The following is a 115,343-nucleotide window of genomic DNA, read 5'->3' as shown; positions in this document are numbered from 1 at the left end:
CTCTCTTGAAACTCTGCAGCTTCTTCCATTATTGTCATATCAGCAGCCCAAGCTGTATCAAATACATAATCTACTCCCATCTTTTTAAGAGCACCTACCAATTTTTTTTCTACATTTGTTCCTGGTTCAAATCCAAAAGCCTCTCCTATAGCCACTCTTACAGCTGGCGCTATTTGCACTACAACCTTTTTATTAGGTGTTGCTAAATCTCTCAATAGATTTAGAGTATGATCTCCTTCAAAAATTGCTCCTACTGGACACGCTGCAACACATTGACCACAATGAGTACATCTATCATTATCTATTGTATGTTTTTCTTTCAATTTCCCATCTATACATTTAACTGGACATACTCTTGCACAAGCAGTACATCCTATACACTTATCTGTAATTCTAAATTTTAATAAATGTATACATTCTCCAGCTGGACATCTGTGCTCTTCTATATGCTCTTCAATCTCTCCATAAAACTGGTCTATACTTTCTAATATTAAATTATGTCTTTGGTTTAATTTTGTTTTAATTGTTTCTGATAAATATCTCAATAAGTAAACATCTCTCATTGTTGCTTTACCTTTAGATATTCTATCTAAAATTCTCCAAATTCTTTCTATTTCATCTTCAACTTGAAAATATTGCTCATATTCACTATTTTTTACCTTAGCAATCAAAAACTCTACATAAAATTTTGCAAAAGTAATTATACAATCTTCTTCAGATAAAATAATTATATTTTTTTCTACTCCTTCTGGAAAAAGTGAAAAATCTATAGTTTTATCCAAACTTTTAGCTGTTAAAAACCCTCCAAAAGGAAGTCCAAATTGAGCTGCTTTAAAACTTTTCTTATTTTTTATTCCTCCAACTAACTCAATCACATCTCTTAAAGTAGAATTTTCTGGAATTTCAATAGTTCCTGGATTATTTACTCTTCCTGCTACTGTTACTAATTTATCATTACCTTCCTCTGTTACTTTTTCCTCTAAATCTTCTACTACTGAAAATACTGAACCATATGAACTTTGAAGAATGAACATTTTATCTGACATTTGTCCTCCTATTTATTTTTTTAATATTACTTAATTATGTAAAATACAACTTTACTTTTTTAGTTCTATACTTAACAACATTCTAACTAATATTACAGAAATTTTCAAGTGCTTTTTTTACTTTTTAAATATATTGAACAATAATTTTTCATAAAAATTGAAAAATGACTCAAGACTAGTTGAGTCACTCCTTAAAAAAATATTTGAAATAACACAGTTATAAATGATACTATAAAAATCTTAATCATTAAAACTTTTTGGTAAATTGGCATCTTTAAAGTTAAGACATAGTGTTTTAATGTAACATAGCCTCTATATTTTTTTCGTCCATTTAAAAACATAAAAACCTCAAAAGTTATCACTAACAGTATGTTAAAAACCAAAGTTCGACCCATTTTTCCCCCTATACTATCCTCTATAATATATAGTTAATCCCTTTAAAAAATTTCTAATATATTTATCTCCGCATTCTCTATAGTTCTTATGATCTTCTTTTCTAAAAACTGCACTTAGCTCTGAGGAAGATAATTCTAATCCAGCTAGCTTAAATATTTTATGCATTTCATCACTTTTTAAAGCTAAAGCTATTCTCAACTTTTTTAAAATAATATTATTTATATTATTTTTTGTTATTTTAGTAGGTGTATATTCTGTCTCTTGTCTTCCTCTTTTTAAAATTATTAATCCATTCAAAAAAGCCTCTAAAGTTCTATTATTACACTTTAAAAACTCCTTCTCTTCCTCTCTTTTTAAAAGTTTCAATAATTCTTCATGAGTAATAGGGTTCTCCCCATATTTAAATATATCTAACATCACTCTATCTTTTATATCTAGAGCGTACCTTACTCTTCTGAGTATATCATTATTTAACATTTATCCTCCTAGCAATATAACATATATTCCTTATGATTGTACTTCATTTACTGACAATTGTCAAATAAATACTCATAATATTATCCTCAAAATATATTTTTCAAACGATACTTTTCTACATATTTTTAGCTAAAAATATTCTTTAATAGTTTCAAGCACCCCATTATTATTATTATCTTTTCTAGTAATAAAACTAGCTATCTCTTTTAATTTAGGATGGGCATTTAACATAGCATAACTATATTTTCCTTCTGACATCATAGAACAGTCATTCAGATAATCTCCAAAAACCATCGTTTCATCATAAGAAACATTTAAATTTTTCTGAGCCATTTTTACAGCTAGTCCTTTACTTGTATCTAGTTTACCTAAGTCCATCCAAACTTTACCAGATATTACAACTTGAAATTTATCCTCATAATCTTTGAAATATTTATAACTATTTTTTTCAGAAATTAAGAAATCACAAACAGCTATCTTAAAGAATTCATCCTCAACATTGTTTAGATCCTCAACAATTTCTAGTTTATTATAGTATTTAGCTATTTCCTCTTTAAAATTATATTCATCATTAGAATATATATTTTTCTCAACATATGCAGATTTTTTTCCACAAAGTATGGGTACAATTCCTTTTATATTTTTACAGATATTAAGAAGGAAAAAAATATCCTCTCTTTTCATAGTATTACTATATATTTCTTTTTCTTGGTACATAACATAGGCACCATTTTCACTAATAAAGAGAATACTATCTTTTATATTTTTAAATCTTTCAATTAGATTATAATAAGGTCTCCCACTAGCAACAGCAAAAATTATTCCATTTTTAGAAAGTTTTTTTTGAATTTCCCAAAATTCTGTATTAATCTGATCTTTATTATTTAAAAGAGTTCCATCCATATCACTAACAATTAATTTTATCATAATTACCTCTTATTTCTATTTTTTGATATTATACCATTATTTTTTCTTTTTTTATAAAATAGCATATTCCTCATAAAAAAATATGATACTATTAATGTAAAACATTCAGTCAAAAACATAGTGATCCAAATTCCAGTAGTCCCAAAAAAAATAGGGAGTAATAAAATAAATAAAATTAAAAATAAAATTCCTCTTAACATAGTAATAATAATAGAAATTTTTACCATATCCATAGCTGTAAAATATCCAGCACTAAAAATATTAAATCCACATATTAAATAAGCAAAACTATAAATCATGAGAGCTTTTTTAGTAAGATTAATATCTTCAATATCATTTAAAAATATAGAAACAATATTTATAGAAAAAATATTGATTAAAGTGTAAAAAAATACCCCTAATACTCCAAGAATAAAGAAACTATTTTTAATTATTTCAAAGATTTTTTTATACTCTTTAGCTCCAAGATTAAAGCTCAGTATAGGTTGTACTCCTTGATTAAATCCTATCATAGTCATAGTGATAAAAGAGGAGATATATCCAATTATTCCAAATGCTGATACCCCCTTTTCTCCTAGATTTTTTAAAATAACTAAATTAAAAACAAAGATTGAAATTCCAGTAGAAACTTCAGCTAAAAATTCAGCAAATCCTACCTTCATAATTTTTAATAGATTTAAAAGAGAATACTTTATTTTAACAAATTTGATTCTTTTAGTTCTAAAAAATATATAGTAAAAAAGAAGTGATGTAGTAGTAACTTGAGAGAGTCCTGTAGCAAGGGCAGCTCCTTTTATACCCCAGTGAAAAATTACAACAAAGATATAATCTAGTAGAATATTTACTATTCCGCCTGTTATTACACAAAGGGTAGGATAGACAGGATTACCATCTACTTTGATATATATCTCTAAAGCATAACCAGTCATATAGCATACACAAAATAAAATAATAACACTAAGATAATCTCTAACATAGGGATAAAGATTTCCACCACCACCTAAAAAATTTATAACTGGTTCCATAAATATCGTTATCAATATTGAAATAAGAATACCACAACTTAAAAGTGAGTAAACTGCAGTTGTAAATATCTTATTTCCTACTGCTCAGTCACCTTCACCATAGTGTATAGCTATCATAGTAGAGCTACCTACAGCTATCATTATACCAATAGCAAAGGTAAGATTGATAAGTGGCATAGTAATATTAACACCAGCTAAACCTAAGGCTCCAACATATTTCCCTATAAATATTCCATCTACCATTGTATAGATTGTAAATATCCACATAGATACAACAGAGGGAATAGTATACCTAAGTATTGTCTTAAAAACTGATTTTTCTTGTATCATAAAACCTCCTTAAAGATTTACCTATATATTTTACCTATGAAATATTTTATGGTCAAGAAAATTTATAATATAATTAGTTAAAACTATAGAAAATATTGGAAAAAAGATGAAAAAAGTTATATAATATGAAACAAAATGGAAAAAGACAAGGGAGTTAGTATGAAAAAAGATAAAAAATTTTACTTAAAACTTTTCTTTTCAACATTTTATTTGAGTGCTTTTACATTTGGAGGAGGATATGTAATAGTACCTCTAATGAGAAAAAAATTTGTAACTGAGTATGGTTGGATAGATGAAAATGAGATGATAGATTTGATAGCAATAGCTCAATCAGCACCAGGAGCAATAGCAATAAATACATCTTTAATAATAGGATATAAATTGGCAGGTATACTAGGAGCGATAGTGGCATTGGTAGGAACAGTGTTTCCTCCTCTAATAATAATATCAGTTATTTCACTTTTTTATATAGCTTTTAGAGATAATAGAATAGTAAATGGAGCTATGCAAGGGATGCAAGCAGGCGTAGCAGCAGTAATAGCTGATGTTGTCTTTAAAATGGTTGGAGATATAAGAAAAAAGGATAAACTTTCAACTTATTTAATGATAATTGTTTTTATAGCAACATTTTTTGTAAATATTATATTTATAATATTTACATGTGGAGTTTTTGGAGTTATATACAATAGATATATAAGAAAGAGAGTGAAGTAGAGATGGTATTATTACAATTATATTGGAGTTTTTTTAAGATAGGATTATTTAGTATAGGAGGAGGATATGCCTCTCTACCATTAATACAAAAAGAGGTAGTAGATTTACATGGGTGGATAACAATGACAGAGTTTACTGACATTATAACAATATCTCAGATGACACCAGGACCAATAGCTATAAATACTTCTACCTTTGTAGGAACACAAATAGGGGGATTATTAGGAGCTATAATTGCAACTTTAGGTTGTGTTAGTTCATCGTTTATAATAGTTTTATTTTTAGCACACATATATATGAAGTATAGAAACTTAGATACAGTGTCAAATATACTTTATGGATTGAGACCAGCAGTAGTATCACTTATTGGAGCAGCAGGATTATCAATAATATGTTTAACTTTTTTTGGACAAAGAAATTTTAGTTTAGATTTGTCTATTAACTATATTTCTGTTATATTTTTTTTAGTAGGAATGTTTTTTTTAAGAAAATATAAAAGTAGTCCAATATATGTAATATTAGGATGTGGAGCAGCAGGGGCTATAATTTATAATATTTAGGAGTAGAAGATGATAGTAGGATTAACAGGTGGAATAGCTAGTGGAAAATCTACTGTAAGTAATCTATTTAGAAAATGTGGAATAGAGATAGTAGATGCTGATAAGGTAGCTAAAGATATAAGTGAAAAAAAAGAGAGTATAAAGAAAATTAGCAGTATTTTTGGAAAAGATATCTTAGATAGTGATGGAAAAATAATAAGAGAAAAATTGAGAGAAAAAGCTTTTAAAAATAGAGAATTACTTCAAGAGTTAAATAAAATTATACATCCACAAGTGATGGAATATTTTAAAAGAAAAAAAGAGGAAAATTCAAAAGATGAGATTTTAATATTTGATATTCCATTACTATATGAGGCAAAGATGGAGTATCTTTGTGACAAAATAATAGTAGTAGGAGTAGATGTTCAAAAACAAATAAGAAGAGTAGTAGCTAGAGATGGAAGTAATAAAGAGTTAGCTAAGAAAATAATTTCTAATCAGATGCCTTTAGATGAAAAAATAAAAAAGGCAGATATAGTAATAATGAATGATGGAACATTAGATGAATTAGAAGAAAAAGTAATGAAGATATATAGAGAATTAAAAGAGAGGTAAGAAGATGAAAATAGTAGCCCCAGCGGGAAATATGGAAAGATTTTATGCTGCTGTGAAAGCAGGAGCACAAGAGATATACATGGGACTAAAAGGTTTTGGAGCTAGAAGAAATGCAGAAAATTTTACATTAGAAGAGTATAAAGAAGCATTAGATTATGCACATAAGAGAGGAGTAAAAATATTTTTAACTCTTAATACCATTATGATGGAAAAAGAGATGGAATTTTTATATCCTAATTTAAAAGTTTTATATGAACATGGATTAGATGCAGTAATAGTTCAAGATTTAGGATATTTTAAATATATGAAAGAGAATTTTCCAGATATGGAGTATCATGGAAGTACTCAGATGACTGTAGGAAATCACTATGAAGCTGAATACCTTAGAAAATTAGGATTTACAAGAGTTGTACTTCCAAGAGAGATGACATTTGAAGAGATAAAAAAAATAAGAGAGAATACCTCTATTGAATTAGAGATATTTGTTTCAGGAGCTCTTTGTATATGTTATTCTGGAAATTGCTATATGAGTAGCTTTATAGGAAGTAGAAGTGGAAATAGAGGTATGTGTGCTCAACCTTGTAGAAAAAAATATGAAAATTCCACTGGAGAAAAGGGATATTTACTTAGTCCTAAGGACCAACTTTTAGGTTTTGATGAGATAAAAAAACTTAAAGAGATAGGAATAGAGAGTATAAAGATAGAGGGACGTATGAAAGACCCTAACTATGTTTTTGAAACTGTATCTTATTATCGTGATTTAATTGATGGAATAAAAGCTCAAGAAAAATCCTCAGAATTATTCAATAGAGGATATAGTAAGGGATACTTTTATGGAAATGACAACTATATTATGAATAAAGATTATTCATATAATCTTGGAAAAAATTTAGGACTACTTAGTGGAAAAGAGTTAAAATTAAAAAGTAGAGTTGTATTAGGAGATGGAATAATCTACCTTTCAAAGGATTTTGAAAAGTTAGGTGGAGGATATATCAACAAAATAGAGCTAAAGAGTGGAGATATGAGTAGAAAATCTGCTGAAGCTAATGAAGTAATAGTTTTAAAAGATGTTCCAAGAGGAAGTAAATATATTTTTAAAAGTTATTCTAAAGAGGTAAATAATGATGCTCAAAGTAGAATGAAAAAAGAAGAGCAAAGACTTACTATCTCAGGAAAATTTGTAGGACATATAGGAGAGAAACCTACTCTTGAATTAGTTGCTAAAAATAATCTAGGTGTAGATATAGTAGTAAAAGTTGTAGGAGAAAAGGAGATAGAGAGGGCTAGTAAAAAAGCTTTGACTTCTGAGGAATTAAGAGAAAAAATATCTGAAATGGGAGATACTACATTTATATTGGGAGATTTTGCAACAGATATAGATGAGGGAATATTTATGCCTCTATCTATTTTAAAATCTTTAAGAAGAGAGTGTGTAGAAAAATTAGAAAAACTTTTAGTTGAAAGTTATAGAAGAAAAGCGGGAAATAGGTATTCACTTCCAATAGAGGAGGAAAAAACTAGAGAGATAGAGTTAGTGGCTATTGTTTCTAATCTTACACAAGAAAATGTCATAAAAAAATTTGGAATAGAAAAAATTTATAAAAGAGGAATAGATATAGCTAAAGAGGGAAGTTTAAATGAGCATGATTTAAACAGTAAATTAGCTTCAAATATCTATCAAATTTTAGAGAATAATAATGAGAAGGTTATGGCAAACTGGAACTTGAATATAACTAATAGATATAGTATAGAAGTACTTGCACAAACAGGTAAAGTTGAAAGTGTTATAATATCTCCAGAATTGAGTTTTGAAAAGATAAAAGAGATAGGAAAAACTTCTATAAAAAAAGCTATTTTAGGATATTCAAGACTTAAGGGAATGTATATAGAACTTTCTCTTTTTGATAAAGAAAAAGAAACTTTAAAAAATGAAGAGGGAGATATTTTTTCAGCTATAAAAAATGATGTAGGAAATACAGAGATATACTTAGAAAAACCTCTAAATATCTTAAATGATATTAAAAAACTTAATGAATTGATGATAGATGAAGTAGTATTAGAATTTACAACTGAAACAAAGGAAGAAGTAGAAAAAGTACTAGAGGATATGAAAAATAGAACAGGATTTTATAAAGCATATAACTATGAGAGAGGAGTATATTAATTATGAATAGAAGAATAGTAAGAAATCTAGGAACTTGGTTTGGACTTGGGGATATGCCAAAAGCACCAGGAACATTTGGAACATTAGGAGGAATACCAGTATTTATAGTGCTATCTTTTATAAGAGGATTTTTTCCAAATAATATGGTGTATAACTCATTTTATTTTATGTTTTTAATGACTTTCTTTGGAGTAGCTGTATATGTTTCAGATGTTTGTGAAAGAGAGATTTTTAAAAAAGAGGACCCTCAAAATGTAGTAATAGATGAAGTACTTGGATATCTTACTACACTTTTTTTAATCAATCCTGTTGGAGTATTTCAAAATTTAATAGCTATGGGAATAGCTTTTATAATATTTAGATTTTTAGATATCAGTAAGATTGGACCTATTGATAAAGCCCAACATTTTGACAATGGTCTAGGAGTTGTATTAGATGATTTTTTAGCTGGGGTAATAGGGAATTTTATAATGGTTTGTATTTGGACAATTTTCTTTTAGGAGGAAATAATGAAAGTAGGAGTTATACTTGTAGGAACAGAGCTTTTAAATGGTGGAATGTTAGATACCAATAGTCTTTATATAGCTGAAGAACTTAATAAACATGGTTTAGAGATGAAATTTAAAATAACAGTTAGAGATTTTAGAGATGAGATATATTCAGCTATAGATTATTGTAAAAAAAATGTAGATTTAATAATTATATCTGGTGGACTTGGTCCAACTCTTGATGATATTACAAAGGAGGTTATAGCTGAATATGTCAAAAAACCTCTTATAGTAGATGATGATGAGTTAGAGGAATTAAAAGAAAAATTTGAAAGAGCTGGACTAAAATTTAAGACTCTTAATGTTAAAGAGGTGGAAAAACCAAAGGGAGCTATTACATTTAAAAATGATGTTGGAATGGCTCCCGCTGTATATATAGATGATATAGTGGCTTTTCCTGGTGTTCCAAAGGAACTATATAATATGTTACCCAAATTTTTAGATTGGTATGTGAAAGAGAAAAAAATATTAGATGATGAGATATATATTAAAGATTTAATAACCTATGGAATAGCAGAATCATTACTAGATGAAGCAGTAAGAGAGTTTTTTACAGAAGATGAGATATACTATGAATTTCTTGTAAAAGATTATGGAATACTTATAAGACTTCAAAGTAAAATGAGCAATAAAAATAAAGTGGAAAAAATTGTGAAAAAGATATATAATAAAATAGGTAAGTTTATTTTTGGAGAAGATAGTGATAGACTTGAAAAGAAAGTTGTAGAGCTTCTAAAAAAATTAAATATGAATATATCAACAGCAGAATCTTGTACAGGTGGAATGTTAGCAAGCAAACTTATAGATGTTCCAGGTGTTTCAGATATATTTTATGAGGGAGTAGTATCTTATAGTAATGAGACTAAAATAAATAGGCTTGGAGTAAAAAAAGAAACATTAGATAAATATGGAGCTGTAAGTGAAGAAGTAGCTAAAGAGATGATAATGGGACTTACTACTGATGTGGCATTATCTACTACTGGAATAGCTGGCCCAGATGGAGGTAGTCTAGAAAAACCAGTAGGGCTTGTATATATGGGAATAAGAATCAGAGATAAAGTATATATAGAGAAAAGAGTATTTAAAGGAGATCGAAGTAAAATTAGAGAAAAAACAGTCTCTCATACTCTTTTTACTTTGATAAAAATATTAAACGAGGATGTGTGATAAATGAGCAGTATAGGAGAAAGAATAAAAAAGAGTAGAAATGATAAAGGGTTATCTTTGAGAGAATTAGCTATGAAAGTAGAATTATCAGCAAGTTTTTTATCTCAAATAGAGCAAGGAAAAGCATCTCCTTCTATTGAAAATTTAAAAAAAATTGCTACTTCACTAGACGTAAAAGTAAGTTATCTTATAGAAGATGAAGAAGAAAGACATAATACTGAACTTGTTAGAAAAGATAATAGAAAATACATAGAAAGTCTCGACTCTAATACGAAAATGGCTCTTTTAACAGCCTCAAATGTCGATAAAGCAATGGAACCTATTCTATATGAAATAGGGCCATATGGAGAAAGTGGAAGAAGTTACTATAGTCATCATGGGGAAGAGTTTATTTATATAGTAGAAGGAAAATTAGATGTATATATAGATGATGTGATTCATAGTTTAAATGAGGGAGACAGCCTATATTTTAAATCTAGTCAAAAACATAGATTTAAAAATAATACAGATAAGCCAACAAGAGCTATATGGGTTGTAAATCCTCCTACATTCTAATAACCATTGGAGGTAAAAATTTTATATGAAATTGGAAATAAAAGTATTAAACTCAATGAGATTGACAAAACTTTTAATAGCAGCAAGTAGATGGCTTTCAAAATATGCTGACGTCTTGAATGATTTAAATGTTTATCCTGTTCCAGATGGAGATACAGGAACTAATATGTCAATGACACTGCAAGCTGTTGAAAATGAACTAGTAAAATTAAATCACGAGCCTAATATGAAAGAATTAGTAGAAATAGTATCTGAAGCTATTCTTTTAGGTGCTAGAGGAAATTCAGGAACAATTCTTTCTCAGATTATACAAGGTTTTTTGAGCTCAATTGAAGACAAAGAAGAAGTGACAGTAAATGATGTTATAAAAGCTTTTAGTACAGCAAAAGAAAGAGCTTATCAAGCTGTATCTGAACCAGTTGAAGGAACCATGCTAACTGTTATTAGAAGAGTGGCTGAAGAAGCTGCAATGTATCAAGGAGATAAAAATGATTTTATTCTTTTCCTAGTATATTTAAAAAATGTAGCTAAAGAAGCTGTAGAAGAAACTCCTAATCTTTTACCAAAATTAAAGGAAGCAGGAGTAGTAGATGCAGGAGGAAAAGGTATTTTCTATGTACTTGAGGGATTTGAAAAATCTGTAACAGACCCTGAAATGTTAAAAGACCTAGAAAGAATAGTACAATCTCAAGCAAAAAGAAAAGAAAGAATGGAATATACTTTACAGGAACCTCAAGATATAAAATTTAGATATTGTACAGAGTTTATTATAGAAGAAGGGACATTTGATTTAGAAGGATATAAAAAAGAGATAAGTACTTTTGGAGATTCTATGGTTTGTGCTCAAACCACTCACAAGACAAAAACACACATTCATACAAATAATCCTGGACAAGTTTTAGAAATAGCTATAAAGTATGGACAACTTAATAACATAAAAATAGAAAATATGCTTTTCCAACATAAAAATCTTCTGATAAGTGAAAAAGAAATAAAAGATAATAGTAAGTATATAATAAGAAATGAAAATTCCAAGGAGATTGCTTATTTTGCTATTGTAGACAACAAAAAATTAGGAGAGTATTATATTGAAGCTGGAGCTACTGCTGTATTAATAGGAGGTCAAACTCAAAATCCTAGTGTTTTAGATATAGAAGAAGGAATAAAAAAAATACAAGCTAATAGAATAATTATTTTACCTAATAATAAAAATATAATATCTACAGCTAAAATAGCTGCAGAAAGAGCCAAAAAAGAGATTCTTGTAATAGAAACCAAAACTATGCTAGAAGGATACTATATCGTCAAAAATAAAGAAGATAAACTTGAATTTACTCTTGAAAAAATGAAAAATAATTATTCTATAGAGATAACCCAAGCTATTAGAGATACAAAAATAGAAGATATTTCTATTAATACTGGAGATTTTATAGCCATTATAAATGGTAAAATTAAAGAAAAAAACCAAAATCTAAATAAATTACTTGAAATATTATTTAATAAATATATTTCTGATGATAGTCTTAATTTAACTATTTCATATGGAAAAGAATCAAAAAAAGAGATAAATGCAATATTTGAAAAATTACAAAATATAGATAAAACCGAGTTATTTGTAGAACAAGAAAACTATCATTACTATATGTACATAGAACAAAGAGACCTATCTCTTCCAGAAATAGCCATTGTAACAGACTCTACTTCTGACTTAACACCAGAGCTCATGTTAGGATTAAATATTGATATTATTCCACTCAAAATAAAAATTGGAGATGATTATTTTAAAGATGGTATTGATTTAAGTAAAAGAGATTTTTGGAAAAGAGTTACTACAGAGTCAATTATTCCGAAAACTTCTCAACCATCTCCTGCAGAATTCAGAGAAATATATGAAAAACTATTCAAAAAAGGATATAAAAAAATTATTTCTATTCATATTTCAAGTAAATTAAGTGGAACACAACAAGCTGCTAGAGTTGCTAAAGGAATGCTCTCTAGAGGAGAAGATATAATAATTGTTGACTCTAAGGGTGTGGCTATGTCTTTAGGATATCAAGTATTAGAAGCAGCCAGAATGGCTAAAGATGGAGAAAATGTAGAAAATATTTTAACCAGATTAGAGCAATTGCAAGATAAAATAAAACTTTATTTCGTTGTAAATGATATAAATTACCTAGAAAAAGGTGGAAGAATAGGGAGAGCTTCCTCCATAATAGGCGGTTTTTTAAAAGTAAGACCTATATTGAAACTAGAAAATGGAGAAATTTCTGTACAAGGAAAAGCTTTTGGAGAAGCAGGAGCTTTTGGATATATAGAAAGATTAATAAAAACTGAAAGTAAAAAAACAAGTATGTTACTTTATACGACTTGGGGAGGAACTCGTAAAGAACTCTCTAGTGCTGATGAAATAAAGAATCAACAAGTTGGAAATAATAAAGTAGAATATAAAGGAAGACTTGAAATAGGAGCTACTATTGGCTCACATTCAGGTCCTGTATATGGCTTTACTATAATACCTAAAATAATCTAAAGAATATTTATAATATTACAAAATAAAAGTTTGCTTATTTTATGAAATAGGAGTATACTAGTAGATATTTAAAAATAAAAGAGAGGCTGTTGTGATTTTTAATTACACACTCTCTTTTGTATTTTCAAGTTAATTGCTTAATATTACAAATTTTATTAAGGAGAGTGAAAATTATGAAATTTTCAAGTTACCTAGATCCTAATTTTATCCTTACTGATTTGAAGGGAAAAAATCCAGAAGAGATAATAGTGGAAATGGTAGAAAGAATTGCTGAAAAAGATAAAAAAGTAAAAGCTTCTCAAGCTCTTATCCAAGAAGCAATTATCAAGAGAGAGAGAGAGATTTCAACTGGAATAGGAAGCGGAATAGCTATTCCTCATGCTAGAATAGAAAATTTTAATGATTTTATTGTAGCAATAGGATTATTAGATAATCCAATAGAGAGTGAAATAGCAGCAACTAATAAAAGCGATAAAGTAGATTTAGTATTCTTAATAATCTCTGATGTATTAAAAAATAAAAATATTCTAAAGGTTATGAGTGCCGTATCAAAACTTGTATTAAAACAACCTAAACTTTTAGAAAAAATCAGAAAAGAAAGAAATTCTAAAAAAGTTATAGAATATTTTCATGAAGCAAATATAGAATTCGAGCATAAAATCGTAGCTGAAGATGTACTTAGTCCAGATATAGAACCTGCTACACCAGATAATACTTTAGAAGAAATTGCAAAAAGACTTATATTAGAAGAAACAAGTGGACTTCCAGTAGTTGATAAAAATGGAAGATTCTTAGGTGAAATAACAGAAAGAGAACTTATAGATTATGGTATGCCTGAATATCTCTCACTCATGGGTGATTTAAATTTTTTGACAGTTGGAGAACCCTTTGAAGAATATTTAGTAAATGAATCAAAAGTTACTATTAAAAATTTATATAGAGTTTCTAATGAAATTATTATTGATAGAAAAACTCCTATAATGGAAATCTGCTTCATTATGGTAAATAAAGGAATAACTAGACTATATGTAGTTGATGATGGAAAATACTATGGAATGATAAAAAGATCAGATATCATCAAGAAAGTTTTACATATATAGTAAATCTAAATTAAAATAGTGGGGGGATATATTTAAGGAGGACAATAAAAAATGATATATATAGTAATAGGATTAGTAGTTTTTGTTTCAGTTTTCTACTTGATGATAACAGAAAAAATACCTCAAGCTTGGGCAACTATGATAGGTGGACTTATCATGGCATTGATAGGAATAATCAATGAAGAAGATGCTTTAGAAGCTGTATCCGAAAGACTTGAAATTTTATTTCTTTTAATTGGTATGATGATAATTGTACATCTTGTATCTGAAACAGGAGTATTCCAGTGGTTTGCTATTAAGGTAGCTCAATTAGTAAGAGGGGAACCTTTTAGATTAGTAGTTTTACTAGCAGTAGTGACAGCTTTGTGTTCAGCTTTTCTAGATAATGTTACTACAATTTTACTTATGGCTCCTGTGTCTATCTTATTAGCTAAACAACTAAAACTAGATCCATTTCCTTTTGTTATTACTGAAGTAATGTCTGCAAATATTGGTGGGCTTGCCACACTAATTGGAGATCCTACACAGTTGATTATAGGAGCAGAAGGAGGCCTAAGTTTTAACTCTTTCCTATTGAATACAGCTCCAATGTCAATTATAGCTATGATTATTTTAATAATTAATGTATATCTAATCTATGGTAGACATATGAATGTCTCTAATGAGCTAAAAGCAAGAATTATGGAATTAGACTCTTCAAGAAGTTTGAAAGATCAGAAACTTCTACGACAAGCAGCGGTAATATTTGCTCTTGTACTTGTTGGATTTATATTAAATAACTTTATAAATAAAGGATTAGCTATAATTTCTTTATCAGGAGCAATATTTTTAGTAATTATTGCTAAGAGAAATCCAAAAGAGATTTTAGAACATGTAGAATGGGAAACTTTATTTTTCTTCATTGGATTATTTATGATGATTAGAGGAATAGAAAATCTAAATATTATAGATATAATAGGAGATAAAATTATTCACTTAACAGAGGGAAAATTTGATATGGCTGTAATAGCAGTAACTTGGTTATCAGCTGCTTTTACTTCTATCATAGGAAATGTTGCAAATGCTGCTACTGTTTCAAAAATTTTAGGAGTAATGATTCCATCATTTGACGGATTAGGAAATACTCAAGCTTTTTGGTGGGCATTATCATTTGGTTCTTGTTTAGGTGGAAATATAACAATACTTAGTTCAGCAACAAATGTTGTGGCTGTAGGAGCTGCAAGTAAAGCTGGATGTAAAATAGATTTTATAAAGTTCTTCAAATTTGGAGGATTAATAGCTTTTGAAACATTATTAGTAGGAACAATATATCTTTATATAAGATATATGTAAAAATAAAAAAAATTCAAGAATGAATTTTGTTCAAAGAATAAGGAGCAAGTATGGCTTAGCTCACTAAAAACATAAAACTCGTTTCACTCAAACAATTATGTTCTTTAGCGTTCGCTTTTGCTGACTTGCTCTATTTATTCTTTTCAATCTTGTTCACTCTTGAATTTTATTATACTAAGGAGAGATATGAGAATATTTAGATTTGATGAGATAGATTCTACAAATAAATATTTAAAAGAAAGAGAAGATTTAAAAAATTATGATTGTGTAATTGCTAAAACTCAAACAGCAGGAGTAGGGCGTCGTGGAAATGTATGGGTATCCAATGAGGGAATGGCAATTTTTTCATTTACTCTTCAAGAAGATAAAAATCTCTCTTTAGAAGAGTATATGAGATTGCCATTAATAGCTGGAATATCAGTATTGGGTGGATTAAAGAAAATAGAGAACTTAGATTATAAATTTAAATGGACTAATGATATTTATCTACAAGATAAAAAAATATGTGGTATCTTAGTGGAAAAAATAAGAGATTTCTTTATAATAGGTATAGGGGTTAATGTTAATAATGATGATTTTGGTTATGCTCAAGATAAAGCTACATCATTAAAAAATATAACAGGAAAATTTTATTCTACTGAAGATATAATTTTTTGTATAATAAATGAGTTTAAAAAATATTTCTCTGAAAATTGGGAGTATGTGTTAAATGAGATAAACTCATACAACTATTTAAAAGGAAAAGAAATAGAAATAATAAAATATGGAGAATCATTAGGAAGTGGAATAGCTAAAGATATAGCCTATGATGGAAGATTAAAAGTAGAGATAGCTGGAAAAGAGAGACTGTTTAATATTGGAGAGATTCATATAAAAAAATAGGAGATGATTAATGAACAGAAAAAAAGTTGTATTAGGGATGAGTGGAGGAGTAGACTCTTCAATTTCTGTATATCTACTTCTAAAACAAGGATATGAAGTAATAGGAGTTACTTTGAATCATAAGAAAGAGGAAAGCTTAAAAGAAGAGATAGATTCAGCTAAAAGAGTAGCTAATTTTTTTAATATAAAGCATAGGGTTATAGATATTGAGGATATTTTTCAAAAAGAGGTAGTTAATAATTTTTTAAATGGATATTCTAAAGGAATAACTCCTTCTCCTTGTGTAATTTGTGATGAGAGAGTTAAGATGAAAATACTTTTTGACATAGCAGATGAGGAGAAAGTTTACTATGTAGCAACTGGACATTATTGTTCTACAGAATATAATGAAGAGTTTGATAAGATACTTTTAAAGAAAGCAGAAGATAGTAAAAAAGACCAAAGTTATATGTTATATAGATTGGATAGTGACAAGATTTCAAGACTTCTTTTTCCTCTTTTTAAATACACTAAGAGTGAAATAAGAGAGATTGGAAAAAATATTGGACTAGAGATACATAATAAAAAAGATAGTCAGGGAATATGTTTTGCTAAGATAGGATATATAGATTTTTTAAAGAGAAATTTAGGAGATAGTATCAAAAGAGGAAAATTTATAGATAAAGATGGAAATATAATGGGAGAACATAAGGGATATCAACTTTATACTATTGGACAGAGAAGAGGACTCAATTTAAAACTTCCAAGAGCATATTTTATAACTGCTATAAATCCAGAGAAAAATGAGATAACTTTAGGAGAATATAATGAATTAGCTAGAAAAAGAGTGGAACTAGTTGATTTTAAATCCCCTATTGAATTAGAAAAAATAATGGAGAAAAAAGTTATAGGAAGACCAAGATTTTCTAGTTTTGGTGCTGAAGGAAAAGTCATAGCAGAAAATGAAAAAATATATTTTGAATATTTTGAGGAAAATGTTCAAAATGCCCCAGGACAACATCTTGTAATCTATTATAAAGATTTTGTTTTAGGTGGAGGAATGATAGTAGATAAAAAGATATTTTCATAATAAATAAAATAAAAATCAATGTACTATAAAAAAATAAAATATTACTAAAAAGAAATAATAATAACTGGAGGAAAAAATGGCAGATGTATATGAAAAATCATTAGAATTACATGAGAAAAGTAAAGGAAAATTATCAGTAGTTTCTAAAGTAAATGTAGAAAATAGAGATGATTTAAGTTTAGCTTATTCTCCAGGGGTAGCAGAACCTTGTAGAAAAATAGCAGGTAATAAAGAAGATGTATATAAATATACTTCAAAGGGAAATTTAGTAGCAGTAGTAACTGATGGAACAGCAGTATTAGGATTAGGGGATATAGGACCAGAAGCAGCTTTACCTGTAATGGAAGGAAAATGTGTATTATTTAAAGAGTTTGGAGATGTAGATGCAATTCCTATATGCTTAGATACTAAAGACACTGAAGAGATAATTAGAACAGTAAAATTAATTGCTCCAGGTCTTGGTGGAATAAATTTAGAGGATATTTCAGCTCCTAGATGTATAGAGATAGAAACAAGATTAAAAGAGGAATTAGATATTCCAGTATTCCACGATGATCAACATGGTACTGCAATAGTTGTAGCAGCTGGTCTTATTAATGCTTTAAAAGTTGTAAATAAAAAAGTTGAAGATATAAAAGTAGTTGTAAACGGAGCAGGAGCAGCTGGAAGTTCTATTATAAAACTTATAAAAAAATTAGGAGCTAAAGAGGTAATAGCTGTTGATAGAGTAGGAATCTTAAGAAGAAGTGATAAAGATAAATATGATTTCTCTAAAAAAGAGTTAGCTGAGATTACAAATTCTCAAGATATATCTGGAGGACTTGCTGAAGCAATAGTAGGGGCAGATGTATTTGTAGGAGTGTCAGCACCAAACTTATTATCTAAAGATATGGTAAGAAGTATGAATAGAGATGCAATAGTATTTGCTATGGCAAATCCGACTCCTGAAATTATGCCAGAAGATGCACTAGAAGCAGGGGCAGCAATAGTAGGAACAGGAAGGTCAGATTATCCTAACCAAATAAATAATGTATTAGTTTTCCCAGGATTATTTAAGGGAGCATTGAGAGCTAAATCTAAAAAGATAACTGAAGAGATGAAAATAGCAGCAGCAGAAGGGTTAGCTTCTTTAATAAAACCAGAAGAATTAAGAAAAGATTATATAATACCAGATGCTTTTGATAAGAGAGTAGCAGAAGCAGTAGCAAGTGCAGTTGAAAAGTTAGCAAAAGAGCAAGGAATTTGTAGAAATTAGATAAAAAAATCCAGAGAGAAAAATCTTTCTGGATTTTTTTAAATAATATAAAAATTTAATTATAATCCATATTTTTTAATTATTTTATTTTTATAAATTTCAGCTTGAGTTCCATAGATAATTTGAACTCCCTCTCCACTTCTAATTACACCTTGAGATTTTAATTCTTTCCATCTAGAATCAGGGGCAACTTTAGAGCTATCTTTTACAGTGACTCTAAGTCTTGTGATACAAGCATCTATTCCCTTAATATTTTCTACTCCACCTAAAGCTTCTACTATATCATCAGTTAAATCATCACTACTATTACCTTGGTAATCTTTTCTAGTGTAAAGTTTAGCTTCAGCTTCATTTCTTCCAGGAGTACTATAATTAAACTTCTCTATCATAAATTTGAATATAAAATAGTAGATGATAGAATAAAATGGTCCAAGTATTAGAATCCATTGATATGAAGTTTTAGCCATACCTTGTAATAGTCCAAAGAAAGTAAAATCTATTATTCCTCTTGAGAAAGTAATTCCTACAGCAACATTTAAGAAGTGTAAAACTCCATATGCCACACCTTCAAGAAAGGCATGTATTACATAAAGAGGTGGAGCAACAAATAAGAAAGTAAATTCTAGTGGTTCTGTAATACCTGTTAAAAAAGCTGTAAGAGCAGCTGAGGCTAAAATTCCTTTTACTTTTGCCTTATTACTTGCATCAGCACATCTATACATAGCAAATGCTGCTGCTGGTAATCCAAACATCATAGGTAAAAATCCACCTGTCATTGTTCTTGTAGCATCTGCTGAATAATGAACAACTGTAGGATCAGCAAGCTGAGCAAAGAAAATTCTTTGACCACCAGCAACTAGTTGTCCAGCTACTTCCATAGTTCCACCTAACTCTGTATACCAGAATAGAGGATATACAGCATGATGAAGTCCAAATACATTTAAAAGTCTAGCAGTAAATCCATAAAGGAAAGTTCCAATAGGTCCCATAGCTGTAAAAGCTGCTCCAGCTTTAACAACTCCAGCAAATATTGCAGGCCAAATGAAAGGAACAATTACTCCTAATGGAATAAAGAATACCATTGTCAATACTGGAACTAATCTATTTCCACTAAAAAAAGCAAGATAATCAGGTAATGTCTTGTTAGAAAATTTATTAGTAATCATAGCTGAAACACAACCACAAATAATACCACCAAGAACACCAGTTTGCAATGTAAAAATACCAAGTTCTTTAGTATATAGTGCTGCTTTACCTACTGCTATATCATAAGAAAAACCTGAATCCATAAAAGCTTGAACAGTTGTAGTATCAGCAGTATACCCCATAAATCCTAAAACAGTTCCAATCACTGTATGAAAAAGTAAAAATCCTAATAGTCCAGATAAAGCTGCTGTTTCTTTATTTTGATTAGCAAGTCCAATAGCAACTCCAACAGCAAATATAACTGAAAGATTTGCAAAAACAAAAGAACCTGAGTTAGAAAATAAAACAAGTATTTTATTTAATACAGTTCCTGGTTCTAAAAATGTAAGATGATATGTATCAATAACAGCTTTTGAAGTGAAAGCTCCTCCAACTCCCAAAAGTATACCTGCCATTGGTAATACAGCTATTGGAAGCATAAAAGCTCTACCTACTCTTTGTAAGATAGAAAATCCTTTTTTCATGAAATTATTCCTCCCTATAAATTATGTTTACATAATAAGTATACTGAACTATATTTTATAAGTCAATATCTTGAAAATGAATTGTATACCACAAATTGAACTTAAAAAAATAGTTGCCTTAGAAACAATACTAAAATAATACATATAACCTAATCTACTAGAAAAATCTTGAAATATATAAGTATTTAAGTTATAATGTTTCCTAAGAAACTATCAAAAATGGAAAGAAGGTGTAAAAAATTTCAAATAAAGTTATTAAAAAATTTTTTACTTTAATTGAAGATAGTAAGGAATTTTATAAAGATTTTTTAAAAAGTGATAAAGGAGAAGGTTATATACCTGAAATCTATCTGGAGATGCAAGAATTTATCTACGTTAATGAAAAGTATACTACTATGTTAAAAAACAGTTTAAATAAGGAATTGAATTTAACAGATTATAATTTTATCTACTATATTGGTTCTAGTGAAAAAATTAATCTCACTCAATTATCTAAAAAAATAAAAAATAGTAAGGGATATACAAGTAAAGTAATAAAAAAGCTACTTACTCTTAATTATATAAAAACTTATCAAAAAGATGAAAATAAAAAAGAAATCTATATTGAACTTACCAAAAATGGAGAGCTTGCATACAATGATATCTACGATAAAATCAAAAAAGTCGAAGATAGCTTTTATAAATTTTTATATGAAAATTTTACAGAAGAAGAATTAAAATTCTTATATAATTTTTTTATCAAAATGAATAGATTCCAAAATGAAAAAATCTCTAAACTATAACTTTTATTGGGAAGAAATTTTATATATTTATCTTTCTTCCCATTTTAAATATAACAAATACGTCTATAACTTGATACTTTCCTCTGTCTCAAAATTAAATATATGAATTTTATCCATATCAAAATAAAAATCTTCAACTTTTTTATATTTTGTATTTTCATTTTTTTTTACTTCTACTCTTGAAATAATATCTATTCCTTCAATAGAAAAATGTATAAACTCTTCATTTCCCATATATTCAACCACTTTTATAGTACCTTTCACAAAATTAATTTTTTCTACATTATAATGACTAAATCTAGTTCCTATATTTTCTGGTCTAATTCCTAATATTACCTTTTTATTAATATATTTTTTTAGTTTTATAGCTTTATTTTCAGGAAATAAAAGAAGAAGAGTTTTTCCAAATATAAAAACTATTTTTCCTTCATGTTCCACAATAGTTCCATCTAAAAAATTCATAGCCGGAGATCCAATAAAACCTGCAACAAATTTATTCACTGGATTATGATATAAATTTAGTGGAGTATCTACTTGAATTACTCTCCCAGTATTTAGTACACAAATTCTATCTCCCATTGTCATTGCTTCTGTTTGATCATGCGTAACATATACCATTGTAGAAGTTTTTCCTTGTATTTTTAGATCTTTGTGTAGTTGAATTATTTTTACTCTCATTGATGCTCTTAATTTTGCATCTAAATTAGATAATGGTTCATCAAATAAAAATACATTAGGCTTTCTAACAATTGCTCTTCCAATTGCTACTCTTTGTTTTTGCCCTCCAGATATCTCACTTGGTTTTCTATCTAATAATTGTGTTATTTCTAATTTTTCTGCTGCTTCCTTGACTCTTCTATCTATTTCATCTTTAGAAATTTTTGACATTTTAAGTCCAAAAGCCATATTTTCATACACAGTCATATGAGGATATAAGGCATAATTTTGAAAAACCATGGCTATTCCTCGATCTTTAGGCTCTAAATTATTAACTAACTTATCTTCTATTAAAATTTCTCCAGAAGTCACTTCTTCAAGACCAGCTATCATTCTAAGAATAGTTGATTTTCCACATCCAGATGGTCCAACAAACACCATAAACTCACCATCTTTAATCTCTAAATCTATTCCATGTACAGCTCTAAATTTATTTGGATATTTTTTTTCTAATTTTTTCAATACTACTTTTGCCATATAAGCATCTCTCCTCAATTTTAAGATTAATATTAGTATAAAAATATTTTCAGAGTTAGACCAATTCTTAGTAGTAAATATAAAAATATTTAAAATCACAGATATCTTATAATAAAAAAAAATAAAAGTCAATAAAATTTAGCCTATATAAAATAAAAAAGTTTTACTTTTAATCGTCTATATGGCGACTTAGTAAAACTTTTTTATCTCTCAAGCTTTTTATTTTTGTGAATATATTATAGAATACTTTCTAAAACTTCTTCAATAGACTTACTTCCAAAATAAACTTTTTCATCATTGACTACCATTGCAGGTACACTCATGATTTGATGCTTATCTTTAAAATCTTTAAAAGAGAAGACGTCAATTATTTCAACTTGAATATTATCATTTTCTATTGCTACTCTCTGAGCTGCTTGAACAGTGTCAGGACATTTAGTACAACTCAATGAAATTCCTATTTTTATATCTATATTTTTCTTAATACTTTGAATTTTACTTAAAGTATCTTCCGAAATTTTTTGGCCAGGTCCAGCTACATTATACATAGCAAGAATAAATGAATTCAACTCATGTCCTCCTGGCATTGTAGCATATTTTATTCCAGAATAATTTCCATCTTTATCTAAAATAGCAATAGTTGGAACTTTATTAAGTTTTATCTTATTTTCTAATTCTAAATTTTCACCTAAATTATAAGATGAAAGTCTTAATTTATCAGAAACAGAAGATATTTCTTTTGCTATACTATACATTTCCGAAGATTGTTCATTTGTATCTTTTATAACTACTAGTTCAATTGGGCTATCAAATCTTTTTACAACCTCAGCTAACTGTTCTTTTAAATGTGAATCCAAAAATTCTTGAGTTTTTTCTTCAACTTTAGAAGTTTTTTCAATTTGAGTCTCTTCTTTATGTATTCCTAATTTTTCTCTTAATTCTACTATATATTTTTCTATATTAAAAGCAGCTTCAGCTCCATCAGAAACAGCAGTCACTACTTGTCTCAGTTTCTTAGGTCTAATATCTCCAGCAGCAAAAACTCCAGGTATATTAGTCATCATATCTTCATCAGTTGGAATAAATCCAAACTTATCAATTTCTATATGATTTTCAAATAATTTACTTTGTGGGGCATAACCGACAAAAATAAATATCCCAAAACTTTCTCCGTCAGCAGCTTTAAAATCTGTAATCTCTTTTGTTACATTATTTATAAATTTAGCTTGTCTTAACTGTACATCCCCAGTTGCTTCTAAAATTTCAGTATTAAATTTAACTTCTATTTTAGGATGTGATAGCACTTTTTCAGCTATCGACTTTGCACAAGTAAATTCTGGCTCCCTAGCTATTACAGTTACTTTTCTAGCAAATCTTGTTAAGAATATTGCCTCTTCTGCTGCTGCAAATCCAGCTCCTATTACAAATACATCCATACCTGTAAAGAATTCTCCATCACAAGTAGCACAATATGCCACTCCTCTTCCTTCATATTCCTTTTCGCCAGGAAATCCTAACTTTCTAGGTGAGGCTCCTGTTGCTATTACAACTGCTAAAGCATGATATTCTCCAGATTTAGTTCTTATAACTTTAATATCATTAGAGAAATCCATATCTATAACTTCATCTAAAAGAAACTCAACTCCAAAATTTAAAGCTTGTTGTTTAAGTGTCTCTCCATATTTAGTTCCAGTGGTCTCTATTATTCCAGGATAATTAACTATTTCATTAGTTACTGTAATTTGTCCACCTGGAACACTTTTTTCTATAATAAGTGTATCTAATTTAGCTCTTCCAGCATATAGACCTGCTGTTAAACCAGCAGGTCCTCCACCTATTACTATCATATCATATAATCTATTCATAGGCTTTCACATCCAACTTTAATTATAGCTTACCTACTAAATCTATAGAAGGTTTTAAAGTTTCCTTTCCAGGCTTCCATTTAGCTGGACAAACTTCTCCATGCTCAGCTACAAATTTAGCTGCTTGTAATTTTCTTAGAAGTTCACTTGCTTCTCTTCCAATTCCCATATCATGTACTTCATAAGCTACTACTACTCCTTCTGGATTAATTACAAAACTTCCTCTTAAAGCTAATCCTTCTTCTTCTACTAAAACTTCAAATTCTCTAGAAATTTTTCCAGTAGGATCAGCTACCATTGGGAATTGAATTTTTTTAATTCTATCTGATGTATCGTGCCAAGCTTTATGTACGAAGTGAGTATCTGTTGACACAGAGTAAACTTCACACCCTTCAGCTTTAAATTTCTCATAATGATCAGCTAAATCCTCTAATTCAGTAGGACATACAAATGTAAAATCTGCTGGATAAAATACTACTACTGACCATTTTCCTTTTAAGTTATCACTAGTAACATTTATAAAATCTCCATTTTGATAAGCAGTTGCTTTAAATTCGTTTATTTTTTTTCCAATTAATGACATATAAATTTACCTCCATAATTTCAATTTATTAAATATTTTGCTTTAATATGATTTGATTATAAAACATATTAAGAAAAAAGTCAAGACAAATTTAAAATAATTACAATAAAAAAAAGAAAGCTATTGTAAATTAATTACAATAGCTTTCAATATCTATTTTTTTAAGCCTCTTTTATAGCTTTTTTTATTTCTTTTAAACTTTTATTTATCTCTCTTCTTTCTTTTCCTAATTCAGCATTCTTAATAATATAATCATCTACTCTGTCTTCATAATCAGATTGCATATTTTCTAATATATCTAAAAAATCTTCATACTTCATATGAGGCTTTACATATTCTCTTAAATTAGAAAGCAATTCTACTCTCTTTCTATTATCTCTAATTTTTTTATCATTATCTTCAATTTCTCTTTTTATCTTATTTTTTCTTCTCTCTTTTCTCACTAACTCTAACACATTATCTACCATATTTCAGTCCTCCTAAAATAATTATTTTGCTAATAAAAGAGCTAATTCATAATCAGGTCTGAAGTCATAATTTCTCTCTCCATCCCATGCATAAGAAATAGGATGAGTTATGATTTTATTATTTTCTATTCCAACCATTACTCCTCCTTCTCCAGCTTCTAATAACTCAATAGCTTTAGCTCCCATTCTAGTAGCTAAAACTCTATCAAATCCGGAAGGAGTTCCACCTCTTTGAACATGTCCTAGTACAACACTTCTTACTTCTGTAGTTATTTTCTCTTTAAGGGCTGCTTCAATATCTTGAACTTTTCCTACACCTTCAGCTACTAAAACTATATCATGTAATTTTCCTTGTTTTCTTCTCTCTTTAATTTGAAAAGCTAGTAATTCAATGGGATTATCCATCTCAGGTATTAATAGTCCATCTCCACCACCAGCAAGGCAAGCTTGTAATGCTAGGTCTCCTGCATGTCTCCCCATTACTTCTACCAATATTGTTCTCTCATGAGAAGTAGCAGTATCTCTTATTTTAGAAATAGCATCTAATATTGTATTTAGACAAGTATCAAAACCCAGTGTATAGTCTGTTCCCTTAATATCATTATCTATTGTTCCTGGAATTCCAATAACTTTTATTCCATGCTCTTTAGATAGTAAATCAGCTCCACGATAAGATCCATCTCCACCTATTACTACTACTCCTTCTATTCCTCTTTTTTTTAAATTTTGAGCTGCTATTGCTCTAAACTTAGGATCTTTAAACTCTAAACATCTAGCAGTTAGTAGACGAGTTCCCCCTCTATCTATTATTCCAGAAACATATCCACTATCCATAGGAAATATCTCATCATTCAACATACCTAAGTATCCTCTTTGAATTCCATAAACTTTCATTCCTTTTGTCATCGCTGTTTTAGCTGCTGCTCTTATAGCAGCATTCATTCCTGGAGCATCTCCTCCGCTTGTTAAAATTGCTATTTTTTTTTCCATTCCCAATAACTCTCCTTTATTACTCATTTACGATAAAAGAACCTATTTTTCTAAATTTATTATACCTATTTTCCAAGAGTTCTTCTACCGATATTTTATTTAATTCTAAAAATGATGATAAAATGATATTTTTTAGGTTAAGAGCTATACATTTATGATCTCTATGAGCTCCCCCTACTGGTTCTTCCACTATCCCATCTATAATTCCTAATTCAAGTAAACTTTGTGCGGAAATTTTTAAATTTTCAGCTGCTTGTGGAGCTTTAGAAGCATCTTTATATAAAATTGCAGCACATCCTTCTGGAGAAATTACAGAATATACTGAATTTTCTAGCATAAATATCTTATCTGCTACACTTAAAGCTAATGCTCCTCCACTTCCACCTTCACCTATAACTACTGAAATAATTGGAACTTTCAATCCTGCCATCTCCATCAAATTTCTAGCTATTGCTTCTCCTTGCCCACGCTCCTCTGCTTCCATTCCAGGATAAGCCCCCGGAGTATCTATTAAACAAACAATGGGTATATTGAATCTTTCAGCCATTTTGTAAAGTCTGAGAGCTTTTCTATACCCCTCTGGATTTGGCATACCAAAATTTCTATATAGTTTCTCCTCTACACTTCTTCCCTTTTGTTGCCCAATTAACATTACCTTTTGACCATCTATTTTACAAAGCCCACCTACTATTGCTGGATCGTCACCAAATACTCTATCACCATGTAATTCTATAAAATCTGTTGTCATATGCTCTATATAATCTAATGTATATGGTCTTTCAGGATGTCTTGATACAAACACTTTATCCCAAGAACTAAGATTTTTGTACTTTTCTTTTAGTTTTTCTTCATAAGCTTTTTGTAATTTTTCAATTTGTTCTTTTAAATCCATTCCCTGTTCTTCAGAAAACTTTTTTAAATCAGCTATCTTACTTTCTAGCTCTAAAATTTCTTTTTCAAATTCCATTTTATCCTCCCCAAAATTATCCAACTAAATTCCTTAAAATTTTATGTAATGTAGCTTTCATTTCCTTTCTCTCGGTTATGACATCCACCATTCCACATTTTAATAAAAATTCACTTGTTTGGAACTCATCAGGAAGTTTTTGCTTAATAGTCTGCTCTATAACCCTTCTTCCAGCAAAACCTATTGTTGCTTTTGGCTCACTCACAATTATATCTCCTAACATAGCAAAAGAGGCTGTAACTCCTCCTGTTGTTGGATTAACTGGAACTGCTATATAAGGAATTCCTGCTGCTCTTAATTTTTCTGCTGCAGCTGAGGTCTTAGCCATCTGCATAAGAGAAATTAGTCCTTCATGCATTCTAGCTCCTCCAGACATTGACACAACTATCACAGGTAATTTTTCTTTAAGTCCTCTTTCCATTGTTCTAGTAATTTTTTCTCCTACAACAGAACCCATACTTCCACCCATGAATCTAAAGTCCATAACTGCTATACTTACTTTTATTCCATTTATATTTCCTACTCCAGAGATCACTCCCTCATTCATTTCACACTCTATTTGAGCTTTTTTATTTTTCTCTTCATACTGTGGAAAATCAAGTGGATTTTGAGAAAAAAGATTGGCATCTTCTTCTACAAAACTTCCATTATCTATAAGTAAATCTATTCTCTCTCTCGCCGTCATTTCAAAATAATGATTACACTTTGGACACTCTTTTAGATTATTTTCAATATCCTCTTTATACAAAATTTCTTGACATTCAGGACATTTAATCCAAAGTCCTGTTGGATTGTTATCTATATGTTTATTCTCTTCTTGTTTTTTATTTTCTTTATTTTCTATTGTCAATGTTACATATTTTTTTCTGCCGTTTAAAGAAAAATTTTTTTTACTTAAAGAAAAAAATCCCATTTCTGCCTCCTTATTCTCTTTTCTCTAATAATTAATTTTATCGAATTTTTCGAATTATTTCAATAAATATTTGATTTTAATCCATTAATATTATAGAATAATATTAGATAAAACTCTAGAAACTATTAAAAAATGGGGACTTTAAGGTACACTAATTTTTTTATTTTTTTAAATTTTTTGTGGAGGAATTTATATGAAAAAATTTATATTTATTTTTATTCTAACAATATTTTTTATTTCTGGCTGCACTTCAATAAATACTCTCATCAACGAAGCACTACCTACTAAAAGCTCTACTATCCCTGTAGCTCTCCAAGAACAAATAGCTACAAAAATCAATCCTGAGAATGAATTATTTGCAGTAGGACATGCTAATATTGATAAGAGTGGTTCTTTACTTGCACAAGCTAAAGCTAATAAAAATGCTAAAGAGGCTTTAAAAGTACAGATTAAAAAAGAAGTTAAAGTTAACTTTAATGTTTTTATGATGAATATTGATAATTACTCCAAGGGAATTATTTCCCCTGTTCTAAGTGATTTAACTGACTATGCTGTGGATCTAGGATCAAAACACGCTGTTCAAAAAGGAGCTTGGGAAAATGATTCTGCTGTTTATTCCTTATTTGCTGTTGATAGAGATAAAATAGTAGAGTTATCTAAAGAAGTTTTCACTGGGTATCTTGGTGATATCTCTGGGAAGTTAAATAATATTAAAAGCAAAATTGGAAACATAGAATTAAATAACTCTTCAAATTTTACTCCAAATGATCCTACTAATGAAGAAGTAATAGAGTAACCTATATAGAAATATAAGAAAGTTAAATCGAGTAAGTTAGCAAAAGTAAACAATCAAAAACATATTTGATTTTAATAGAGCAATCTTTATGTTTTTAATACCTTAAGCTACACTTACTCCTTATTTTTTTATAGCAATATTCTATAATATTTAGATTTATTAATATTTTAATTTACTTTTTTATTTAAATATGGCATAAGTAAACATATTTCCTAAGCTTTCCTCTCTTGACTTTTTTTTATATTTCTTGTATCTTTATTATTAAGACGAATCAGATAAGGTGAAATTATGAGCAAAAAAAAAATTTTTTTTATATTGTTTCCTCTTATTGTAGGAATAGGAATATATTTTTTATATAGAAGCCGAACTCTTTTCTATTTTAAGATTTTTGAAATACATCCTATTATTTATCATTATGTTGTAAAACTTAGAGATCTAGCTTGGTCATACCGTAAACATTTACCTCTTTGGAGCGTTTATTCACTTCCAGATGGACTTTGGCTATTTTCATTTGGAGCTGCCTTACTCATAGATAGGCTCTTCTATTTTTTTCATCTCATACTTTTTACCATTATTTATATCTTAATGATATTTCTAGAATTCGTACAAAAATACTTTGGTGGTCATGGGACTTTATTAGGAACTTTTGATATCTTGGATATTTTATTTTTTACCCTTGGATATCTCTCTATTTTATTAATATCTAATTTTTTTTATATCCAAAATAGAAAAAATATAAATATTAAAAATAATAATTATGTAATCAAAAAAAAAGAAATTTTAGAAGATCTTAAAATTATTATTCTTTTTGCTATTTTAGGAATTCTTCCTAGCTTACTTTAAAATAAACTTTTATCTTTTACTCAATTAGAGAAATATACCTTCAAATTTTATTTATTTCTCTACATCAAATAAAATATTTTTAAACTTTATGGAAATTTATTGTAATTTTAAATAATAGTAAATTTTTATAAAAATTTATGTTATAATTTTAAAATAGAAAATTAGAAGGTGATAAAAAATGTTAAATAAAGGTGTTATTAAAAAGATCGATGGAAATAAGATCATTGTAAAGCTCTATAAAGATACCTCTTGTTCTCACTGTAGTGGTTGCAGTGGAGATAGCAAATATGGAAAGGATTTTGAGTTCACAACTGATATGAAAGCTAATATAGGTGATACTGTAACTTTTGAAATATCTACTGGAAAAGTTATAAAAGCTGCTTCTATCGCTTATGTTTTTCCTGCTATAACTATGATAGCTGGATACTTTTTAGGTGAAAAACTTTTAGGATTATCTGAAAATCAAAGTATAATTGCTAGTTTCTTAGCTCTTGTTGTATCTTTTATAGTTTTATACCTATACGATAAGTTTATAGTTAAAAAGCAAACTAATTCTGAAATAGAAATAATTTCTATTGAAAAAGAAGATACTTCTACTATACTAAATAGCTGTGAAAATAAAAATATTTGGTAATTACTGAAATTTGAAAATATTAATTATTCTAAAATAAAGAGCAAGTATAGCTAAACCCAATTATATGTTTGCTAACTTGCTCTATTTATTTTCTTATTTTCTATTATTCTTGAGAATTTTTTAATTTGTAATATTTTTCTCTCTCTACTTTAGAAAATATACAACCGCAATAGTCCTGCCTATAAAGATTATATTCCTTTGATATATTTATAGATTGTAAATATCTATTTTTCTTTTTAAAGTCTCCATTTAAAAATTTAACTGTATATTTTCTTGCAAAACTCTCTCCTAATTCATTTATCCATTGAGAATTTTTCATAGGACTAATACTTAAAGCTGAGGTAAAATAGTCAAAGCCTAATTCTTTAGCCTTAATAGCTGTCTCTTCTAAACGAAGTCCATAGCATTTGTGACACCTTTCTCCTCCTTCTTTTATTTTTTCTAATCCTTTTACTTTATCAAAAAATTCACCTTTTGGATTATATTCTCCTTCTATTACTTCTATATCATATCCTCTTCTCTGATGATATTCTTTTTGCTCATTTAACCTTTTTTTATATTCATCTTCAAAAGTTATATTTGGATTATAAAAAAATACTGTTACTTTAAAAAATTGTAAAAGATATTCTATCACGGCACAACTACAAGGAGCACAACATGAATGTAATAAAAGTTTTGGCTTTTTTCCATCATTTACTATTTTTTGTATCTCTTTTTCCATTAATAAATCATAGTTTTGTTTCATTTCCTTTATAATAAATACAAGTATTTATCTTTTAACTCCTTTCTTAATTAAGGTTTCAAAATTAGATACTTATATTATATCATAATTAGTGCTCCTCATAAAACTTTTTATTTAGAACATTATTCCATACTTTGCTTTAGCATCCAAATACCTTTTGCAAATTCTTTAATAAGATCATCCATGAGTGCTGAAACTATATACTCATTTTTCTCATCTGCCTCCAATTTAATCTCTTTTATAACTTTTAAGAAATATTCAAAGTCTGAAGATATCTCCTTTAAAATATATTCACCAGATACATATTTATTCTCTTCTTCCTTTATTTTTGAGTTAGCTGAAAATTCTTTTAAAGAACCTAAAGGTTTTCCTCCAATAATTAATATGCTTTCAGCCACCTCATCAATACTTTTATTTATACCATTATATAATTCTTCTAACTTAGAATGTAACTGAAAAAAACTTTTCCCTTTAACATACCAGTGAAAATTCTGTAATTTATGATATTCAACAACCAAATCTGACAACAATACGTTTAATTTTTTTTCCATAATTTATACCTCCTTAAATTTTTAAATTATATTTTAACTAAAAGTTTATTAATTAACTATACAATATATTTATATCATATTTTTTTATTTTAGTCAACAATTATTTGTAATTCAAAATTTAATAAAGTATTATTTTTTTATTATAAAATTTTTAGAAATTTAAGAAATAATTCTAATATCATTACCTTTATAACTCTATCACTTTTTCAGCCATTTCTCTAAAAGTATCATCATGGGTTACTATTATGCTTTGGTCTAAATTTTTTAATATTTCAGCAATTGAATCAGCTAAATATTTTCTTCTTTCTCTATCTAAATTATTAGTAGGTTCATCAAAAATAGAAAATTTACTATTTGTAAATATTTCACTCATTGCTCCTCGTATGGCAATTGCTATAGCTACCTGTTCTCCACCTGATAACTGTTCAAATTTTAGTTCTCCCTTATCTCCTAACAGATAAACTGAATACTTATCTTTATCTTCATTTGACCAATTTATTTTCTCTCCTCTACCTGTTATTTTTCTAAAATTTTCAGTAGCAATCAGCTCTATTTCTTTAAGTATATTCTTAGCTACTTCTTTTCCCATATTTTTTATTTTTTCTCTAAAATTTTTAGTCAAATAAACTTTCAATTTCAGCTTTTCTATTTTTTCTTTTTCTTCTTTCAAGCGTTTCTCTTTTTCTTTAATTTCTGAAAGCTTCTCTTTCTGATATGATATTTCTATTTCTATCCCACCTAGCTTTGTTTTTAAAGCTTTAAATTCTTCATCTAATTTTTTTTCTTCATTATTTAAATTTTCTTTATCATAAGTAAATAATTTTTCTTTTTTTAAAACTAGACTGCTTTCTATTTTTTTTATATTTTCATTTTCTAATTTCAAATTTTCTTCTATTTTCTGAAAACTCTCTACATACCTATCTTTTTCTAAAGCTTTCTTATAATTTTCTATATAAAGCTCTTTTGCTTTTTCCAAATTTATAACTTTTTCTTCATTTTCTTCTAATTCTATAATTATATTTTTAAATTTTTTTTCTATATCCTTATTTTTTTCAAGCTCCTCCACTATCTGTTTTATTTTCTCTTTTATTTCTAAAATTTTCTCATCTATTTTCTGTATATCTAATATTAGCTCCTTAATTATCTTTGCTATTTCTTCTTTTTCTTTTTGAGAATTTCTAATTTCTACCTCATATTTCTCTATCTCTAAACCATTCAACTTAGTTTTATATATTATTTGTAAATTTTTTAGCTCCTCACTACCTAAAAAATTCTCATTTTTTTTATAATCAGAATACTCCCTCTCTCTTAACTGATATCTCATATCCCAATTTTCCAATCTTAATTTTTCATTTTCTAATTCATTCTTTTTCTCTGCAATAACTGTACTTAATTCTTCATATTTATAGATTTCACTTCTTAATTTCTCTTTATTTTTTAAAAGGTTTTCTAATTTAACTATTTCTTGAGAATTCTTCTCAATTTTTTTTATTATTATCTCTATCTTTTCGTTAAAAAACTCACTTACATCTCTTCCTTTTAAGTTTTGACACTCTTCTTCAAGATATGGACACATAGTAGATTTTAACATTTTTAAAGCCTCTTCACTCTCTTTTTTTTGAGTATACAAAATTTTATTTTCTCCATCTAAATCTTTTAAATTTTTTTCATACTGCTCTATTTCTTGTAATTTTAAATATATGTTTTTCCCATCTAAATTATTTTTTTCCTCTATTATTTTTTTTAATTCTTCATTTTTTTCAAAAATTTTCTCTTTTTGTCTATCTAAAGTCTGCACTGCTTTTATAAGTTTTTCTTCCATATCTAAAGAATAAGTTAAAACTCTCTGAACCTCTTCTAATTTTTTCTTATATTGTTCAGCCTCTACTTCCTTTAAACTTTTTTCATGTAGAAGTTTTTTCTCCATTTGTTCTTTTTCATTAAAAAATTTCTTTAATCCTTCCTCTTTAGTAGATAGTACCTCTTTTTCAGCAAATAGCTGCGACAATTCATATTCTAAATTAATTTTTCTCCTTTCTCTTTCTAGGTATATCTCTTTTTCTTTTTCTATTTCCTTTTTTCTATCTTTTATCTTTGTTATTTGTTGAGAGATAATTTGATAACTTTCATATTTAGCTCTATTTTCTTCTACTATTTCATTAGCTTTAATACTCTCATCTATAAGCAATTTTGTTTCATTTTTTTTATCTTGTTGGTTTTCTAAATTTTGAAGTGAATTTCTCTTCATAATCTCAAGTTCACTAATACTCGATTCTAAGGATCTAATTTCTTCTAATTCCATTTTTATCTCCAAAGCTTTTTTTTCAAGTACTCTCTCATAGTCATTTTGTATTTTAAAATTTTCCTCTAAAAAATCTATTTTTTCTTCTATTTCCTTAGAATCAAATAAACCTTCTGAAATATTAATAACACTATTTTCCGCCAAAGCTAATTCTTTTTCATACTCAGTAGATACCTCTCTAGAATATCCCTCATAAATCTTAGTATATATATCAGTATTGAATACTCTATTAAATATTTTCTCTCTATCAGCTGCCCTCTCTTTGAAAGCTAAAATAAATTCATTTTGTTTTGCAACTATGACATTGTCATATACATCTTTTATATCACCCTTTATTCCGCAAAGCTCTTTTATCCTCTCAACTCTTCCCTCTAATACCTTATCTCCTCTAAAAAGTTGAGTCCCCCCTGGAATTCTCCTAACTACTTTATACTCATTGTTATCAATTCCTAAAAAATCTATCTCTATCTTAGCTGATTTTTTCCCATATTTTATAGCTTCTTTTTGATTATTAGTCCTGAGTCCTGAATCAAAAAGTGCATAACCAATAGCTTCTAATATAGAAGATTTTCCCTTACCATTTTCTCCTAGAAGAAGATTTATTCCTTTAGAAAATTCTATCTCTAATTTTTCATGAACACGATAATTCTCTAAATAAACTCTATTTATTCTCAATTCCTATCTCCTCCTCTAACATTTTATCAAAAAGAGAGAGAAAATCTTCTTTCCTGTCACTTTCCTCTTGATATTCTTTAAATTTTTGTAGATACTCTAAAATTTTATCTGTATCTTTAAAATCCTCCCACTCAGAAATTATTCTTTTTTCTGCTTCTTTTATAGTATAGTATCCTTTTTCACTTATTATGTCTCCCACCATGCTATCCAAATATCTTAGCTTTATATATCCCTTCAATGCCCCAGAGTTTTCTAAGATACTTTCTAACTCTGCAATATTTACAAAACCGTTTTCTTTTATCTGTATATTAACTATTACCAATTCCTCTCCAGTAAGCTTTAACTCATCACAAAACTTTTTAAACTCCTCTTTAACATCCTTTTGATACTCAAAATTCACTTCTATTCTCTTTCTAGGAGTTATTTCTATAAAATTATACTCTCCACTCTCTGTATCAAATATTATTCCACCTTTTCTATTACTTTTTTCATTTAAGATATTCCAATATTCCAAAGAACCAGGTATAAAAAAATAAGGTTTCTCTTTAGGATATACTTGATAAGAATGAAGATGCCCTCCAGCTATATATATTACCTTATCCTTTAAATTTTTTATGGATTCAGTTGCAGCAAGCCCAGGTAAATACTCACTTCCTCCTAATGCAGTGTGGACTACAACTATATTTTTTTCATTTTCATTTAATTCAAAATTAAGTTTTTCTAGTACTTCATCTATCAAAAACCCAGGATAACCTAGACCATAGATATTTACATCCCCTATTCTAAATTTTTCAAAATTATACTCTTTATTATTTATTTTATATTTTCCTCTATGCACAAAACCTTTTTTTTCAAGATACCCTAACCAGGAATTTATCTCATCATTTCCATTTATATTATCATGATTCCCCTCTATCAAAAAAACTTTAATCTCTTTATTTTTCAATTTTTGAAAAATTTTTTCTGTCCTTTCTAAAGTATCTGGTGATAACTCTTTTTTATCAAATAGATCTCCTGCTACAATGAGAAGTTCCACATTTTCTGATATACCTATATCAACCATTTCATCAAATGCTTTAAAAAAATCTAGGTATCTTTTTTCTGAAAATTCCCTAGTTCCAAAAGGTCTTTTACCTAAATGAATATCTGAACAATGAAGTATCTTCACTAATTCTCCTCCTTTGGCATACAGTACCATTTAAATTCACACTCTCCACACTTTTCCCCATACTCTCTTGGATTAAAATCTCCGCTGATAAGTCTTTCAGCTACATAATCAAACCTTTTTATAGTTCTATCTATACTTTTTTCATCTAATTCTATCTCTACTAGAGAGTTTTCCTCCTCAATATAATAAAGATATGCTTTTATCTCATCAAAGGTGTATCTATCCTTTAGAAGATATGTATATATCTCTAACTGTCTTTTATAACTTTCTACTCTATTTTCATCATAAGCCCCTGTTTTAAAATCTATAAGCTCTACTCCATTAGAAGTTTTTCTTAATAAATCTAGAGTTCCCTCTATTATATAATCTTTTTCTACACTGTAGTTTTTTACTTCAGTAGATATTATACTCTCTAAATTATTTCTTTCTAGGTATCTCTCTACCTCTAATTTTACTTTCTCTCTTATCTCCTCACTGAAATCAGTTCTCAAATTTTTCTCTAAAGAGCTACCTATATTTTCTATTAACTCTTTTAAACTCTCCCTTTGAAAAATTCCAGATAAAAACTCCTTATGTATTCTCTCTATTACCTTATGCACAAAAATTCCATAGTAAGTTTTAGGATTACTTAGAGCTTTAAATTTAAAACCCTTAATAAATCTGTATTTTAAAGGACAAAATTCATATAGAAGTATATGCCCTGTATATGATAATAACTCCTTATTTTCTGTAACTTTTAATGGCTCTACCTCTAAATTTTTTAGCTGAAATCTCTCATCATCTACATATGGAATAGATTCATACACTGGTCTAAAAGGTCTAGATGGTAATTCATTTCTTCCTGAACGATTTTCTATACTTGTAAGTACTAAAAGATTTTGAGCACGAGAAAAAGCTGTGTAGTAGATTCTCCAAAAATCAAAAATATTTTTCCTATCCCTTGGCTCATAATCATCTCCAAGCCTTAATAACTCTTCAAGGATATCCTCCTCTGTCTTTCCTCTCTCCACAGGAGAAGAATCCAATGAACCTACTACTACAATTGGAAACTCCAATCCTTTAGCTTGATGAAAAGTAAGAAATGGGATAGCTCCTAGTGGAAATTCCTCTTTATTTTCATATTCATCTACTCTTTTTTGATATAGATTTTTCATATACACCATAAAGAAATATCTTACAACTTTTTCTATCTCCTCTTTAGCTATATCCTCTACCTTAGATAATCTCTCAAATTTTTCCAATATCTCAGTAAAAACTCCTAGATTGTATGTTTCTCTTCCCTCGTTTACCCCTTCACTCTCTAGTTTTATAAACTTTTTAAATGTCTCAAACTGTAATAGAGAGTAGAAAACCTTTCTTAAACTTGGAATAGTTACTACCTCTTCACTGGCATTGGCTTTTCTTCTTTCAACTAGCCACTTATATAGTTCTTCATCATCTTGTATCACTTTTTTTAATTGAGTTAAACAATCTTTATAGTAATAAAATACTGACTGCCCTCTATTTTGTACCTCATCTAATACTAGATATTTACATTGAGGAAAGTATACAAGAAGAGCTCCTATTGTAAGCTTTATCTCAATTCTATCAAAAAAATCTTTAGAACGTGGAGAGTATATTGGGATTCCACACTCCTCCAAATAGTTTTTTAACTCTTTTACATTGGGATTTTGCACACTTCTAAAAAGAAAAGCCACTTGGCTATAATCAAATATTTTTTTAGTTGTATAGAGTTTTTTTATAAATTTATATATATTATCCTTCCAATGCTTCTCAGAATCTCCACCTATTCTTATAACTCCACTAGTTTTTGAAAACTCTTTACCTTCTGGAGCTACTATCTCCTTTTCATACCTAAACTCCCTCCAGTTGATAAGCTTTATCCATCTGTTACAAAATCTTATAATATCATCATGGGAACGATAGTTTATATCTAAGTTTATCTTTTTACATCTTCCCTTTTCAAATCTCTCTGGAAATCTTAAGATATTTCTAACTGTTGCCCCTCTAAATCTGTATATACCTTGGTCATCATCTCCTACTACACAGATATTCTCTTTTTTTCCTCCCAACATAAAAATTATCTTTTCTTGAATAGTATTAGTATCCTGATACTCATCTATCATTATATACTCTATCCTATTTTGTAATTTCTCTAATACCTCTTCTCTATGAAGTATTCTATATAACTCTCTTTGAATAGTAGTAAAATCCATCAGGTTTTTCTCTACTAGCATCTCATGATATACCCTATGAGCCTCTTTTAAAAATAGGATTTTTCTATTTTCAGTTCTTATATTATCTAATCTTTTTCCCTCTTCATTTATCTTATTAAGCCACCATAGAATTTTTTTACTTCTCTCCCAACTATTTATCCCTGGAATATCTTTAAAAAAATCTCTATATCCTTCTATCTCACTAAATCTTTTTATTCTACTATATATAAAAAATTGTTGGTCAATATCATCTAATACTCTATATCCATCTCTAAAAAAAGAGTATTCAATATTCTCATCTATCATTCTTAAAAATATAGAGTGAAGAGTTCCAATGTACATCTCATTTATATTTATTTTCTCATTGCTCTCTTTTATTCTATCAGATATTCTTAGCAATAATTCCCTAGCTGATTTCTCTGTAAAAGTTGAAAGAAAAATATTTTCTGGTTTTACTTTTTTATCTACCAATAAATATGTAGCTCTTTCTACCAATGTTCTAGTCTTTCCAGAACCTGGTCCAGAAATCAAAAGTAATGGTCCATCTATTGTTTTTATTGCTTCATATTGCTTTTCATTTAGTTCCATTCTTTCCCTCCTAACTACTCTCAATTATTCAACTCAATTATATCATACCTCTTTATTTTTCCTGATCTAAATTTTTAAAATATTTTCAATATTAAAAAAATCCCTCTTGAATTTTTACTAAAAAGGGGGTATTATCAGATTGAATAAGAAAATTTATTTGGGGTGAATAAATGAAAGTTTTACATAGGCTTTTGTTACATTGGATCTATATGCTCTGTTTTTTTGGCGGATTTATCAATACAATAAGTATTGCTAAATACTCCTATACTGTTTCACATTTTACTGGTCATATTTCTAAAGTAGCTATTAATGTTGGTAGTGGTAATTTTTTAGAAGTTATCAAAATTTTTTCTATTGTTCTAGCCTTTGTAGCTGGTTCTACTATATCTGGATTTTTAGTCGATGGCAGAGAATTTAATCTAAAAAGAAGATATGGTTACTCTATGCTTTTCCTTGGAATTGGACTTCTTTTTTTATATGCTACTGTAAAAGATACCTGGTTATTTTTCTATTATCTTCCTTTCATGATCGGTGTGCAAAATGGACTCTTTATCTCCTATAAAGGCGTTGTTGTAAGAACTAGTCATATCAGTGGAAATATTACAGATGCTGGAGTATATTTAGGTCATTACCTAAAAGGAAAAAAACAAGACAGATGGAAAATATATTTCTGTCTTTTCAGTGTTCTTATCTTTTTAACTGGAAGTTTTTTTGGAATAGAATTTTATTATTTTTTTAAGGATAGAGTATTTTTAATTGCTGGAGTTGGGTATATAGGAATTGCTTGTGTTTATTTCTCACTCAGACATAGATACAGACACGTACTCCATCTCACTGATGAACATTATCATTTTCAATAAATTTGTTCTACCTAAGTTCTTTACAAAATTTATTTATTTTTGTTTTATTAAACTTTTTATTTTATATATAAAAGAGCTACTATATTTCTATAGTAGCTCTTTTTACCCATAGATTCACTTAAAAGACCCTCATCTTTTAATTTACCCACATGACTTCTATATTATTTTAAACCCCAGTCATCTTTTTCAAATCATTACATATAAATTGTGCCTTTGAACCAAATATAGCTTGTACACCATGAGCTCCAACTTTTAATACCCCAGAAGCTCCTAATTTTTTAAGGTCAGAATCTTTTACTAAACTAGCATCCTTTACCTCTACTCTTAATCTTGTTATACAAGAATCTAGAGAAATTAAATTTTCTTTTCCACCTAAAGCTTCTAATACTCCTACTGCCAATGCATCTCCATCTGCAATTTGAGCATCATCTTCAGAACTTCCCTCATCTCTTCCAGGAGTTTTTAAATTAAACTTTCTAATTGCAAATCTAAATCCAAAATAGTAGATAATTGAGAAACAAATTCCTACTACTATTACCATATACCATCTTGTTTGGAATCCACTTGTACCAGGTAGAACACCAAATACAATATAATCTATTAATCCTCCAGAAAAAGTCATCCCTATTCTAACTTGTAATAAGTTCATTAACATGAATGAAAGTCCTGCAAATAGACAATGTATTCCATACAATACTGGCGCAACAAATAGGAAAGAAAACTCTAATGGTTCAGTAATTCCAGTTAAAAAACTTGTTAAGGCAGCTGAGAATAAAATACCTCCAACTAACTTTTTATTTTCTGGTCTAGCTTCTTGATACATAGCTAAAGCTGCTGCTGGCAAACCAAACATCATAAATACAAATTTTCCTGTTAAAAATTTCCCTGCTCCTTCATATGTTGCTGAACTAAATGATTGAACTCCATCTCTTAACATTGCAAACCAAATAGTTTGGTCCCCTTGAACAACTTGTCCAAGACTATTTGTATATTCCCCAAATTGATACCAGAAAGGTGCATAAAATATATGGTGTAAACCAAAAGGAATCAATGCTCTTTCTATAACTCCAAATATAAATGTTGAAATATTAGTATTGACCTCATTAGCTAAAAATGATAATTTTGCTAACCCTATTTGTACCGGTTGCCAAATAGTTGGCATAGCCAATCCTACTATAAACGCTAAAACAGCTGTCATTATTGGAACTAATCTTTTCCCTGCAAAGAATCCTAAAAAAGCTGGTAATTCAGTTTTATAGAATTTTTTATAACAAATAGCTGCTATTATCCCGGCTATTAACCCTCCAAATACCCCAGTTTGAAGAGTAGGTATTCCTAATACAGTAGCATAAGATAAATCTCCACTAGCTACTCCTACAGCTGCATTTGACATTATTCCCATAGTAGTATTCATTATTAGTATGGCAACTACTGCTGCTAAAGCTGCGATTCCATCTCCACCTACAAGTCCAATAGCTGTTCCTATCGCAAATAATAAAGGTAAATTGCTAAAAATTATCTGCCCAGCTTGTTCCATAAGTGTAAATTGTAACTTGTTTCCAAATGCTAAGAATAACCCTGCTGCTGGAAGAATTGCAACTGGTGTCATCAGAGCTTTTCCAATTTTTTGAACCTCTGCAAATATTTTCATATTTCGCCTCCATAAATATATTTTACCTGTTAGGTTTAATATATCTTAATTCCTTAAAAAAGTCAATATTTTTTTCAATTTTTTTGAGCTTTTTTTATTTTATATTGATTTTTTTTTAAAAATATTGTATCATTTTACTATAATAAATACAGGAATTAAGGGGGGTTCAAGTTGAAAGAAAAAGAAAATTTAGAGTTAATACGTTTCAAAATAATTGAGCCTTTTTTGAAAAAGAAAAAAAAATTAAAAGAGATAGAAGAAGAAAAAAACATCTCTTACGCCACACTTAAAAGATGGGTCAATGCCTATAAAAAAAGTGGAATTCTAGGATTAGAAAAAAAATCTAGAGAAGATAAAAATTCATTTAGAAACCTTGATGAGGAAAATTTAGAACTTATAAAAAATATTTGTAAAGATTCAAAAGAAACTAGTATAGCAAAACTTTACGAAAAGTGCAAAACAAAATTACCTGAGAGTTTTTCAATAAGTTATGCTACATTCTATAGAATAGTCAACAATATAGATGAATTTTTTAATAAAACCACAGTTAGATATATGGAAAAGATCAAAAAAGAAAATCAATGTTACTTAGTTTTTGATGTTCCTTTATATGTTTTAGTTGATGATTTTTTTTCAAATAAAAAAGTGGTCCCTAGACTACTTATCATGCTAGATTCAGCTTCATTAGAGCCAATTAACTTTGCAATTGATTACTATTTTTCAAATTTTTATTCCCTATTAGGGTTTATTCGTGAAGGGATATTAAAAGCATCCCTAAAAAATGAAAAATTTATACTACCTAAGGAAATTTTAGTTGCTTCTAAAAATATAAGTAATAAAAAAGTCTTAAAAGAAATTTATAATGAATTAGGAGTAAAAATTAGTGAACACTATACAGAAAATAGTGAAGTTAATAAATTTATAATGTTTATAAAAGAAGATATTGAAGATTTCTATAAAAAGAAAAACTATGAATTGACTCTTTTAGAATTAACGGAATTTTTAAGTAATTATATATACATTCAAAAGAAAGAGTACGCTTTTTCTATTAATTATAATACTATAAATGACATTAAGTATATACGTCAATTAGATATTTTATTACAAAATACAACAAGAAAAATAACTGATTCAAAAGTAAGAGTAAAGAATTTTCAATATATCTCATCTGCTTTAAAAGGATTAAATGGACAAGATATTTTTATAAAGTTTTCTCCAATCAATCCCAAAATAATATATCTTTTTCTAAACAATTCTTATATAGGACTAGCTAATATAAATATGTAAAAAAATATTGACAAAGTCCATAAAATAGTATATTATAATTGAGTAAACTTCAATGCCTGAGTGGTGAAATTGGTAAACACGACAGACTCAAAATCTGTTGGCTGTAAAGCCTTGGGGGTTCGAGTCCCCCCTTAGGCACCATTGGTAAACATAATCTGATAATTAGGAGATACAAATGTATCTCTTTTTTTATCACATGAGTTCCTGCAAAATAAAAATTAGTCAGACAGTGTCTGACCAATTTAATAAATAAAGTTATGAAAGTTTCAATTCCTCAGACAACGTCTGAGGAGTTGAATTAAAACTCTTATTTTTCCACTTAAATATTTTTAAGGCACATTCTTATAAGTTGGATTCCATCTATTAGAATAATATTTTTTTCTTGAGCTAACTCTTTTATTCTAGAGCTAAACTCCCCTGTACATACTAAAACCTTATAAAAATTATTAAATTTATTATCTTTCCCTTCAATATTTTCTTTAGTGGCAACTATCTTCTCAAGTTGCTTAATTCCTTCATCTTCATCATATTCGCCATCTTTTTTCTTAATCTGTACATAGACTCTACAACTACCTATCTCATCATTTACTTCACTCAATATTGGAAGAGGTTTTATAAAAGTTCTATCAGAATCTCCACCTTTTTTATCATAGGAATTTTTACTTTCAACTAAATACCCTTGTTTTTTAAAAATATCTTCTACAATTTCTTCTACATCATTAGGTCTAACAGAAAAAATTTCTTTATTCAGATTTTCCATATTCTTTATATTTTTTTCAAAGATATTTCTTAAAATCTCTGTTATTAGAGATACTTCTTTTATACTTTTTATCTGTAATAGACTTTCAATAGCTTTAATTATCTCTTTGTTATAAACACTATTTATAGAGGTTTGATACCCTCTTAACTTACTATGAATTATTTTAGTGGCATCATTTCCATTGTAAGTAAAGCATTTGTCTATTTCATATGGATATGTAGTAGCAATTTTTACAGGAATACAATGTCCATAATCTACTGCTGTTTCTTCTAAGTTAAAATAGTATTTTCCTGTAACTCTGTATAAAGAAAACATATTCCACTCTGGGAATTTAGGAATAAGAATTATATCTCCCTCTTTCATCTCTAACATTTTTCTTAGGTTACTATTTTTATTTCTAAGATATCTTCTAGCTTCATCAGTATTTCTCCAACTTTCTGGACAAGCATTAACCCATTCCTCTTGGTTTCTAACTTCTCCATTTTCATCAAGCAAGGATAAGTTTTCTACTCCCCAACCTTGTCTTAAAACACCTTTTTCTAGATTTTTCTTAAAATAATCTCTTTTTGAATAATCAATTCTAAATATATAGTAGTTCACTTTTTTCTCCTTCATATTAAAATCACTCTCCTTTTATTAATTACTCTGATACCTTTAACGTTTGTGAAAGTAATTTTCAGTTTAAATAATTTTCTATGTCAATTTCTCCAATTAATGAATTATCACTCAGGCCCCCTAATATACTTGTCTTTATCATTAATTAAACCTTTCTTACTTGGTTGTAATATTTTACAATCACCATAAATAGAAATATTACTTTGAGCTATATAAACATGTAAATCTCTACAAGTAGACTCTAATTTGATATTTTTTTATTATTTCAAAAGGTGATTATAAAGTGTTTTTTTATTGTTTCCCACTTCTTATGTAATGTTTTAGAAAATTTCCAATGTATAATTTCTAGAGGTGGACGATATTCAGTTTTTCTATATAAATATATTAAGTTTTGAATTTTTTCTAAGTCTTTTTCTTGAATCTTTTTCTTACTTTTTATATTATCGAATTCTATTTTTAATTCCTTTAGAATTTCTTTAAAACTTTTATAATTTTGAAAATCATTCATAATTAATGTTAAAAATGTAGCAAAAGGATATAGATAGTAAATAATTAGTTTTTCTATTGTTACTTGTCTACCATAACACAGTAGAACTATAAAAATTAAAAATACTAGAATTAATATTGACTTACTAAAAGAACCTAATAGACTTTCTGTAAAATAACAATTTTGTTTTTGGCAACTTAAAATAATTTGCTCATCATTTAATTCTTCTTCATATGAATACCAATCTCTTACTCCTCTATACTTATCTGTCCCACTATTACTAATTTCTTTGTTATATCTTTTAGCTTTTTTTTCTTTTTCAATTATTAAATATTCTTCTATTTTTTCTCTAGAACATTCTAATCTTAGATTTTTTAAATTAAATAAAGTCCTGTCAATAATTTCTTTTATTGTTGCCATTATTGTAATTTTTTCTTTTCTTTTATTAATTAAATAATTTGTATAAATAATTAAAATTAAATTTAAAACTATTAAATAATAATAATTTTGAGCAAAAATTCCTATAATAGCTATAAAAACTGTAAATAAATATATTTTAATAGTCATGTTTTCTATTTTTTCACAATAAATTCTTTGTAAAAATAATAAATCTAAAATTTCTTGAGAATTTTGTTTATTTTTTATATTTATCATATTCTACCTCCATTTCATAATTTTGTATTAAATCTTTTAAATATTTTAATAAATTATTATTAAAATACAAATCTAATTCTCTTAATTTCAAATAATGTTTACATTTAAAAAATCTATTATCACACAAGGGACATAGGATTTTTTTTATCTTATTATTTCTTTTAAAAATCTTTCTTTTATATTTTCTAAATAAAATAATATTAAGAAATAAATATGTTTCTCTAAAGGTAGAAAGTTCTAAATAATCTTTAATAGAATTTAATTCTCCTTTTGTTCCATGCTCTCTTTCTCCAAAAATTGGTTCTTTATATTTTTCAAAATATAATGAGGAATAAATAAAAGGATTTAAGCATTGATTTATCCAATTTTTTAAAGAGTAATCATTAAAAAGAGCCTTTCTTAATTCTAATTCTGTTCCTAAACATAAACTACCATCAGCGTTTTTATGAAAAGTCTTTAAAAGAATGTTTTCAACATCATAAACTTTAGGTAATGAAATAGGATAATTTTTATTAACTACTATTTTTAAAAGAAGTTTTTTATATAAAATTATCCCCTTATATTCTAAATTAAATTCTAAGTAACCTTGCATAACAAATTCTTTAGACGTGTTCTCTATTATTTTAAAAAAAGGAAAATTTTTTAAAAATTCATATACATATTCCATCATTTCCTCCATGGTTTCATAGGTTCAACAATTTGAGAAGCTCCTAAAATTGATTTCATCTCATCACTTAAATTTTCTTTACCAAATATATTAGAAAAATTACTCAAGTATTCTTTTTCATTTGTTATTGCAAACTCTTTTCTGATTTCTTCTATCCATTCAAAAAATAATTTTGGTTTTTCAATATCTTCATTCCAACTGTCAGCTAAATTATCTTCTGAATTTACAGGATTGATTATTTCCCATTTACAATTTATTTTTTTAATAACAGTTCTATTTGTATATCTTTGGTCTAAATTATCTCTAGAAAGTAATTGAGCATAAATACATAACTCAGAAGTAATATAAGTTAATAAATCTATTGTATTTAACTGAGTAAAATTAGTAGTTTCAGCAATTTTAGTACATAATGTTGTAATTATTGCTGATATTACTTTTTTATTTTCTTTTCTTCTCATATGGTAAAAATAATCTCTATGGTATTTTAAAATTTGAATAACTCTTTGTAGAGAAGTTCTATCAAAATAATCAGGTAACTCTTCTACACTTTCTTTTGCTATTAAACTATTATTAAACTCATTAATTTTCTGTGCTTGTGGATATCTATCATTAACTGATTTAAACCATTCACTATAACCCTTAGGATTCCCTTTAAACCACTCTACATTTTCCTTATCAATCTTATTTATTAATAAAATAAAATTATTGATATAAGATTTTGCTGGAAGAACATCTATATTAAATCCTGTTCCATTGATTTCACTATATTCCAATGTAAAGCATTTGTCATATTCTTTTATTCTTTTTGAATAATTTTCATTTTGATTAAGTATTTCCCATATTTTTTCTCTAAACTTTTTTGCTTCTAAATCTCCCTTATTGTTAATAACACATATAAAATCTAAATCATATTCTTTTCTTTTTCCTTCTTTTAATGGTTTTATAACAGTCCCTAATGAAAATGACCCCTGTGGATAAATATCACATTCTAAACCATTATCTCCTAAATATTTTGCTAAAGCTTTATACTTATCTTCAGCATTTCTATACATTGTTGGTGTTATATCCATATTTTTTACTATTCTTTCTAATGTTTCATTTTTATTTAATCTATTTGTCATTTTTAATACCTCCTTAAGAAACATATAGAGAGCAAATTTTGCTCTCTATAAAAATATTATTTAAAACTCAACTTTAGGTAACTCTTTTACTAGCTCATTAGTTTTCAATGAAAGAGTTATTATACTTAATAAAAGATTTAAAATATATTTAGGGTCATTATGCTCATCACACCAAAGGTTAGGGTCATTTGTAATACCACTATCTTTATTTGTTATTACAGCATATCTTTCCATTATCCATTCAATAGCACTCTTTCCATTAACTTGGTAATCATAAGCTTCTAAAGGAATATTTTTTATAGTTATACTACTATTATAATTTATAGTATCTTTTACTCCTTTTTTTATGAAGCTCATTTTTTCAACTCTATAATTTCCTAATTCTTCTCCTTCAACTATAATTCCTTCAGGTCTTTCAAGAGTTTCATAGTTTAGATGAAGTTCTGCTAATTCTCTTCCTATATCAGAATACTTTTTAAAATCTTGGTATTCGTCAACTAAAGGTAATTTCGGTATAGTTTTCTTTAAATCTGCTTCAAATTCTTTTCTATAATCTTCATTATGTAAGAATCCATAGACATAATAGAAAATATCCTCTTTAGTTATTCTTGGCACTCCATATTTTTCTCTAGCTAAATTATAGATAAAATCTGTTATTCCATCTTTCTTATTTTCTTTAGAAGTAAATAAAGTACTATTTGAACTTTCTTCACTATAATATAAAGGATAAAAATTCGCATTTTGAAAAGTTTGAATATCTCCAATTTCTTTTAAAATAAGAGAAGAAAAATTATGTTTTCCTCCTATTCCCAACATTCCAATGGCAACTCCTTTAAATTTACTTTGTTGAGAAAATCTTTCTATCCATTTTTTAGAGTAATATAAATGTTGTTTTGAAAAAGGTCTATATAATGAAACTTTTATTTCGTTTATATCAAAAATATCTTTCTCTAATCTATTAGCTCTTTTCTTTAAATCAGCTGACCAACTAATATTATTAGGATTAGTATCTATAATATCTTCTATATCACTATTTTCATCTGTTTTTCTAACTTTTTCTATCTTATCAATCTGAGTATTATAGAATTTTATAGTATCTCTCATCTGTTTTTCTAATTGTCCTTTTGAATAAGAATACACCCATGTATCCCTATTAGTTACTACTCCGTTAGATGAAATATTGAAGAAAGTATTTTTATTATTTTTATTATCTTTATCAATTAAAGGAATAAAAGTATCAAACTTTTCATTTCTTTGATTAATCCAATCCCCCTCTTGATTAGGAGTTAATATTATCCAATCTATATTTTTTACTGATTTAAAATTAGAGATTATTTTTAGTTTTTCTTCTCTTGTTAAATAATCACCTATATCATGATAGTAAATAGAAGCTTTTTCTTTCTTAATATTAGGATTTTTTATTAAGAATGTTATTGCGATTGGAGTTCTTGAGCCACTACCAAATATTTTTCCACCTTCTTTTCTTGAAAGTTCTCCTGAAGTTCTTTGATTTCCTCTTAAATTAAATACATAAATTGAAGTAAATTCTTTTTCAATAACTTTTCTAAATCCTGAAGTAGAACCACCATCAATCCAAGCTCCATTTGTTACAAAACCTATTATACCACCTGTTTTATCTAATCTATCAGTTGCCCATCTAAATGCTTTAATATACGCATCATATAATGCTTTATTTAATCCTGCAGAAGATTCCTTTGAATATGTTTCTAATATTTTATTATCTAATTTAGGATATTTTTTATTTTGGGCATTATCATTAGCAGAACTTTGTCCTATTGTATATGGAGGATTCCCTATTATAACTTGTAGTGGTGCTTTCTTTTGTCTATTTACTCTTTCAGAATTTTCTTTAAAAGCTAAGTCAAACATTTGAATCTCATTATCATCTTCACTTAATTGAAAAGTATCCGTTAAACAAATTCCTTCAAATTCTTTATAATCAACCTCTTCAATAGAATTTTCCTTTTCTAAGTCATGATACACATTCTCTATATTTACAGTTGCTATATAATAAGCCAACAGAACTAACTCATTAGCATAGATTTCATACTTATACTTTCTTTCTAAATCTTTATTTTTGATTATTCTACTTTGTAAAAGTCTTGAAATAAAAGTTCCTGTTCCTGTAAATGGGTCTAAGATATTAACGTTTTCATCGCTTAAACTTCTTCCAAACTCTTTATTTAAAAGCTCTTCTACTGAATTGATAATAAAATCAACTACTTCAACAGGAGTATATACTATTCCTAATTTATCTACTAATTTATCAAAAGCAGTTTTAAAGAATTTATCATATAGCTCAACTATAATTCTTTGTTTTCCTTCAGCATTATCAATCTTTTCTATTTTAAATTTAATATCTTCATAAAACTTATTTAACTCTTCAGTTTCCTTTTCTATTTGTCCTTGTAATAAAAAATCTAAAATATCTTGCATAGAATGAGATATAGGATTATTCTTAACAAACGAATATCCCTCAAATAAAGCTTCAAATATAGGTCTGGTTATTATATGTTGAGATAACATCTCTATTCCTTGCTCTTCATCAATATCAGGACTAATATTTTTCTGTAATCCCTCTATAAATTTATTAAAAGCTTTCTTACATTGCTTATCTCTAGCAATCAAATCTCTTATTCTATCAATTTGAATTTGTGCTATTCTAGCAACATCTTTAGCCCAACGTTCAAAGTATTTTCTATCTCCAACTTTCTCAACCATCTTAGCATATATAGCATTTTGTAATCTGTCTATATCCATATTAAGACTCATTTGTCTTTCATTTACTTCATATTTATTTTCTTTATATTTTCTTTCTTTTCCTGTATTATCTACTGTTCCTATTAGGATATTTTGGGGTTTTCTTTTATTTAAGTCTATTTTATTAATTTCAGCATTAAATCTTTCATCATGAGCTCTTAGAGCATTTAATACACTCCAAACTACTTTATATGTTTCATTATCATTTAGAGCTTCTTCAGGTTTCTTATCTGCTGGAACAACAACAGGTATTATTATATATCCATATTTTTTCCCTTCTGCCCTTCTCATAACTCTACCAACAGATTGAACTACATCTACTTGTGAGTTTTTAGCTGATAAAAATAGTACTGCATCAAGTGTAGGAACGTCTACTCCTTCACTAAGACATCTGGCATTGGTAAGAATTTTACACTCTCTTTCATTTTTACTATCCTGTTTTAGCCAAGATAATAGATTTTCTCTTTCAAGAGCATTCATTCCTCCATCAATATGCTTAGAAGAAACTTCAACCATCTTTTCTTGTACTTCTTCTTTTAATGAAGATATATAAGTATTTGAGAACTCATTTAAATCACTTGTAATCTTCTTAGATGTCTTTATATCTCTACAAAAAGCAACTGCTCTCTTCATTGGGTTAGGGTCAGAAGCTTTTACTATTCCTTCTTTATCAAGAATTTGTTTAGATAATCCATTGATACACCCCATTAGTTTTGAAGCGTCATCTATCTTAAATTCAATATCTCCATTTGAAATTAAAGCTTGTATCTCTCTAGGAACTTGACTATGATTTAATGTTAAAATTAAAACTTTATAATCTGTTAATAATTCTCTTTGAACAGCTTCTCCAAATCCAATTCTGTATATTTCATCTCCATAGATTCCTCTATCGTCCATAGAACATAGATAAGCATTATTTTCTTTAGCTTTAGATTTTGAGTTATCATCATAAAGTCTTGGTGTAGCTGTCATATATAGTCTTTTCTTAGCTTTTATAAACTCATTATCATGAACTTTTATAAAATTACTTTCCTCTTCATTAGCAAGAGCTACCCCTGTTGTTCTATGAGCTTCATCACAAACTATTAAATCAAAAACTCCAAAAGTAGAATCTTTAGCTAGTATTTCCTGTTGAGCCCTAGAAATTACATCTATTGATTGATAAGTTGAAAAAACAACTTTTAAACCTTCTTTATCCTTTAAAGTTTCTAATTGACTTACAATTTTATTTACATCAGTAGTAGCTGGCAAAGCTAAATCAACAACACTCATTCCTGTACTATCATTATTAGTTTTTTTAGTAATTTTTGAGTCTGAACATATACAGATAGGATATAATTTCCCTTCTATATCACTAGACCACTCTCTTAATGTTTGCCCCAATAGTGCTATTGAAGGTACTAAAAATAAAATTAATCCATTTCCATTAGTTTCATTTTCAGCTATCTTTAGTGAAGTAAAAGTCTTTCCTGTTCCACAAGCCATGATTAACTTTCCTCTATTAGCACTTTTAAAATGTGAATGAACATTTTTTAAAGCTGATTCTTGATGTTCTCTAATTTTTTTCTTCTCTTTTCTAGCTTTATCTCCAGTATTTCCTAAATATAATTTATCCCAATCTACCCCTGAATCTTCAAGAGTATTTAATGAAATTCTTGTAACAGGTATCTCTTGGTTTTCTATTAAATCACTAGCTTTTTTAGACCAATGGTTAGTTGTAGAAACAAATAATCTACTTGAAAACTTTACTTTTATCCCATCAACTTCAAAAAGTTTAGCTGAAGTAGAGATAAATGTATCTACATCTGCTTTATCTATATGTTTATCAGAACTATAAAATTTACATTGTACAGCTTGATATTCATTCTTATCTGTCAAAATAACTAAATCTATTCCACTATCACTTCCACCAAACTGATTTCTGTATGGAAATTCATTCCATAACCATATTTCTTTAATATCATCACAATATAGTGGAGCTGATAAAAACCAATTTTTTATTAATTCTTCAAATCTTGTCCCCTTATCTCTTAAAGAAAAGGAATCTCTTTCCATTTTTTTTAAAATATTTCCCAAGCTCATTTTAACTTGTATGATATAAATATAAAACTTATACCACACTCCTCCTTTACAATTGATTATATTTTTAGTTTTGTATTATAATTAAAATATTACTGTATATTTTTAATTTTTTCATATAACTCTGACTATTTGAGAGGAGCATACTACTCTTGATTCTGCTCTATTAGTAACAAATTATTTAAGTTAAATTTATTATTAAATAAGTTATTTATAATTCTTTGTTTATTTTTTTACAATTTATGATAACTCGTTCTCCTATTATTTATTTTCTTCAGCTTCTAACTCATTAAGAAATATCCACCAATTATTATATCTTTTTTAGGAGTTTTTCCCTTGTTGAATAAAATCCCAAGTAGCTTTATAATTTCCATTAGCTTTACATTCGGAAGAGTTAAAAAATTCTATAAATCCACTTTTATTATTATTAAATTTTCTTCTAAATTCAAAAGCTTTTTCTACTTTCAAAGTATTATCTAAATTCATTTCATTGTGAAGAACATGGTCTAAATTACAAGACATATAAAACATTCTATAATTAATTGCTTTATCTATTTTTTTAGTATTCAATAATTTTTGAATAATTTCTATTTTCCTATCATTTCTAATCTTTACTTTTCTCTTACTATTAGCTTTTATACAATCTAAAGTATAATAAAAATCAGAAAGAGTTTTATCAACTACAATACAATCATCAGGAATAAAAGCTCCATCAGTATCAATAATATGAATTATTTCTGATATATCCTCTTTTTCTAATTTTTTATCCTCTCTAAATTCTCTAACAATCTCTTTTAAACTATCTGTACAGTTAGTAAATGTTGTAGTTCCATTTGAAGTTATATCTCCATTTGTTATATAAACCTTTAAGTTTCTACTTCTATAAAATTTTTCTATTAACCCTAGAGCAGTTTTATCACTTGCTCCTTCAACTAAAATTAAAACTACTTTTCTTTTTTTGATTTCCTCTTCATTACTTTTTGGCATCTAATACACCTGCCTCATATAGAGCAAATTCTATATCTCCATTATTTGTTTCTTCGTATAAAATCTCATTTTGTTCCTGCATAGTCATCTCTCTAATATACACATCTCTTAGATTATTACTTGGTTTAATATTTTTTAGTCTAAGATATCTATTTTCTTCATTAACTGTTGTAAATACAAGAGAGTCCTTATCTAACTTTTCCAATACTCTTAAATTATGAGAAGTAAAAATCAATTGTCCTTTAATACCTTCATCTAATATAGATAATAGCTCCCCAAGTAAATACTCAAATATTCCAGAGTCTAGTTCATCAACTACTAAGCATATTCCCTTATTATGATAAGTGGCTATTACAGCACTTAGGATAGATACAATTTTTTTAATTCCCTCTGATTCATTTTTAAAAGGTATTTTCTTACCATTTCTTATAGAAATTAATTGGAAGACTACATTTACCCTATTTTTTTCTACAAGTTCTTTATTTTTTTCGAATAAATCTAAACTCATATTTGGAATTATTGAATGTAAAACAATATTTATCTGTTCTATAACTCTATGAAGCTCATCACACATTTTTTCATCAATTACTATATTTTGCTCAGTAATTAAAAAACTTCCAAAACTTTTATTAGTCCTTACATTTAAAGGAAAGACATTATTCATATTAATAATACCTAGATTTTCATTTGTAATTACAATTAAATCACTTACTCCAAATTTTTTTAAAGCTAAAATTATATTGATTATTTCTTGATAATTTTCCTTATATTTAATTAGAACTTTCATTAATTCTTCTATAAATAAAAATGAAGTTGACTCATTTTCAGCTACTTTTTTTATAACCATCAAATTAATTTTCTCTTCTTCATCTAAAAGTAATTTTTTAAAACTTTCACTATTCTTTAGAACTTCTTTTTTAGAACTTCCAATTAAAACTTTTTTACTTGTTGCTTTTTCCCCAATAATTTCAGAGTATTTTATAATCTCCTTATCTACAACAACCCCATTAACTTCTTCATTTTCAACAAATTTCTTTATTTTTTTTAGAGTAACTTCTAAAAATATTTTATATTTTTTCTCACTTATCTCAACTTCGAATGTAAAATCTAGATTACAAGTTTTAGCTTCTACATTAATTAAATCATAAAAAGAGTCTAATTTTCTTCCTAATAAATAAGCTTTTAATATATTAGTAGAATCTACTAAAGCAGTTTTTCCAGAACCATTTTGTCCATATATTCCTGTAATATTAGTTTTAAAATCAATTATCCCATGTTTAACATTTTTTATATTTTTTATCTCTGCTTTGATTAATTTAATAAAATTCTTCATATTTTATATCCCTCTCTATATATAATATAATAAAATTCTACCACTTCTTTATTCTTTTTACAATAAAATTTATGGAAATCGTTATAAAAAATTACGTTTTTAAATTATAAAAGTATTTTTAAAGACTTCTCTTCTTCATTTAATTATATTCTTGTTAAAACTCTTTAAAATAAAAATGAGGAGTTTACCAAGTATAAGCAACTAAACTCCTCATAAATTTATATAATTTTATCATCTTTTAAAACAATTTTTCACCTTATCTTTTAATTTTTATTTTTCAACATTATAAAATTTTAACTTGAGAAATATGACTACATCTTGAAAGCTCTGACATCACATCTAAAATATCTATCTGTTTTGCCATTATTAAAGTGTACTCTACTTTACCTTCTACCATATCTTTTTCAATATGCTTTATTCTTATATTATTTTCTTTAAAAAAATTATAAGTTTCTACTAACGCTTGTGAAAAATCTATCTCTTTGCTAAAAGAAACAACTAATTTTCCTATATGCTTATTTTCTATCCAATAACGCTCCAATTTCTTTAACGTCACTAAAACTATTATTATAGCCACACCAGATGGAATAGCTAAATAATAAAATCCCCATCCTATACTCAATCCCAAACATCCAGTTGCCCAAATTGAGGCTGCTGTTGTTAATCCTCCTATGATTCCTTTATCTCTCATTATTGTCCCAGCACCTAAAAAACCTATACCACTAACTACTTGAGCTCCTATACGTCCTAAATCAGTTTTTAACACTTGAGAAGCTTCTGGAAAAGCTAACGCATAATTATGTAAATTTATTCTCAACTGATCTTGAATCATAGACACTATTGTTGCCCCAAGACAAACTAATATATGGGTTCTAAAACCTGCTGGCCTATTATGATGCCCTCTTTCATATCCAATCATACCTCCAATAATTATCGACATAAAAATTCTAAGAATGATTTCATATATTGTGAGCTCACTTGTAAAACTACTCATATCATCTCTCCTCTTCATATTTATTTATCTCTTTTGCTAATTCAGGATAATTTGTAATAATTATATCTACTCCTTTTGAACATAAATACCTCATAGCTTCCTTTTCATTTACTGTCCAAGTATTAATCTCAAGATTATATTTTTTCAGTTCATTAATAACCTCAGGTATCAAACTATTATATCTTGGATGATAACATTGAACTCCATGAGAATGAGTATATTTTCCCGCATTTATTATCCAATCTTCTGATAAAAATCCATATTTTAATTGAGGTGCTATTTTTTTCATCCTCATAACTGAATAGTGATTAAAACTGGATATAATAACTCTATCCTCTATTTTATATTCTTTTATCAAATCTAAAACTTTTTTTTCTATTCCTAAGTACTCATTTATTCCTGTTTTCAATTCAATATTTGTCACTAACTTTAAAGCTTTCACTAATTCAAAATACTCTCTAAGAGTTGGAATTTTATTAAACCCATAGTCTCTAAATTTAAAAGAAGCATCAAACTTTTTTAGTTCTTCATATGTATAGTCTACAACTAGTCCCTTTCCATTAGTAGTCCTATCTATAGTTTCATCATGAATAATCACAACCTCTCCATCTTTTGTAAGTTGAACATCTAACTCAATTCCATCCACTCCACACTCTACAGCTTTTTTAAATGCCAGCATTGTATTTTCTGGATAAATTCCACTATATCCTCTATGTGCAAAAATTTTACTCATACTTTCTCTCCTCTAGTCTATAAAAAGAGCTAGAATATATTACAAAGACAAGATTATCTCTACAGATAATTAAGCCTCTCCATATCTCCTAGCTCATTTTTTAAATATACTATACTATTTTCTTTATGGTTTTGTCAAATAGTTTTACTATTTTAATTCCATTTCTGTATTTATATTACATCATTCCAGGCATCATACCAGGATTCATCTCTACTTGTTTTTCTTCCTTTTTAGTAGCTACTAAAACCTCTGTAGTAAGAATTAAAGCTGAAACAGATGCAGCATTTTGAATAGCTGATCTAGTTACTTTTACTGGATCTAATATACCCTCTTCTATCATATTTACATATTTTTCAGTTGCAGCATTAAATCCATATCCTTCTGGCATATCTTTTACTTTTTCAAGTACTACTGCTCCATCCACTCCAGCATTTTCAGCTATCTGTTTAAGTGGAGCTGTAAGAGCCTTTTTAACTATTTCTACTCCTATTCCCTCTTCTCCTTCAAGTTTAAAACTATCCATATCCTTAGCAATCTCTACAAGTATAGTTCCTCCTCCAGAAACTATTCCTTCTTCTACTCCTGCTCTTGTAGCATTTAAGGCATCCTCTATTCTAAGTTTTTTATCTTTCATCTCTGTTTCAGTAGCAGCTCCAACTTTTATTACTGCAACTCCACCAGAAAGTTTAGCAAGTCTCTCTTGTAATTTTTCTTTATCATAATCTGAAGTAGTTTCAACTATTTGATTTTTAATAGAATTTACTCTACCTTTTATAGTTTCAGCTTCTCCCATTCCATCTACTATAATAGTAGCATCTTTAGTAACTTTTACTTTCTTAGCACTTCCAAGTTGTGGCATAGCTGTCTCTTCTAGTCTCATACCTTTTTCTTCAGATATTACTTCTCCACCTGTAAGAATAGCTATATCTTCTAACATAGCTTTTCTTCTATCTCCAAAAGCTGGAGCTTTAACAGCTACAACATTTAAAGTTCCTCTTAATTTATTAATTACCAATGTAGTCAATGCTTCTCCTTCTAACTCATCAGCTATAATTAGCATAGGTCTTGAAGTCTGTACTGTTTGTTCTAGTATAGGTAGTATATCCTTCATATTAGAAATTTTCTTATCAGTTATTAAAATAAATGGATTATCTAATTCAGCTACCATTCTTTCAGAATCTGTTACCATATATGGTGATACATATCCTTTATCAAATTGCATTCCCTCTACTACTTCTAAAGTTGTTTCCAAAGATTTTGCTTCTTCAACAGTTATTACTCCTGTTTCTCCAACTTTTTCCATAGCTTGAGCTATAAGTTTTCCTATCTCCTCTTCTCCAGCAGAGATTGAAGCAACTTGAGCTATTTCTTCATTTGACTCTATTTTTTTAGCTCTAGCTTTAAGATGATTAATTACCTCTTTAGTTGCTTTTTCTATACCTTTTTTAATAAACATAGGATTAGCTCCTGCACTTACCATTTTTAATCCCTCTTTTACTATGGCTTGAGCAAGTATTGTAGCTGTAGTAGTTCCATCTCCAGCAACATCATTAGCCTTTGTAGCTACCTCTTTTATAAGCTGAGCTCCCATATTTTCAAATGGATCCTCTAATTCTATCTCTTTTGCTATAGATACACCATCATTTGTAATAAGTGGTGAACCATAACTTTTTTCTAATACCACATTTCTTCCTCTAGGTCCTAGTGTTATTTTTACAGCATCCGCTAAAGTATTAACTCCTATTTCAAGTTTTTTTCTAGCTTCCTCATTAAATTTTAAAATTTTTGCCATTTCTAACTACCTCCAATAATTATTCAATAACTGCTAAAACATCTTCTACATTTAATACTAAATATTTTTCTTCTCCATCTTTTATTTCAGTTCCAGAGAATTTAGGATATACTACTTTTTCTCCAACTTTTATACCCTCTAATTTCTCTCCCTTTCCAATAGCTATTACTTCAGCTACATTAGGTCTTTCTTTTTCTCCTGCTCCTGGAAGAATAATTCCACTTGCTGTTTTCTCTTCTACTTTAACTGGTTTTACTAAAACTCTCTCTCCAATAGGTCTTATTTTCATCTATATCCCTCCATTTTATTAGCACTCATATATAACGAGTGCTACTTCTATTACATTAATATCTTAAAACATTTCTTTCTAACTGTCAATAGTTTTTTAATAATTTTTTTATTGTATTTTTTACACTTCATTGATAGAATATAAATAGTGCTAGGGGAGGTCATTATTATGAATGGTTTAGTCAACGAAAAAATTGATTTAAAGGAGTTTTATAAAAAATTCTTAATTATTGGTATTCCACTAATGATACAGCAACTTGTATCTTCATCACTAAATTTTATTGATAATCTTATGATAGGAAGACTTGGCACTGATTATATAGCCTCTGTTGGCTTTGCTAATAGTGTCTACCGTATTTTAGATTTAATTATCTTTGGAATTTGTAGTGGAATGGGAGTATTTATAGCTCAATACTATGGAAAAAGAAACTTTGAACTAATTAGAAAAATTTTAGGCCTCATGGTAAGATGTGCTATATTTGTAGCTTTTCTTTTTGCATTTATAGCATTTTTTAAATCTGATTTTATTATTGGTATTTTTTCTAAAGATGCAGAAGTTCTAAAAATAGGAGTATCGTATCTTAAAATGGTAGTTCCTTGCTATATATTCTATTCTATATCATCAAGCATGGGATTTTCTTTACGTGCAATGGGACTTACTAAATTTCCTATGATTTCAGCCTCTATTGGAGTAGTAGCTAATACTTTCTTTAATTACTGTTTAATATATGGAAACTTAGGTTTTCCAAGACTTGAAGAAAAAGGAGCTGCTATTGCAACTGTTATAGCTAGATTTATAGAGATGTGTATCATATTAACAATTATCTATAAAAAAGATTTTAATCTTAAAGGAAGATTAGAATCTTATTTACACATCCCTAAAAATCTTATAAAAGAGATTATTAAAGTATCTTCTCCAGTTATATTTACTGAGATGCTTTGGATATTAGGAATTATATCTTTATCAGTTGCATATGCAAAACTTGGTACTGTACAAGCTGCTTGTGTACAAATAGCTGATATTGTTTCTGCCATTTCTGCTATATTATTTATGGGAATATCTAATGCTGCTTCTATTATTATTGGACATACTATTGGTAGTGGAGATAAAAACAAAGTTGTCGCCTATTCTAAACAAATTATTTTAGTTGCTTTTGGGATGGCTACCTTTAGTTTTATACTTGTACAAATTCTTACAACAAATATCATTGATTTATATAAATTAAATCCTGAAGTCAGTGAGTTAGCTGAAAAAACTCTAAGAGTATATGGAATTTTTGTTTTCTTTAAGATGATAAATTGGGCTATATTAATTGGCTTATTTAGAGCAGGTGGAGATACAAAAGTAGCTTTTTATCTAGATATACTTCCACTTTGGTTATATGGTGTTCCATTAGCTTTTATAGGAGCCTATTTCCAAATTCCTATATTTCTTCTTATAGGTCTTGCTGAATCTTCAGAAGTTATAAAATTTATTCTTTCCCTATTGAGATATAAAACTCTCCACTGGATAAAAGATGTAACTGTCTAAAAGATAAAAAATTATTCTATAATTCTTATTAAGAAGAATATAATATTTTCTATTAAATTATTAATTTAGGGCTATTCTAAATTTGAAATAGCCCTAATTTTTAAAAATTAAATAGCTTTTTACATATTTCTCTCTATCATTTTGCCTCTTAAATTATAATTTTATACTATATAATAATTCACTTATTTTCTCTAAACTTTTAGATCCATTTATTATTTTTTTCTTAAATATAGTATTAAAAATAGTGTAAGCTGCCAAAGTTGAACCAAGAGGAGAAGCATGTTTATCATCTTTAAAATAAAGTATATCCTCAGGATATTTATCAAAATATCTCCACCATACCTCTCCTACAGGAGCTACTTCTATTCCTAATTTCTCCCCCACCTCTTTATATCCTTCTGTTAATTCCAATTGTTTATCTCTCTCATCTTTTAAAGTCCATGTCATATAGAGTATTGGCTTAGCTCCAGAAATATTTATCCACTCTTTTAACTTTTTAGTAGAATTATATAATACCTCTTTATCAAAACCACTTTGTAAATGTTGTAACACTACAATATCATAATTTCCATACAAAATATTAAATCTCGTCTGTGGCTCTTTACAATGATAATCAAGCCCCTTGTATCCTCTAGCTAACATAGTAACCTCAACATCAATACAATTTTCTTGACATACCTGCTTGAAAATATGTGGCATATCATTAAAATAAGTGTGACTATTTCCTATAAACAATACTCTCATACTCTCTCCTTTATTTTCTATTTAAAAACTCACTTATAAAGCTTGAACCTAGTATCAAAACTCCACCAATTATCTGTAAAAATCCCAACTGCTCCTTTAAAATAACTGCTGATATAATAATAGCAAATACAGGATCTATGTAACTAAGTACTGCTATTGTTTGTCCTTTCAATCCTTGAAGAGATGAAAAATAAAGTAAGTATGCTATTCCAGTATGAACAATTCCTAAAATTAAAATATATGGTATAGAAGCTGAAGAAACACTTAAGATTCCAAGACCTTCTACATATAAAACATATGGTAATAATGTAATTGTAGCAGAAATAAGTTGAACTACTGTTATCTCTATACTATCTATCCCTTTTAAAAATTTATTCATTAAGATTACACTGGCATAAAATCCTGCTGCTAATAATCCATAAAATATTCCTATTAAATCACTTCCACCATTTATTCTATCTACTCCTACTATACAAAACATTCCTACCAAAGCCATTAAAACACATAAAAATTTTGATAGTGTTAATTTTTCTTTTAGAACAAATGGGGCTAATATAGTTACAAATACTGGTGCAAAGTAATAGCTCAAAGTAGCATTTGAAATAGATGTGTATTTATATCCTTGGAATAAAAATATCCAGTTAAGTCCCACAGCTAATCCTGAAAAAATTAGTAGATACATATTATTTTTTATTGCCTCAAAAGATATCTTTTTCTTAAAAAAAATTGTAGCTAAAATCAGTGTAACTCCACCTATAAATCCTCTTGTTAAAGCAATTTCACTTGAAGACAACTCTATATTTTTTACAAATAATCCTATTGTTCCAAAAATTAACATTGCTGTAATATTTCTCAATTTAGCATTCATAAAATCCCCCCTGATGTTTTAAAATCTCAAGAATAACGAAGATTGAGAAGAATAAATAGAGCAAGTCAGCGAAAGCAAACGCTAAAAAACATAACTGTTTGAGTGAAACGAGTTTTATGTTTTTAGTAAGCTAAGCCATACTTGCTCTTTATTCTTTGAACGAAAGTTATTCTTGAATTATTTTAAATTCAATCTTCTTTATTCTTGATTTTTATTTAGTCTAAGTTTAAGTCATTCTTTAAATAATTTAATAACTCATCTTTTGTCTCTTCATTTCTAAGTCCAAACTCTATATTAGCTTTTAAAAGTCCAATCTTATTTCCAATATCATATCTCTTACCATCAAATTCGTAAGCTATTACTTTTTCTCCATCTTTTAACATATCTAATATAGCATCAGTAAGTTGAATCTCTCCACCTTTTCCTGGCTTTTCCTTTTCAAGATATTCAAAGATTTTTGGAGTAAGCAGATATCTTCCAAGACAAGCAAGTCTTGATGGTGCTTCTTCCATAGCTGGTTTTTCTATAAAGTCATCCATCTCTACAGTTTTGTCATCAAGATTTTTAGTTGGTTTTACTATACCATACTTAGATACATCTTCAGCTTTTACCTCTTGACAACCTACTATACTACTTCCATATTTTTCATATTTCTCTATAAGTTGTTTAGCTACTGGTGCCTCAGGATTATATACTATATCATCTCCTAAAGCTATTACAAATGGCTCATCTCCTACAAATGGTTTAGCTTTAAGTATAGCATGTCCTAATCCTTTTGGATGATTTTGTCTTACATAGCAAATATTTGCCATTGAAGATATTTTTTCAACTTTTTCTAATAACTCTTTTTTTCCATCTTTTGTTAAAGTATTCTCTAACTCATAAGAGTAATCAAAATGGTCTTCGATAGAGTTTTTATTTCTTCCAGTAACTATTATAATATCTTTTATTCCAGATTCTACTAACTCCTCTACTATATATTGAAGAGATGGTTTATCAACAATAACAAGCATCTCTTTAGGTTGTGCTTTTGTTGCTGGTAGAACTCTTGTACCAAGTCCCGCTGCAGGTATTACTGCCTTTGTTACTTTTCTCATACTATCTCCCCTCAAAAATTATTTTGCTTTTGATCCATTTTCCACTTCTGTTTTTATCTCTACAAGTCTTAGTCCATTTTTATCTTCAGTACTTAAAAGCATTCCTTGAGAGATTTCTCCTCTCATCTTTCTAGGTTTTAAGTTAGTGATAGCTAAAACTTTTTTACCTACTAATTTTTCTGGCTCTGGGTAGTATTTAGCAATTCCAGAAAGAATTTGTCTTACATGGTCTCCAACACTTACTTTAAATTTTAAAAGCTTATCTGCTCCCTTTACTTTTCCAGCTTCTAAAATCTCTACAACTTGAATATTTACCTTATCAAAATCTGTTATATCAATAGGATTTTCTACTTCCAAATCCTCATTTATTTGCATAGGATCTTTTTTAGGAACTTCTAATGCTTCTAAATCTAATCTTGGAAATATTGGCTCAGCATTTCCTAATATATGTCCCTCTCTTAATAGGTTCCATCCCATTATCTCTTCGACTTTTGCTGTATGGATATCTCTAGTTTCTCCCAATTGATTCCAAATTTTTTGAGCTGATGTTGGCATATATGGATAAACCATAACAGCTGCTTTATATAGTCCATCTACTAAGTGATTCATTACTACAGCAAGTCTATCTCTATTAGCTTCATCTTTAGCTAATGTCCATGGAGCTGTTTCATCTATATATTTATTTAATCTTGAGATAAATTTCCAAATAGCTTCAAGAGCTTTAGAGTACTGAACTATATTCATTTGCTCCTCTACTTCTTTTACTACCTCTGTCCATAAAGTTTCTATCTCATCATCATACTTATCCCTAGTAGCTCCATTTACAACTACTCCACCAAAGTATTTTTTATACATTCCTAATGTTCTATTTAATAGATTTCCTAAATCATTAGCAAGATCAGAGTTGATTCTTGTAACTACTGATTTTGTAGAGTAGTCTCCATCATTTCCAAATTGAACCTCTCTCATTAGACAATATCTAAAAGCATCTACTCCATATTTTTCTATCTCAGATATAGGGTCTACAACATTTCCTTTAGATTTTGACATCTTTTCTCCCTCAGATGTCCACCAACCATGAGCTACTACTTTATCTGGAAGTTTTTCTCCTGCTGATAGTAACATACAAGGCCAAATTATAGCATGGAATCTAACTATATCTTTTCCTAATAAATGCATTACCTCAGCATTATTCCAATACTTATCAAACATTTCTGGGTTATTCTCATATCCTACTGCTGTTAAATAGTTAGTAAGAGCATCAAACCATACATAAGTTATATGTCCAGGTGCAAACTCTATAGGTATTCCCCATTCAAAAGTATTTCTTGAAATTGATAAATCTTGTAATCCTTGCTTTATAAATGAAACTACTTCATTTCTTCTAGAACGAGGTAAGATAAAGTCTGGGTGTTTATCTATATACTCTAATAGGGCATCTTGATATTTTGACATTTTAAAAAAGTAAGATTCCTCTTTTACAACTCTTAACTCTTTTCCACAGTCTGGACAATGATTTCCATTTACTATTTGATTCTCAGGTACAAATGTCTCACATGAAACACAGTACTTTCCTGAATACTCTCCCTTGTAAATATCTCCTTTTTCATAAACTTTCTTAAGTATTTTTTTAACTGCTTCTTTATGTCTTGGTTCAGTTGTTCTTATAAAATCTGAATACTCTATTCCTAATTTAGCCCACATCTCTTTAAATCTTGGAGCCATTATATCTGTCCATTGTTGTGGAGTATATCCCTTTTGTTTTGCTGTCTCCTCTACCTTTTGTCCATGTTCATCTGTTCCTGTTAAAAAATAAGCATCATATCCCATTGTTCTTTTATATCTAGCCATTACATCTGCAGCTATTGTAGTGTAAGCACTTCCTACATGTGGGTCCCCATTTACATAGTATATTGGTGTTGTTACATAAAAATTTTTACTCACGATATCTCTCCTCTCTATATCCATTAAATATATTTTTCTGCTTCTTTATCAAGTCTATTTAACTCATTTTTTATTTTTTCACAATATTTATCTATATCTGCATCTGTTGGTACTTCAATAGGTTCCCCCATTATGTAAACCATAGTTGTAAAAGGCTTTGGGAATTGAAATTTGTCCCAAGCTTTTTTAAATTCCCATTTACTCTTATAGGCTGCACCAGTTGGAATTATATACTTTTTTCCCTTTTGTGCAAGATATATCATTCCTGGTTTTACTTCGTAAATAGGTCCCTTTGGACCATCTACTGGTGTTCCTATACAATATCCTTTTTTCATATATTTAATTAAAGAGATTAAACTTGAAGTTGAATTTTTATCTGATGAGCCTCTTATCATTTGATATCCCAACTTCTCTAATGGAACTGAAATCAACTCTCCATCTTTAGAAGGACTTGCTAATACAGCTCTTTTTTCTATATAATCTAGGCATAGTGTTGACGCTACTAGCTTATTATGCCAAAATGCAAATATGTAACTTTGCTCCTTCTCATTTATTTTCTTATCTTTTATTACCTTTATTTTCAAAGTTTTTCTTATTATTTGTAAAAGATAGTAAAGTACTATTCCATATCTTCTATATTTTTTTGTCTCTTGCTTTTCTTTCATCCTACTTCCCCCATTTATAGAGTATCTTCAATAATTATATCATAAAGATTCCCTTTTAAAAAGAGAATTAAATATTTTTTATTCCTCCTCTTTATACTAAAATTATCTCTTTTCTATCTTAAGAATTTTTAAAATTATAAAACTCTTTTCTTTTTTAATTTTTCATAAAAAAAACACCCTCTATCTTAAGTTATCTAAGATTTTGGGTGTAATATCAATCTCCTATTTTAATTATTTATCTAATTCCTCGCCACATCTTTTCAATAGTCTTTCCCATTTCAAATCTACATTTGCTTGAATTCTATCAATAATATATCTGTTTTCTGGCTTAAATAAATGTTTAAATCTTCCTTGTTTTTTCAAAAATTCTTCAATTGGTAATTTTTTCTTTGGTCTATAACTTAACTTCCACTCTCCATTTATCACTTCAAATAGTGGCCAATAACAAGTTTCAACTGCTAACTTACATATCTCCATTAAATCTTCACTTTCATATCTCCATCCTCTCGGACATGGTGCTAGTATATTTAAAAATGCTGCTCCTTCTGTATAAATAGCTTTTTCTGCTTTTTCATGTAAATCTTTAAAGTTTCCTATAAATGTTGTTTGAGCAACATATGGTACATTATGAGCTGCTATTACATCTGTTAAATCTTTTCTTCCTTGTGATTTTCCAGCACTCTCTTTTCCTATTGGTGTTGTTGTTGTATCCGCTCCTATTGGTGTTGCTGATGATCTTTGAATACCTGTATTCATGTATGCCTCATTATCATAACATACATAAACCATATCATGTCCTCTCTCCATAGCTCCTGATAATGATTGGAATCCTATATCATAAGTTCCTCCATCTCCTCCAAAAGCTATAAATTTATATGTCTCATCTATTTTCCCTTTTTTCTTTAACACTCTATAAGCCGTTTGTGCTCCACTTATTGTTGCAGCAGCATTTTCAAATGCTGAGTGAATAAATGAGTCCTTCCATGCTGTATATGGATATAGAAAAGTTGATACTTCTAAACAGCTTGTCGCACTACATATTACAGCATGATCCTCTGGTTTTAATGCTCTTAATACTCCTCTTACTGCCACTGGAGCTCCACATCCAGCACACATTCTATGTCCACCAGTTAATCTTTCTGGTTTTTCCATCTCTTTTTTAAAATTATATGCCATATTTATTGCCTCCTACCCTCTTACACCAAAATGTCTATATGTATCTTTTACTTCTCTATCTTTTTCTTTTAATAGAGTTTCAAATATCTCTTTGATATGAGCTACTGTTACATCTCTTCCACCAAGTCCATATACATAGTTTATCATTTTAGGTCTTGGGTTGCAGTCATATAGTGCTGATCTTACTTCTGCAAATACTGGTCCTCCAGCTGCTGAAAATCCTTCAGATTTATCCATTACTGCCACCATTTTTACATGTCTTAGAGCTTCTGCTATCTCTTCCATTGGGAATGGTCTAAATACTCTTATTTTTAATAATCCTACTTTTTTCCCTTCTTTTCTCATTTCATCTATTGCAGTCTTTGCTGTTCCTGCTGTAGAGTTAATTACTACTATTGCTACTTCAGCATCATCTAATTTATACTCTTCAAATAATCCATATTTTCTTCCTGTCATTTTTTCAAATTCTGCTGCTACTTCTAAGATTACTTTCTTAGCATTTTTCATAGCATTAGCTTGTTGTACTTTGTGTTCCATATAGTAAGATACTATATCATACGGCCCTACTGCTATTGGTCTTTTTGCATTTAGTAAATAGTCTTCTGGTTTATATTCTCCAACAAATGCTCTAGCTTTGTCATCTTCTACTAACTCTATATTTTCAACAGCATGACTTGTGATAAATCCATCTTGACACACCATTACTGGAAGTTGTACATCTGGATGTTCTCCAATTCTATTAGCTTGTAGCATATTATCATAAGCCTCTTGGTTTGTTTCACTATATAATTGAATCCAACCAGCATCTCTTGCTCCCATAGAGTCACTATGGTCAGCATTGATATTAATAGGACCAGTTAAAGCTCTATTTACACAAGCTAATGTAACTGGTAATCTCGCTGATGATACTACATATAGCATCTCCCACATAAGTGCTAATCCACAAGATGAAGTAGCAGTCATTGTTCTTGCTCCTGCAGCTTGAGATCCCATAGCTGCTGACATAGCACTATGCTCCGATTCCACTGGAATAAATTCTGTATCAACACTTCCATCTGCTACAAATTTAGAGAAATATTGTGGTATCTCTGTAGATGGAGTTATTGGAAATGCTGGTACTACATCTGGATTTATTTGCTTCATAGCTATTGCAATAGCTTCATTTCCTGACATTCTTTCTCTTATACTCATTTAATTTCTACCTCCGAATTACTCTTTTACCATTTCTATTGCATCAAATGGACATGCTTTTGCACAAACCCCACAACCTTTACAATGATCCATATCAAACTCTAATCTTTTTCCATCTTTTACTGGAATAGCTGAATCTGGACAGCAAGGAACACACAATAAACATTGCTTACAATTTTCTACTATAAATACTGGCTTATTAGATCTCCAATCTCCTGTTCTAAATTGTGAAGCACTTCCAGCTTCATATACAATACCTCCAGGAGTTATGTCTTGCCACTTTATATCTTCAACTATTGGTAATCCTGCTTTATTTTTCATTATTCTTTCACCTCATTCATAGAACGTACTAACGCATCCATATTTCCTTTTAATACCTCTGGTTTACTTGCAAATTTATGTTTAAAAGAGTCTTCCATAGCTTTTAAAAATGCCTTTTCTTCCATAACTTCACTTACTTTTACAACAGCACCAAGCATAGGAGTATTTGGAAAATTTTTACCTAAAGTTTCTTCGGAAATTGTTCTAGCATCACAAGTGAATACTCTTCCTTTATATCCCTTTAAAAAAGGAATAAATTCGGAAGCAAGCTTAGAACTATTAATAATTATAGCACCATCCTCTTTTAGTCCCTTTGTAACATCTACACTTTCTATCAAAGTTTCATCGACAACAACAACAAAATCTGGCTCGTATATGTTAGAGTGTACTCTCACTGGATTTTTAGAGATACGGTTATAAGCAGTGATAGGTGCTCCCATTCTTTCTGGTCCATATTCAGGAAAACCTTGCACATACATACCTCCACTAAAAGCAGCATCAGCAAGAAGTAAAGATGCAGTTTTAGCTCCTTGTCCTCCCCTTCCATGCCATCTGATTTCAAATATTTCTTTCATAATCTACCTTCCTTCCTTCGTTAAATAACTGCTGAAATAAAACATCTCAGCAGTTATTTAATTATATTTTATTTACTGATATTACATTGTTGACTAATTTTATTTAAAACTAAGCTTTTTTTTCTAACTTAAATCCTGCTATTTTATTAACCATAATAGAAATTGCTCCATCTCCAGTTACATTACATGCAGTTCCAAAACTATCTTGAGTTAAATATAGGGCTATCATCAATGATTGTAATTCTGGTCCAAATCCTAACATAGTTTCTAACAATCCAAGTGCTGCCATAACTGCTCCACCAGGCACTCCAGGCGCTGCTACCATTGTTATTCCTAACATCAAAATAAATCCAAACATTCCTGAGAATGTAATAGGCATTCCATTTAACATCATAACTGCCATAGAACAACTTACTAATGTAATAGTACTTCCTGATAAGTGAATAGCCGCACATAGTGGAATTGTAAAATCTGCTATACCTTCATTTACTCCATTCTCTTTAGTTTGTCTTAAAGTTACTGGAATAGTTGCTGCTGATGATTGAGTTCCTATAGCTGTGAAATATGCTGGTGCCATTTTTCTTAATAATGCTATTGGATTTGCTCCACTCATTGTTCCTGCAACTGTATATTGTAACAATAAGATAAATAAATGTAATACTATAATTATTGCAAATACTTTAGCAAATACTGACATTATTTTTACAATTTCTCCAGCATAAGTCATATTTGCGAATACACCTGCTACATATAATGGTAAAAATGGAATAACTATATTTGTTATAATCTTTTCAACAATAGTTTGAACTTCATTCATTAAATTTTTAATAGCAGTTCCCTCTACCACAGCTATTGCAATTCCAAGAATAAATGCCATCAATAAAGCTGTCATTACATCCATCAATGGCGGCATTGCAACAGTTATGTATCCTGTCAATAATCCAGCTTCTGGACTATTTTCAGCTATTGTATGAGCTGCTGTTGGAAGTATTTTTTTAAGTAATGCTGAGTTTGTGAGATATGCTATACTTCCTGAAACAATTGTTGATCCATAGGCTAATATTGTAGTAATCGCCAAAAGTTTTCCAGCTTTCTTTCCTAAATCTCCAATACCTGGTGCTACGAATCCAATAATTATTAATGGAATTACAAATTGTAAAAAGTTTCCAAAGATTCCATTAAATGTCATCATCAATCTTAATAACGGAACAAACCCTACTTTTCCTAAAATAATACCTACTATTAATCCTAATATGAGTCTTGGTAATAATCCTAATTTTTTCATATCTTCCACTTCCCTTTTATTTAGTATTTTATATTCAGTTAAAATAAAATCCCTACTTTATTTGATATCCTGCTGCCTTTACTTTAGCTATAACTTTATCTCTATGCTCCATATCACTGCATTCAATTACCAATGTCACCTCTTGCATTGTAATTCCTAAATCCCCATTGTACATACTTTGAGTAATATGAAGAATATTAGCTCTAGAAGAAGTTAATAATCCTAATAATTTTTCAACTTCTCCAAATTTATCCTGGATTTTTACTTTAAATTGGTGTCTTCTTCCTTTATTAATTAAAGCTCTATTTAAAACTCTTTCTACTAGGTTGATATCTATATTTCCTCCAGAAACAACTGCACATGTCTTTTTCCCTTTACAATCTACTTTTTTTGATAAAATAGCCGCTACTGGAGTTGCACCTGCTCCTTCTGCTACTACTTTTCCTCTTTCCATTAAAAATAATATAGCATCTGCTATTTCTGCTTCAGAAACTGTAACAACTTCATCTACATATTTTTTTACAAGCTCTAATGTTTTACACCCTACTTTCTTTACAGCTATACCATCTGCTATCGTTGGAGTTGCTGCAACTTCACAACATTCTCCTTTTTCTAAAGCAGCTGTCATTGATGCTGCATTTTCAGCTTCTACTCCTATAACTTTTACATGAGGATTTATTCCTTTTATTGCAGTAGCTATTCCTGCTAAAATCCCACCTCCTCCTATTGGTACTAATACTGTATCTATATCAGCCATATCCTCTAATATTTCTATACCTATTGTCCCTTGCCCTGAAATTACATATTCATCATCGAATGGATGTAAAAACACTGCTCCGGTTGCTTTTTGAATTTCACATGCTTTAGCAAATGCATCATCATATACTGCTCCGTGTAATACTACTTCTGCTCCATACCCTTTCGTTGCTTCAACTTTTGCTATTGGAGCTGTTTCAGGCATTACTATCGTTGATTTAATTCCTTGAGCAGTCGCTCCTAATGCTATCCCTTGAGCATGGTTTCCGGCAGATGAAGCAATAACTCCTCTCTTTTTCTCATCTTCTGTAAGATTTGCTATTCTATTTAAAGCTCCTCTTACCTTAAATGATCCAGTTTTTTGAAGGTTTTCTAACTTAAAATAGACCTTTCCCCCTAATTCTTTCTCCAATGTTGGGCACTCAATTATCGGTGTCCTCTTAATAGAGTTTTTAATTGTTTCTTTAGCCTTTTTAATGCTTTCAATTGTTACTTCCATAATTGTTCCTCCTCAGAGAATTTTTGTTACCTCACACTTCTTATTTCGATATAATTATACATCTATATTATAATTTAGTCAAATTTAAAACACATTTTTTTATTAAATAGTTGTTTTTTTATTTCGTTTTAATTTATATATTTTATTTTAAAGCAGAATAAAATATACATTATATATCATAAAAGAAATTCCTTATTTTTTTAGTAATTTTTCTGTCTTTAATAGTAAATATTTCTGTTTTTATTTCAGAGATTTATTTTTTATTTTTTTATTTTTCTATTTTTTATCTTTCTTTTTTTTAATATGTATCATATAAATAATTTATATTTTTAGATATAGATATAAAAATGGTATTTTTCAAGACTATAGCTAATCTTAAAAAATACCATTTTAAATTTATTGTAACTCTCTTGTATATCTCTTTAACCACTCTTTTTCATCATCATTTAGATATGGAGCTATCTTCTCATACAGCATTTTATGGTAATCGTTTAAAAACTCTATTTCCTCTAAAGAAAGTAACTCTTTTTTTATTCCATCTAAATCCAATGGTACATAAGTAATTGTTTCAAACTTCATAAATTGACCAAAATCTGTTTTTTCATTTTTTAAAACCAACAACTCATTTTCTAATCTGATTCCATGAGAGCCAGCTATATATACTCCTGGTTCATTCGTTACAATCATTCCCTCTTCTAATTTTTGTGAATTATATTGAACTCTGATTCCATGAGGTCCTTCATGAACATTTAATAAAAACCCAATTCCATGCCCTGTTCCACACTTATAATCTATTCCTATATTCCATAAAGCTTGTCTAGCTAAAATATCTAAATTAGTTCCTGTAACTCCATATAAAAATTTAACTTTAGAAAGATTTATCATTCCTTTAAGAACCAAAGTAAAATGCTCTTTCATCTCCTCAGAACACTCACCCAGAATAAAAGTTCTAGTTACATCCGTAGTTCCATCATAGTACTGTCCTCCAGAATCAACTAAAAACATATTTTTGGCTTCCAATCTTTTATCAGAAATTTCACTAGCTTTATAGTGCATCATAGCAGCATTAACTTCATATGCAGCTATAGTATCAAAACTAGGTCCAATATATAGTTCTTGTTCTTTTCTTAAACTTTCCAATTTCTTAGTTGCAGACAGCTCTGTTATATTTTCTTTTCCAATATTATTTTTTAACCAATACATAAACTTAGTAACTGCTACTCCATCTTTGATATGAGAATTTCTTAAATTTTGAAGTTCTGTAGCATTTTTACAAGCTTTCATTAAAGTACTTGGATTTTCTTTATTGACTATTTTTATACCAGGATTTAATTTTCTATATATATCATAATTAACTTTATTTAAATCCATCATTATAATATTAGAATTCGATATTCTTTCCATATCTTCATATATTTCAAAGTAATCTCTTACTTCTATATTATTTTCATAAAGATATCTTTCTACTTTACTATTCAATTTTCTTTCATTTATATATAGTACTGCTCTATCAATAGTTATAACCGCATAAGCTAAATTAACAGGATTATTTTTTACATCACTTCCTCTTAAATTAAATATCCAAGCTATATCATCTAAAGATGTTAAAATATTTATATCACAATTTTCTTTTTCAATAATATTTCTTATTCTTCCTAATTTACTTTCAGTACTTTCACCTGAATATTTCTCTTCCAATATAAATACTTCACTTTGTGATAAAGCAGGTCTATTCTCCCAGAGCTCACCTACTAAATCATAGTCTCCATTTAATTTTATTTTTTTCTCAATTAAATCTTTTTCAAACCCTAATACAATACTAGTAGCTAAAACTTTACTATCAAACCCTAGAGTATCCCCTACTTTTATATTTTTAATTATATATTGACTATATGTTACAACTCCCTCTTCTCCCATTTTAAAAAGTTTTATCCCACTACCTTTTAGCTGGTTTTCTGCTTGAGTAAAATATCTTCCATCTGTCCAAAGTCCAACTTCTTCTTGAGAAACAACAATCACTCCAGCTGAACCTGTGAAACCTGATAGCCATTCTCTACATTTAAAATAATCCTCTACATATTCACTTTGATGATAGTCATTAGAAGGAATGATATAAAAATCTATTTCCCTTTCTTTCATCAAAGCCTTTAATTTCAATAACCTCTCCTCTATATTCACTCTTTCACCTCTTTTATTCCACTGTTACAGATTTTGCTAAATTTCTTGGTTTATCTACATCTAATCCTTTTTCTACAGCTGTGTAATAAGCCAATAATTGTAGCGATATATTAGCTACCGTAGGAGCTAATATATCATCTATATCTTCAACAATAATAATTTCATCTGAAATATCTGCCATATTTTTATATTTTTCTTTTGTAACAGTTATTACATATGCACCTCTAGCCTTAACCTCTTTTATATTTGATATCATTTTTTCAATCATATCCTCTTGAGTTGCTATAGAAATAACCATAGTTCCCTCTTCAATCAAAGCTATAGTTCCATGTTTTAATTCTCCAGCAGAAAAGGCCTCAGTATGGATATATGTGATCTCTTTCATTTTTAGAGCACCCTCTCTCCCACACTTATCGTCTATCCCTCTACCAATATAAAATCCATTTCTTTTATCTTTAATTTTTTTAGCAATCTCTCTTATAATTTCTTTACTAGAAAGCACATTTTCAACTTTATTAGAAAGTTGATGTAAAACATCTAAATAATCTTCATATTTATCTTGAGATACTTTAACTTTTTTCTCTCCAAAATATAGAGCCAACATATAAAATAATGTAACTTGGGCTGTATATGCTTTAGTTGAGGCCACAGATATTTCTGGACCAGCTAAAGTATAAATTACCATATCAGCTTCTCTAGAGATAGTAGATCCCAATACATTAGTTATAGCTAAAGTTGTTGCTCCTTTACTTTTTGCCATTTTCATAGCCATAAGTGTATCTAAAGTTTCTCCAGATTGGCTAATAAAAATAACTAAGGTATTATTATCAATAAAAGGATCACTATATCTAAACTCAGAAGCTATATCTACTTCTGTTTTTATTCCAGAAATTTTTTTGAAGAAATATGCTCCTTGAAGACCTGCATGATAAGCTGTTCCACATGCAACTATATAAATTTCTTTAATTTTCGAAAGATCTAAATTTTTTAAAGATTGACTAAAATCAACTCTATTATTATTATTTGTATAAACATCTAAAGTTTTTTCAATAACACTTGGTTGCTCATCAATTTCTTTTAACATAAAGTGAGGATATCCTCCCTTACTTGCTTGCTCCATATCCCACTCTATTTTAGTTATAGCTTTTTTTATCTCTTTTCCATAAGAATTATAAACACTCACTCTATTTTTCTCAATTATAGCCATTTCATTATTTTCTAAAAATATTACATCTCTAGTATATTTCAAAATAGCTGGAACATCAGAAGCTATAAAGTTCTTTCCTTTCCCTAAACCAATTATGAGAGGACTCTCTTTTCTAGTACATACTAATCTATCAGGATTCCCACTATCTATTATTCCTAATGCATAACTTCCTCTTATTTTTTCTCTTACTTTCATAAGAGTTTCTAACATATTTCCATTATAATACTTATAAAATAGATGAGCTACAACCTCGCTATCAGTTTGTGATGTAAAAATATACCCCTCTTCTATCAATTCCTGCTTTAAATCTAGATAATTTTCTATAATACCATTATGTACTACAGCTATCTTTTTATCAGTACTAAAATGAGGATGTGAGTTCTCATCTGTTGGGTTTCCATGTGTTGCCCATCTAGTATGACCTATTCCTACAAAGGATTTTTCTTCTCTTGCTTTTAAAGCCTCTTTTAGATTTTCAAGTTTTCCACTCTTCTTTTCTATGAAAATTTTTCCATCTTCAATTATAGCTAGACCTGCTGAATCATAACCTCTATATTCAAGCTTGCTAAGTCCATCTAAAATTACCTCCATAGCTTTTTGTTCATCTCCTACATAACCAATTATTCCGCACATATTAATCCTCCTATATATTTAATTTTCAATGTTCATAGGAGATTGTTACTTATTACCCCTTTGTCCTTCAAGTTATCCCGAAGTTTTGTTTCGGTAATGGCTGTAACCACCTCTGGAGTATCCGCCGAATTTTCGATAAACTCCAGTCCTCGTCAGCTTTTATTAAGCTCTGGCGCTCTTTAATTTAATCTCCTGCTGTGTTCTATTATAACTGATAAAAAAAGGCTGGTCAAGAATTATTTTGACCAGCTCTTAAGATTAATTATCTAGATTCTTTTGCCTTTTTTAAAGCTTCTAATAACTGAATTGCTATTTTATTAGCATCTCCAACTATTCCTAAATCAGCTATACTAAATATTGGAGCTTCTTTATCTTTGTTGATAGCTACAATATATTCTGACTCTTCCATACCTGCAACGTGTTGAATTGCTCCAGAAATTCCACATGCAAAGTAAATATCAGGTCTAACTGTTTTACCAGTTTGTCCTACTTGTCTATCGTGAGAAATAAATCCAGCATCTACAGCTGCTCTTGATGCAGATACAGTAGCTCCTAATTCTTTAGCTACTGATTCTAAAGCAGCAAAATTTTCAGCTGAACCAATTCCTCTTCCTCCAGAAACAAGTATTTTAGCCTCAGAAATATCAACTTTATTCTTAGTTTCTTTAACTACTTGTAAAACTTTAACTTTCATTTTTGAAGTATCCAAAGTTACTTGGAAATTTTCTACTACTGCTCTTCTTCCCTCTTCTTTAGGTACTTTTTGCATAACTCCTGGTCTTACTGTTGACATTTGTGGTCTATGATCAGGGCAAACAATTGTTGCCATAAGGTTCCCACCAAATGCAGGTCTTGTCATCTCAAGACCTTTTGTTTCAGGATTAATCTCTAACTTTGTACAATCTGCTGTAAGTCCTGTATTCATTCTAGATGATACTCTTGGTGCTAAATCTCTTCCTAAAGTAGTAGCTCCAAATAACACTATGTCAGGTTTTTTAGCATCTATTATTGCTTTGAATACTTGCGCATAAGCTTCTGTGTCATATAATTCTAATTTTGGTTGATCTACAACTATAACCTTATCAGCTCCATATTCTCCTAAAGTATCAGCTAATTTCGCTACATTATATCCTACTAAAGCTGCTGTTACTGGAACATCCAATGTTTTTGCTAATTCTTTAGCTTTTCCTATTAGTTCAAGTCCAACATTTTGAAGTACCCCATCTCTTTGTTCTGCAAATACTAATATTCCTTTATAATCATTTAAATTCATTCTCTTATCTCCTTTATCCTAAGGTTATCAAGGTTATCATTTAAATTAGATAACAAATTTTTCTTTTAATTTTTCAACAATTAACTCAACAGCTTCTTTAGTATCTAATTCAAATACTTTTCCAGCTTGTTTTGCTCCTTTTGTAAATGACTTTTTAACTTTTGTAGGTGAACCTTTTAATCCTATTATTTCTGGATTAATTTCAATATCATCAAATGTCCAAATTTCTACTTTTTTATCAAACGCTTCAACTATTCCTTTTACTCTCATATATCTTGGAGCATTAGCTTCAGTTAATACTGTTACTAAAGCTGGAAGTTGAACATTTAATAAATAATATCCTTCTTCTACTACTCTTTTTATTGTTAAACTGTTATCTTTTTCATCATATTGCATTTCTTTTACATAAGATACTTGTGGTAACCCAAGATGTTCAGCAATCTGTGGTCCTACTTGTGCAGTGTCACCATCTATTGCTTGTCTTCCTGCTATAATTAAATCTGCATCTAATTTTCTTAGAGCTGCAGCTATTGTATTTGAAGTCGCTAATGTATCAGCTCCTCCAAATCTTCTATCTGTTAATAATATTGCTCTATCTACACCCATAGCATAAGCTTCTCTCAAAATAGCTTCTGCTTGAGGTGGTCCCATTGTAATTACAGTTATATGTGCATTGTATTTATCTTTTAATTTTAATGCTTCTTCTAATCCAGCCTTGTCATCTGGGTTCATGATACTAGGAACTCCATCTCTTATTAATGTTCCTGTTACTGGATCTAATTTTATCTCAGTTGTATCTGGAACTTGCTTTATACAAACTACTATTTTCATCTTGCATCCTCCATTTATATTCCTTATATCTCAATTTTTGATTCAATTATTTTAAAAGATTTCCAGAGATTACCATTCTTTGAACTTCTGAAGTTCCTTCATAAATTTCAGTTATCTTAGCATCTCTCATCATTCTTTCTACTGGATACTCTCTTGTATATCCATATCCACCATGTAATTGAACTGCTTTTGTAGTTACTTCCATAGCAGTTTCAGCAGCAAATAGCTTTGCTCTTGCAGCATCTACTGTATATGGTAAGTGATTACTTTCTCTCCATGCAGCTTTGTAAACAAGAAGTCTTGCAGCTTCTATTTTTACTTCTAAATCTGCTAATTGGAATTGAGTATTTTGGAATTGAGCTATTGATCTTTTGAACTGTTTTCTTTCTTTTACATAATTTACAGTTTCATCTAAAGCTCCTTGAGCAATTCCTAAAGCTTGAGAAGCAATTCCTATTCTTCCTCCATCTAGAGTCATCATAGCAATTTTAAACCCTTTTCCTATTTGTCCTAATAAGTTTTCTTTTGGTATTCTAGCATCTTCAAATACTAATTCACATGTTGAAGATCCTTTTATTCCTAATTTTTTCTCTTTTTTACCAACTGTAAATCCTGGTGTTCCTGCTTCAATTATAAACGCAGATATTCCTTTTAATCCTAATGATTTATCTGTCATTGCAAATATTACATATACATCTGCATATCCTGCATTTGTTATAAATATTTTTGATCCATTAATTATCCATTCATTTGTAGTTTCATCTAAAACGGCAGTAGTTTGTTGTCCTGCAGCATCTGTTCCTGCATTTGGCTCTGTTAATCCAAAAGCTCCTAGCCATTCTCCACTAGCTAATTTAGGAACATATTTTTGTTTTTGCTCTTCAGTACCAAATTTCAAAATTGGCCAAGTTCCAAGCGATGTATGTGCTGAAACGATAACTCCTGTTGTTGCACAGACTCTAGAAAGTTCTTCTACAGCCATTGCATACATTATATTATCTCCTCCTGCTCCTCCATATTCTTTTGGAATAGGGATACCCATCAATCCAATTTCAGCCATTTTTTTAACTGTTTCAATTGGAAATCTCTCTTCTTCATCTACTTCAGCAGCTAGAGGTTTTACCTCTTTTTCAGCAAACTCTCTTATCATTTGTCTGAAAAGTTCATGTGTCTTAGGCATATTAAATTCCATTCTTTTAATCCTCCTACATAAAGTTTACTTTTTCATTATTTTTGCTTGACCTTTTAATACTACTTTTCCATCTTGATTTGTACAAATTGTTGATAATATTACCCTATTTTTTTCTGGTATTAATTCAATTATTTCAGCTGTTGCTGTAATAGTATCACCAAAATATACTGGAGCTGTAAAAGTTAAGTCTTGCCCCATGTAAATACTTCCTTCTCCTGGAAGTTTTGTCCCTAGCACTGCAGACACAAGTCCAGCAGTTAGCATTCCATGTGCTATTCTATGTTTAAACATAGTATTTTTAGCGTGTTCTTCATTCAAGTGAGCTGGATTAACATCCAAAGTAATACCAGCATAAAGTATTACATCTGTTTCTGTTATTGTTTTTGAGACCTCTGCTTTCATTCCTACTTTTAAATCTTCAAATCTCATATTTTTTTACCCACTACTATTATAATTTAGAACAAAATTTTCTGCAGTTGTTTTTTAAGTTTCTAAAGTAATTACTATTTAAAAATCTATATTTTATATCTATATATAATAAAATTTTTAAATAAAACAGTATCTATTGAACTTTTTACAAACAACTAGTATAGCCATTGGACTTTACTATTTAGTTATATCAATATTTTCAATTAATGTCAAGAATATATTACTATTTATTTTTATATTCTCAAATTTTAATCTATGTCTATTAAAAAACTAACCATTTTATTCAAAGTAATAATAGCGGCCTCCTTTTTATATTTATTTTATTTTTATGGGTTTAATTATAATTTTAATCCCATTTTTTCATTCTTGAATATTCTTGAATCCATCAATTTTAAGTCTTCTGCTATTACTGGTACAAAATCCATTTGAGCTAAAATATCTTTTTCTAAATCTACTCCAGGAGCTATCTCTACTAATGTAACCCCTTCTTTTCTTAATTCGAATACAGCTCTTTCTGTTACATAAGTTACTTTTTTCTGATTTTCCTTTGCAAGATTTCCACTAAATGTTATCTGTTCTACATTGTTAATAAACTTTTTAATTTTCCCTTCATTTTTTATAATCAACTTACCTTCATTTACATCTAACTTAAGTCCTCCTGCAGTAAATGTCCCACAAAAAATAACTTCTTTTGCATTTTGAGTTATGTTAATAAATCCTCCACAACCAGCTATTTTTGGTCCAAATTTTGAAACATTAATATTTCCATCTCTATCACATTGCGCCAATCCTAAAAATGCTGCATCAATTCCTCCACCATCATAAAAATCAAATTGATAAGCTTGATCTATTATAACTCTTGGATATACTGACGCTCCAAAATTTGCCCCTCCTGCTGGTGTCCCTCCTATTGCTCCTGGCTCTACAGTTGGAACAAAATATTCCTCCTGTCCTTCCTCGTTTAATACATTTGCAATCATCTCTGGCATTCCTATTCCATAGTTCAAAATTTTCTTATCTCTTGTTAAAAGCATTGCACATCTTCTAGCTATTATTTTTCTTTCATCTAATGCTACTGGTGGCATCACTGGTGGTTCAACTTTTCTTCTTGTAACAAATGTTTCATTAAATTCTTCTGTCAATGTCTGCATTCTAAATTCTGGTTTTTCTGCAACTACAACATAGTCTACCATTACCCCTGGTATTTTAACATCTTTTGGCTGAAGATATCCATCTTCAAGTTTATTTTTTACTTGAACTATCACTATACCTCCATTATTTTTTACAGCAGTAGCTATAGATAAAACCTCTAATGTTAATGGTTCTTCTTCTAATGAAATATTTCCTTCACAATCTGCAGTTGTTCCTTTTAAAAGAGCTACATCACCTTTTTGTCCTTTATAGAATAAAACATCTCTACCATTTAAATGAAGTTTCTCAACTAAATCTTCTTTAGTTATACTATTTAATTTTCCTCCATCTAAATCCGGATCAACAAATGTTCCTAATCCTACATGAGATATTGTCCCCGGCTTATTAGCTGCCATATCTCTAAACATTTGTGATATAACTCCTTGAGGAAAATTGTATCCTTCTAATTCATTTGAATTAGCAAGACTAGCTAATTCTGGTGCTAATCCCCAATGCCCTCCTATAACTCTTTTTACCATTCCTTTATGAGCAAATCTATTCAATCCAGTTCCTGCCTTAGCATTTCCAAATCCAGCAGCAAACATAATCCCTAGATTTTTAGGCTTTCCAGTTTCTAAATATGATTTTTCTAACTCATATAACACCTCATCGGCAGTACATATAGAAACAAATCCTTCTGCTAATATCATTGAGTCATCTTTAATAAGTTTAACAGCTTCTTTTGCACTAATAAATTTACCGCTCATGTAACTCTCACTCCTTTTAATACAATGCTTTTAATCATTAATTCTCTCAATCTTTCTTTCATTTTCATCAATAATGTTTTGGTTTATTTTGTTGTTTTACCATACAACTATATTGATAAACAAACTCTCTATTTAAAGTATACCTAGCTTTTTTAACTTTGTCAAATATGCTATTTTGTAATTTTTCCCTTTTTTTGCTCTTTTTACTTCACTTATTATAATTTTAAAAATTACCATCCTTTGATTTTAAAGACTTCTAGAAAAAATTATTATGAATTTTTTTCATTTTATTGATGAAAAAATTCTATTTCCTCTTAATTTTTTTCCATTTTTGGAGTATAATATTATTAAAAATTTATTATTGTCAAAATATATTCCAAAATAAGGAGAGTTCTTATGAATATAAAAGCCTTAAATTATTTCATAAAAGTTGTCGATGAAGGTGGATTTACTGCCGCTTCTAAAAAATTATTTCTCTGTCAATCTGCTCTTAGTAAATCTATAAAAAATTTTGAAACCGAATTAGGAGTCGTTCTTATTGATCGTTCTTCTAAAAATTTTAAACTTACACCAGAAGGACAAATTTTTTATGAAAATGGTAATTTAGCTCTCAAAATTATAAAGGAACAACTAGATAGATTACTAGATAGTGTCAGCCTTGAGAAAGGGAAAATAAAAATAGGTATTCCTCCAGTAATTAGTACTATCTATTTTACCACAGTAATTCAAAAATTCAGAGAACTATATCCTTCTATTAAATTGATTACAGTAGAAGCTGGTGCCAATACTATAAAGGAAAAAGTCGAAAATGGAGAAATTGATATAGGAGTTATTATTTTACCATTTGACTCCGAGCATTTTAACGTCATTCCTATTTTTTTATCAGATAATGTTGTTATTGTGCATAAAAGTCACCCTTTTGCAAAGTTTTCAGAGATCTCTTTTATAGATTTAAAAGATCAAAATTTCATATCTCTTAATGAAACATATATGCTCTATGATAAAATTTTAGAAAAGTGTAAAGCCTTTAATTTTACTCCCAATATTATCTGTACAAGTTCCCAATGGGATTTTATTGCTGAAATGGTTTCATTGAATCAAGGAGTTAGTATTCTTCCTAGACCAATTTTGAGTAAATTCCATTCAAAAAATATCAAAATTCTCAATATTAAAGAGGGATTCCCCTGGAATGTAGCCTTAATTACCACCAAAAATAAATACATATCTAAAGCCAGTAAAATTTTTATTGAATTTACAAAAGAGTTAGCTCGTCCTAAAAAGTAATATGATTTTTTTTCATATATATATGAAAAAAAGAAATTTTACTTTTGATTGTTGTACGTTATATAATGATATTATCTTTCATTCATTCAATATGTTTTAAAAATGAAAAAGGGGTGTTTTTTATGATTTTTGGTACTATTGGTATTATTGTATCACTTATTTTATTGATGTATTTAGCCTATAGAGGAGTTTCCGTTTTAATTTTAGCTCCTGTTCTTGCTTGTTTTGCTGCTGTTATGGGAGGATTAGATACTGGAAATATTCACATACTAGCTACTTATACTGAAACTTTCATGTCTAACCTAGCTACATATGTTAGAAATTTCTTCCCTATCTTCTTATTAGGAGCAATTTTCGGTAAAGTTATGGATGATACAGGTTCTGCCAAATCAATCTCTTATTTCATCTGTGAGAAATTGGGGAAAGAAAAAGCAATCTTAGCAATTGTATTAGCTTGTGGTATTCTAACTTATGGTGGTGTTTCTTTATTCGTCGTGGCTTTTGCAGTTTATCCTGTTGCAGCTGAATTGTTTAAAGAAGCTGGAATTCCAAAAAGATTTGTCCCTGGAACAATTGCATTAGGAGCATTTACATTTACTATGACTGCTCTTCCTGGTACTCCACAAATACAAAATGCTATTCCTATGGCATACTTTGGTACTGATGTATATGCTGCACCTATTTTAGGTATTGTTGGTTCTCTAGTTATGTGTGGTCTTGGACTTCTTTGGTTACAAAGACGTGCTAATGCTGCCATGGCTAAAGGAGAAGGATATGGTAATCACGATGATAATAAACAAGCTAATGAAATTGTAGACCATAGTAAATTACCTAGCTTTATTGTAGCTATTTCTCCTATAATATTAGTTCTTGTTGTAAGTTTTATCTTTTCTAAGTTTATATTCCCAGCTATGAATTTAGATTATTTATCTAGTTATAATACTACTGCTGGAAAAGTTATTGGAAACTGGAGTTTGATCATATCACTCTTGGTTTCTGTTGCTGTATCTATTTTATTGAACTTAAGAAGAATGAATAATGTTTTAAAAACTCTAAGTGATGGTGTACAAGGTTCTTTTTTAGCTATAATGAATACTGCTTCTGAAGTTGGTTATGGAAATGTTATAGCTGGGCTTGCTGCATTTGCTGTTGTTAAAGGAGCTTTATTAGGACTTTCTTCAAATCCACTTATATCTGAAGCTGTTTCTGTATCTGCACTTGCTGGTATTACTGGTTCTGCTTCTGGAGGTTTAAGTATTGCTCTATCTGCTTTAGGTGAAACTTATCTTAGAGAAGCTACAGCACTTAATATTGACCCTCAAGTCTTACATAGAATAGCTGCTATGGCCTGTGGAGGTTTAGATACTCTTCCTCATAATGGAGCCGTTATCACTTTGCTTGCTGTTACTGGAATGACTCATAAGGAATCTTATGCTGATATTGGTATGTGTACAGTTATTATTCCTGCAATTGCAGTTGCTATATGTATTATACTTGCAACTTTTGGTATTGTATAATAACAATAATATAATTTATAATGATATAAAAGGATTAATTTCTAATATTTTAATTTAGAAATTAATCCTTTTCTTTTATTCTCCTGTTAAATTTGTTATAATATCTTAGGAGGTATTACTTTTATGATAAATGAAAACCAGTTTGAAACTATTATTGATCTTCTACAAAAAAAAATGAAAATTATTCAAAGAACTGATCACTTCGCTTTTTCTATAGATTCTCTTCTAGTAGCTGAGTTTGCAACCATTACCAGAAATAATAAAAATATAATTGACTTAGGTACAGGAAATGGAGTAATTCCACTTTTTTTATCACAAAAGACAAAAGCACATATTACTGGAATTGAAATCCAAAGCATTTCAAGTAACCTTGCTAAAAGAAACATAACCCTAAATAACTTACAAGAACAAATTACTATAATTAATGACGATATGAAAAACTGGAAAAAATACTTCAATAAAGAAAGTTTTGATTTAGTCATCACTAATCCACCATTTTTTCGATTTTGTGGCGAAGAAAAACAATTAAATGACTTAACTCAACTTTCTCTAGCAAGACATGAAATTAGTATAAATTTAGATTCATTACTTGAAACTGCTTCTAATCTTTTAAAGCATAAAGGTTATTTTGTAATGGTACATAGAGTGGACAGGCTGACTGATATTATTGAAACAATGAAGAAATACTCTATTGAACCTAAAAAAATACAATTTTGTTATACAAAAATTGAAAAAGAAGGAAAAATTCTTTTAATAGAAGGAATAAAAAATGGAAGTCCCAATCTTAGAGTTCTACCTCCATTAATTATTCACGATGAAAATGGTAATTACTCAAAAGTTATTCTAGAAATGTTTAAATAGAAAATTTAAAATTTTGGGGGAAATATGATAAATGAAAATGAAATCTTAACAATTGCTAACTTAGCTGGAAAGATAGCCTTACAAAGTGGTGCTGAGACCTACAGAGTAGAAGATATAATCACAAGGATTTGTAAACATTATGGACTTAATGCTCAATGCTTTGTATCTATTACATGTATAATAACATCTGTACGTAATTATAAAGGAGAACTGTTCTGCTCTGTAGAAAGAATAGCAACTAGAAGTACAAATTTAAATAAAATTCATGAAATAAATCAAGTTATTAGAGATTTAAATAAATATAGCTTCAATGAATTTTATAATAAGATTATTTTTTTAAACAAAGAAATTCTATATGGTAAATTTATCTATTTTTTAGCTTATTCCTTTGGTGCTTTTTCTTTTGCTCTACTCTTTAAAGGTGGAATAAAAGATGGAATTAGTGCCTTTATTGGTGGGGGAGTTATATTTTTAATTTCTGATTTAGCAAATAAATTAGAAACAAATACCTTTTTTTTAAATACTTTAGGAGGTTTTTTTTGCACACTTCTTTCATATTTAAGTGTACAAATAGGTTTTACTAATACTGTATCTTACTCCACTATAGGTACCATTATGCTCTTAGTTCCAGGTATTTCTTTTACTAATGCTATTAGGGATTTAGTGGCTGGAGATTTACTTTCAGGAATATCCCGAGCTGTTGAAGCATTATTAATTGGAGTCGCTCTTGCAGCTGGAACTGGTTTTGCTCTATTTTTAATTTTAAAATTAGGTGAATTTAAATGAAACAAGTACTAATTGAAATTACTTCTGCAGCTGGAAGCACTCTAGCTTTTGGAATTATTTTTAATCTTAAAGGTAAAAAATTAATTTTTGCTTCTATTGGAGGAGCTTTAGGATGGACTATATATATCCTTTTTAAATCTTCCAATCACTCCACTGCTTTTTCTTTTTTTTGCTCAGCAATAGGAATAACAATATATTCAGAAATTATAGCTAGACTTTTAAAAACTCCTGTAACATCAACACTTATTGCTAGTTTAATTCCTTTAGTTCCTGGAAGTGGTATATATTTTACAATGTCATATTTTATAGAAGGAAAAAATTCAGAAGCTCTCCAAAGTGGTATAAATACTTTCATGTTAACTTTTGCTATTACCTCTGGTATAGTTGTAGTATCTACTTTCTCACAAATTTATTATAAATTCAAACGTTATAGGAATATTAAACAAAAATTAAAACTTAGAAAGAGAAATATAAAATTTAAGTGATAAAAATATTATATCACTAATTTAAAAGGACTGATCTTTTATTTAAGAATCAGTCCTTTTAATTGTATCTTTTAATATCAATTCTTATTAAGTTCTCTTTAATTTATATTTAAATAGTTATACCTTTTTACAATTGGATATACTTGCTTTTAACTAAATACTTTTCATCATTTCCATTGATATATAAAACTGTTCCTCCTTTTATGTGATCAATTATCTCCTTTGAAATATTTTCTGGAATAGCAGGGCATCCCAGACTTCTTCCTAAAAACCCGTATTTTTCCATAAATTCTTTGGTAGCATAATCAGCTCCATGTATCACTATATGTCTCAACATAGCATTAGAATTTATTCCAGGTTCTAAACCTACTAATCTTAGAGAATATCCATTACTTCCATCATATGTATTTTTTGTTATATAAAAACCTAAAGAGCTCTGATAAGAGTTTATATTATTTGAAAATTTCACTGCTCTATCTAATCCAGTATTCTTTCCATGACTTACATATGTTGAATAATCAACTTTTTTATTTTTTAAATCAATTACAAAAAATCTCTCTTCACTAGATGGTTTTGAAAAATCTATTATAGTAATATATTCAGGTTTTTTATCTTTGATTTTATTATAACCTTGAATAGCTTTAAGAAAAGTAGAATAGTCTAATTTTTCATCTATAGCTAAACTTTTATAAATACATTTTATACTTTTTTCACTTCTTAAATCTATCCCAAACAAGATACTACTGCACAATATAAATACTAAAAAAATTTTTTTTAACATTTTTATGCATCCCCTTTAGATAAATATATACTTATTATTAATTATATTTAGTTTTATACAAAAAGTCAATAAAAATGCAACTTAGCATATACTTTTCTATTTCATATGATATAATTAAATTAAGACAAATAAAGGAGGCAAATCCATGTACCTAAAAGAACTAAAAATTACTAACTGGCAATGTATAAAAGAAACAAAAATAAATTTTGAAAATCTTATACTTTTTATTGGTCAAAGCAATAGTGGAAAATCTAGCATTATCTCAGCAATTATGTTTCTCTTAAAATATAGAAACTTTAGACCTAAAGATATTAGAAATGGATCTGACTATTTATCTCTTGAGGGGCATTTTTATACTCATACAAAATTAAATTTTAAATTAAATGAAATTGTTATTACTTCTAATGATATCTATTTAAAAATCATAAAAACATCTAAAAATGATACCGAGTATTTTATTTTACATGATAATATATGGATAAAAATCGCTGAAAGTGAGTATCAAACTTTAACAAACAATGTTCCACTTCTTTTTATTCCATCTTTTTCAGAAAAAGAGCAAACAAAGTTTTTTATTATCTCACTATTAAAAATACTCGAAAATAAAGAGATAGATCAACCAAAAACCTTAAATAAAATTGTATCTACTTTTAGTAAATTGCAAAATGAATATACTAGTAGAGGCCTATATAGAAATCTTATATTTGAAATATTTTCTACCTTAACTCAATATTCAAAAAAATTAGGAGAATCTCTTTTAGGAAACACTCTCATTCTTTTTGAAGAACCGGAATTTTATCTACATCCTCAAAAACAAAAAGAACTTTTTTACAACATATGTATACTCACAAAGCTTGGAACTCAAATATACGTCTCTACTCACTCTAATAATTTTATTAATTTACATATGTATAAGTCAATATGTATAGTTAGAAAAAATAAAAATTTTGGGACTAAAGTCTTTCAATTTAAAGGTCACCTATTTTCAGGAGATGAAATAAAAAACTTCAATATGAACTATTGGATAAATCCAGATAGAAGTGAATTATTCTTTGCTAAAAAAGTCATATTAGTAGAAGGCCAAACCGATAAAATAGTTTTAGGATATCTCTCTAAAAAATTAGATATATACAAGTATGATTATTCTATTTTAGAATGTGGTAGTAAAAGCCTCATTCCACAATTTATAAAACTATTAAATATTTTTAAAATTCCATATGTTGCTGTCTATGATAAGGATAATCATTTTTGGAGAACTCCAGAAGAGATTGAAAACTCAACTCAAAAAAATAAAACTATAGAAAATAGTGTAAAAAAAGAAATCGGAAGTTGTATAGCATTCGAAAATGATATTGAGGAAGAAATTTATCAAGAAAAAAGAGAAAGAAAAAATTATAAAAATAAACCTTTTTATGCATTGAAAACAGTTACTCATAAAGATTTTATTATTCCTAAAAGTTTAGAGAAAAAAATAAAATTCATTTTTAAATGAATTATTTTAAATATAACTTTATAAAATATATAGTAAATAAAAAATAAAGGTTGAAAATAAACAGAGCAAGCTTTATACTTTCTATAAATTAAGTTATACTTGCTCTTCCTTTTTAATCAAAATTACAAAAATTATTTTTTAACATAACTATTATAAAAACTCTTAAATTTTTCCACTACTAAATCTGGTGTTACTAAATCTTCTTGCTCTTTAGCTGAGTATTTACTATATGCATCAGGATCTACATCTAATGGTCCTACTCCTTGGTGTCTTTCATCCTCTACTATCCACTCTTTTATATCTAAATTAGGTCTTTGCACTATAAAACTAGGTGTTCCTACAGCTTGAGCCAAGTGTCTAGGTCCTCCTTCATTCCCAAAAAACATATCACAATTTTTGAGTAACATTGCTAATTCCCTTATATCTTTAGTTTCTACATTAGTAAATATATGTGGATCATAATCTAATCTTTCATGAGCTTTTAAAGCAAATTCCTTCTCTTCTTGAGAATAATAAAAAATTATTTGAGGATCAATCTCAGCTATTATTCTTTTAGTTATCTCTAACATCTTATCTATATTAAATACCTTTGCTGGAACCCTAGAATTAATAGCAAAAGCAAATACTGGTTTAGAAAAGTCTACACCTGCTTTTACCATTTTATCTCTCATATATATTTTTTCTTCTTCTGATATATGTATAGAAAAATCCTCTATATATTTTACATCATACTCTTGCTCTAAAGGCTTTAACATTTTTAAAAATTTATCTACTTTATTTTTTGTTCCTTTTGGCTCTTCTATTTTATGAGTATATGTATATCCTCTCTTTTTTTTAGCTCTTCCTATTCTATATTTAGCTCCCCTAGAAAATAATGTAAACACTTCACTTTTAGGAGTAGACATTATATCTATCACTATATCATAATGAGTTCTAGTAACTTGCCAAGCTTTTTTAATATATTTAAAAGGATTCTTTTGCTCCTCCTTAGTTATTTTTATTACATTATCTATCCCTTGATGTTTTTCAAAAATAGGGGCCACATGCTCATACACTACATAGTCTACCTGTGCATCCGGAAAGGTCTGCTTAAGTGTAGTACATATTGGAGCTGCTAAAATAGAATCCCCTATCTGTCTAAATCTAACTACTAATATTTTCATTCTTCTCTCCTTTTTATTCTCTATAATTTTCTTTGAAAAAATTTTCTATATCTTTTTCATTTTTCATTACATAACCTATTATATTATCTAATAATATATCTGTTTCAGAGATAACTTCAACATTTTTTAATTGAAATCTCATCTTTCACCTTCACTTATTTTCTCCTAAATTATACCACTTTTTTCTAAATTTCCCTAGAAAAAAAGGAAATACAAGAAAGTTTTGCTCTCTTATATTTCCTAATTTATTAATCATTGTAATATAAATTTTCCGTTGGGAACACTTGATCACAAGTTAAATCAATTCCTAACTTTCTTAAAGTTTGTTCATTAGTTTTTCCAAGTATATTTGTACAGTGAGCTTGAGTTCCTTTTAGCATTGATAATTTTTGTACGGCCACTTGTGCCATTGGGTTAGTTGCTGCACAGATACTTAATGCCATAAGTATCTCTTCACAGTTTAGAGCTATATTTTTACTTTGAAGAGTTTTATCTTTCAAATTTAAGATTGGTTCTAATACAACTGGAGAGATTAATAGTATCTCATCATTAATTCCAGCAAAGTATTTTACAGCATTTAAAATAGCTGCTGAAGCTGCATCCATAAGTGGAGATGCCTTACCAGTTATCATAGTTCCATCTAGTAATTCAAACGCTATTGCAGAAGCTGGCTCAGTTTGTTTAGATTTTATATCCTCTAATTTTTTTCTAGCTACCCCTACAACTTTTCTATCCTCTTCTTTTAAATCCAATGCATCCATTATTATGCGAGTTCTTTTAAAAGTTTCGTAATCTACATAACCTTTTTTATATTCACAACCAGTTTTGAAATATCTTCTAATTATTTCTTGTTTAGAAGCCTCTTTTATTATTTCATCATCTACTATTCCAAATCCTACTCTATTAACTCCCATATCTGTTGGAGATTGATAGATTGACTCCTTACCAGTTATCTTTTCTATTATTCTTTTTAATAACGGGAAAGCCTCTACATCACGATTATAATTTACAGCTGTTTCTCCATATTTTTCTAAATGGAATGGATCTATCATATTAACATCTTGCAAATCTACAGTTGCTGCCTCATAAGCTATATTTAAAGGATGTTTTAAAGGTACATTCCATACTGGAAAAGTTTCAAACTTAGAATATCCAGCTGCATTTCCTCTTTTATATTCATGATATAATTGACTCAAACAAGTAGCTAATTTCCCACTTCCTGGTCCAGGTGCTGTTACTACAACTATTGGCTTAGTTGTTTCCACGTATGGATTTTGTCCATATCCTTCATCACTAACTATTACATCTACATCTGTAGGATAGCCTTTTGTAGCTCTATGTTTATATACTTTTATACCTCTACGTTCTAACTTATTAATAAATAAAGTTGTTGCAGGCTGATCATTATATCTTGTAATCACAACACTATTCACTTGAAGTTCATGCTCTCTTAAGTCATCTATCAGTCTAAAAACTTCCATATCATAGGTGATTCCAAAATCTCCTCTAATTTTATTTCTTTCAATATCACCCGCATAAACACAAATTATTACTTCAAGTTTATCTTTTAATTTATGTAATACTTTTATCTTAGCATTTTCATCAAATCCTGGTAAAACCCTCTTAGCATGTAAATCAAACATAAGTTTTCCACCAAATTCAAGATAAAGCTTATCGTAATTATTTACTCTTTCTAAAATATATTTAGATTGTTCTTCAAGGTACTTATCGTGATCAAATCCTATCTTCATTATTTGCTTCTCCTTATAATTAAAATTCATTCGACTTTATATTGTACCATAGAATTTAAATAATTACTACTATTTTATTGAGAATTTATTTTAGAAAGAGTATTCTAATCCTACCTTATAAATCATACTTTCTTGTTTCATATAGTTTTGCATATTTCTTTGAGTATCTCTAAAAATAAACTTTCTGTACTCTACTCCAAAAAGTAAATTTAATTTACTTTTTTCCCATTCAAATATATTTACATTATTTACAAACGAAAGAGAATAATCCTCTTTTATATTATCATATGGAATTCCATATCTTCCTCTTAACTCAAGTTTATAATTATCAGTTATGCTATATTCTGAATCAAATCCCACATTTACTTGCCCCCATCCAAATTTTCTTCTACTTGATATTGAATTACCATTTTGATCCTTAGCTGCATATCTATATTCAAATCTACTTCCTACCCATTCTGCTACTGGACTAAATTTAAGTTTATCTATCTTAGATATATTATACCCAGCTCCAAAATGGAAATTTATATATTGATGCTCAGTTTTCATTCTCGAACCTGCTGGTATTTTATTATTATGAGTTATAAGTTCCTCTTTAAGAGTAGCCTCTCCATCAAAAACCATGTATCTTAATCTAAAATAAGCAGATAGTTTATCCCAATTAGCAGTAAAATCTCCTTCATAGAAATTTATGTAATCTATCCCTAACTCATCGAAAGTTGGTCTTTTCTCTGAAGTACTTCCTTTAGCTCCTCCTTTAGGTATTTGCACAAAACCTTTTAATGAAGAATAATCATAATACCCTCTTATAGAATAACTTTGTGGTTTTTCAAATTTATCAAAAAAACCTTCCTCTGCAAAAGCCAATCCAGATAAACTAAGTAATAAAAATATAATTTTCTTTTTCATATATATATCTCCTTCAGTAATTTTTCTTAATAATAACACATTTTACACACAATTTCAACATATAATATTTACTTAATCAAGTTTTAAAATATCTTAACTTCTAGAAAATATATAATTTATAACTATCTACCTATCTCTATCTCTTATGTAATCAGCTAAATCTAGAAAAATTTGACACTTTGTTTTACCAAATCTAGTTATCACCATACTCTTAGCTTTCTCTATCGTTTCTACTAAGAGTTTTTTACTCTCTGTTAGACCTAAAATAGATGGATAGGTGGATTTGTTATGCTCTAAGTCACTTCCTACTGGTTTACCAATAGTTTCAAAATCTCCCTCAATATCTAATATATCGTCTTTTATTTGGAAAGCAAGTCCAATTAATTCAGAATATTTTGTAAGTACTTCTCTATCCTCAATAGAAGCATCAGCTATTACACAAGCTACTTCCACAGGTAATTTTATAAGCTTTCCTGTCTTATGTGCATGCATATATCTCAAAGTTTCTAAATCTATTTTTTTACCTTCACTAGCAATATCTACCATCTGTCCACCAATCATTCCATTGATACCAGCATAACTAGATGTAAGCTTTACTATTTCAACTATCTTGTCAGCTGAAAGATGAGAGTTTTTCTCAGTAAGTACATAGAAAGCATGTGTTAAAAGAGCATCTCCTATAAGTATCCCCTCTGCCTCTCCAAACTTTTTATGAGTAGTAAGCTTTCCTCTTCTATAATCATCATTATCTAAAGCTGGTAAGTCATCGTGCACTAAAGAGTAAGAGTGTATCATCTCAATAGCTGAAGCTGTAGCTAACCCTTTTTCTCTTTCACACCCTAAAATATCCAAAGTCATAAATAGAAGTATAGGTCTTAATCTTTTTCCACCATTTAATACAGCATATTTCATTCCTTCTGCTATAACCTCTGGATAAGTTAACTCTCCTAGATACTTATCAATTCCATCTTCTACTAATTTTTTTCCCATTCCAAGATAATCTTTAAATAACATCTTATACCTCCTCAAGTAGTATCCCTTCATCCTTTTCCACTACTTTCAAGACTTTTCCTTCAGCTTTATTCAATAAGTCAGATGATTTTTTTAGTAACTTCATAGCTGTTTCATACTCTTTTATAGAGTCAGCAAGAGATAAATCTCCGCTTTCTAATTTCTCTATTATTTCATCTATCTCTGCTAAATTTTCTTCAAATTTCATATTTCCTCCTATCTAGTATAGAAAGTTATACATTTTTTTCCATATTTTCTTTCATCAGCTTTTTTATACTCTCCCACAATATCAGCCATCTCTTCAAAAACATGGTGTTCACATATTATTAGTCCATCCTCAGCTAAGATTTTATGTTTTTCAATAGCTTTCATAACCCTTGTACATACCTCATCTTTATATGGTGGGTCCATAAAGATTATATTAAATTTTTCTCCTTTTCTTCCTAAGATTTCAATAGCTCTTAACGCATCATTTTTATAAGCTCTACATCTATCTTCATAACCTAAGTTATTTACATTTTCTATTATATATTTTAGAGCTTCAGAATCTTTCTCGATCATCACAGCTCTCTTAGCTCCTCTGCTTAAAGCCTCTAGAGATATGCTTCCACTTCCACTAAATAGATCTAAAAATACAGAGTCTGGAACATATGGAGCTATTATAGAAAATAATGACTCCTTCATACTTCCTAATGTAGGTCTTGTATCTATTCCCTTTCTACTCTTTATTTTCTTATTCTTTGCATCTCCTGCAATTATTCTCATCACATCAACTCCATTAATAGATAAACACTGCATCTCCAAAACTGAAGAAATGATACTTTTCTTTTACAGCAGTTTCATATACACTCAACATAAACTTTCTGCTTGAAAAAGCTGATACCAACATAAGTAAAGTAGATTTTGGTAGGTGAAAATTTGTAATAAGAGCATCTATAACTTTAAACTCATATCCTGGATAAATAAATATATCTGTACTTGCCTTTTGAGCAATTACTTTTCCATTCTCATTTACTGATGATTCCAATGCTCTTGTACTTGTAGTTCCTACTGAGATTATTCTTCTTCCTTCAGCCTTTCCTTTGTTAATTATATCTGCTGCCTCTTGAGGTATCTCAAATATTTCCTCATGCATCTTATGGTCTAGCACATCTTCAGTCTGTACTGGTCTAAATGTTCCTAGTCCTACCTCAAGAAATATATCTACAATCTTTATTCCCTTTTTTTCTATCTTTTCTAAAAGTTCTTTAGTGAAATGTAGACCAGCTGTTGGTGCTGCTACTGACTCTCCTCTTTGAGCATACACAGTTTGATATCTCTCTTTTTCCTTTAAAGTTTCCACTATATATGGTGGTAATGGCATATTTCCTAGTTTATCTAATACCTCTTCAAAAGCTCCTTCATAGGTAAATTTTAAAACTCTATTTCCATCATCTTTTATCTCTATTAGTTCAGCTACAAGTTCACTATTTTGTCCCACATATAATTTTTGCCCAAGTTTTAATTTTTTAGCTGGTTTAAGTAGACACTCCCAAGTATCTAGATTTATTCTTTTTATAAGTAAAATCTCCAACACTCCACCAGTCTCTTTATGTCCAAAAAGTCTAGCTGGAATTACCTTAGTAGAGTTTCTTACTAAGATATCTCCCTCTTGTAGATAATCTATTATATCATAAAAATGCTTATGCTCTATCTTTTTATTAGTTTTATCTACCAACATAAGTCTAGCATGGTCTCTAGGCTCTCTTGGCTCCTGTCCTATTAACTCCTCTGGTAGATGGTAATCATAATCATGTAGTTTTGTAGACATTAATTTTCCTCTCTTCTCTTTCCAATTACTACTCTATCTATTCCACCATAATCTTTTACTATTGATAGTACATCAAATCCATTTTCTCTCATAAAATCAGCTACTTTTTCAGCCTGATTATGTCCCACTTCAAAAGCTAAATATCCATCTTCTGTCAAAAACTCCTTAGCCTCTTTGGATATTTTTTCATAGAAATAGTACCCATCTCCATTGTCAGTCAAAGCATTTTTAGGCTCATACTTCAATACCTCTGGCATGAGTCCCACATACTCCTCTGTTGGAATATATGGGGGATTTGAAACTATCAGACTAAATTTCACATTTTTGTATTTCTCATCTCTTAAGGTAGAAAAAACATCTGACTTAAGAAATTTTACATTAGTAGCCTCATTCATATCTCTATTTTGTATAGCTACCTCTAAAGCTCTCTCACTTATATCTAGTCCTAACACATGGGCATTAGGCAACTCTTTACCAAGTGATATAGCAATAGCTCCACTTCCTGTCCCTATATCCATTATCTTAGGACTAGGTAGCTCATTTACAAGATATTTACATTGTTCTACCAATATCTCTGTATCAGCTCTAGGAATAAGAACTCTCTCATCTACTTTAAATGGATATCCATAAAATTCCCATTCTCCAAGTAGATATTGTAAAGGTTTTCTCTCTTTTCCTCTAGCTACTAACATCTCTCTTATTCTATTTTTATCTTCCTCTTCTATCTTTTTATTTAGATTCAAAGTAAGTGTTACTCTACTTACCTTTAGGATATGTGCAAAAATATATTCAGCATCAAGTCTTGCATTAGGTACCTGATGTTTCTCTAGATATTCAATGGATTTTTTGAGTAGATCATAATTTTCCTCTTTATAGTTTTTAGTATCTAACTCTAAATCTCCCTTTTTTTCTATAAGTTCATCAAAACCTATTCTACCTCTTGCCATCTCCCTTAGGTATTTTTTTATTGTATCTTTTTGTTCTGTTGTAAGCTCCATATCAAAATATGCATAGAGAGTTATTCTATCTAATTTTAAAACTGCTGCTATAAGTTTTTCACTTTCAAGACGGGGTTTTGAAAAAGAGTATTTTTGCAAATACTCTTTTGAAAAATTTAATATTTCTAACAAATTCATATTACTCTTCTGATGCACTAGCTAACATCTCAGCTTGGTTGAATGTGATAAGAGCATCTATCATCTCATCTATGTCTCCATCTAAGAATGCATCTAATTGATATACAGTAAATTTAATTCTGTGGTCTGTAATTCTTCCTTGTGGGAAGTTGTATGTTCTGATCTTTTCAGATCTATCCCCTGTTCCTACTTGAAGTTTTCTTTCACTCTCTACTTGACTTCTTTGTTTTTCGCACTCCATCTCATATAGCTTTGATACTAAGTGCTTCATAGCTTTCTCTCTATTTTTTAACTGAGATCTCTCATCTTGACATTGTACTACTATTCCTGTTGGTAAGTGAGTAATTCTAACAGCTGAGTCAGTCATATTTACGTGCTGTCCTCCAGCTCCTCCAGATCTATATGTATCTATCTTAAGGTCTTTAGGATCAATTTTTACCTCTTTTACGTCCTCTACCTCTGGTAATACAGCTACTGTAGCTGTTGATGTATGTACTCTTCCTGCTGATTCTGTTTCAGGTACTCTTTGTACTCTATGTACTCCAGATTCAAATTTTAATCTTGAATAAGCTCCAAGCCCATTGATACTGAATACTGCCTCTTTTATTCCTCCAATACCGATCTCTTGTTTTTCGATTATCTCCACTTTCCACTTTCTTCTTTCTGCATATCTATTATACATTCTGAATAGGTCTCCAGCAAATAGAGCAGCCTCATCTCCACCTGCTCCTCCCCTGATCTCTACGATAACGTTTTTATCATCATTTTCATCTTTTGGAAGTAAAAGAATTTTTAACTCTTTTTCATAATCAGGTAACTTCTCTTCAAGTTCTTTTTGCTCTTCATTCATCATCTCTCTCATATCAGGATCTTTTTCGTTTCTAATATTTTCTTTTATAAATTGTAGATCCTCACTAAGAGTTTTATACTCTTTATATTTTTCTACAAGCGGTGTTATATCAGCTAATGCTTTATTACATTCCATCATTTTTTTAGGATCAGATAAAATTTCTGAAGAGCCTAACATCTCATTAAGCTCATTAAATCTTCTTACAACTTCTTCTAACTTAGCGAACACTATCTTCTCATCTCCTTTTCTACACTATAACTTAACAATTATAGCATATTTATCTAAAAAAATCAATTTAAAGGGAAGTTAGTTATTTATTTTAGTTACTGGTATCACTATTTCAATAATACCACCTATTCCATTTTCTGTTGGTATAGCTAATTCTTTCATAAACTCTATAGAATATCCCAATTTCCTATATTTTGTTTTCTTTATATATCTATCTATATTTTTATAAGTAGTGTTCAAAGATATATAAGAATCTTGATGATTAACCCTAAAACACTCTCCTATTTTTAAATACTCACAACCATTGAATCTTTTCTCCTTAGGTATTAGAATTCCTAATTTTAACACTGGTATCATCTCTTCATCAACCACTAATTCTAATTTCCTAAGATCCACTATATTTATATATTTTGTATCCTCTATCTTATTTTTCCTCGCTACCTCATCTAACTTTTCATAAATTTCAATCATCTCTTTCTCATCTTTTGGATTTTTCATTGAAATATAATACCATAATATTTCTTCTCTCATTTCAAATATTGCATCATTTTTATTTTCTAGAAGATAATCTTGTAGATTTTTTATTCTATTACTTATTCTACTTTTTACTCTTTGTAACTCATTTATTCTAGTATCTATATTTTTTATTTTTTTCTAGAAATTTTATATTCTCTTTTGGACTTCTAAGCTCACTAAAACTTTTTACCTCTTCTAAAGAAAATCCAGCTCTTTTCAATATAAGTATAAACATTAACTCCCATATTTGATCTTTTGAGTAATATCTATATCCATTTTCATTATCCACTTCAAAAGGAACTAGAATATTTTTTTATGATAAAATATCAAAGTTTGCCTTGAAATATTAAATATTTTTGCCACTTCAGAAATTCTATACTTAATCTTCATAATCTCTCCTACTAGATCATAGTATCTCCCTATATTTTAGACAAATATATAAAAACTCAAGAATGATAAATTTTATTAAACAATAAAAATCATTCTCGAGTCATCTTAATTACTTTTTAAATTTTCATATTCTTATCTCTGACCATTTTTTCAATTTTTCTTACTCTTTTATCTATCTCGTTTAATCTAAATTCTAAAGAATTAAGTATCCAAAATTGAAAATGGTTAGCTCTTTGAAATTCATAAAACATCCATATAACTTTAAATATAGCTAATATAATAACAATTTCTAATGTCAAAAATAAGGTTATTTTTTCTAGTACAACACCTAATATTAGCAAAATAGCAATAAGTAGAACAAATATAGAACTCACTATCTTATGTTGTTTATTATTTTTTCCCCCTATTTCACCCACAATATTTCTTATTCTTTCTTTTTCTTTTTTAAATTCATCTAATTCTTGCCTTAATTGCTCATCCCTACTCATATAAATTCAACCCCTTATATCAATATATTCTTAACTATCTCTATACTTCCCAATCTCTTGGATATTTAAATCCTGTTCCTATTCCTCTTGAAAAAACCTTTGCAATTATAGGCATAACTCTTTTATATTGCATAATCTTAGTTCTTTTGATTATCTTTTTTACCACTTCCTGAGAATATCCATCTTTAACTATTTCATCAATATTTTTTCTTTCTTCTACATATTTATATAATATCTCATCTGCCATTTTATAAGAATACCCTAATTCTTGTTCATCAGTTTGGCCTTCCCAAAGATCAGCACTTGGTTTTTTATCTATAATCTCATTAGGTACACCCATATGTCTTGATAAGGCCCACACATGAGTTTTATATAAGTCTCCTATAGCATTGATAGCTGATGCTGCATCTCCAAACTGTGTCCCATAACCTAGTAATAACTCAGTTTTATTAGAAGTTCCCAATACAAGTGCAGACTCTGCTGCTGAGTGATCAAATAATATCGACATTCTCTCCCTTGCCATTTTATTTCCTTTTCTTAAACTACTCATATCTGGATTCATAGTAATGTATGCATCTACCATAGGAGTTATTTCTACTATCTTACTTCTTATTCCTATTTTTTCTATCACAAGTTTAGCATGTTCAATACTCTCTTTACTAGATGTTTTATATGGCATCATTATTCCTAGTACATTTTCTGGCTTAAAAGCCTTAGCTGCCAAAAAAGCTACTAGAGCTGAATCTATCCCACCAGAAAGTCCAAGTACTACCTTCTTAAATCCTACCTTACCAGCTTCTTCATTTAAAAAATTTACAAGTATCTCTTCTAATACATTTAAATCTATACTCAGCTTCTCCATAACTCCTCCACAATTATCTATCCAATCCAAATTTCCCAAGTTTACAGCTTCTATAATCCCTGAGTACTGTATAAGCTGCTTGTTGTATATTTAGACTCTCTCCTTTATTAAGCATCTTACATCTGAAAGCTATTTTCTCTAAAATTTCTCCCATTATTTCACTTTTATCTTCATCTAAAAGCTTATATCTTTCTTTTAGTATCCTCCACATTTCATATTTTATCATCTTAGAAATTAATATTCCAGCAATCTCTTCTATTGGTAATATCTCATCTTTTATAGCTCCACTAATAGCTAAATTCTGTCCAACTTCTTCACTTTCAAATTTAGGCCAAAGTATTCCTGGCATATCCAAAAGTTCTAGTCCATCCTTTATTCTTACCCATTGTTTTCCTTTAGTAAATCCTGGTTTATTACCTACTCCAGCACTATTTTTTCCAACAATTCTATTAATAAGTCTAGATTTTCCAACATTTGGTATCCCTACAACCATAAGCCTTGTATTCACTTTTCTAAGGCCTTTAGCTTGCATTCTCTCTTTTTTCTCTGCTGATACCTTATCTATTATTGAATATAATTCTTTTATATTAAAACCTGTTTCAGCACTTATTTCTAATACTTCATCAGCAAAATTATTCTCTTTAAAATAATTTTTCCAATAAATCAACTCTTTTTTATCTACAAGATCTGACTTATTTAAAACTATTACTCTTTTTTTATTCTTTGCAAAAACTGTAATATCTGGATTTTTACTAGATAAAGGTATTCTTGCATCTACAACTTCAAGAACAATATCTATAAGTTGCATATTCTCCTTTATTAAGTCTTTTGTCTTTTTCATATGTCCAGGATACCAATTAATCTTTGTCATTGACATAATTTACTCCTCTAATCCTCTAGACCTTTAACTAAAAGAACTATCTCTCCTTTGATAGGATTTTTAGATAATCTTTCAATAAGTTCAGTGGTACTCCCTCTCATTATCTCTTCATATATTTTAGTTATTTCTCGAATAATTACTATTTCTCTTATACCTATAAACTCTTCTATATCTCTTAACGTTTTTTCAATTCTAAATGGAGACTCATATATAATTATTGTTCTTTCTTCATGAGCTAATGACTTTAACAAAGTTTGTCTCCCTTTTTTCTTAGGTAAAAAACCTTCAAAACAAAATCTTCTCATACTAAGTCCAGCTACTGAAGCAGAAGCTGTAAGAGCACTTGCTCCAGGTATTGGAACTACTTTTAATCCCTCTTTATGTGCTGCATCTACTAACTCATATCCTGGATCAGATATGCAAGGTGTACCTGCATCCGTAACTAATGCTATATCCTTTCCTTCTTTTAAAAGATTTATTATATTAGTTATCTGATGCATTTTTGTAAATTCATCGTATCTGTATACAACATTTTCTATTTCAAAATGATTTAATAATTTTTTAGTAACTCTTGTATCTTCAGCAAAAATATAATTTACCTCTTTTAAAATACGAATTCCTCTCAAAGTCATATCTTCAAGATTTCCAATAGGTGTTGCTACTATATATAACATATTTTTTCTCCTATTTATTCTTTAGTAGTATCCCTTTTAAAATTCCAATAGCAGTATCCAGCTGAATATCTTGATGATTTTCATACTCTTTTGCTTCTTTTTCTCCTACTACTTCTTTTATTAATTCTTTCTTATTCTCTTTTGTTCCTTTTTCATCTATATTTGTTACAACACTATCAAATAGCATATATCCATTTTTTTCCTCTACCTTAACGTCTGGTTCTATTCCTATTCCGTGGATACATACCCCACTAGGTGTATAATATTTAGCAATTGTAAGTTTTATCCCATCTCCATCTGGTAAAGTAACTAAAGTTTGTACACTTCCCTTTCCAAAACTTTTCTCTCCAACTAAAATACCTCTTTTATTATCTTTTACAGCTCCAGCAACAATTTCAGAAGCTGAAGCACTTCCTCCATTTATAAGAACTACAAGTGGAAAATCTCCATAATATTTTCCTTCTCTATTCGAAACTTCTTCCTCGCCATTTTTAGACTTTACACTTACTACTCTTCCCTCTTTTAGAAATATAGAAGATATTTTAATAGCTTGATCTAAAGCTCCTCCTGGATTACTTCTTAAGTCAAGAACTAAAGCCCTCATACCTTGTTTTTGCAACTCTTCCAAAGCTTTTACAGTATCTGGATACACATTTTCTCCAAATTGAGTAAGTCTTAAATATCCTATTTTATTTTTCTCGTCTATCATCTTACTTTTTACATATTTAAGTTCTACAACTGCTCTTGTTATTTCAACTTCCTTAGGTTCTTTTACTCCATCTCTTACAACTGTAACTTTTACTTTAGTATTTTCTTTTCCTTTTAATTTATCTACAGCCTCTTCACTTGTAAGATTATAAGTAGACTCTCCATCTATTGCTATTATTTTGTCTTTTGGCTTCATTCCAGCTTTATATGCAGGTCCATCCTCAATAGGGGATACTACTATTAATGGTTCGTTTACTCTTTTTTGCACTACCATTCCAACTCCTACATACTTTCCTTTTATATCTTCTTTAAAATTTTCTAATTGCTCTTTTGTAAAATAATTAGAGTGTGGATCTCCTAAAGATTCTATCATTCCTTTTAAAGCTCCCTGCATAAGGGATTTTCTATCTACTTCTTTTTCTCCTACATAGTTTTGATTAATGACATCCATTATATCTGATAGTTCTTTTAACTGTCTAATATTAGATAAAAAACCTACCGATTCTTCAGTATTTTTAGTAGCACTTGCTTTATTTTCTTGTTTTCCAAAACAATTAATAAATATTAAAACTGATAGTAATACTATTAATAATTTACTTTTTAGTATTCCTTTCATACTGTCCCTCCTAAACTTTTCCCTCTTTCTACAATCTCTTCTACATCTATGTTTACCTCTCTAAAAAAATTACGTCCAAAAAGAGATATATACTCGACATTTCCTTTTGTTCCTGTAATTGGAGAAAAATCTAATCCTTCCAAATAAAGTCCCTCTTTTCTCCCATATTCTATTATATCTTTTATTACCTCTATATGTCTAGCCCTATCTTTAACTATTCCACCTTTTGTTATATGTCCTTTTTCAACTTCAAATTGTGGTTTTATAAGAGCCATAAGTTTAGTTTCAGCTTTAAAAAATTTAACTAAATCTCTAATTATTTTTTTTATAGAGATAAATGAAACATCCATAACTATATAATCTACTAAATTACCATCTATATCATTTAAAGTCAAATCTCTTATATGCATATTTTCTAGAGATTTTACCCGAGGATTATTTCTTAATCTCCAATCTAATTGATTAGTCCCCACATCAACTGAGTATACAAATTCCGCTCCATTTTGCAAAGCACAATCTGTAAATCCTCCTGTCGATGCTCCTACATCTAAAACTTTTTTCCCTTTAAAATTTAATTCAAAAATCGATATGGCTTTTTCTAATTTAAATCCTCCACGGCTCACATATTTTAAAGACTCTCCCCTTACTCTTATATTGGGTTCTTTATCTAATTTTATTAAAGTCCCACTTTTATCTAGTTTTTTTTCATTCACCATAACAAGTCCAGCCATAATAGCCCGCTGAGCTTTCTCTTTATCAGGAAAAAAGCCTCTTTTTACCAGTAGTACATCTAATCTTTCTTTCATCATACACCTCAGACTTTAAATATTTCCTCATCTATCATATATGGTAATAGTGGACTCTCTAGCATTATATTTTTAAAACCTTTTTTATCCACCACTCTTTTTAATTTTTCAGTTTCTCTAACTCTTTGAATAAAGAAATTATCTCCTATTGGAATCTTTTTATTCTTTTTATAATAGTTTAAAAGTTGTTTTGTCGTCTTTACATTCAATTCCTGTTTTGCTCTTTTTAATCTGTCTTTGACAACACCTTGAGTACAATTGAGCCTTTCTGGAATATCATCTAATTGTATCCCTTTTGCTAAAAGCTCTAAAATTTTATCCGCTCCTATTGGGTTTATTCGATGATATTTAGCCGAATACATATCGGCTCTATGAACAATATGAGCCTCTTTAGTATTAGGTTGGACCTTCCCCCATTTTCCATGATGAGATAGAACTATATGAATAATATTTTTCCTAACATTATCCTTTAATTCCACTCCTATTTTTTCTTCTATCTCCTCTAAGACTCTTTCCGCTTCTTTTGTTATATATTCGGGTTTTTTCAACATCATCTGTGAATGTGAAAATTTCTCTTCAGTTTTCCTTATACTTCCCTTACTCAAATCATGTATTATTATTCCAACTGTTAAAGCAAAAAAATCAACTCTTTCTTTAGCCTCTAAAAATGTTTTATAATCTCTTTTTAACTCATCTATTGAAATTTTTAAAACATCATATGTATGAGTAGAAACCTTTACCCCTTGGTCATCAAAAAGTTCTAAGTCTTGTACCATCTCTAGTTCTAATAAAGAGGTGATAAAAGCAAGTGCTCTCCTATTTTTTTCCTCCATTTATTTTTTCCTCAATTCTTTTTATTAAATTTTCGCCTCTCAATCCAAACTCTTCCAAAAGCTCACTTCTTTTTCCATGAGGAATAGCTCCCTCCTTTAAAGCTATTTTTCTTACCAATACACCTATATTTCTTTCATTAAAAAATTCTATTATACTACTTCCAAAAGAGTTTTTCTCATAGGCTTCTTCTAAAACAAATATATTTTTATACTCTTTTACAGACTCTAAAAGATATTTTTCATCTAGTGGTCTTACGGTAGAAGCATTAACAATCGTACCTTCTATTCCTCTAGCTTTCAAATTATCTTCTATATCAAGAATCTCTTTAACCATACTTCCTATAGCTATAAAAAGATTATCTTTACCTTTTCTTAATTCCGTCCATTTTCCAAACTTAAACTCTTTGGCATCTTCCACATTATATTCTACCTCTCTTGGAATTCTTATAACTAAAGGTCCAGATTCAAAATCTCTAGAAAATTCTAACATTTCAACTAATTCTTTCGATGTAGAAGGAACTAAAACTGTATAATTTGGAATAGTTAAAAATATCGATAAATCATAGAGTCCATTATGAGTTTTTCCATCTTCTCCAACTATTCCAGCCCTATCAACTATAAATCTAACAGGTAATTTTTGTAAGGAGATATCATGAATGAGTTGACTATAAGCTCTTTGTAAAAATGTAGAATATATAGCCACATATGGTTTTTTTCCTTGAGTGGCAAGACCACCAGCAAATGTGACAGCATGCCCTTCAGCTATACCAGTGTCTATAGCTCGCTCTGGAAATTTTTTAAAAAAATCTCCAAGTCCTGTTCCTTTTACCATACCAGAACATATAGTATATATCTTTTCATCTTCTTGAGCCAATCTTACTATTTCACTTCCAAATATACTTGAATAAGTTTTTACACTTGAAGCAGTATTTCCAGTTTTCATATCAAAAGGAGAAATCCCATGAAATTTCTCTTTATCCTTCTCAGCATAAGAGTACCCTTTTCCTTTTTGAGTTTTTATATGTATAAATATTGGTCCATTTATATTTTTTATCTTATTAAAAGTTGATATTAATTCCTCTAGATTATGACCATCTAAAACTCCAAAAAATTTAAATCCTAAACTTTCTAACATGTTCAAAGGTAAAAAGAAATTCTTTACAGAAAATTCTACTCTCTCTAAGGTATCTGAAAATTTATCAGCCTTTAATTTTTTAATTAACCCTTTTATATCATCTCTAAAATTCATATACTTTTCACTTACCATAAACTTACCAAAAAATTTTGAAAGTGAACCTACATTTTCTCCTATTGACATCTCATTATCGTTTAAGATAACTATCATATTTTTTAATTTATTTCCACCTATATTATTTAAGGCCTCTAATGAGTGTCCATTAGATATAGCGGCATCTCCTACTACTACAACTACTTTTTTTTCTGGAGAAGCCATAGCTATTCCAGCACCAGCTGAAAGTCCAGTTCCTGCATGTCCAGAAATAAAAGGATCAGTATTACTCTCTTTAGGATCACTAAACGGACCTATACCACCTCTTTGTCTTAAGGTTGAGAACTCTTTATCTCTACCAGTAAGTAATTTATGAACATAAGATTGATGCCCTACATCAAATATTAATCTGTCTTTTGAAAAATCAAAAACCTTATGTAAGGCTAGAGTTAACTCTACTATTCCTAAATTTGAAGATAGATGTCCACCATTTCTACTTACTGTTTCTATCAAAATCTCTCTAATCTCGTATACTTTCTTATTCATCTCATCTATACTCATTTTAAATATTTCTTCCATCTTCTACCCCTGTAAATAATCAGTAAAAATTAAAGCTACCACTATTCCTAAAATACACCCTATTAATACTTCAAAAGGTGTGTGTCCTAAAAGCTCTTTCAATTTTTCACTTTTTTCTTTTCCAAAATATCTTTCATACCTCTTTTCTCCTAACATGAGGGGTATTTTTTCAATAAATTGATTAATTACTCCGGCTTGTTTTCCTGCTGCTCTTCTTATTCCAGTAGCATCATACATAACTATAACCGAGAATACTATTGCTATAGCAAATATATCACTACTTACACCATAACAAATACCTATACAAGTTGTTAAACAAGAAACAGTTGAGCTATGAGAACTAGGCATTCCACCAGTTTCCCACATCCTTTTTATATCAAATTTTTTATCTATAAAAAATGTAGATAAAACTTTATAGAATTGAGCTATAAACCAAGCTATAAAAACTATATCTAATATTCTATTTCCAAAAATTATACCATGATTCATAGCTCACATCCCCTTTCATTTAAATATTTTTCAGCTCTAAAGACACAACTGGCTTATCTTTATTCTCCTTAAACAAAATAATAGTTCTTCCTATCATTCCAACTACTTCAAATTCCTTATATTTAGAAAGTTGTACTAATACCTCTTCCTTTTCCTCTTCACAATTTTGAAGAATCTTTACTTTTAATAACTCTCTTGATTCTATAGCATCCAATATACTTTGAATTAAATTAGTTGTGACCCCATCCTTTCCTATTCTTACCAAAGCATCTAAACCATGTGCTTTCTTCCTCAAGTACGCTCTTTTTTTACTTGTTAACTCCATATTTATCTCCTTACTTTAATGTACTTAGATTATACTTCCATAACTATTGGTAAAATCATTGGATTTCTCTTAGTTTTATTATAGAAAAATCTAGCTGCTATATCTTTTGTTGTATTTTTTAGCATTCCCCAATCTTTCGAATAATAATTAGAGGTATTTCCTATTTTTTCTTTTATATTCTCTATAGCCTCTTTTATTATATCATCAGATTCTTTAGAATACACAAATCCTCTAGTTACAATATCTGGTCCTGCTACTATTCTTCCTGTTTCTCTATCTAAAGTAAACACTATTACTACAACTCCATCTTGTGATAATTGTTGTCTATCTTTTAATACTATATTTCCAATATCTCCAACACCTAAACCATCTACTAAAGTACATCCTGCATTTACTTTACCTTTTATTCTAGCTCCTGATTTTGTAACCTCTATCTTACTACCATTTTGAGCTATAATTATATTATTCTTAGGGATCCCTGTCTCCATAGCTGTGTCTTGATGAGCTTTTAACATCTTATGCTCTCCATGTACTGGCATAAAATATTTTGGCTTAATAAGATTTAACATAAGTTTTTGTTCTTCCTTACTTCCATGTCCAGATACGTGTATTCCAGCTATTTTTTTAAATACAACCTCTGCATCATATTTTAATAGATTATTTATATTATTAGATACTGCTCTTTCATTTCCAGGAATAGGCGTAGCCGATATAATTACTGTATCTCCTTCTTTTATCTTTATGTGTTTATGCATATTTTTAGCTATTCTTGATAGAGCAGCCATCGGCTCTCCCTGTGTTCCAGTACAAAGTATTACCACTTTATTATCTTTCAAAGCATCTACTTCAGAAAGTGGTACCATCATATCATTAGGTACTTTTAAATAACCTAAACTTCCAGCTATTTCAAACACTTTTACTAAACTTCTTCCATCTATTGCAATCTTCCTTCCATATTCCTTTGACACATTCACTATCTGTTGTAATCTATGTACATGAGATGCAAATGCTGCAACTATAATTCTACCTTTAGCCTTTGAAAATTCAACTTTAAAAGCCTCTCCTACACTTCTTTCAGACGGAGTAAATCCATCAACTTCAGAGTTAGTAGAGTCAGATAACATAAGATCCACTCCTTGTTCTCCTATTTGAGAAAGTCTTGCAAAATCTACTCCATCTCCATCTACAGGAGTCAAATCTATTTTAAAATCCCCAGTATGAAAAACTGTTCCAGCTGGAGTAGTTACCAATATAGAGTAAGCATCAGTTATAGAATGAGTAACTTTTATAAACTCTACAGTGAAATATTTTCCTACTTTTATCTTTGTTCGACCCTTTACTTCTTTCATTTTCGGAATATCTTTTCCAAACCCATTTTCAAATTTTGACTTAGCTAAAGCAAGTGTCAATTTTCCACCAAACATAGGAACTGATTTATCTATCTTTTGATAAAGATATGGAATAGAGCCTATATGATCTTCATGTCCATGAGTTACAAAAAGACCTTTTATTTTATCTTTATTATTCTCTAAAAAACTAAAATCCGGAATAACTAAATCTATTCCTAATAAATTATCATCTGGAAAAATAACTCCTGAGTCAATTATTATTATCTCATCTCTATATTGAACCACAGTACTATTTTTTCCAACTTCTTCTAATCCACCAAGGGGAATTACATACATTTTTTCCTCTTTTTGTGCCTTAGCCTCTTTTGTTTCAACTACCACTACTTTTTCTATCTTTTTTTCCTTATTCAGTTTTAAAGTAGATTTCTTAGGTTTTTCATTTTTTAAATCCTTAATCTCATCCTTTATAGCTTTTATTTTTTCTTTTATCTCAACTACTTCAGTTGATTTTGTTGCCATTTTAATCTTTCTTTCTAATCTTTTTTTCTTTTCTTGACTTATACTACCTTTTTCTGTCCTTAACATCTTCTCTCCTTCTTTTTAAATCTTACCTCCACCATTACGACTTTTCATTTTCAAATTCTTTATTCTTTTCAAGATCAGCTTCAGGTCTGTTTTTTATTTCTAGGTACTTATCAATAAATTTCCTAGTCATTCCACCAGCTACAGCCCCTCCTCCTCCAGCTCCTTCTAAAATAGTAGCAAAGACTATCTCCGGATTTTCAGCAGGGAAATATCCAGCTACCCAAGCATGAGTTATCTTTGAATGAGCATTTTGAGCTGAACCACTCTTTGCAGCTACATCTATTCCCTTTGTTCTCAAAATCTTCGTTGTCCCATTATCTTCTGATACAGTTGCTACCAAAGCATCATTTAAAATATTATAATAAGATTTAGGATACTGTTTTATCTTCTCCTTTTGTGGTTCTACTGGATATATATTTCCTTTAAAATCTTGAAATTCTTTTACTAGATGTGGAGTATATACCTCTCCTCTATTTGCAATTGCAGTATAAAGATTTGCTATTTGTAATGGTGTTGTTAAAAGATACCCTTGTCCTATTGATAACAAAATAGTATCTCCCTTAAACCAACCACTTCCTATCATTTTCTTTTTCCAAACTACGTCAGGAAGTAAACCTTTTTTCTCTCCTGGAATATCTATCCCAGTTCTATCTCCTAATCCAAAAGATGCAGCTACATCTATGATTGGCTTATGTCCAATCTTATCTGAATTTTTATAGTAATATGGGTTAGCAGACTCAATAATGGATTTTCTCATATCTGTATACCCATGTCCTCCAGCTTTCCATGCTCTCCATCTCCATTTTCCTATCTGATAATATCCATTTTTATCATAATATTGCTCTTTTGGATCTATTCCATTTTCTAAAAAGGCTATTGCTGATACTACTTTAAATACTGATCCTGGTGGATACTCTCCTGCTATTGCCTTATTAGAAAGTGGTTTTCTAGGATCATTTATTATTTTATCCCATTCATCATAGGATATTTGTGAACTAAACATATTTAATGAATATGTAGGATAACTTACCATTGTAAGTATCTCCCCATTTTTAGGATTTAAAGCTATGAAAGCTCCTGATCTTCCATCCGCTTCAAATTGTTTTTCCATATATTCTTGAAGCTCCATATCCAACGTTATATATATATCTTTACCTGGAATTGGATTCTTTTTTTCCTCTATTTTTCTTTGAAGTCTATTAAGTGCATTTACTTCTATGTATTCATAGCCATCTTCCCCTTGAAGTTCCTTATCATACTCACTCTCAAGTCCATCTTTACCAATGATATCCCTCGGCCCATATCCTTGATCCTTTAGCCTTTCATACTCCTTTTCAGAAATTTTCTTTACATAACCTATACTATGTGCCGCTACATCATCATATAGATATCTTCTCTTTGAATAAGTTTGTACTTGAAGATATGGATAATCCATCAATTGTTCAACCAATTTATGAGCTATCTCTGGCTTCAAATCATCAATTATTACATTTTCCCTAGTATATGGAAAAATTTCTCCATATTTTATTCTTTTTGAAATATACTCTTCACTGTAACCAGTTACTTCACTAATTTCTTTTAAAATCTCAGGTGTTTGTTTTCTCTCTTGGAGATATACCAATCTATACCCAGACCCATTTGTTACAACAAGCCTTCCTTTTCTATCATATATCTTTCCTCTAGGGGCTTCTACCTCTTTTATCTTGATTCTATTTCTTTGAGAGAGATAGGAATATTTATCTCCCATTAAAACTTGTAGATAAAACATTCTAAAAGCAATAAGAAAAAAAACTAGCAATATAAAGAACTTCAATATTATATCTCTAGCACTATTATCCTCACCAAGTTTTATATTAATATTCCTTCTCTTCATCTTTTTCATAACTATCCTTTAATACTATCCTTCTTTTTTGAAATTCTCATATATATATAATTTAAAATTAGAAAACTACTACTATTTATAATAAGATACTCTCTTTTAAAATCTCCAATAGAAAGAATAAGATATATAATTATTTGAAAAAGAGTAATCACTATAATATTACTTTTACTATAGTTTAGATATCTCAACAAATAATAAATTAGATAGTACCCTCCTATTAATATAAGAGATACCTCTATAAAATCCTTTCTCTGAAAAGAGTGAATGAGAATTATTATAGCAAATGGCCAAATTCCCCTTTCTCTTTTTAAATTTACTAAATATGTCATAAATGTAAGAGTTACCCCATATATTCCTCCTGAAAGAGGTAAGCTTACTTCAAATAGCACGATAAAATAAGAAAATAGATATACCATAATTAACTCACTACTTTATTATCACTCTTATTTTATTTTTTAAATTATTATTTTCAATCAAATTATCTATATTTAATATTTTAGAAATTTTATAAGCAATGAAATAATCTTCGGCAACATACTCTATTATTGAGTTATCAGCCTTAGTTTTTTCTTTTTCAATTTCAACTTTCTTATAACCTTCTCTTTTTAATTCATTTCCTACATTTTGAACATTTGAAATATCATCACCTAGTACTTCTACAACAAAATCTATATTTTTTTCCTGTCCTAAAACTACCACAATATTAGCTAAAGTAGGTATAGTAGGTACTTGTTGAATTTTAAAATACTTCTCATTTAGTTGCATAACTATATCCTCAGCTTTTTCAATTGAAATATCATTTAAAATAATATAACTTTCTTCTAGATTTTTTTCGTAGTTAGCAGCATTATATTTCATTCCTAACTTATTTTTTAAATTTTCCCCAGTTCTTCTAGCATAACCATTTATTCCGTTGGCATTCAATACATCTACTATAATATTTTCATTTAACTCATTTTTATTTCCTTGCTCATTATACAATGTCTCATACAATGAATGTAAACTAGATGTAACTATATATCTTTTATTATCTACTGTTGTTTCAGGTATATTTTTAGCATTTTTTACATTTAAATTGACTTTTCCAAATTTTACTCTTACATAATTACTTAAAGGAACTGGTAAAACTTTATTTACTATTTTTAAAACCTCTTCTTCATTTTTTCTATTGACTAATTCGCCAAAAGTTTTTTCTTTATCTATATTTATCTCATAAGGTATTCTCAATGCTAATTTATCTTGATAAACAGCTATTAAATTTTCTTTTCCTATTATGAGATAACTACTATTTTTATCCAATTCTGGATTTTTTCTCATAGAGTTTAAAAATAGAAAACCTCCTAGTACAATTATTATAAAAATCACTGTAAATATTGCCCTTACTCTTCTATTCATCTGCCAACAACAACTCCTTTTCTAGTGAGGCAATTTTCACCTCTACTATCTCATTTATTTTCTCTTTCTCTCCTTTTACTTTCACTCTTAAATAGTTATCACTATATCCATATAAATATCCATCTATTTCCTCCTCTATTAAAACTTTTAAACTGTGTCCTATATATTTTTTTCTTTCCTTTGTAGACATTTCTTTTTTTAATTCTTCTAATTTATCTGCTCTTTCTTTTTTTATCTTTGGGTCTACCTTATTTTCTAACTTACTTGCTATTGTCTTCTCTCTATCTGAATACTGAAAAATATGTAGTCCTGAAAATCCAATCTTATTTATTAAGTCATAAGAATTTTGAAACATCTCTTGTGTTTCTCCTGGGAAACCAACTATAATATCAGCTGTGTACTCCATTCCTTCTACATTATTTTTCAACTTTGAAAGCCTTTCATCTATTAAATTACTTCCATAATTTCTCTTCATCATCTTCAAAATTGTATCATCACACGATTGAAGAGATATATGAAGATGTGGCATGAGCTTTTTATATTTAAACATCTCTATAAATCTATCTGAAATTTTATCTGGGTATACAGATCCTATTCTAACCCTTTCTAAATTTTCTATCTGTAGAACCTCTTCTAATAAATCTTCAAATCCTATCTCATCCTCTAAATCTTCTCCATAAGCTCCAAGATTTATTCCTATTAAAATTACTTCTTTAAATCCTTCGCTCACAAGCCTTTTTATCTCTTTTAAGATACTTTCTTTTTTCCTTGATCTACTTCTTCCTCTTGCAAATGGTATTTTACAATATGAGCAAAAATTATTGCACCCATCTTGTATCTTTACATATGCTCTTGACATCTCCCTTAAAGTTGCAAATTCATACTCCGTATACTCATATTCATCAAAAATATTATCATTTTTTAATCTTTCCATTGTTCGATTTTCAATATCATCAACAAAATTTACTATTCCCTTTTTATACTTATTTCCTATAACATAATCTATATCTTCCATTTCTAATAGCTCTTTACTATTAGTTTGTGCATAGCACCCTGTAACTATTACTTTACTATTTGGATTTACTTTTTTAGCTCTTCTTAACATATTTCTTGTCTTTCTATCTGCTACACTTGTAACAGTACAAGAATTAACTATATAGATATCAGCCTCATCTTCAAAAGCTGTTTCTGTATATCCCTTTTGAATAAGTTGGTTTTTTATACTCTCCGTTTCATATTGATTTACCTTACATCCTAAAGTATAAAAAGCCACTCTTTTATTGAAATTCATTAATTAAAACTCCTCCTACCACAATAGAAGCTGTTTCTGCCCTTAGGATTCTTTTCCCTAACGTCACTATATTAGCACCATTATTTTTTAAATATTCTATTTCAGATTCATCAAAACCACCTTCTGGTCCTATTATGTAGAGTATTTTTTCTATCATATCTTTTCTTTTAATTAAAAGATTTTTCAAAGTATATTCCTCTTCACATTCATAGGGTACAATCACTAGGTCATACTCTTCCAACTTCAAATTCTCTATTTTCAATACATCACTGATAATTAAAGGCCTCACTGCTTGACATTGTTTTAAAGCCTCTTTTACTATCAAATCCCATTTTTCCTTCTTTTCACTTACTTTCGCCACACCTCTTTTAGTATTTAGAGGTATTAACTTATTTATACCTATTTCAGTAAGTTTTTGAATAGTTAAATCCATTTTATCATTTTTTAAAATTCCAATGGCAGCATCTATTTTTATTTTTGTAGAAAATCTATCTTCAAAAACTTCATCTATAATCAAGGTTATGCTTTTTTTATCTAACTCCTCTACTCTACAAAAATATTCTTTTTTCCCATCTACTGCCCTTATTTTCTCATTTACTTTCACTCTAAAAACATTTTTTAAATGATTGATATCAGCTTTATCATCTACCACGATTTTATTTTCAAAAATATTCTTTTCTGATATTATAACACTTATCATAGGATTCTCCTAGATCATATCTTTATTTTTTATAAATTCTTCTAAGGTTGTTTCTTCTAGTATCTTAGTCATAGCACTATCTAATTTCCCCCAAATACATTTTCCTGAACAAGTTCCATCGCTACACACTGCTTTATGTTCCTCACTCTCGTTACAATCTATGACCTTTTCCTCTTCATCAAGTATTTTATAAAGCTGATGTAGAGTTATTTCTTTAGGTTCTTTTGCTAATTTGTAACCACCATTTGGTCCTCTTTTTCCCTCTATTATATTCTCGTTTTTTAATCTAAAAAGTATCTGTTCTAAATATTGAACAGAAACTCCTTGCTCATCAGATATCTCTTTTATTCTTATAAGCTTATTCTCACTACTTTTATCCGCTATATATACTAGCGCCTTCAGTCCATATCTTACTCTTGTACTTATTTTCATCCCTTATCCTGCTCCTTCGCTCTTTTAAAATGTTCGTAAGCTTTCTCTGTTACAACTCTTCCTCTATTTGTCCTTTTGATATATCCTATCTTTACTAAATATGGTTCATAAACCTCCTCTAGAGTTCTTCTATCTTCACCTAAAAGTAGTGATAACGTTTCTATTCCAACAGGTCCCCCACTATAGTTATCTATAACAGCATTTATTATATCTCTATCCAAATCATCAAGCCCCATTGAATCGATACCCAAGATATCTAGAGCTTTCATTGATATCTCCTTAGTTATCACTCCATTTGCTCTTATCTCACAATAATCTCTTACCCTTTTTAAAAGCCGGTTAGCTATTCTAGGTGTTCCACGACTTCTACTTGCAAGCTCTAATGCCCCATCTTTTTCTACTTTTACACCTAGAATCTTTCCCCCACGAAGTATAATCTGAGCTAGCTCATCCTCTGTATAGTATTCCATTCTATGTGTAACTCCAAATCTATCTCTAAGTGGCGAGCTCAAAAGTCCAGCTCTTGTAGTTGCACCTATTAAAGTAAAATTTGGTAATTCTATTCTTATTGAGCGAGCTGATGGGCCCTTTCCTATTATAATATCTAGTTCTTTATCTTCCATAGCTGGGTATAGTATCTCCTCAACTGTATTATTAAGCCTATGTATCTCATCTATAAATAGTATATCATTTTCTTCTAAAGATGTTAAGATAGCAGCTAAGTCCCCTGCTCTTTCAAGTACAGGACCAGATGTTATTTTCAGATTTGCTCCCATCTCATTAGCTATAACTCCAGCTAGAGTAGTCTTTCCAAGACCAGGTGGTCCATATAGAAGTATATGATCTACAGAACTCCCTCTTCTTTTAGCTGCCTCTATATAAATCGACATCTTATCCTTTAACGATTCCTGTCCTATATACTCTCTAAAACTTTTTGGCCTTAAACTCTTTTGTATCTCTATCTCATTTTCAAACTCTTCATTTGCAACTACTCTATCCACCTAACTTCTCCTTACATCATCATTCCAATGATAAATTGAATAAAACCTATAATTGCTCCCAATATAGCCCCAACTACCTCAATATGTTTAAATTCTTTTTTCGCCAAACTATATGTTACCTCTTCTAACTTTTCTAAAGAAAAAGAATCTACATTTTTCACAATAATTCCTTTAAAATCAACATTTTTTTCTAAGTAATTAGAGAACATAAATACTATATTTTCTCTCTTTTCTAAAATTGAGTTCTTTATTATTTTTTTTATTTTATCTAACATATCATTACTTAAAAACATAGCTAACATAGGAAAATTTTTTGTTATCTCACTCTGAAGTTTCTCCTCTAATATTCCATCGATAATCTCACTCATTTTTTCTTCAAGCTTACTTCCATCTAAAGATTTCAAAATCTCTTGTAAAGATACTAGTTCCGTTTGAATAACTTCAGCTATATTTTCTCCAATTTCATGTTTTCTTTTAGGAAGAAGACCTTGCAACTTAAATAAACCTAAATTTATCTCCTTATATGGTCTAAATAACATCTTTATTGCTACATAATTTGTTATCCAACCGATACCCGCTCCTATTCCAACTATTAGTAATAACTTAATAATTAACTCTGTATTCAATTCTCTACTCCTTACCCTTGCATTTATCATTTTAATTTTCTATCATTTTTTAGTACTTCAGTAAACTATTTTATCATAAAAATAATATTTTTTCAATTATATGTGAAAAAGAGGAAAAGTTATCTAACCATATATTGATTATAAAGTTTAGATAACAATTTTCCTCTTTAAGCATCCTTATATTCAGATAATAAATTATTTAGTTTCAGCTATAACTTTATTGATCTCAGCTATTACAACATCTGCATCTAAACCATGAGCAGAAATTCCTTCTCCTAAAGTTTCTCCAGATGCTATCATACATCCTACACATCCAAGTCCATATTTATTAAATACATCTCTAATTACTGGATAATTTTGAACTGCTACTAAAATATTTGTATCTCTTGTTACCATACCTTATCACTCCTACAAAATAAAATTATATTACACTATTATTATAATAAAATTTACTTTCTATGTCAACTTTTATTATATAATTATTTTCCAACTACATTTAGTAGGTCATGTACTCTTAGTATTCCTACTAATTTAGTGTCATCTATTACTGGTAATACAGTTATCTGGCTCGGTCTATTTTCCATAAGTTCTAAGGCATCTATTGCCATACTATTTGAATTTG

Annotated in this window: 108 protein-coding genes, 1 tRNA gene and 2 pseudogenes (2 of these 111 running past the window's edge); 27 read left to right on the top strand and 84 right to left on the bottom strand. The window is 28.9% G+C overall.

The annotated features are described in order from the left end of the window. The 5 genes and pseudogenes from DYA59_RS02010 to DYA59_RS09635 form a co-directional block, all read right to left on the bottom strand. Positions 1 to 1,046, bottom strand: partial view of a [FeFe] hydrogenase, group A gene (locus tag DYA59_RS02010; protein WP_115268876.1) — the 5' portion only. It extends 883 nt beyond the left edge of the window; the window shows 1,046 of its 1,929 coding nt (coding positions 1–1,046); the start codon lies at positions 1,044 to 1,046; its stop codon lies off the left edge, out of view. A 408-nt stretch (positions 1,047 to 1,454) separates the two neighbouring features. After that, complete coding sequence (locus tag DYA59_RS02000; protein WP_115268872.1) at positions 1,455 to 1,919, bottom strand: YehS family protein; 465 nt, start codon at positions 1,917 to 1,919, stop codon at positions 1,455 to 1,457. A 129-nt stretch (positions 1,920 to 2,048) separates the two neighbouring features. Beyond that, the gene (locus DYA59_RS01995) at positions 2,049 to 2,846 is read right to left on the bottom strand and encodes an HAD family hydrolase (RefSeq protein ID WP_115268870.1); all 798 of its coding nucleotides are present in this window, start codon (positions 2,844 to 2,846) and stop codon (positions 2,049 to 2,051) included. 2 nt (positions 2,847 to 2,848) lie between these two features. Beyond that, entirely contained in the window at positions 2,849 to 3,508 is a 660-nt protein-coding gene (locus tag DYA59_RS09640; RefSeq protein ID WP_342767465.1) for an MATE family efflux transporter, read from the bottom strand. A gap of 171 nt (positions 3,509 to 3,679) precedes the next feature. Next, positions 3,680 to 4,201: pseudogene (locus DYA59_RS09635) on the bottom strand (MATE family efflux transporter); the annotation flags it as partial. A gap of 159 nt (positions 4,202 to 4,360) precedes the next feature. On the opposite strand from DYA59_RS09635, the gene DYA59_RS01980 reads away from it, so the two are divergent. The 13 genes from DYA59_RS01980 to DYA59_RS01920 all read left to right on the top strand — a co-directional run bounded on the left by DYA59_RS01980 (position 4,361) and on the right by DYA59_RS01920 (position 18,674). Next, complete coding sequence (locus DYA59_RS01980; protein WP_115268864.1) at positions 4,361 to 4,915, top strand: chromate transporter; 555 nt, start codon at positions 4,361 to 4,363, stop codon at positions 4,913 to 4,915. A 2-nt stretch (positions 4,916 to 4,917) separates the two neighbouring features. Beyond that, the gene (locus tag DYA59_RS01975) at positions 4,918 to 5,475 is read left to right on the top strand and encodes a chromate transporter (RefSeq protein WP_115268862.1); all 558 of its coding nucleotides are present in this window, start codon (positions 4,918 to 4,920) and stop codon (positions 5,473 to 5,475) included. 9 nt (positions 5,476 to 5,484) lie between these two features. After that, positions 5,485 to 6,069 carry a dephospho-CoA kinase gene (gene coaE / locus DYA59_RS01970; protein ID WP_115268860.1) on the top strand — a complete coding sequence of 195 codons (585 nt, stop codon included), beginning with the start codon at positions 5,485 to 5,487 and terminating at the stop codon, positions 6,067 to 6,069. A 4-nt stretch (positions 6,070 to 6,073) separates the two neighbouring features. Continuing rightward, positions 6,074 to 8,236, top strand: coding sequence for a peptidase U32 family protein (locus DYA59_RS01965; RefSeq protein ID WP_115268857.1), 2,163 nt, complete (start codon positions 6,074 to 6,076; stop codon positions 8,234 to 8,236). Positions 8,237 to 8,238: 2 nt separating this feature from the next. Further along, complete coding sequence (locus tag DYA59_RS01960) at positions 8,239 to 8,736, top strand: phosphatidylglycerophosphatase A family protein (protein WP_115268856.1); 498 nt, start codon at positions 8,239 to 8,241, stop codon at positions 8,734 to 8,736. 9 nt (positions 8,737 to 8,745) lie between these two features. Then, positions 8,746 to 9,951 carry a CinA family nicotinamide mononucleotide deamidase-related protein gene (locus DYA59_RS01955; protein WP_115268854.1) on the top strand — a complete coding sequence of 402 codons (1,206 nt, stop codon included), beginning with the start codon at positions 8,746 to 8,748 and terminating at the stop codon, positions 9,949 to 9,951. A 3-nt stretch (positions 9,952 to 9,954) separates the two neighbouring features. Then, on the top strand, positions 9,955 to 10,506 hold the full coding sequence (locus tag DYA59_RS01950; RefSeq protein WP_115268852.1) for a helix-turn-helix domain-containing protein: 552 nt from the start codon (positions 9,955 to 9,957) through the stop codon (positions 10,504 to 10,506). Between the two features lie 25 nt (positions 10,507 to 10,531). Continuing rightward, on the top strand, positions 10,532 to 13,036 hold the full coding sequence (locus tag DYA59_RS01945; protein WP_115268850.1) for a DegV family EDD domain-containing protein: 2,505 nt from the start codon (positions 10,532 to 10,534) through the stop codon (positions 13,034 to 13,036). Positions 13,037 to 13,209: 173 nt separating this feature from the next. Further along, on the top strand, positions 13,210 to 14,136 hold the full coding sequence (locus DYA59_RS01940) for a PTS sugar transporter subunit IIA (RefSeq protein WP_115268848.1): 927 nt from the start codon (positions 13,210 to 13,212) through the stop codon (positions 14,134 to 14,136). A 51-nt stretch (positions 14,137 to 14,187) separates the two neighbouring features. Further along, on the top strand, positions 14,188 to 15,468 hold the full coding sequence (locus DYA59_RS01935; RefSeq protein ID WP_115268846.1) for an ArsB/NhaD family transporter: 1,281 nt from the start codon (positions 14,188 to 14,190) through the stop codon (positions 15,466 to 15,468). Between the two features lie 186 nt (positions 15,469 to 15,654). After that, the gene (locus tag DYA59_RS01930; protein WP_115268844.1) at positions 15,655 to 16,350 is read left to right on the top strand and encodes a biotin--[acetyl-CoA-carboxylase] ligase; all 696 of its coding nucleotides are present in this window, start codon (positions 15,655 to 15,657) and stop codon (positions 16,348 to 16,350) included. A gap of 10 nt (positions 16,351 to 16,360) precedes the next feature. Further along, the gene (mnmA, locus tag DYA59_RS01925) at positions 16,361 to 17,419 is read left to right on the top strand and encodes a tRNA 2-thiouridine(34) synthase MnmA (protein ID WP_115268842.1); all 1,059 of its coding nucleotides are present in this window, start codon (positions 16,361 to 16,363) and stop codon (positions 17,417 to 17,419) included. Positions 17,420 to 17,495: 76 nt separating this feature from the next. After that, positions 17,496 to 18,674 carry an NAD(P)-dependent malic enzyme gene (locus DYA59_RS01920; RefSeq protein WP_115268840.1) on the top strand — a complete coding sequence of 393 codons (1,179 nt, stop codon included), beginning with the start codon at positions 17,496 to 17,498 and terminating at the stop codon, positions 18,672 to 18,674. Positions 18,675 to 18,733: 59 nt separating this feature from the next. On the opposite strand, the gene DYA59_RS01915 is transcribed toward DYA59_RS01920, so the two are convergent. After that, a complete protein-coding gene (locus DYA59_RS01915; protein WP_115268838.1) occupies positions 18,734 to 20,344 on the bottom strand; it encodes a PTS transporter subunit EIIC in 1,611 nt (536 codons plus the stop codon). Between the two features lie 395 nt (positions 20,345 to 20,739). Here DYA59_RS01915 and DYA59_RS01910 point away from each other — a divergent pair, with 395 nt between their 5' ends. Continuing rightward, on the top strand, positions 20,740 to 21,126 hold the full coding sequence (locus DYA59_RS01910; protein ID WP_172606929.1) for a MarR family transcriptional regulator: 387 nt from the start codon (positions 20,740 to 20,742) through the stop codon (positions 21,124 to 21,126). Between the two features lie 63 nt (positions 21,127 to 21,189). Here the strand turns inward: DYA59_RS01910 and DYA59_RS01905 are convergent, their stop codons facing one another. The 7 genes from DYA59_RS01905 to accD all read right to left on the bottom strand — a co-directional run bounded on the left by DYA59_RS01905 (position 21,190) and on the right by accD (position 28,105). After that, positions 21,190 to 22,320 carry an ABC transporter ATP-binding protein gene (locus DYA59_RS01905; protein WP_115268834.1) on the bottom strand — a complete coding sequence of 377 codons (1,131 nt, stop codon included), beginning with the start codon at positions 22,318 to 22,320 and terminating at the stop codon, positions 21,190 to 21,192. A 236-nt stretch (positions 22,321 to 22,556) separates the two neighbouring features. Then, on the bottom strand, positions 22,557 to 24,185 hold the full coding sequence (locus DYA59_RS01900; RefSeq protein ID WP_115268832.1) for an FAD-dependent oxidoreductase: 1,629 nt from the start codon (positions 24,183 to 24,185) through the stop codon (positions 22,557 to 22,559). A 22-nt stretch (positions 24,186 to 24,207) separates the two neighbouring features. Beyond that, positions 24,208 to 24,768 (bottom strand): alkyl hydroperoxide reductase subunit C, encoded by a 561-nt coding sequence (ahpC, locus tag DYA59_RS01895; RefSeq protein WP_115268830.1) that lies wholly within the window; start codon positions 24,766 to 24,768, stop codon positions 24,208 to 24,210. A gap of 161 nt (positions 24,769 to 24,929) precedes the next feature. After that, the gene (locus DYA59_RS01890; protein ID WP_115268828.1) at positions 24,930 to 25,235 is read right to left on the bottom strand and encodes a DUF496 family protein; all 306 of its coding nucleotides are present in this window, start codon (positions 25,233 to 25,235) and stop codon (positions 24,930 to 24,932) included. Positions 25,236 to 25,256: 21 nt separating this feature from the next. Beyond that, positions 25,257 to 26,225: a 6-phosphofructokinase gene (pfkA, locus tag DYA59_RS01885; protein ID WP_115271436.1), complete on the bottom strand. Its 969-nt coding sequence runs from the start codon at positions 26,223 to 26,225 to the stop codon at positions 25,257 to 25,259. A gap of 19 nt (positions 26,226 to 26,244) precedes the next feature. Further along, on the bottom strand, positions 26,245 to 27,192 hold the full coding sequence (locus DYA59_RS01880) for an acetyl-CoA carboxylase carboxyltransferase subunit alpha (RefSeq protein WP_115268826.1): 948 nt from the start codon (positions 27,190 to 27,192) through the stop codon (positions 26,245 to 26,247). A gap of 16 nt (positions 27,193 to 27,208) precedes the next feature. Continuing rightward, a complete protein-coding gene (accD, locus tag DYA59_RS01875; RefSeq protein WP_115268824.1) occupies positions 27,209 to 28,105 on the bottom strand; it encodes an acetyl-CoA carboxylase, carboxyltransferase subunit beta in 897 nt (298 codons plus the stop codon). 193 nt (positions 28,106 to 28,298) lie between these two features. On the opposite strand from accD, the gene DYA59_RS01870 reads away from it, so the two are divergent. From DYA59_RS01870 to DYA59_RS01860, 3 genes are all read left to right on the top strand, one after another. After that, a complete protein-coding gene (locus tag DYA59_RS01870; protein WP_115268822.1) occupies positions 28,299 to 28,901 on the top strand; it encodes a hypothetical protein in 603 nt (200 codons plus the stop codon). Positions 28,902 to 29,189: 288 nt separating this feature from the next. After that, positions 29,190 to 29,744, top strand: a complete 555-nt coding sequence (locus tag DYA59_RS01865) for a hypothetical protein (RefSeq protein WP_115268820.1) — start codon at positions 29,190 to 29,192, stop codon at positions 29,742 to 29,744. A gap of 178 nt (positions 29,745 to 29,922) precedes the next feature. Beyond that, positions 29,923 to 30,378 (top strand): SoxR reducing system RseC family protein, encoded by a 456-nt coding sequence (locus tag DYA59_RS01860; RefSeq protein ID WP_115268818.1) that lies wholly within the window; start codon positions 29,923 to 29,925, stop codon positions 30,376 to 30,378. A gap of 103 nt (positions 30,379 to 30,481) precedes the next feature. Here the strand turns inward: DYA59_RS01860 and DYA59_RS01855 are convergent, their stop codons facing one another. The 5 genes from DYA59_RS01855 to DYA59_RS01835 all read right to left on the bottom strand — a co-directional run bounded on the left by DYA59_RS01855 (position 30,482) and on the right by DYA59_RS01835 (position 38,620). Further along, complete coding sequence (locus DYA59_RS01855) at positions 30,482 to 31,123, bottom strand: epoxyqueuosine reductase QueH (RefSeq protein WP_115268816.1); 642 nt, start codon at positions 31,121 to 31,123, stop codon at positions 30,482 to 30,484. A gap of 119 nt (positions 31,124 to 31,242) precedes the next feature. Continuing rightward, positions 31,243 to 31,671: a Dps family protein gene (locus DYA59_RS01850; protein ID WP_115268814.1), complete on the bottom strand. Its 429-nt coding sequence runs from the start codon at positions 31,669 to 31,671 to the stop codon at positions 31,243 to 31,245. A 187-nt stretch (positions 31,672 to 31,858) separates the two neighbouring features. Beyond that, a complete protein-coding gene (locus DYA59_RS01845) occupies positions 31,859 to 34,648 on the bottom strand; it encodes an AAA family ATPase (protein ID WP_115268812.1) in 2,790 nt (929 codons plus the stop codon). Then, positions 34,635 to 35,816 (bottom strand): metallophosphoesterase family protein, encoded by a 1,182-nt coding sequence (locus DYA59_RS01840; RefSeq protein ID WP_115268810.1) that lies wholly within the window; start codon positions 35,814 to 35,816, stop codon positions 34,635 to 34,637. Before DYA59_RS01840 ends, DYA59_RS01845 begins: the two co-directional genes overlap by 14 nt. Next, complete coding sequence (locus tag DYA59_RS01835; protein WP_115268808.1) at positions 35,816 to 38,620, bottom strand: ATP-dependent helicase; 2,805 nt, start codon at positions 38,618 to 38,620, stop codon at positions 35,816 to 35,818. Before DYA59_RS01835 ends, DYA59_RS01840 begins: the two co-directional genes overlap by 1 nt. Before the next feature lie 170 nt (positions 38,621 to 38,790). On the opposite strand from DYA59_RS01835, the gene DYA59_RS01830 reads away from it, so the two are divergent. Then, entirely contained in the window at positions 38,791 to 39,480 is a 690-nt protein-coding gene (locus DYA59_RS01830) for a YoaK family protein (protein ID WP_245943703.1), read from the top strand. A 166-nt stretch (positions 39,481 to 39,646) separates the two neighbouring features. On the opposite strand, the gene ptsG is transcribed toward DYA59_RS01830, so the two are convergent. Continuing rightward, positions 39,647 to 41,131: a glucose-specific PTS transporter subunit IIBC gene (ptsG, locus tag DYA59_RS01825; RefSeq protein WP_115268806.1), complete on the bottom strand. Its 1,485-nt coding sequence runs from the start codon at positions 41,129 to 41,131 to the stop codon at positions 39,647 to 39,649. Between the two features lie 171 nt (positions 41,132 to 41,302). Here ptsG and DYA59_RS01820 point away from each other — a divergent pair, with 171 nt between their 5' ends. Together DYA59_RS01820 and DYA59_RS01815 are read left to right on the top strand one after the other, a co-directional pair. Further along, complete coding sequence (locus DYA59_RS01820; protein WP_115268804.1) at positions 41,303 to 42,418, top strand: helix-turn-helix domain-containing protein; 1,116 nt, start codon at positions 41,303 to 41,305, stop codon at positions 42,416 to 42,418. 54 nt (positions 42,419 to 42,472) lie between these two features. Continuing rightward, positions 42,473 to 42,559, top strand: a tRNA-Leu gene (locus DYA59_RS01815). Between the two features lie 178 nt (positions 42,560 to 42,737). Here the strand turns inward: DYA59_RS01815 and DYA59_RS01810 are convergent. The 11 genes from DYA59_RS01810 to DYA59_RS01760 all read right to left on the bottom strand — a co-directional run bounded on the left by DYA59_RS01810 (position 42,738) and on the right by DYA59_RS01760 (position 57,710). Further along, on the bottom strand, positions 42,738 to 43,793 hold the full coding sequence (locus DYA59_RS01810) for a restriction endonuclease (protein WP_115268802.1): 1,056 nt from the start codon (positions 43,791 to 43,793) through the stop codon (positions 42,738 to 42,740). Positions 43,794 to 44,058: 265 nt separating this feature from the next. After that, the gene (locus DYA59_RS01805) at positions 44,059 to 44,934 is read right to left on the bottom strand and encodes an S-4TM family putative pore-forming effector (protein ID WP_115268800.1); all 876 of its coding nucleotides are present in this window, start codon (positions 44,932 to 44,934) and stop codon (positions 44,059 to 44,061) included. Beyond that, on the bottom strand, positions 44,915 to 45,601 hold the full coding sequence (locus tag DYA59_RS01800) for a hypothetical protein (protein ID WP_115268798.1): 687 nt from the start codon (positions 45,599 to 45,601) through the stop codon (positions 44,915 to 44,917). The genes DYA59_RS01805 and DYA59_RS01800 overlap by 20 nt, the downstream gene beginning before the upstream one ends. Then, the gene (locus tag DYA59_RS01795; protein WP_115268796.1) at positions 45,601 to 46,722 is read right to left on the bottom strand and encodes a nucleotidyltransferase domain-containing protein; all 1,122 of its coding nucleotides are present in this window, start codon (positions 46,720 to 46,722) and stop codon (positions 45,601 to 45,603) included. The genes DYA59_RS01800 and DYA59_RS01795 overlap by 1 nt, the downstream gene beginning before the upstream one ends. Positions 46,723 to 46,782: 60 nt before the next feature. Then, positions 46,783 to 51,558: a DEAD/DEAH box helicase gene (locus tag DYA59_RS01790; RefSeq protein ID WP_218564210.1), complete on the bottom strand. Its 4,776-nt coding sequence runs from the start codon at positions 51,556 to 51,558 to the stop codon at positions 46,783 to 46,785. 345 nt (positions 51,559 to 51,903) lie between these two features. Next, positions 51,904 to 52,569, bottom strand: coding sequence for a hypothetical protein (locus DYA59_RS01785; RefSeq protein WP_115268794.1), 666 nt, complete (start codon positions 52,567 to 52,569; stop codon positions 51,904 to 51,906). Further along, positions 52,556 to 53,902, bottom strand: coding sequence for an AAA family ATPase (locus DYA59_RS01780; protein ID WP_115268792.1), 1,347 nt, complete (start codon positions 53,900 to 53,902; stop codon positions 52,556 to 52,558). Before DYA59_RS01780 ends, DYA59_RS01785 begins: the two co-directional genes overlap by 14 nt. 283 nt (positions 53,903 to 54,185) lie before the next feature. Further along, on the bottom strand, positions 54,186 to 54,896 hold the full coding sequence (locus DYA59_RS01775) for an MgtC/SapB family protein (RefSeq protein ID WP_115268790.1): 711 nt from the start codon (positions 54,894 to 54,896) through the stop codon (positions 54,186 to 54,188). Between the two features lies 1 nt (position 54,897). Continuing rightward, positions 54,898 to 55,629: a glycerophosphodiester phosphodiesterase gene (locus DYA59_RS01770; RefSeq protein WP_115268788.1), complete on the bottom strand. Its 732-nt coding sequence runs from the start codon at positions 55,627 to 55,629 to the stop codon at positions 54,898 to 54,900. Positions 55,630 to 55,804: 175 nt separating this feature from the next. Further along, positions 55,805 to 57,421: a chaperonin GroEL gene (groL, locus tag DYA59_RS01765; protein WP_115268786.1), complete on the bottom strand. Its 1,617-nt coding sequence runs from the start codon at positions 57,419 to 57,421 to the stop codon at positions 55,805 to 55,807. A gap of 19 nt (positions 57,422 to 57,440) precedes the next feature. Further along, positions 57,441 to 57,710: a co-chaperone GroES gene (locus tag DYA59_RS01760; RefSeq protein WP_115268784.1), complete on the bottom strand. Its 270-nt coding sequence runs from the start codon at positions 57,708 to 57,710 to the stop codon at positions 57,441 to 57,443. A 168-nt stretch (positions 57,711 to 57,878) separates the two neighbouring features. On the opposite strand from DYA59_RS01760, the gene DYA59_RS01755 reads away from it, so the two are divergent. After that, a complete protein-coding gene (locus tag DYA59_RS01755) occupies positions 57,879 to 59,240 on the top strand; it encodes an MATE family efflux transporter (RefSeq protein ID WP_115268782.1) in 1,362 nt (453 codons plus the stop codon). 153 nt (positions 59,241 to 59,393) lie between these two features. Here the strand turns inward: DYA59_RS01755 and DYA59_RS01750 are convergent, their stop codons facing one another. The 18 genes from DYA59_RS01750 to DYA59_RS01665 form a co-directional block, all read right to left on the bottom strand. Continuing rightward, a complete protein-coding gene (locus DYA59_RS01750; RefSeq protein ID WP_174888023.1) occupies positions 59,394 to 59,984 on the bottom strand; it encodes a hypothetical protein in 591 nt (196 codons plus the stop codon). 10 nt (positions 59,985 to 59,994) lie between these two features. Then, the gene (locus DYA59_RS01745; RefSeq protein ID WP_115268780.1) at positions 59,995 to 60,852 is read right to left on the bottom strand and encodes a DMT family transporter; all 858 of its coding nucleotides are present in this window, start codon (positions 60,850 to 60,852) and stop codon (positions 59,995 to 59,997) included. Between the two features lie 215 nt (positions 60,853 to 61,067). Further along, positions 61,068 to 61,949, bottom strand: coding sequence for a UTP--glucose-1-phosphate uridylyltransferase GalU (galU, locus tag DYA59_RS01740; RefSeq protein WP_115268778.1), 882 nt, complete (start codon positions 61,947 to 61,949; stop codon positions 61,068 to 61,070). Positions 61,950 to 61,967: 18 nt separating this feature from the next. Continuing rightward, complete coding sequence (metG, locus tag DYA59_RS01735) at positions 61,968 to 63,893, bottom strand: methionine--tRNA ligase (protein ID WP_115268774.1); 1,926 nt, start codon at positions 63,891 to 63,893, stop codon at positions 61,968 to 61,970. A gap of 23 nt (positions 63,894 to 63,916) precedes the next feature. Then, the gene (locus tag DYA59_RS01730; protein ID WP_115268772.1) at positions 63,917 to 64,558 is read right to left on the bottom strand and encodes a lysophospholipid acyltransferase family protein; all 642 of its coding nucleotides are present in this window, start codon (positions 64,556 to 64,558) and stop codon (positions 63,917 to 63,919) included. A gap of 231 nt (positions 64,559 to 64,789) precedes the next feature. Further along, a complete protein-coding gene (locus DYA59_RS01725; protein ID WP_115268770.1) occupies positions 64,790 to 65,734 on the bottom strand; it encodes a thiamine pyrophosphate-dependent enzyme in 945 nt (314 codons plus the stop codon). Between the two features lie 12 nt (positions 65,735 to 65,746). Then, entirely contained in the window at positions 65,747 to 66,925 is a 1,179-nt protein-coding gene (gene porA, locus DYA59_RS01720) for a pyruvate ferredoxin oxidoreductase (RefSeq protein ID WP_115268768.1), read from the bottom strand. Positions 66,926 to 66,943: 18 nt separating this feature from the next. After that, complete coding sequence (locus DYA59_RS01715) at positions 66,944 to 67,246, bottom strand: 4Fe-4S binding protein (RefSeq protein WP_115268766.1); 303 nt, start codon at positions 67,244 to 67,246, stop codon at positions 66,944 to 66,946. Continuing rightward, positions 67,246 to 67,821, bottom strand: coding sequence for a 2-oxoacid:acceptor oxidoreductase family protein (locus DYA59_RS01710; RefSeq protein WP_115268764.1), 576 nt, complete (start codon positions 67,819 to 67,821; stop codon positions 67,246 to 67,248). Before DYA59_RS01710 ends, DYA59_RS01715 begins: the two co-directional genes overlap by 1 nt. A gap of 109 nt (positions 67,822 to 67,930) precedes the next feature. Beyond that, a complete protein-coding gene (locus DYA59_RS01705) occupies positions 67,931 to 69,106 on the bottom strand; it encodes a dicarboxylate/amino acid:cation symporter (protein ID WP_115268762.1) in 1,176 nt (391 codons plus the stop codon). 52 nt (positions 69,107 to 69,158) lie between these two features. Further along, a complete protein-coding gene (gene ilvA, locus DYA59_RS01700) occupies positions 69,159 to 70,361 on the bottom strand; it encodes a threonine ammonia-lyase (RefSeq protein WP_115268760.1) in 1,203 nt (400 codons plus the stop codon). A 396-nt stretch (positions 70,362 to 70,757) separates the two neighbouring features. After that, positions 70,758 to 72,539, bottom strand: a complete 1,782-nt coding sequence (locus tag DYA59_RS01695; protein WP_115268758.1) for an aminopeptidase P family protein — start codon at positions 72,537 to 72,539, stop codon at positions 70,758 to 70,760. Positions 72,540 to 72,552: 13 nt separating this feature from the next. Then, complete coding sequence (gene glmS / locus DYA59_RS01690; RefSeq protein ID WP_115268756.1) at positions 72,553 to 74,379, bottom strand: glutamine--fructose-6-phosphate transaminase (isomerizing); 1,827 nt, start codon at positions 74,377 to 74,379, stop codon at positions 72,553 to 72,555. A 262-nt stretch (positions 74,380 to 74,641) separates the two neighbouring features. Continuing rightward, positions 74,642 to 75,652: an electron transfer flavoprotein subunit alpha/FixB family protein gene (locus tag DYA59_RS01685; RefSeq protein ID WP_115268754.1), complete on the bottom strand. Its 1,011-nt coding sequence runs from the start codon at positions 75,650 to 75,652 to the stop codon at positions 74,642 to 74,644. A gap of 45 nt (positions 75,653 to 75,697) precedes the next feature. After that, positions 75,698 to 76,483 (bottom strand): electron transfer flavoprotein subunit beta/FixA family protein, encoded by a 786-nt coding sequence (locus tag DYA59_RS01680; RefSeq protein ID WP_115268752.1) that lies wholly within the window; start codon positions 76,481 to 76,483, stop codon positions 75,698 to 75,700. Between the two features lie 46 nt (positions 76,484 to 76,529). Beyond that, on the bottom strand, positions 76,530 to 77,675 hold the full coding sequence (locus DYA59_RS01675; RefSeq protein ID WP_115268750.1) for an acyl-CoA dehydrogenase: 1,146 nt from the start codon (positions 77,673 to 77,675) through the stop codon (positions 76,530 to 76,532). 24 nt (positions 77,676 to 77,699) lie between these two features. Beyond that, the gene (locus DYA59_RS01670) at positions 77,700 to 78,104 is read right to left on the bottom strand and encodes a MaoC family dehydratase (RefSeq protein WP_115268748.1); all 405 of its coding nucleotides are present in this window, start codon (positions 78,102 to 78,104) and stop codon (positions 77,700 to 77,702) included. A 338-nt stretch (positions 78,105 to 78,442) separates the two neighbouring features. Next, positions 78,443 to 80,002 (bottom strand): acyl CoA:acetate/3-ketoacid CoA transferase, encoded by a 1,560-nt coding sequence (locus tag DYA59_RS01665; protein WP_115268746.1) that lies wholly within the window; start codon positions 80,000 to 80,002, stop codon positions 78,443 to 78,445. A gap of 396 nt (positions 80,003 to 80,398) precedes the next feature. On the opposite strand from DYA59_RS01665, the gene DYA59_RS01660 reads away from it, so the two are divergent. The 5 genes from DYA59_RS01660 (at position 80,399) to DYA59_RS01640 (ending at position 84,935) form a co-directional block, all read left to right on the top strand. After that, complete coding sequence (locus tag DYA59_RS01660) at positions 80,399 to 81,286, top strand: LysR family transcriptional regulator (RefSeq protein ID WP_115268744.1); 888 nt, start codon at positions 80,399 to 80,401, stop codon at positions 81,284 to 81,286. Positions 81,287 to 81,408: 122 nt separating this feature from the next. Further along, on the top strand, positions 81,409 to 82,803 hold the full coding sequence (locus DYA59_RS01655) for a GntP family permease (protein ID WP_115268742.1): 1,395 nt from the start codon (positions 81,409 to 81,411) through the stop codon (positions 82,801 to 82,803). 123 nt (positions 82,804 to 82,926) lie between these two features. Then, complete coding sequence (locus tag DYA59_RS01650) at positions 82,927 to 83,664, top strand: tRNA1(Val) (adenine(37)-N6)-methyltransferase (protein WP_115268740.1); 738 nt, start codon at positions 82,927 to 82,929, stop codon at positions 83,662 to 83,664. A 24-nt stretch (positions 83,665 to 83,688) separates the two neighbouring features. After that, positions 83,689 to 84,450: a threonine/serine exporter family protein gene (locus DYA59_RS01645; protein ID WP_245943702.1), complete on the top strand. Its 762-nt coding sequence runs from the start codon at positions 83,689 to 83,691 to the stop codon at positions 84,448 to 84,450. Beyond that, complete coding sequence (locus DYA59_RS01640) at positions 84,447 to 84,935, top strand: threonine/serine exporter family protein (protein ID WP_115268738.1); 489 nt, start codon at positions 84,447 to 84,449, stop codon at positions 84,933 to 84,935. Before DYA59_RS01645 ends, DYA59_RS01640 begins: the two co-directional genes overlap by 4 nt. A gap of 127 nt (positions 84,936 to 85,062) precedes the next feature. On the opposite strand, the gene DYA59_RS01635 is transcribed toward DYA59_RS01640, so the two are convergent. Continuing rightward, positions 85,063 to 85,716, bottom strand: a complete 654-nt coding sequence (locus tag DYA59_RS01635) for a murein L,D-transpeptidase catalytic domain family protein (RefSeq protein ID WP_115268736.1) — start codon at positions 85,714 to 85,716, stop codon at positions 85,063 to 85,065. A gap of 145 nt (positions 85,717 to 85,861) precedes the next feature. On the opposite strand from DYA59_RS01635, the gene DYA59_RS01630 reads away from it, so the two are divergent. After that, the gene (locus DYA59_RS01630; RefSeq protein ID WP_115268734.1) at positions 85,862 to 87,208 is read left to right on the top strand and encodes an ATP-dependent nuclease; all 1,347 of its coding nucleotides are present in this window, start codon (positions 85,862 to 85,864) and stop codon (positions 87,206 to 87,208) included. A 131-nt stretch (positions 87,209 to 87,339) separates the two neighbouring features. Here the strand turns inward: DYA59_RS01630 and DYA59_RS01625 are convergent, their stop codons facing one another. The 35 genes and pseudogenes from DYA59_RS01625 to DYA59_RS01465 form a co-directional block, all read right to left on the bottom strand. After that, a complete protein-coding gene (locus tag DYA59_RS01625; RefSeq protein WP_115268732.1) occupies positions 87,340 to 88,371 on the bottom strand; it encodes a glycosyltransferase family 9 protein in 1,032 nt (343 codons plus the stop codon). Positions 88,372 to 88,384: 13 nt separating this feature from the next. Continuing rightward, a complete protein-coding gene (locus DYA59_RS09585) occupies positions 88,385 to 88,513 on the bottom strand; it encodes a hypothetical protein (RefSeq protein WP_281268932.1) in 129 nt (42 codons plus the stop codon). A 106-nt stretch (positions 88,514 to 88,619) separates the two neighbouring features. Further along, complete coding sequence (locus DYA59_RS01620) at positions 88,620 to 90,122, bottom strand: DUF1846 domain-containing protein (protein ID WP_115268730.1); 1,503 nt, start codon at positions 90,120 to 90,122, stop codon at positions 88,620 to 88,622. A gap of 90 nt (positions 90,123 to 90,212) precedes the next feature. Then, entirely contained in the window at positions 90,213 to 91,031 is an 819-nt protein-coding gene (locus DYA59_RS01615; protein WP_115268728.1) for a TonB-dependent receptor, read from the bottom strand. A gap of 126 nt (positions 91,032 to 91,157) precedes the next feature. Beyond that, complete coding sequence (locus DYA59_RS01610) at positions 91,158 to 92,045, bottom strand: polyprenyl synthetase family protein (RefSeq protein ID WP_115268726.1); 888 nt, start codon at positions 92,043 to 92,045, stop codon at positions 91,158 to 91,160. Position 92,046: 1 nt separating this feature from the next. Further along, positions 92,047 to 92,250: an exodeoxyribonuclease VII small subunit gene (gene xseB, locus DYA59_RS01605; RefSeq protein ID WP_115268724.1), complete on the bottom strand. Its 204-nt coding sequence runs from the start codon at positions 92,248 to 92,250 to the stop codon at positions 92,047 to 92,049. 8 nt (positions 92,251 to 92,258) lie between these two features. Continuing rightward, positions 92,259 to 92,840 (bottom strand): 16S rRNA (guanine(966)-N(2))-methyltransferase RsmD, encoded by a 582-nt coding sequence (gene rsmD, locus DYA59_RS01600; protein WP_281268931.1) that lies wholly within the window; start codon positions 92,838 to 92,840, stop codon positions 92,259 to 92,261. Continuing rightward, positions 92,821 to 93,852 (bottom strand): tRNA preQ1(34) S-adenosylmethionine ribosyltransferase-isomerase QueA, encoded by a 1,032-nt coding sequence (queA, locus tag DYA59_RS01595; RefSeq protein ID WP_115268720.1) that lies wholly within the window; start codon positions 93,850 to 93,852, stop codon positions 92,821 to 92,823. The genes rsmD and queA overlap by 20 nt, the downstream gene beginning before the upstream one ends. After that, positions 93,852 to 94,988, bottom strand: coding sequence for a peptide chain release factor N(5)-glutamine methyltransferase (gene prmC / locus DYA59_RS01590; RefSeq protein WP_115268718.1), 1,137 nt, complete (start codon positions 94,986 to 94,988; stop codon positions 93,852 to 93,854). The genes queA and prmC overlap by 1 nt, the downstream gene beginning before the upstream one ends. Before the next feature lies 1 nt (position 94,989). After that, positions 94,990 to 96,066 (bottom strand): peptide chain release factor 1, encoded by a 1,077-nt coding sequence (prfA, locus tag DYA59_RS01585; RefSeq protein ID WP_115268716.1) that lies wholly within the window; start codon positions 96,064 to 96,066, stop codon positions 94,990 to 94,992. Between the two features lie 78 nt (positions 96,067 to 96,144). Then, positions 96,145 to 96,564, bottom strand: a complete 420-nt coding sequence (locus tag DYA59_RS01580) for a hypothetical protein (protein ID WP_115268714.1) — start codon at positions 96,562 to 96,564, stop codon at positions 96,145 to 96,147. 130 nt (positions 96,565 to 96,694) lie between these two features. Continuing rightward, the gene (locus DYA59_RS09580; protein WP_342767457.1) at positions 96,695 to 96,817 is read right to left on the bottom strand and encodes a hypothetical protein; all 123 of its coding nucleotides are present in this window, start codon (positions 96,815 to 96,817) and stop codon (positions 96,695 to 96,697) included. Positions 96,818 to 96,820: 3 nt separating this feature from the next. Continuing rightward, positions 96,821 to 96,871, bottom strand: a pseudogene (locus tag DYA59_RS09655) (hypothetical protein); the annotation flags it as partial. A gap of 11 nt (positions 96,872 to 96,882) precedes the next feature. Next, positions 96,883 to 97,005 (bottom strand): MerR family transcriptional regulator, encoded by a 123-nt coding sequence (locus DYA59_RS01570; protein WP_281268950.1) that lies wholly within the window; start codon positions 97,003 to 97,005, stop codon positions 96,883 to 96,885. Between the two features lie 83 nt (positions 97,006 to 97,088). After that, positions 97,089 to 97,460, bottom strand: coding sequence for a hypothetical protein (locus tag DYA59_RS01565; RefSeq protein WP_115268708.1), 372 nt, complete (start codon positions 97,458 to 97,460; stop codon positions 97,089 to 97,091). A 40-nt stretch (positions 97,461 to 97,500) separates the two neighbouring features. Then, positions 97,501 to 98,322 (bottom strand): NAD+ synthase, encoded by an 822-nt coding sequence (locus DYA59_RS01560; protein ID WP_115268706.1) that lies wholly within the window; start codon positions 98,320 to 98,322, stop codon positions 97,501 to 97,503. Between the two features lie 13 nt (positions 98,323 to 98,335). Further along, complete coding sequence (gene ylqF / locus DYA59_RS01555) at positions 98,336 to 99,199, bottom strand: ribosome biogenesis GTPase YlqF (protein ID WP_115268704.1); 864 nt, start codon at positions 99,197 to 99,199, stop codon at positions 98,336 to 98,338. Between the two features lie 11 nt (positions 99,200 to 99,210). Beyond that, positions 99,211 to 99,876 (bottom strand): 16S rRNA (cytidine(1402)-2'-O)-methyltransferase, encoded by a 666-nt coding sequence (gene rsmI / locus DYA59_RS01550; RefSeq protein ID WP_115268702.1) that lies wholly within the window; start codon positions 99,874 to 99,876, stop codon positions 99,211 to 99,213. A 10-nt stretch (positions 99,877 to 99,886) separates the two neighbouring features. Then, positions 99,887 to 101,200: a S41 family peptidase gene (locus DYA59_RS01545; RefSeq protein ID WP_115268700.1), complete on the bottom strand. Its 1,314-nt coding sequence runs from the start codon at positions 101,198 to 101,200 to the stop codon at positions 99,887 to 99,889. Then, a complete protein-coding gene (locus DYA59_RS01540) occupies positions 101,197 to 102,006 on the bottom strand; it encodes a TlyA family RNA methyltransferase (protein WP_115268698.1) in 810 nt (269 codons plus the stop codon). The genes DYA59_RS01545 and DYA59_RS01540 overlap by 4 nt, the downstream gene beginning before the upstream one ends. Before the next feature lie 8 nt (positions 102,007 to 102,014). After that, on the bottom strand, positions 102,015 to 102,839 hold the full coding sequence (locus DYA59_RS01535) for an HD domain-containing protein (RefSeq protein ID WP_115268696.1): 825 nt from the start codon (positions 102,837 to 102,839) through the stop codon (positions 102,015 to 102,017). Then, positions 102,823 to 104,646 (bottom strand): 1-deoxy-D-xylulose-5-phosphate synthase, encoded by a 1,824-nt coding sequence (gene dxs / locus DYA59_RS01530; RefSeq protein ID WP_115268694.1) that lies wholly within the window; start codon positions 104,644 to 104,646, stop codon positions 102,823 to 102,825. Before dxs ends, DYA59_RS01535 begins: the two co-directional genes overlap by 17 nt. A gap of 3 nt (positions 104,647 to 104,649) precedes the next feature. Beyond that, positions 104,650 to 105,135 carry a divergent PAP2 family protein gene (locus DYA59_RS01525; protein WP_115268692.1) on the bottom strand — a complete coding sequence of 162 codons (486 nt, stop codon included), beginning with the start codon at positions 105,133 to 105,135 and terminating at the stop codon, positions 104,650 to 104,652. A gap of 19 nt (positions 105,136 to 105,154) precedes the next feature. Further along, on the bottom strand, positions 105,155 to 105,460 hold the full coding sequence (gene yhbY, locus DYA59_RS01520) for a ribosome assembly RNA-binding protein YhbY (RefSeq protein WP_115268690.1): 306 nt from the start codon (positions 105,458 to 105,460) through the stop codon (positions 105,155 to 105,157). Between the two features lie 29 nt (positions 105,461 to 105,489). Then, the gene (locus DYA59_RS01515) at positions 105,490 to 107,394 is read right to left on the bottom strand and encodes an RNase J family beta-CASP ribonuclease (protein ID WP_407918891.1); all 1,905 of its coding nucleotides are present in this window, start codon (positions 107,392 to 107,394) and stop codon (positions 105,490 to 105,492) included. Positions 107,395 to 107,428: 34 nt separating this feature from the next. Then, positions 107,429 to 109,267, bottom strand: a complete 1,839-nt coding sequence (gene mrdA / locus DYA59_RS01510) for a penicillin-binding protein 2 (RefSeq protein ID WP_115271426.1) — start codon at positions 109,265 to 109,267, stop codon at positions 107,429 to 107,431. Positions 109,268 to 109,278: 11 nt separating this feature from the next. After that, positions 109,279 to 109,692, bottom strand: coding sequence for a hypothetical protein (locus tag DYA59_RS01505; RefSeq protein WP_115268688.1), 414 nt, complete (start codon positions 109,690 to 109,692; stop codon positions 109,279 to 109,281). A 10-nt stretch (positions 109,693 to 109,702) separates the two neighbouring features. Further along, positions 109,703 to 110,671, bottom strand: coding sequence for a LytR C-terminal domain-containing protein (locus DYA59_RS01500; protein WP_115268686.1), 969 nt, complete (start codon positions 110,669 to 110,671; stop codon positions 109,703 to 109,705). Beyond that, positions 110,664 to 111,962 (bottom strand): tRNA (N(6)-L-threonylcarbamoyladenosine(37)-C(2))-methylthiotransferase MtaB, encoded by a 1,299-nt coding sequence (gene mtaB / locus DYA59_RS01495; protein WP_115268684.1) that lies wholly within the window; start codon positions 111,960 to 111,962, stop codon positions 110,664 to 110,666. Before mtaB ends, DYA59_RS01500 begins: the two co-directional genes overlap by 8 nt. Beyond that, positions 111,949 to 112,662 carry an RsmE family RNA methyltransferase gene (locus tag DYA59_RS01490; RefSeq protein ID WP_115268682.1) on the bottom strand — a complete coding sequence of 238 codons (714 nt, stop codon included), beginning with the start codon at positions 112,660 to 112,662 and terminating at the stop codon, positions 111,949 to 111,951. Before DYA59_RS01490 ends, mtaB begins: the two co-directional genes overlap by 14 nt. A gap of 9 nt (positions 112,663 to 112,671) precedes the next feature. Beyond that, a complete protein-coding gene (locus DYA59_RS01485; RefSeq protein WP_115268680.1) occupies positions 112,672 to 113,094 on the bottom strand; it encodes an RrF2 family transcriptional regulator in 423 nt (140 codons plus the stop codon). Continuing rightward, positions 113,091 to 114,095: a Holliday junction branch migration DNA helicase RuvB gene (gene ruvB, locus DYA59_RS01480; RefSeq protein ID WP_115268678.1), complete on the bottom strand. Its 1,005-nt coding sequence runs from the start codon at positions 114,093 to 114,095 to the stop codon at positions 113,091 to 113,093. Before ruvB ends, DYA59_RS01485 begins: the two co-directional genes overlap by 4 nt. Positions 114,096 to 114,106: 11 nt before the next feature. Next, on the bottom strand, positions 114,107 to 114,751 hold the full coding sequence (locus DYA59_RS01475) for a DUF445 domain-containing protein (RefSeq protein ID WP_115268676.1): 645 nt from the start codon (positions 114,749 to 114,751) through the stop codon (positions 114,107 to 114,109). Between the two features lie 165 nt (positions 114,752 to 114,916). After that, positions 114,917 to 115,117, bottom strand: a complete 201-nt coding sequence (locus DYA59_RS01470; protein ID WP_115268674.1) for a DUF1858 domain-containing protein — start codon at positions 115,115 to 115,117, stop codon at positions 114,917 to 114,919. Positions 115,118 to 115,200: 83 nt separating this feature from the next. Further along, a protein-coding gene (locus DYA59_RS01465) for a KpsF/GutQ family sugar-phosphate isomerase (protein ID WP_115268672.1) crosses the window boundary here: on the bottom strand, positions 115,201 to 115,343 show its 3' portion. It continues 826 nt past the right edge of the window; 143 of the gene's 969 nt are visible here — the last part of the coding sequence; the start codon falls outside the window, past its right edge; the stop codon is at positions 115,201 to 115,203.

This window comes from Fusobacterium necrogenes (assembly GCF_900450765.1).
Classification (GTDB): Bacteria; Fusobacteriota; Fusobacteriia; order Fusobacteriales; family Fusobacteriaceae; genus Fusobacterium_A; species Fusobacterium_A necrogenes.
This window is presented reverse-complemented; position numbering and strand designations above follow the sequence as displayed.

Excerpts from the sequence above, each read along its gene's own strand:
- DYA59_RS01560 (WP_115268706.1), bottom strand. The coding sequence starts at position 98,322 with ATGGAGAAGCTGAGTATAGATTTAAATGTATTAGAAGAGATACTTGTA.
- DYA59_RS09580 (WP_342767457.1), bottom strand. The coding sequence starts at position 96,817 with ATGTTTATACTTATATTGAAAAGAGCTGGATTTTCTTTAGAAGAGGTA.
- DYA59_RS01900 (WP_115268832.1), bottom strand. The coding sequence starts at position 24,185 with ATGAATAGATTATATGATATGATAGTAATAGGTGGAGGACCTGCTGGT.
- DYA59_RS01675 (WP_115268750.1), bottom strand. The coding sequence starts at position 77,675 with ATGGAATTTAATATGCCTAAGACACATGAACTTTTCAGACAAATGATA.
- DYA59_RS01870 (WP_115268822.1), top strand. The coding sequence starts at position 28,299 with ATGAAAAAATTTATATTTATTTTTATTCTAACAATATTTTTTATTTCT.
- DYA59_RS01805 (WP_115268800.1), bottom strand. The coding sequence starts at position 44,934 with ATGATAAATATAAAAAATAAACAAAATTCTCAAGAAATTTTAGATTTA.
- DYA59_RS01620 (WP_115268730.1), bottom strand. The coding sequence starts at position 90,122 with ATGAAGATAGGATTTGATCACGATAAGTACCTTGAAGAACAATCTAAA.
- mrdA (WP_115271426.1), bottom strand. The coding sequence starts at position 109,267 with ATGAAGAGAAGGAATATTAATATAAAACTTGGTGAGGATAATAGTGCT.
- DYA59_RS01810 (WP_115268802.1), bottom strand. The coding sequence starts at position 43,793 with ATGAAGGAGAAAAAAGTGAACTACTATATATTTAGAATTGATTATTCA.
- rsmD (WP_281268931.1), bottom strand. The coding sequence starts at position 92,840 with ATGCAGTGTTTATCTATTAATGGAGTTGATGTGATGAGAATAATTGCA.
- DYA59_RS09640 (WP_342767465.1), bottom strand. The coding sequence starts at position 3,508 with ATGAAGGTAGGATTTGCTGAATTTTTAGCTGAAGTTTCTACTGGAATT.
- DYA59_RS01775 (WP_115268790.1), bottom strand. The coding sequence starts at position 54,896 with ATGAGTAGTTTTACAAGTGAGCTCACAATATATGAAATCATTCTTAGA.
- DYA59_RS01630 (WP_115268734.1), top strand. The coding sequence starts at position 85,862 with ATGTACCTAAAAGAACTAAAAATTACTAACTGGCAATGTATAAAAGAA.
- DYA59_RS01995 (WP_115268870.1), bottom strand. The coding sequence starts at position 2,846 with ATGATAAAATTAATTGTTAGTGATATGGATGGAACTCTTTTAAATAAT.
- DYA59_RS01655 (WP_115268742.1), top strand. The coding sequence starts at position 81,409 with ATGATTTTTGGTACTATTGGTATTATTGTATCACTTATTTTATTGATG.
- DYA59_RS01770 (WP_115268788.1), bottom strand. The coding sequence starts at position 55,629 with ATGAGTAAAATTTTTGCACATAGAGGATATAGTGGAATTTATCCAGAA.
- dxs (WP_115268694.1), bottom strand. The coding sequence starts at position 104,646 with ATGGAAGAAATATTTAAAATGAGTATAGATGAGATGAATAAGAAAGTA.
- galU (WP_115268778.1), bottom strand. The coding sequence starts at position 61,949 with ATGAGAAAAGTAACAAAGGCAGTAATACCTGCAGCGGGACTTGGTACA.
- DYA59_RS01685 (WP_115268754.1), bottom strand. The coding sequence starts at position 75,652 with ATGAATTTAAATGATTATAAAGGAATATTAGTATTTGCAGAACAAAGA.
- ilvA (WP_115268760.1), bottom strand. The coding sequence starts at position 70,361 with ATGGAAGTAACAATTGAAAGCATTAAAAAGGCTAAAGAAACAATTAAA.
- DYA59_RS01750 (WP_174888023.1), bottom strand. The coding sequence starts at position 59,984 with ATGAGAGTATTGTTTATAGGAAATAGTCACACTTATTTTAATGATATG.
- pfkA (WP_115271436.1), bottom strand. The coding sequence starts at position 26,225 with ATGGAAAAAAAAATAGCAATTTTAACAAGCGGAGGAGATGCTCCAGGA.
- DYA59_RS01715 (WP_115268766.1), bottom strand. The coding sequence starts at position 67,246 with ATGAAAAATAAAGCAGGATTACCAATAGTTGAAGATATAAAGTGGCAA.
- DYA59_RS01475 (WP_115268676.1), bottom strand. The coding sequence starts at position 114,751 with ATGATAAATGCAAGGGTAAGGAGTAGAGAATTGAATACAGAGTTAATT.
- DYA59_RS01880 (WP_115268826.1), bottom strand. The coding sequence starts at position 27,192 with ATGGAATTTGAAAAAGAAATTTTAGAGCTAGAAAGTAAGATAGCTGAT.
- DYA59_RS01905 (WP_115268834.1), bottom strand. The coding sequence starts at position 22,320 with ATGGCAAAAGTAGTATTGAAAAAATTAGAAAAAAAATATCCAAATAAA.
- DYA59_RS02000 (WP_115268872.1), bottom strand. The coding sequence starts at position 1,919 with ATGTTAAATAATGATATACTCAGAAGAGTAAGGTACGCTCTAGATATA.
- queA (WP_115268720.1), bottom strand. The coding sequence starts at position 93,852 with ATGTCTACAAAACTACATGATTATGATTACCATCTACCAGAGGAGTTA.
- DYA59_RS01710 (WP_115268764.1), bottom strand. The coding sequence starts at position 67,821 with ATGAAAGAAATATTTGAAATCAGATGGCATGGAAGGGGAGGACAAGGA.
- DYA59_RS01975 (WP_115268862.1), top strand. The coding sequence starts at position 4,918 with ATGGTATTATTACAATTATATTGGAGTTTTTTTAAGATAGGATTATTT.
- xseB (WP_115268724.1), bottom strand. The coding sequence starts at position 92,250 with ATGAAATTTGAAGAAAATTTAGCAGAGATAGATGAAATAATAGAGAAA.
- accD (WP_115268824.1), bottom strand. The coding sequence starts at position 28,105 with ATGGGATTTTTTTCTTTAAGTAAAAAAAATTTTTCTTTAAACGGCAGA.
- DYA59_RS01855 (WP_115268816.1), bottom strand. The coding sequence starts at position 31,123 with ATGAAACAAAACTATGATTTATTAATGGAAAAAGAGATACAAAAAATA.
- DYA59_RS01725 (WP_115268770.1), bottom strand. The coding sequence starts at position 65,734 with ATGGCATATAATTTTAAAAAAGAGATGGAAAAACCAGAAAGATTAACT.
- DYA59_RS01565 (WP_115268708.1), bottom strand. The coding sequence starts at position 97,460 with ATGAGTAGGGATGAGCAATTAAGGCAAGAATTAGATGAATTTAAAAAA.
- DYA59_RS01670 (WP_115268748.1), bottom strand. The coding sequence starts at position 78,104 with ATGAGATTTGAAGATTTAAAAGTAGGAATGAAAGCAGAGGTCTCAAAA.
- DYA59_RS01920 (WP_115268840.1), top strand. The coding sequence starts at position 17,496 with ATGGCAGATGTATATGAAAAATCATTAGAATTACATGAGAAAAGTAAA.
- DYA59_RS01535 (WP_115268696.1), bottom strand. The coding sequence starts at position 102,839 with ATGGAGGAAAAAAATAGGAGAGCACTTGCTTTTATCACCTCTTTATTA.
- DYA59_RS01865 (WP_115268820.1), top strand. The coding sequence starts at position 29,190 with ATGAGCAAAAAAAAAATTTTTTTTATATTGTTTCCTCTTATTGTAGGA.
- DYA59_RS01580 (WP_115268714.1), bottom strand. The coding sequence starts at position 96,564 with ATGAAAAATCCAAAAGATGAGAAAGAGATGATTGAAATTTATGAAAAG.
- DYA59_RS01760 (WP_115268784.1), bottom strand. The coding sequence starts at position 57,710 with ATGAAAATAAGACCTATTGGAGAGAGAGTTTTAGTAAAACCAGTTAAA.
- DYA59_RS01930 (WP_115268844.1), top strand. The coding sequence starts at position 15,655 with ATGAGAATATTTAGATTTGATGAGATAGATTCTACAAATAAATATTTA.
- DYA59_RS01635 (WP_115268736.1), bottom strand. The coding sequence starts at position 85,716 with ATGTTAAAAAAAATTTTTTTAGTATTTATATTGTGCAGTAGTATCTTG.
- DYA59_RS01860 (WP_115268818.1), top strand. The coding sequence starts at position 29,923 with ATGTTAAATAAAGGTGTTATTAAAAAGATCGATGGAAATAAGATCATT.
- DYA59_RS01910 (WP_172606929.1), top strand. The coding sequence starts at position 20,740 with ATGTTAAAAAACAGTTTAAATAAGGAATTGAATTTAACAGATTATAAT.
- DYA59_RS01680 (WP_115268752.1), bottom strand. The coding sequence starts at position 76,483 with ATGAAAATAGTAGTTTGTATAAAGCAAGTTCCAGATACAACTGAGATA.
- DYA59_RS01980 (WP_115268864.1), top strand. The coding sequence starts at position 4,361 with ATGAAAAAAGATAAAAAATTTTACTTAAAACTTTTCTTTTCAACATTT.
- ptsG (WP_115268806.1), bottom strand. The coding sequence starts at position 41,131 with ATGAAAATATTTGCAGAGGTTCAAAAAATTGGAAAAGCTCTGATGACA.
- DYA59_RS01780 (WP_115268792.1), bottom strand. The coding sequence starts at position 53,902 with ATGAAGAATTTTATTAAATTAATCAAAGCAGAGATAAAAAATATAAAA.
- DYA59_RS01615 (WP_115268728.1), bottom strand. The coding sequence starts at position 91,031 with ATGAAAAAGAAAATTATATTTTTATTACTTAGTTTATCTGGATTGGCT.
- DYA59_RS01915 (WP_115268838.1), bottom strand. The coding sequence starts at position 20,344 with ATGAAAAAAGGATTTTCTATCTTACAAAGAGTAGGTAGAGCTTTTATG.
- DYA59_RS01730 (WP_115268772.1), bottom strand. The coding sequence starts at position 64,558 with ATGAAAGAAAAGCAAGAGACAAAAAAATATAGAAGATATGGAATAGTA.
- DYA59_RS01830 (WP_245943703.1), top strand. The coding sequence starts at position 38,791 with ATGAAAGTTTTACATAGGCTTTTGTTACATTGGATCTATATGCTCTGT.
- glmS (WP_115268756.1), bottom strand. The coding sequence starts at position 74,379 with ATGTGCGGAATAATTGGTTATGTAGGAGATGAACAAAAAGCTATGGAG.
- DYA59_RS01610 (WP_115268726.1), bottom strand. The coding sequence starts at position 92,045 with ATGTTATTTAAAGATTATCTTGGAATGGGAAAAAAATTAGTAGAAGAT.
- DYA59_RS01965 (WP_115268857.1), top strand. The coding sequence starts at position 6,074 with ATGAAAATAGTAGCCCCAGCGGGAAATATGGAAAGATTTTATGCTGCT.
- DYA59_RS01945 (WP_115268850.1), top strand. The coding sequence starts at position 10,532 with ATGAAATTGGAAATAAAAGTATTAAACTCAATGAGATTGACAAAACTT.
- DYA59_RS01940 (WP_115268848.1), top strand. The coding sequence starts at position 13,210 with ATGAAATTTTCAAGTTACCTAGATCCTAATTTTATCCTTACTGATTTG.
- DYA59_RS01955 (WP_115268854.1), top strand. The coding sequence starts at position 8,746 with ATGAAAGTAGGAGTTATACTTGTAGGAACAGAGCTTTTAAATGGTGGA.
- DYA59_RS01505 (WP_115268688.1), bottom strand. The coding sequence starts at position 109,692 with ATGGTATATCTATTTTCTTATTTTATCGTGCTATTTGAAGTAAGCTTA.
- coaE (WP_115268860.1), top strand. The coding sequence starts at position 5,485 with ATGATAGTAGGATTAACAGGTGGAATAGCTAGTGGAAAATCTACTGTA.
- DYA59_RS01625 (WP_115268732.1), bottom strand. The coding sequence starts at position 88,371 with ATGAAAATATTAGTAGTTAGATTTAGACAGATAGGGGATTCTATTTTA.
- DYA59_RS01640 (WP_115268738.1), top strand. The coding sequence starts at position 84,447 with ATGAAACAAGTACTAATTGAAATTACTTCTGCAGCTGGAAGCACTCTA.
- DYA59_RS01755 (WP_115268782.1), top strand. The coding sequence starts at position 57,879 with ATGAATGGTTTAGTCAACGAAAAAATTGATTTAAAGGAGTTTTATAAA.
- porA (WP_115268768.1), bottom strand. The coding sequence starts at position 66,925 with ATGAGTATAAGAGAAAGAATGTCAGGAAATGAAGCTATTGCAATAGCT.
- DYA59_RS01960 (WP_115268856.1), top strand. The coding sequence starts at position 8,239 with ATGAATAGAAGAATAGTAAGAAATCTAGGAACTTGGTTTGGACTTGGG.
- DYA59_RS01705 (WP_115268762.1), bottom strand. The coding sequence starts at position 69,106 with ATGAAAAAATTAGGATTATTACCAAGACTCATATTAGGATTAATAGTA.
- DYA59_RS01785 (WP_115268794.1), bottom strand. The coding sequence starts at position 52,569 with ATGCCAAAAAGTAATGAAGAGGAAATCAAAAAAAGAAAAGTAGTTTTA.
- ahpC (WP_115268830.1), bottom strand. The coding sequence starts at position 24,768 with ATGTCATTAATTGGAAAAAAAATAAACGAATTTAAAGCAACTGCTTAT.
- DYA59_RS01645 (WP_245943702.1), top strand. The coding sequence starts at position 83,689 with ATGATAAATGAAAATGAAATCTTAACAATTGCTAACTTAGCTGGAAAG.
- prmC (WP_115268718.1), bottom strand. The coding sequence starts at position 94,988 with ATGAATTTGTTAGAAATATTAAATTTTTCAAAAGAGTATTTGCAAAAA.
- DYA59_RS01540 (WP_115268698.1), bottom strand. The coding sequence starts at position 102,006 with ATGAAAGAAAGATTAGATGTACTACTGGTAAAAAGAGGCTTTTTTCCT.
- DYA59_RS01660 (WP_115268744.1), top strand. The coding sequence starts at position 80,399 with ATGAATATAAAAGCCTTAAATTATTTCATAAAAGTTGTCGATGAAGGT.
- DYA59_RS01650 (WP_115268740.1), top strand. The coding sequence starts at position 82,927 with ATGATAAATGAAAACCAGTTTGAAACTATTATTGATCTTCTACAAAAA.
- DYA59_RS01835 (WP_115268808.1), bottom strand. The coding sequence starts at position 38,620 with ATGGAACTAAATGAAAAGCAATATGAAGCAATAAAAACAATAGATGGA.
- rsmI (WP_115268702.1), bottom strand. The coding sequence starts at position 99,876 with ATGTTATATATAGTAGCAACACCTATTGGAAATCTTGAAGATATGACT.
- DYA59_RS01490 (WP_115268682.1), bottom strand. The coding sequence starts at position 112,662 with ATGATAAGTGTTATAATATCAGAAAAGAATATTTTTGAAAATAAAATC.
- DYA59_RS01935 (WP_115268846.1), top strand. The coding sequence starts at position 14,188 with ATGATATATATAGTAATAGGATTAGTAGTTTTTGTTTCAGTTTTCTAC.
- DYA59_RS01500 (WP_115268686.1), bottom strand. The coding sequence starts at position 110,671 with ATGAATAGAAGAGTAAGGGCAATATTTACAGTGATTTTTATAATAATT.
- DYA59_RS01850 (WP_115268814.1), bottom strand. The coding sequence starts at position 31,671 with ATGGAAAAAAAATTAAACGTATTGTTGTCAGATTTGGTTGTTGAATAT.
- DYA59_RS09585 (WP_281268932.1), bottom strand. The coding sequence starts at position 88,513 with ATGAGATTTCAATTAAAAAATGTTGAAGTTATCTCTGAAACAGATATA.
- groL (WP_115268786.1), bottom strand. The coding sequence starts at position 57,421 with ATGGCAAAAATTTTAAAATTTAATGAGGAAGCTAGAAAAAAACTTGAA.
- yhbY (WP_115268690.1), bottom strand. The coding sequence starts at position 105,460 with ATGGAGTTAACAAGTAAAAAAAGAGCGTACTTGAGGAAGAAAGCACAT.
- DYA59_RS01485 (WP_115268680.1), bottom strand. The coding sequence starts at position 113,094 with ATGAAAATAAGTACAAGAGTAAGATATGGACTGAAGGCGCTAGTATAT.
- DYA59_RS01745 (WP_115268780.1), bottom strand. The coding sequence starts at position 60,852 with ATGAATGCTAAATTGAGAAATATTACAGCAATGTTAATTTTTGGAACA.
- DYA59_RS01470 (WP_115268674.1), bottom strand. The coding sequence starts at position 115,117 with ATGGTAACAAGAGATACAAATATTTTAGTAGCAGTTCAAAATTATCCA.
- mtaB (WP_115268684.1), bottom strand. The coding sequence starts at position 111,962 with ATGAATTTCAATAAAAGAGTGGCTTTTTATACTTTAGGATGTAAGGTA.
- DYA59_RS01890 (WP_115268828.1), bottom strand. The coding sequence starts at position 25,235 with ATGGTAGATAATGTGTTAGAGTTAGTGAGAAAAGAGAGAAGAAAAAAT.
- DYA59_RS01545 (WP_115268700.1), bottom strand. The coding sequence starts at position 101,200 with ATGAAAGGAATACTAAAAAGTAAATTATTAATAGTATTACTATCAGTT.
- DYA59_RS01795 (WP_115268796.1), bottom strand. The coding sequence starts at position 46,722 with ATGACAAATAGATTAAATAAAAATGAAACATTAGAAAGAATAGTAAAA.
- DYA59_RS01800 (WP_115268798.1), bottom strand. The coding sequence starts at position 45,601 with ATGGAATATGTATATGAATTTTTAAAAAATTTTCCTTTTTTTAAAATA.
- ylqF (WP_115268704.1), bottom strand. The coding sequence starts at position 99,199 with ATGTCAATGACAAAGATTAATTGGTATCCTGGACATATGAAAAAGACA.
- DYA59_RS01515 (WP_407918891.1), bottom strand. The coding sequence starts at position 107,394 with ATGTTAAGGACAGAAAAAGGTAGTATAAGTCAAGAAAAGAAAAAAAGA.
- DYA59_RS01665 (WP_115268746.1), bottom strand. The coding sequence starts at position 80,002 with ATGAGCGGTAAATTTATTAGTGCAAAAGAAGCTGTTAAACTTATTAAA.
- DYA59_RS01790 (WP_218564210.1), bottom strand. The coding sequence starts at position 51,558 with ATGGAAAGAGATTCCTTTTCTTTAAGAGATAAGGGGACAAGATTTGAA.
- DYA59_RS01525 (WP_115268692.1), bottom strand. The coding sequence starts at position 105,135 with ATGAATCATGGTATAATTTTTGGAAATAGAATATTAGATATAGTTTTT.
- mnmA (WP_115268842.1), top strand. The coding sequence starts at position 16,361 with ATGAACAGAAAAAAAGTTGTATTAGGGATGAGTGGAGGAGTAGACTCT.
- DYA59_RS01950 (WP_115268852.1), top strand. The coding sequence starts at position 9,955 with ATGAGCAGTATAGGAGAAAGAATAAAAAAGAGTAGAAATGATAAAGGG.